The organism is Microcoleus sp. AS-A8, assembly GCA_039962225.1.
In the GTDB taxonomy this organism is placed as follows: domain Bacteria; phylum Cyanobacteriota; class Cyanobacteriia; order Cyanobacteriales; family Coleofasciculaceae; genus Allocoleopsis.
Genome location: JAMPKV010000025.1, coordinates 1 through 85,479, shown reverse-complemented (window position 1 = coordinate 85,479; position 85,479 = coordinate 1). Strand labels below are relative to the sequence as shown.

Below are 85,479 nucleotides of genomic sequence, written 5' to 3'. Positions count from 1 at the left end.
GAGCACAACATCCTGATGCACCCCTTCCACCAACTCGGTGTGGCTGGTGTGTTCGGTGGTTCCTTGTTCTCTGCTATGCACGGTTCTCTGGTTACCAGCTCTCTGGTGCGTGAGACAACTGAAACCGAATCTCAGAACTACGGTTACAAGTTCGGTCAAGAAGAAGAAACCTACAACATCGTTGCTGCTCACGGTTACTTCGGTCGGTTGATTTTCCAATATGCTTCTTTCAACAACAGCCGTAGCTTGCACTTCTTCTTAGCAGCTTGGCCTGTCGTTGGCATCTGGTTCACCTCATTGGGCATCAGCACAATGGCGTTCAACCTGAACGGTTTCAACTTCAACCAGTCCATCATCGACTCACAAGGTCGCGTGATTGGCACCTGGGCTGATGTACTTAACCGCGCTAACTTGGGATTTGAAGTAATGCACGAGCGCAATGCTCACAACTTCCCCCTCGACTTGGCGGCGGGTGAAGCGGCTCCTGTGGCTTTAACCGCTCCTGTGATCAATGGCTAATTCTTAAGAATCTAGCTTGAAAAAAAGCGCTCTCCGCAAGGGGGGCGCTTTTTTGTTGGCGTTGGCGGGTACTGATGTGATTTCCGATACTGATTGAAAATAAGTTAAGGACAAATTTTCCCAAGCTTTCTAAGGCATTCGCCAAATCTTAATCGTATTATCAAAACTACCACTGACTAAAGTACTACTATCGGGACTAAAAGCCACAGAACGCACATCATCAGAATGCCCCTCAAGAGTGCCTAAAAGTTTCCCCGATCGCAAATTCCAGAGTTTGATAGTATTATCCTGACTCCCACTCCCACTAGCCAGAATATTTCCCGTGGGCGTTATGGCAAGAGAACGCACCCAATCCTGATGACCATTAAAGGTTTTCGTGAGTTGACCTGTGGTTAAATTCCATACCTGAATTGTTCCATCTCCATTGCCACTCGCTAAGGTTTCCCCATCTGAACTAATGGCGAGAGCAAACACCCGGTTGGGATTGCCTTTAAGGGTATGACGAACTGTGCCCTGATCCACATCCCAAATTTTAATTGTATTGTCAAAGCTACAACTGGCTAACGTTTTCCCATCTGGCGTTAGGGCAATGGCAAAAACCCAAGCGCTATGTCCTTGAAGGGTGCGTTTCTCAATCGGTTGGGTATTGACTTCCTGCCTCAAATTCCAAACTTTAATGGTGTGGTCAAAACTGCTACTGATCAATGTTTTGCCATCTGTACTAAAAACTAAGTCAGATATCCAAGCAGAATGTCCCTTGAGGGTGTGCAGCAGGTTGCCCTTATCAATGTCCCAAATTCTAATAATATTGTCATCGCTACCACTAGCTAACGTTTTCCCATCTGGGCTAAAAGCAACGGTATTTTTTCCGTATAAATCTTCTCCTAAAGTGCGTCCAGAGGTAGGAGTTGAATCGGTTCTATTCTTGCCCAGATTCCAGAGTTTGAGTAAGCCATCTCGACTCCCACTGGCAATCATCTTCCCATTCGGGCTAACCGCAACCGTGTTGATGCCGTGTGAAGCCCCAGTGTCAATGCTGGTGATAGGTTGTAACTTTTGCCCCGCTTTGGTACTACGCCCTACCCGTTTGGCGTCGTCATTCCCGTGAGTTAGGGTGGCATGATTGTTTAAAGTTGTTCGAGGCGGTACATTAACAGGCTTTGGGGAGCGGATTGCCAGAGATGAAGCAGGTAATAACCCCTGATTAGACGATACGAGGGATTGCTGACTATTGAGAGTACTTAAATCTCCATACATCAGCGTTCCTGTTACTCCCACAGTACCGATAAGAGTGCTAGCCAGAAACAGGTTTTTCGGCTTAACCAATTTGGTGAATAGTTTTCTGAGAATCGTCGTGGATGAACGTTGGTTACGTACCCACGATTGCAAGCGTAAATCCACTAGAGAGTTAGCAAATTCCGGCGTTTGCGGAGGTAACTGAGGAGGTTGCCATGTGTGGTCGATCGCCGCTATGCGCTGTAAAATGATCTGAGCATTGTGCGGTCGATGGTGGGGAAACGGAGCCATTAAATGATCAATCAAGTCCGTCACCGACTGAGAAACCTGAGGGGCTTGGTGCTGCCAGAGTAATTCCCCGGTGCGCGGATCTTCAGGAAAATCATTCGGGGATTTCCCCGTGAGCAGATAAACAAACGTTCGCCCCAATGCAAAGAAATCCGATTGCGGTACAGCTTTGCCCTTCGCTTGCTCGATGGGCGTGTAGGCTGGAGAGGACAGGCTTCTAACATCCTGCTCACCCCTTGCTGTCACCAAATAAGTGTCGCTGGCGGCTCTGGCACTACCAAAATTAATCAATACCAGTTGCCCGTTGGGAGTGAGGATGATGTTAGATGGTTGGATGTCGCGGTGAAAATACAGTTGTTGGTGGACTTGATATAAGATTTCTACTAGCTGTTTGAGCCAGTTCAACACTTGTGGTTGAGAAAGAGGTTGATTTCCTGGCTGCTGTTGACATTTTTCTAGATTTATGCCTTTAACTTTCTCCATCACCAGGCAGTGTAGGGGCTGGTGTCGGTTTTTGGGTAAAAAGGTAAAGTAGCCATCCGGCTCAATGTGGGGAATACCTGGATGATGCAATTGGGTCAACACCCGTGCTTCTTGCTGAAATACGGCTACAGCTTTTGGGTCATTGAGTAGAAGAACTTTTAATATTTTCGGTGTCCCTTGCTCTTCTACTTCAAAGATTTTGCTAAAACCGACTTCATCCAGTAACTGCTTTACCCGATAACGCTCTTGTAGCCAAAGCTGAGAGCCACAGTGGCAGCAGAGCGAATTTTGCTCATGGATGGGATCGGCTGGCTTCGGGCATTTGGGATTAATGCAGTAGCTCATAGAACCCTGGTGAATTAGCCTACTTCCTGTCAGGGCGATCGCTTTTTACGGGGGTGCCGTCGTTAATCGCACATTCTGTAAGCATAAAGGAGATCTGAGAATGCGATCGCTCAAAAGTTGGCCCGAAAATGTCCCCCCGTTAACCTACCGTGTATAGACAAGTCTTGGAACTGATCAGGGAGGGGGTAGGCACCCGGAGATGTGAGTGAGGAGGCGCTACCCCGACAAGCCATCAGGCAGCATCCTGACAGACCCCAAGTTTCCCCTTTTTCCAGGTGGAGGAGCGGGGATCTCCGGGGATTGATCATTAAAACTGAGATGAAGGAGGGCTGAGGATTTACAAACCCAAACCCTCACTTACGGGATGGAAGAAAAAGGCGAACCCTAAAACCAAATAAGTGGCTAAAAGCAAAGTCCCCTCTAGCCAGTTGGACTTCCCATCAGAACTGATGGAATTGGCAATTAAAACCGAAACAACCACCGCCACCAGCTCAAATACATTGAAGTTCAAATCCATCGGCTTACCCATCAGCCACCCAGCAAGGACTAGCACGGGCGCGACAAATAAGGCAATTTGCATACTAGACCCTACCGCGACTGAAACAGAAAGATCCATCTTATTTTTCAGTGCTACGGTAACGGCTGTCGCGTGTTCAGCCGCATTCCCAATCACCGGCAGCAAAATGACTCCCGTAAATAGGGAAGATAACCCTAGTTCCGAGGTGGCTTCTTCTAAGCTGTCAACCAGCAGTTCTGATTCTCCAGCCACAAAAAGAGTGACAACCAAAAGCACCCCCACCCATAGCCAGAGATTAGGCTTGTGTTCAGGTTCCTCTGGGGCGAGGTTCGATTCTGCAAGGTTTTCCATGTCCACCATGCCAACATCGAAGAGATAACTGTGGGTTTTCATGGAAAACAGCAGCGTTAGCCCATAAACCAGAATTAACACCACGGCAACAGCGATAGAAAGGCGCTGGATTGTGACTTCACTCAGGCCAACAGAGGTAGCATCCATCGCCGTGGGGAGGAGAATGGCAATCACGGCTAAATTCATAGAAGATGCATTCACCCGCGCCACGATAGGCTGAAATTCTTGCTCCTTATAGCGCAAGCCCCCCAACAGCATGGACAAGCCCATCACCAGTAGTAAGTTACCGATGATTGATCCCGTGATGGTGGCTTTAACCACACTAACTAAGCCTGCATTCAGGGCAATTAGGGCAATAATCAGTTCGGTGGCATTGCCGAATGTGGCGTTGAGTAGCCCCCCCAAGGTGGGACCCGCCACGACAGCGATTTCTTCCGTGGCTGTACCCATCCAAGCGGCGAGGGGGACAATCGCGATGCAGGATGTAATAAAAACCACAGCTGCTCCCCATTCCAAAAAGTGAGCGGCAATCGAGATGGGGACAAACACGAGCAAGAGCGACAAAATTGTATTCTTGTTGAGCATCTAGGTTTTTTGTACCTTAAGAGCAGAGATTTCTTGGGGATGGACAATCCTTCCCATCCCAGTCATGCAAGTTACCTGCACAACAGCTTCGGACTCTAGAATAATCGCATCTCACCGCTAACCCAAATATGTCATTGGATGGGTACCATCGCCCAGAGGAACTTTTATCCTTAATTAAGTTCTATAAACTTACCGCAAGTTCCTTGAAGTCCTGTCGGTCTAAGGCTGAGATTGCGGTTTACTAAGAACAGTGCCAATCGTTTCAAAGCTTTCAATCCCTTCACACCAACCCATACACTAAACTTCCGTAATCGGCGCTACAGTTTGCCTTCTGGCCTTACCCTAATTAGAATTGCTTACTTTGGAATGAACTGTAGCTTGCGGGATCAGAGAGGTTTTCTGTCTCAAAAATGGGTGTGTAGAACGGGGAAAGCCGTCTGAGTAGTTTTTTTAGATATTTGGTAATCCCATGACTTCTGCTGCTGAGATTCCAGCTTCTCAAGCTGATGCAATGGTGTCCATTGCAGACTTGCACGTTGACGCGGGGATCGCTAGCGATCCCCTAAGGACGGCGACCGGTGTTTACGTGACTGTCCACGGTCATTTTTACCAACCTCCTCGTGAAAATCCTTATCTAGACACCATCGAGCGTCAGCCGAGTGCGACTCCTTTCCATGACTGGAATGAGCGAATTCACCACGAGTGCTATCGCCCCAATGCTTTTGCCAGGGTGTTGAATCAACGGGGCGAAGTTATCGGGATCGTCAATAACTATGAATATTTAAGCTTCAACATTGGCCCAACGCTGATGTCGTGGCTCGAACGTTACGATGTTGAGGTCTATCAGCGGATTCTCGAAGCGGATCGCAACAGTTGCGCTCGCCTCAACGGACACGGCAATGCGATCGCGCAAGCTTACAATCACATCATTTTGCCCCTAGCCAATGAACGGGACAAATATACCCAAATCCGCTGGGGCAAAGAAGATTTCCGCTCTCGCTTCAACCGCGATCCCGAAGGCATGTGGCTAGCGGAAACCGCTGTCGATTATCCCACCCTAGAGGTACTGGTTGACGAGGGAATTAAATTTATTGTCCTGGCTCCCTCCCAAGCCGAGCGCTGTCGCTTGATCCCCAGTGATCAGCAACCCGTTACCCAATGGCATGAAGTTGGCGGTTCTCAGATCGATCCCACTCGCCCTTACCGCTGCTTCCTGGCAGATGGGCGATACATTGATATGTTTTTCTATGACGGCCCGATCTCGCGAGATATGGGATTTAATGATGTTCTCAGCGATTCCCACAACTTTGCAGGGCGCATTGGTCAAGCCGTGCGTGGGGATCATCGACCCGCACAGCTGATTTCGGTCGCCACTGATGGAGAAACCTTCGGACATCACAAAGGCGGTACGGAAAAATGTCTCGCCTACAGCTTTACCCAGGAGCTTCCTCACCGAGGTTGGACGGTAACGAACTTTGCCCACTATCTCAGCATTAATCCGCCGACTTGGGAAGTTGTGTTGAAACCCGTGACGGCTTGGAGTTGCTCACATGGCGTGAACCGCTGGCAGGATGACTGTGGTTGCGGTGGCGGCGGAGTCTGGAACCAAAAATGGCGACGTCCATTACGGGATGCCCTGGATTGGTTGCGGGATAAGTTAGTTAAGGTTTATGAAGAGACGGGTCGCCAATTCTTCCGCGATCCCTGGGCAGCACGGGATGAGTATATCCAAGTGGTTCGCGATCGCTCCCCAGAGAATGTCGAGAACTTTTTGGGGCGTCACCGAAGTCGCAAACTGACGGCAGCCGAACAAATTGACGCCCTGCGTCTGTTGGAAATGCAGCGTCACTCGTTGCTGATGTACACCAGTTGTGGTTGGTTTTTTGAGGAAATCTCCCGCCCCGAAGGCGTCCAGATTCTGCGTTATGCGGCTCGTGCGTTGGAATTAGCCGGGGATGTGGCTGGCGTGCAGTTGGAAAAATGCTTTGTCAAACGTCTCGCCCTCGCCCCCAGTAATGTTGACTTTTTCAAAGATGGGGCGGCGGTTTATCGGCATCTGGTGATATCGTCGCAAATCAGCTTTAAGCAAGTTGCTGCTCACTATGCGATCACCTCTCTGTTTACCAGCTATGCACGACAACAACGGGTCTACTGCTATGACGCCCAGCAGCTAGACTACCAGATCCAACGCATGGGATCGCTAACCCTGGCCGTGGGTCAACTGCGGCTGGTTTCAGAAATTACCTGGGAGAGCGCTCATCTGGTGTTTGCTGTATTGCACTTGGGAGGCTGGGATTTCCACTGCTGCATTCAACCGTTTGCGGGGCGTCGAGCTTACAGCAAACTCAAGGATAAGGTGTTCGACTCCCTAAAACAGGCGAGTGCGGCTCATGCCATTCTGGCCATGCATCAGATGTTTGGCGCTGAGTCCTTTAGCTTGCAGAATCTGTTTGCGGAAGAGCGTCATCGGATTATGGGACTCTTAAGTCAGGAAACCTTAACACGCTTAGATCAGCTCTACACTCAGGTTTATCGGGACAACTACGGGGTGTTGATGGCTTTCCATCGGGATGAGTTGCCGGTGCCGCAGGAGTTACAAGTCGCTGCCGAGATTGCCTTATCGAACCGGGTTCTCACCGAGATCAGGGCGCTGGACTCGGCCCTGAGCGATCCCGAAATGGTATGGAATCATTTGGCTAAATTGGAAGCGATCGCCACGGAAGCCAACCACATGCGTTGTCAGCTCAAAATCCCAGAAGGGAAGCCCACCTTGGAGAAGTTGATTTTGCGATCGCTGTGGCAACTGCTGCACGATACCAATCTACCTACCCTTTCCGCCGATATCGATTTCATTCGCCGTCTCATTGAGGTGGGGAATCAACTCAATCTGGGACTTTCACTCGCTCAATGTCAGGAACTTTACTTCAACTGTTTGCAACCACGCATTGAACCCCTGTTCCAACAAGCGATGCGAGCCGAGTTGACTTCTGAGACTCAAGGTGCAAGTGCGGTAGCTCATTTAACAGCTAAAACGGATTGCAACACTATCCAGCTCCGCCACCTGCTCCAGTTGGGTGAAAAACTAGCTGTAGATGTCAGTTTCTGGTTAAGCCAGTTACCGTAAATCGGTTGCTAGTTTAATCCGGGATCAGTTAAACAATCCCTGAGTCGCCCCCCTATCAAGGGGGGTGGGGGATGGCAGCGTTAGCAAAATGTCAGCCATTTTTCTGATACCGGATTTTTTTGAGAGGCTTAAGAAGTGATTTTATCTGTCTTAGGGGTAACGACTACAGCGTTCATCGATGCTAATGATTGGCTGGGTTTAACTTCTCGCATCCTGTTGGCCTGCCTCGTTGGGGGAGCAATTGGCTGGGATCGCCAAAGAGCAGGCAAACCAGGAGGGTTGAGAACCCACATGCTCGTTAGCTTGGGAGCCGCTATCTTTGTGATGATTCCCTTGTTGACCAGTGACGCCGACTCCAGCGATGCCCTGAGCCGAGCTGTTCAAGGGGTAGCCACGGGTGTTGGATTTTTAGGTGCCGGAGAGATTCTGCAACAGCCAAGTCAGACATCTAGCAAGCCACGGATTAAGGGGTTGACTTCAGCCGCCACCATTTGGTTAACAGCCGCACTTGGAATAGTTGCGGGTTGCGGGTTCTGGCAGTTAATCCTAGTCGCTACGCTGATTACGTTATTCGTTTTAAGTATAGTCAAGCAATTAGAACGGGTGGTTTTTCATAGAGAGGATTGAACCAATGTTATGAAGGATAAAATATTAGGAGGTTTTTTTATCCTTTATCTGGCTTATTTCATACTTTTTAAGAGAGTTTATCGATGGGTAGGTAAATGGTAAACATAGCCCCCTTCCCTTCACCTTTGCTGCTAGCAACGATCGCTCCCTTATGGGCTTCCACAATGCGCCGTGCGATCGCTAAACCCAATCCTGTTCCGCTGCCTTGGCGCGAACGATCCACGGTGTAAAACTGTTCAAAAATATGGGGCAGATCGCTCTGGCTAATCCCCTGCCCTTGATCTCGGATTTGCACGCCAATCTGACCACTATCTATTTTCCCAACAATAAAAACTGTAGAATTCGAGATCGAATGTTTAATGGCGTTGTCCAAGATGTTCAGAAACGCTTGCAGGAGCCGTTCTGGATCGCCATGAATCTGAACGCTAGGAATATCGACGTGGACGCCCACACTTTGGGCACGCATTCGCAACTCCACTGCTCTGACGGCGCGATCAATGAGGTCTTGCAGGCGGAGGGGCTGTTCTTCGAGGAGGGTAACACCCGCTTCCAGCCGTCCTAGATCCAGCAGGTCTTGAATGAGCCGTGATAGGCGACAGATCTCGTCCTGAGCGGTCTGGAGGAAGCGATCGCGGAGTTCGGGTTCCTCAATTGCTCCGCTTGCTAGTGCCTCCACAGTCACCAAAACGTTACTTACAGGAGTACGCAGTTCGTGAGACACGTTAGCCAGGAAGCTTCGCCGCTCTTTATCAAGTGATGCCAAACGCTGGCTCATTCGGTTCAACTCCGTAGCAAGTTGACCAATTTCATCATTTTGGTGGATGTTCAACTTTCCATCAAGATGACCCTGGCCGATCTGGAGCGCAAAATTAGACATGGCCTTGATTGGTCTTGCCATGTTGCGCGCAAACCGTTCACTAATCAGTGCACAGAGCAAAACCGTGAACAGTAGCGTTCCCAGAATGGTAAAAATTACGCTGCGAAACTGACGCTGGAACTGGTCTAAGGTGATTGATATCCGCAAAACACCGAGCATTTGACCCTTACGGACGATCGGTTTGGCAGCGTACAATCGGTCATCATTGGATAAAATACCTTTTGCTACGCCTTGCGCCGATTTATTTTGAAGCGCTTCCTTCACGCCCGGAACACTATACCAGTCCTTGACATGCCGATCTATATCTGGGGCAGACGTGGAAAGCAAGCGACCATCAGGCCCAAAGATTCGCAGTGTAACAGATTCCCGTGCACCATAGCGCTGAACCGTCAGTTTGGCTCGATCAAGATCGTTTTCCTCCAGTGCATCCGCAACGCTCTCGCTGAGCGCCGTACTCCAGGCATCTAAATCAGCCTGCCTCGACCTCATAAAATAGCCGTAGAAAGACCACAAAATATAGGTGGCTAGAATAGATGTTCCTAGTGCGGTGAGCGCCACATAGGTGACTAACAATTTTCGGTAGATTGAATTCCACCGGATGTGAACGGGTGACCAATCCATTAGAGTTTGTTCCTAATCAGGGGAGAGGGAGAAATGATTTCTAAAATGTTTTAGATGGTTTTGTGAGGTAGGCAAACAACTCACCTCCTCTGCCAGTTCTCCACTTATCTCCGGCTATTTATTTAAGGGTTTTGACCGGCGGCACGACTCCGTAAGACCGCTTTGATTCGTGCCAGAAGTTCACGAGTGTTAAAGGGTTTGGTGATATAGTCATCTGCACCCGCTTCTAATCCCCAAACTTTGTCAATGGGCTGGTCTTTAGCGGTTAGCATTAAGATTGGCACTTTCGAGAAGGCACGGATGCGCCAGCACAGTTCCATGCCATCGATTCCCGGTAGCATCAAATCTAAAATGATCACATCCGGTACTTGTTTGTGAAACAATTTGAGGGCACTTTGCCCATCTGCCGCTGTTGCTACCTGATAACCTTCTTTAATTAACGCGTAGCTGAGACTAGCCCGCAATGCCTCTTCATCATCGACGAGTAGGACGTGTGTCATTGTGGGTTTAAGGTTTTTTACATCTAAAGTATACATACTTAGCAGAATCCTTACGAGATAAAGCCACAGGATTAACGCTGTAAATCTATCTTTTGGAGGAGCTTAAGGCAGCCTAATTAGAATCTTGGACGTTTTCCTCCTAAAATACTCTTGTACATCATGATCCCAGGCCGCAATGTCTACCGAAACAAATATACCGACGCCCTCAACCTTAGGTGCGGATGCGATTGATGAAGCGATCGCCAAAGGAATTGATTTCGACGGTTCCCCGATTCCAGCAGAAAAACTAGAACTCTATCACAAAGTCATGGGTTTGGAAGCTGGACGGCAGCGCAGTGGCGTATCGAATACGATGCGTTCTAGAATTGTGCGAATTGGAGCGAAACACATTCCTCAAGAGGAACTCAATCAGATGCTGAGCAAGGCCCAATTTGCCCCATTAAAAGACAAAGAAATTGCTTTCTACTACAGCGGTAAATAACAAAAATTAATTATGAATTTCCCCCTGGAATTAAATAGATCCAGGGGGTTTTATGATTTTTGTCTTAGTGTTTATCTGCGGTTCCAAATCCAAAAATGAATATTTTCGCGATTCGCTTAAAACCTGATGAAGATTTAAGACAAAGCCTCGGACAGTTCGTCCAACAGAATAATATTCAAGCTGGTTTTATCCTCACCGCTGTTGGCAGCCTGAAACAGGCAACCCTTCGTTTTGCCAGCCAGAATTACTCTCAAGTTTTCAAGCAACAATTCGAGATTGTGTCCTTAGTCGGCACCCTTTCCACCCACGGACTTCATATACATATTTCTCTATCAGATAGACATGGTAAAACCCTCGGTGGACATTTGCTAGAGGGTTGCATCATCTATACAACGGCTGAAATCGTCATCGGCACTAGCGAAGATTTAGTCTTTCTCAGAACAGTGGATGAAAGTACTGGCTATAAAGAGTTAGACATTCAACCCAAAAACCCATCTTTTAATTGAGGCTTGGTAGGAGGTATTTAGGGAAACCGAATCATTAGAGTTCTGGCAAAAGGCGAATTTACCTCCTCGTATAAGTTCCCACTTAATCCCTCTAATCTGAGGGAATCTTTCTTGATCCCTCCCCACAAAGGAGAGGGATAATCCAGCACCCACACCGAGAATAAGTGATCGATTAGCTCAAACAAACATTCAGCCGAAGCTGCCAGTTGATGAGTCAAAGAAGGCGATTGAGGCATAAACGAAGCCAGCCAAACTCCAAAGCATCATGATTCAGCTAGCTGTTTTAAGGCTTGACTGAATTGGGCGGCTGCGGCAATCGTTGAGGCTTTTCGGAACTTTCCGGTTGTGGTAATTTTTGAGGCTTTGCGGAATTTTGTGATTCCGATGAGCTGCGCGGCTCCGGTGAATTTTGCCGTTCTACTGGAGTTTTTCGCTCAATCGGGGTGGAACGTTCAGACGCGTTTTCCCGTTTGGGAGGAGTGATTCGCTCAGTCGGGGTGGAACGTTCAGACGCGTTCTCCCGTTTGGGAGGAGTTTTTCGCTCAGTCGGGGTGGAGCGTTCAGACGCGTTTTCCCGCTTGGGAGGGGTTAACTGCTCAGTCGGGGTGGAACGTTCAGACGCGTTTTCCCGTTTGGGAGGAGCGATTCCCTCAGCCGGGGTGGAACGTTCAGACGCGTTTTCCCGCTTGGGAGGAGTTAACTGCTCAGCCGGGGTGGAACGTTCAGACGCGTTTTCCCGCTTGGGAGGAGTTAACTGTTCAGCCGGGGTGGAACGTTCAGACGCGTTTTCCCGCTTGGGAGGAGTTAACTGTTCAGCCGGGGTGGAACGTTCAGACGAGTTATCTCGCTTGGGAGGAGTTAACTGTTCAGCCGGGGTGGAACGTTCAGACGAGTTATCTCGCTTGGGAGGAGTTAACTGTTCAGCCGGGGTGGAACGTTCAGAGGAATTTGGTCGCTCAGTTGGGTTTTTCCCTTCTGTTGGATTGGGCTGCTCCGAAGAATTTGGGCGCAGCGAGGGAATTCTTCGCTCAATTGGAGTAGACCACTCCGGTGAGTTTTTCTGTTCAGGAGGAGTTAATTGCTCTGTTGGGGTGAATCGCTGCGGTAAGTTTTGGCGCTGGGTTGAATTTTTCCCATCCGTTGAGCTTGGTGAGCCTGTTACACTCCCAGGAACTGGGCTGTCGTGTTTAAACTGAACCTGAACATAGTAAGCTTCAGGCTTGCCGGTGCCGGGAAATTGATGGCCCTGAACACTGGAGATGGCTTCCTGATCAAAAGTGTCATTCGGGAAAGAACTCCCCATGACCTGAAGGCTATCGGAGATGATTTTGCCATTTTCATCAACCTTGACTCCCACCATCACGGCTCCACCATTGGGATGTCCAGCGGATTGAGAGGTTTGGGGATAGTTACGAGAGAGCTTTAGTGTTTGCGGGGGGTTAGTGACCTGATTTCGAGCCGACCAATTGTTGACATTTTCGCGCAAAGCCTGTTGATTTGGATCGCTGCTGTTGCTTGCGGAATTGCTCTGACCTGAAATCGGCGCGATCGTCTGAATAGTCTGCCCAGGAGCTTGTATAGACGTAGATTGCCCAAATTGATTTTGAAACTGTGTCCCTGTAAAGCCAGGATTTACGGCGATCGCTCCTGCTGGCGGTGGTGGTGGTAACGGTCGAGAGGTTTGGTTGGAATTAAACCTTTCTAATAGTGGCAGATTGTCATTGGCGGGGAGCAGCCCTGTGGTCAAGCCACCGACATCCGGACGCAGTTTGGAGCTATTGGTTATCTTAGAACCCGTAGCAATCTTAAACTGAGGATTGGCCGAAGATTTTCCCGATTGGCTAGTGAACACCTCCGATGGCAGGGGAGGTTCTCCTGGGTTTCTTTTGATGCCAGTCTGTACAGGGCTGTTACGGGCGACCTTACCGAGGTTAGTCGAGCGCCTCGGTATTTTCCAAGACCCGCCAACTGAGGGCAGAGGGTCGAATGACGGTAAATCCCCAAGGGACGGCGTGTTAGAAGATAGGGATGGCAGCGATGGTAAAGTGGAAGACCCAGAGGGTGGCAACGGCTTGAGCTGCTGATTGAGCGAGGGTGATAGGGGATCTAAAGGCAGAGCCGGCGGAGGGACGCGGCTCAACTCTTCTGGTTTTAATTCCAGCAGTTGAACATTCCGTATCGGCTTGGGTTTTTCCTGGGAGGACATCGGCAAGTAAGGTAAGGAAAACCCCAGCGCGGCATGAATACCGACGGAAGCGATAACAGCAATAGCCGTTGGTTGACTTAACTTATGGGGAAGGTTTTTGAAGAAGTTTGGGAAGCTTTTAGGAGAAGATGCGTAAGACATAGCAGTTACAGTTCACTCCGCTGGGTCGTTGCAGACAGTTTGTTAGTTCAAGCCGTTGACAGCAGTATCCGCCAAGAATCGCGAGTTTGACTTTTAATGATAGTCGAGCACGGTTTCTGGAAGAGCGCGATCAAGTCCCGTGTTTTTGAGTTGTATTGCTACAAAACAAAGACTACACCTTCAGTGACACGATTGAGACACTTTTACGATGAGTAGGGAAAAGTAGGGCAATTTCAGGGTGGGGCGATCGCATAAATCCGCATAAATCACTTGCTCTGGCAGGGTTGCTCGTTCCACCACAAAAGCATGATCCAATAGCTGACGTCGCCGTAGGACTTCCCACACTTCCGGGTAGACTGAACTGACTTTCATAAGTACCACGACATCTGCCCAGTCTAAAATTGTTTCCAGTTCCCCCACATTATAAAGAGCCGGAAGTACAACCAGGCGCTCTTGCCTCACGGTTAAGGGTATTCCTAAAACTGATGCCGCCGCCATGGGCGAACAAACTCCAGGTACCGTCTGCACCTTACTTTCAGGATGTAACTGTTGCAGCGTCTGGGCTAAATAAGTAAAGGTGCTGTAAAAACTGACATCTCCTTCACAGACAAACGCCACATCTTGACCTAACTGGAGATAGTGCCAAACCTGCTCAGCGGCAATTTGCCACGCTTGAGTCAAGGTAACCATATCCTGCACATACGGAAAGGCCAAGGCCAGTGGCACTTGATGACTGCCCAGCCACGGGGCAACAATTTGTTGAGCCACTCCTGGCTTACCTTGAATACCCTCAGGAAAAGCTACTACAGGGGCTTGCTTCAACAAACGCAGTCCTTTGAGAGTGATCAGTTCCGGATCGCCCGCTCCGACGCTTATACCGTAGAGTGTGCCAACTTGTACGGGATTCACTGGTTAAGTTTGATGAATACGGATCAATAATGACCTGTTTTGGACTGTCCATGCACAATCTAAAATCTCAAAGGCCATTACCGAGTGTTATTTTACCGGGCTTTTTTGTCGGTGCGCTCGAATACTCTGATTTAGAGCCATCTCTCCCACCACTAGGATTGCCTCGCTGGAACCTACAATCCTTGGGCTGGCGGCTGTAAAACTTCCTCTTGAGGAGGTTTGGCAATTTCCGCGATCGCTTCTCGCTGTCCCTTTGGGGCAATCGCCATTCCCGAAACAGGAGCCGAAATGGGCACTTCCTCAACTTCGGGCAATTTTTCGAGTGCCAGACGAGATGAGGGACTCGCACCAGATAAGCGCTTCAACAGTTTGGGTCTGGGGTCGTGTAATAAGTAAATAATTTGATCGCCCGGTTGCCAATTATCCGTTGCTGGAACAATTTGAAAACTCGATTCCCGTTCCACCAATAACGGCAAAAGTTCACCAGACCGAATTAAGGCTTGTAAGTGAGCTTGCTGAAACGCAAATCCGGGTTCTTTTAATGCCGTTTTGCCCAACTTAACTTGCCCCTCACTCAGGTACTGATTCCAGGCTTTGATCGGAACTTGGGGGATAAACGCCTGACTCACCTTGCCTTGGGTCGTTGGAGCATTACCCTGAGGATCGCGAGGAAATACGGCTAAGACACGCGGGGGTTGAAACTCCTCAGCCGCTCGTTGTGCCAGAACTGAGTTCACCTCACCATTACTCGTCATCGCGAGGAATGTACCCATCGAGTCAAGTCCCGCTTCTTCCAAGGCTTTTATGTCCAAACCGCTGCTTTGAATCACCGGCAGATTCTCTCGCTCTGCTTTTTCACAAGCTTCGGGGTCGGTATCGATGAGTACCACCGATTCTCCTCGCTCTTGAAAGAGACGGGCAATCAGACGGCTTAATGGATTACAGCCAATGATCACAGCCCCCGTTGCGCCAAAGTGCCGATTCAGTTGCAGCCACTGGGCGACCCAGCGTGCGGTCAATCCTTGCAAAAAAACCGTCAACAGGATCGTGAGAAAGACTAGGGCTTTAATCGAAGCACCACCATTAATCCCCCGCTGTGTCAGGAGAATGGCAAACAAGGAAGCCACAGAGGCACTGACAATTCCTCTCGGAGCAATCCAGGACAAAAACAATTTCTGTCGCCAGTTCAGCCCACTGTTCCAGGTACATAAGGTGATACTGATGGGACGCACGACCAACATAAGTACCAGGACTGTAAACAAGCTACCCCAACCCAGCGCAAAGACACTGGCGATGGATAGGTCAGCCGATAGCAGAATGAAGAGTACCGAGACACCGAGAACCGTTAATTGCCCTTTAAACCGCCGCAACAACCGCTCTTCCGGGAGGGCAGACGCGCCCACAACCATTCCGGAAACCACAGTGGCCATTAGCCCGGATTCAGAGCGAATCATTTGCGCCAAGCCAAATAAACCCCACATGCCAGCCAGCACGACTAAATTTTTCAGGTCTTCTGAGATAAAGCTGGCACGTTTGAGAATCAATCCCAGCAACCAACCCCCCGTCGCGCCGATGGTAGCGCCGATACCGAGGCGCAAGCTCAAGCCAATAATGGCTTCTGACGGACTCGCATCCCCATTCAAAATCGTGTCTAACACGACAACGGCAAGAATGGCTCCCACCGGGTCAATTAAAACGCCTTCTCCCTCTAGAATCGTTGCGACTTGCCGATCCACTTGTACGTGTTTGAGCAGAGGGCTAATCACCGTTGGACCTGTAACAACGACTAAAGACGCATAAAGAAAGGCAATAGGCCAGGGAAATTCACCCAGCCAGTGAGCCGCCATGCCACCCCCCAGCAATGTGATCAGAGTGCCTAGGGTGACTAAGTTCCTGAGACTTCCGGAGACTTTACCTAAGTCCCGCAGTTCCAGGTTGAGTCCTCCCTCAAAAAGAATGACCGCCACGGAGAGCGCGACAATTACTTCCAGACCGACTCCCAGGCTCTGGGGGTGCAACACAGCCAAGCCATCTGGCCCCAAGAGCATACCAAACATCAGCAGAAAGACGATGCTGGGAACCTTGAGGTATTCCGCGATAACCTGAGCACTGATCCCGGCAAGAACAGCCACGATCATCTGTAGTGTGAGTTCAAATGATCCTTCCATATGCGTTAAGTATCGCAGGTGATCAATTCAGATTTAAATGCCTCATTGGCTGTATCCAACAGCAAAAGCGGGTTTAGAAGCCATAACATTTGGGGCATATCATCTGAAAATTGGAAACGGGCAAGATACTTCATATCAGGGTATTACTTTCAAGAAATCTAGGTATGGATACGGCCTTAGTTCCAGAAGGAGTGGCAAGTTCATCACCCTAGATTGCTGGATTAGGCTTGAATTCAAGAAGGCAAGAGAATGAACAATTTTTGGCGTAATAGACGAGTTGGATTCATCACGGAGTTATTTTTTGGTTAGGGATTTATTGGCGAGGTGGAGGGATTTTATTCTAGTGTGTGATGAATTCAGCGAATTGCGTTCTCTCGCTTCTATATATTCCGGATTCATTAGTGTTGGGCAGGTAGGAAGATGGGCGGGGCGTGTTCTGATGGACTTCAAAACAACTGCCCTATTGTTGCACTAGCATTAATAAGGCAGTGATGCCCTGAGCTAGAGGCGAGTTGGCTGTGGCATCTACCCTAAAAAAGAGCGCGCACTCTGTAAAATCCTATTTTTGGTAAGATGTTTCTCCTTTTGAGCGAATGCATTGTGTTTGTAGGTATGTGATTTTCACTTTAATTTCTCGATTGCCTTTGTCAGAATTTATTCTAGAGATGATTCAATGGCATCGCCTGCCTACAATTTTTCAAATTTGGGTTTCTATTTTGAAGGAAAAGTTAAATTGGGATTCATTCCGGGTATTTTAGCACCTAGCTTTGCGAGGGAAAGTCTGCTCCAAGAGGCTTTGGCTCTCAAATCTTGCTGGCGTCAACCGTTGAGGGCATACGTTAAATTTTGCGCGGCCTTGAAGGCTGTGCTTTGCAGAATCGTTCTCAATTCAGACGATTAATACCTCATTGGGTAAAGGTTTGAGGACAATGATCTCTTCTTTCACTCCTTCATAGAGTAGTGTATTTGACGGTTGTGTTTCAAAACCCTTCTCCTTCTCTAGGGAGGGAAACCGTGCCCCACTCTTGTTCCTGTGTTCAATTCGCTATAAAATCAGATTATTAGTAAAAATTAGCCTATGTTTCTCACACAAAAGAACGCGATTCGAGGTGGAGTTTATGATCGAGGAAAAGCTGACTTGAGTTGATCTCGATCAAAATAAGACGCTCTCCATCGTTCCAGGATTAGACAACCTGGCAACTTGCGTTAACACCAGAGGAACATCCTGGAAATAGCACCTTCATGAATGCAGATTGCAAGGGTGCGGCAACTATACTCAAAAAAGTAACCACAATCTGGATTTCCAAGGAGTGGCTAGGGGGATTGTGTTAGCTGAGCGGGGTGTGATAGCGCACAGAACCCTTAACGAGTTAATGTCGGAAGAATTCCCTCTCAACCATTAGGTAGGGATGGGAATTACAAAACTGGAAAGTTACTGGGAACAGCATACTGCTGCTTTGAGCAACGACAAAGAGCGAAAAGAGCGATCAATGGGTGGGATGCCACGAGGACTGCAATTAGCAACGAGCAGCAATCTGAATTGTTGGTAGAGATGGATCATCAAACTTTTACTTGGGGTCGTTCACGTAATAGAAGTCGTAAAACGGAACGCTGGGTTGAAGGACTGTGGATTGTAGGATTACTTTTAGCCGCGCTGCTCTTATTTGGTATTAATTTGGGCAGTCCTCCCCTGTTAGAGGGGAGTGAAGGAGGGCTTGCCCTGGCAGCTCGTGAAATCACAAAAGCACCATTAGAGATTTGGCAATGGCTTCATCCCAAGCTGGGGAGTAAGCCTTCTGTGCCAGAGCCCCCTCTTTTAGAGCTGCTAATTGCGGGAGCTTATAAAATTGGTGGTTTTAATGAATGGATGACACGTTTACCGGGTGCTATCCTCAGTGCCCTGTCTGTACCGCTTTTGTATGGCATTGGACGAGAAGTCTTTCCCTCCCGTCAGAGCGCGATTTTTTCAAGTTTAATTTATCTGACGTTTTTACCCGTAGTCTGTTGGGGGCGTTTGGCGAGCGTAGACGGGGCAACGCTGTGCTTTGTCATGTTTGTAATGTGGAGTGTGTTGCGATCGCGCCGTGACTTGCGTTGGTCACTCGGTATCGGCATAGGATTAGGGTTGATTGGCTTGAGTCAAGGTATCCCCCTGACCCTTTTACTCTTGGGCATTGCCTTGGTGTTTCTGGCGTGGGATACTCCTAGGCTCTTAACCTCCGGGTATTGGTGGATCGGTTTACTCCTAGGGAGTACCCCTGGTTTGGCTTGGTGCGGTCTAGCCCTCTTCTCTGACCCTGAGATGTTTCTCTCAAAAGCCCTCGTTAACACCTCTTTGGGGAGTTTTTGGCTACCGACGACGGCTCCCCAGAGCCTGGTTGGGTATTACCTAATCCAAATCTTAAAATTCTCAGTCCCCTGGTTACTCTTCTGGCCTTACGGGTTGCGACTCGCCTGGGAAAATCGGATTTGGGGCTGGGCCAAATTAGTACTTGTTTGGTCTGTCCTTTATAGTGTGGCGATTTTAGTATTGGTCAACCAGTTGTCCTGGTATGTCTTGCCTGTTTACCCAGCCTTAGCGCTGGCGGGTGGAGCCTATCTGGCGGAACTCAGGAATGGGCCGACGCGCCAATCTTATCCCCGCCTCTGGAGCATGGGCTTGATGGTAATGGGTTTAGGTGCGATCGTCGCTAGCCTTGTCTTCGCTATTTTGCCTGCAACAGACCGCTCTTTATCGGTAATTTTGGCCTCTGTGGCTTTGACAATGAGCGTCTCGGCTGTGCTAGTGGCTCGACGTGATTTGCAATTTATTCTGATTCTGTTCTGGGGGATGTACATCTCCCTGCTGCTTTTTATGACCTCTCCCTATTGGAGTTGGGAATTAGAAGCGGCTTATCCTGTTAAAGAGGTTGCTGCCATCCTCAAGCGGGGTACTGTTGAACAACAAAAGATTTACGCCTCTTTGCCTGCACAACGTCCTGCTCTGAAATTTTATAGCGAACGCGAAGTTGTCCCAGCCTCTGATTCAGAACTCAAACAGCGCTGGAAACAAGAAAAACCACTCTACTTATTACTGGACGCTAAAACCCGCGATCGGTTGCATCTAGAGCCAGCTAAAGTTGTGGGTAAAACCGAGGAATCTAGCTGGGTGTTGATCACTCAAAAATCTAACTGAACGAGAAATCGGTCTGCTCTACTCCACACAGCCATAACCCTGCCTATTTCTGCTAGTTTTAGCCACTAACAAAGATGGCTATACAGGTATTGAGAGTCTTCCCAATCTTGTTCGGTTAAGAGTGAACGCGGAGAGTCTTTCCTTAAAAATTCTCCGCATCAAACACGGCCCCCTGCCTTCAACCGAATTCTAGGGAACTGCCTTCTCCTAGAAGATGTATCTCATTCAAAACATTGGGCAAAGTACCGATGTTGCTCGTTCCACAGGTGCTTTGCCCCTAAGCCGTCAGAGAAATGCGTGGCGAAAATTTTTGAGTAATAACAATTGCGCTTACTCAAAAACCAGAGGTTCCTCGCTCTGGCTGAACCTAGGGGGTTGTGTTTAACAGACAGTAACTCTGACTTTATCCTTGACTTTTGACTCAGCCCTCAAGACGCCTCATTCCTCATCAGTTTCTTCGAGAGCGTCAAGTTGCTTCAGGTGAATATGCTTGCGGCCTAGGGTGATTTCAAATTCATCTCCGGGCTGTAAGCCCATCTGTTTAGTATAGGCAGAGCCAATCAGTAAATTACCATTAGACTGAACACTAATGCGATAACTAGCGCTACGTCCCCCACGTCCATTGCCATTGGCTTTGCTGTCTAACTCAATTCCCTCCGCATCAATGAGTGCGTTGAGGAATTTCATCATATTGACTCGCTCTACCCCGTTTTTTGTAACGGTGAAGTAGCCACAGGCTCTCGCTTTTTCTTCTTTGCTGAGATTACCCAGCTCTTTAACTTTCAGAATCAGCGCCTCACCCTCTAGGGGGTCCATTTTTTTCTTTTTAGCCATCAACTTGAATCTAAAACTATGGAGATTAAGTGGTATGCAGTGATTTTGCTTGACTGACTAGAAACTAAGATAACAAAATCTTAGTGTTGTATCAGCTTCTAAAACTATATTACACAAAATAGGTCAAGTTCGTTCGCTATATTTGTTTACTCAGGGTTTGTAACTGACGCCAAACCTCTGCAAGAGTTTGTGAACAACTGATACATCTCGATACTGTTAGTTGTTTCAATCGGCGATGTCTTACACAAGGAAAAACAAGGTCGGCTCACGGCTGCCTCGATTTCACCCAAAATCAAGCCTACAGATCAAGACATAATGTGTCAGGTTGGTAGTACAGCCTTCGCTGGAGACCCCTACAACTAATTGAACAATTCACATGAGCGACCTCAAGAAGAAGCCTAAAGCAAACTTAGCCTTGCTACTCTGGCATTACTCCAGCCTAGGGTTGATTTCAACCAAGTACTGTACTGCCTGAATTTTCAATTTTTATGAAGCTCACAACTCGCGGACACTATAGTGTAAAAGCGCTGTTAGATCTAAGCTTACAGCAAGGGTTTGGACCGACATCTGTTAAAGCGATCGCACGGCGACAAGACATTCCAGCTCCCTATTTAGAGAAGCTGTTGATTGAAATGCGTCGTGCCGGTTTAGTTAACTCGGTTCGCGGTGCTCAAGGAGGTTATCAATTAGCCCGCCAACCCGCACAAATTTCTCTCGGTCAAATCTTAGAAGCTGTGGGTGAAACAATCGAACCCCTACGTGGACATACACCAGACGCGGCTCAAGCCGGAGACTGGGTAACCTTCACACTTTGGCATCGATTACATCAAAAGCTGAAAGAAGCATTGTACAGCATAACGCTAGCCGACCTTTACTACGATGCTCGTAGCTGGCAAGCGGCAATGGGAGAAGAAACGAGCTTTGTTGTTTAATTTTTCTTCTAAAAATGTCAAAAAAGGTGGAAAGCCTGTCATGAGGACGTTGATTCCGAATTTAGAGAAGAATTACCTGATCGCTTCTACAGCTTTTCAACAAACTTTGGGGAGGCAGATGAAATGAGTGAGGGCGGGGTTAAAAAAACACCAGACAAACCCATTCATCATCGAGGGAAATTTTTTACCCTTCCATCCTTCTTCCAAGAATAGCTTGAGGTCGAGCCGGATGCTGAAGTTACAGTTTTCGATTGCTTAATCTTACCAGAATAGAAGCCGTTGAGCCTGATCGATAGAGAGAGATTTCGCCATAAACGAGGACAATTACAAGCGATAGGTGACAAACTTGAATATGACTCGCTAGATGTATCGCTGTATCGACTGACTGCTCAAGGGAGAGCTATTGCTCAAGAAGCAAGGTTTGTGTTACCAACTAAAGACAGGAGCCAGCCGTCAGGAACACAGATAAGAGCTAGACAACGGATACATAAGCTCCTGAAACTTTCCACTCATTTTTAACGCATGAAGTGGAAGAGGTGGACGCTCTGCTGCTTAAAAATCCCTAGTTCCGTAAAAAACTGAAAACTATATTGATAAAGTAGTCAGGTGCGGAACACTTTAATAAATGGATGCGAAAAGCTTTGCTGCTGTGCCCAGCGCCATCGCAGCAAACTCACTGCCCACAGCTACCGTTTTACTGATGGCGGCTAGTCTGGATTACATAATAGGTGACCCTTGGGGCTGGCCTCATCCCGTGCGAGTCATGGGCTGGGTCATTTCTCAATACACTCAGTTTGTACTCAAGCGATGGAATCGTAAAGACGAGCCAGAGCAAGCTACCTCAAAAGAATGGAAAGATACAACTCCTACTCCAGAGCAAGAGGCTGCGAGTAACATCCCTGAAAAAAATTCTGCTCTTGTTCAGTGGCAACGCCGTTGCGCTGGCATCCTATTAGCAGTTGGGCTTATCCTGGGCAGCGGACTAGCTGGCTGGCTAATCGTGCGAGGTGCAAATTGGATTCATCCCTTCGTGGCTGTTGCGGTAGAGAGCATTTTACTCGCCAGTTGCTTGGCGGGTCGAAGTTTGCGAGACGCGGCTGCTGATGTGTTACAACCCTTAGCGGCTGGGCAATTAATTCAGGCACGTTCTCAATTAAGTCAGTATGTCGGTCGAGATACCGAAAAACTGGACGCCCCAGAAATCCTGCGAGCGATTTTAGAGACGGTGACGGAAAATGCGACGGATGGGGTAACCGCTCCCTTGTTCTATGCCATTATCGGAGCCTTTTTGCCTGGAGTCGGTAGTGTTCCCCTCGCTCTTGCTTACAAAGCCGCCAGTACCCTAGATTCCATGGTCGGCTATCGCGTTGAGCCTTTCACCGATTTAGGTTGGTTTAGCGCCAAACTCGAAGACTATCTCACCTGGTTACCCTGTCGATTAACCGTGATTACCCTGGCGCTGCTGTCTGGAAAACCCCAACAAGTCTGGCGTCTGTGCCTCCGCGATGCCATCAAAGACCCCAGCCCTAATTCCGGCTGGAGTGAGTGCGCTTATGCAGCAATTTTGGGCGTTCAACTGGGAGGAAGCAACTGGTATCAGGGCGTGGCGAAATATAAACCCCTGCTGGGTGACCCGGTTTATCCCATTACACGAGAAAAAATTGAGCAAGCCTTAGGACTGACACGGTATTGCGTCTTGATTTGGTTGGGGGGTACATTCGCCGCTTTATTTCTGATTGGGCAATAAGTTTGGGGTCTAAATCTCTAATAATTAATTATCCCCTGGATGATTGATTAGCAAAAGTCGGGTAGCCAAGCGATGGAAACACTTGCTTACGTACATTTGACAGCATCTTCTGAAAGCCTCGAAAGCGCTCAAAGCAGGTGCTTTGAACAGCTCAACTGGAAAAAACTGCCGAGCTCCGCCTGGATACATCTGGGCGCAATAGCCATCTCCTTAGCTGTGTTGGGGATGGTCAGTAATAGCGCCTTGGCCCTTCAAACCGGCAATCAGGGGTCACAAGTCACGGCGCTTCAGCAAAAGTTGACAGCCACTGGCTTCTACAAGGGACAGATTACTGGATTCTACGGACCGACCACCCAGGAAGCCGTCAGACGATTTCAGCAAGCTCAGGGATTACCTATAGATGGGATTGCAGGACCCAACACGTTGTCGGCTTTATACGGCACGTCTGGCAGTAGTAGCCTGCCCATCGCTATTTTGCTGCGGCGCGGCAGCCGTGGAATTCCTGTCACCCAGTTGCAAAATACCTTAAAAGCCCAAGGATTCTATCAAGGCCCAGTGACGGGCTACTATGGTGGGTTAACTGAGGAAGCGGTGAGAAAATTTCAGCAAGCCCAAGGATTATCTGTCGATGGGATGGCTGGCTCAAAGACCTTGTCAGCTTTAGGGGGTAATTCTGACATCGGTGGCATCCCTACAGGCACACAGCTACAGTTCGGTAACAGCGGTTCTGCTGTAACTCAACTGCAAAATCGGTTAAGCGCTTTAGGTTTCTACAAAGGGCCAATAACTGGATTTTATAGTGAGTTGACCGAGGCCGCTGTCAGAGATTTTCAGCGTTCTAGGGGACTGAGCGTGAATGGCATTGCTGGCCCAACCACCTTGGCGGCATTACAGGGTAATCTTGGGAGTAACTCGACAACGATACTTCAGCGAGGCAGCCAGGGTAAGGCTGTGAGCCAATTACAAAATCGATTGAGAGCTGTGGGGGTCTATCAAGGGCCTGTCACTGGCTACTATGGGGAGTTGACGGAGGCCGCCGTCCGAAAATTTCAGCTCTCTAGAGGATTAAGTGTCAATGGCATTGCTGGCCCAACCACCTTAGGGACATTACAGAAAGTTTCTCCCAATTCTAGTCCTACAGCGATTGCTTAAAGGGGCAACACGAAGCGATCGCAATTCGCCCATTGATACAGCCGAATACGTCCCAAGCGTATAAATATAGTGAGGGCTGGGAAAAATTTCTATCTCTTAGAGATGACAGATAGAATTTTTCTGATGCAGCTTGCCTTTCGCTAGTGATGAACCAACCCATCAGGATGTCTACTCAAATTGTTAATATTCTTTCCGCTGAAGAACTACGCCGCACGGTCAACCGTTTGGCCTCGCAAATCATTGAGCAATCGGGAGATTTGTCTCAATTGGTACTGGTGGGTATTTACACCCGGGGTGTAGTTCTCGCTCAGCTACTAGTGCGTCAGATTGAAGTGTTAGAGCAGGTGTCGGTGCCTTTAGGCGCGCTAGATATTACCTTTTACCGAGATGATTTGGATCAGATTGAACTGCGAACTCCTGCAAAAAGCGATATTGCTTTCGATTTGTCTGGCAAAAAAGTGATTCTTGTCGATGATGTCATTTATAAAGGACGGACGATTCGCGCCGCCCTGAATGCGGTGACGGAATACGGTAGACCCCAAGTGATTCGGTTATTGGTTTTGGTCGATAGAGGTCATCGCGAGTTACCCATTCATCCTGACTTCATCGGTAAGCGTTTATCAACAGCTTCTGAAGAGCAAGTGAAGGTTTATCTCCAAGATATCGATGGGCGCGATGGTGTGGAGTTAATCAGAGTGTCTAAATCGGATTTGTGAGTTTTCAGGGATTCAGCGGGATGACGTGCAAGCTCGATGGGACAATCGAGATTATTCATCAACCTGCCGAGATTCAAATTTTGAGTTATGAGAGAAACCCAGACGCGGAAGGCAGACCACCTAAGGATTTGTCTGGATGAAGACGTGCAATTTTCTAAAAATGCGAATGGATTGGAACGTTACCGCTTCACCCACTGTTGTTTACCCGAACTGAACCGTCGTGAGATTGATCTAACGACCACCTTCTTGGGCAAATCCCTAGGCGCTCCCTTGCTGATTTCTTCGATGACCGGTGGTACACAACAGGCGAAGACGATCAATTTTCGTCTGGCTGAGGTAGCCCAGCAGTATAAGCTTGCGATGGGGGTGGGTTCCCAACGGGTTGCGGTCGAGAATCCCCAAGTTGCCGATACCTTTGCCGTGCGCTCGCTCGCTCCTGATATTCTGTTATTGGCTAATCTCGGTGCTGTCCAACTGAATTACAGTTACGGACTCGATGAGTGTCTGCGCGTCGTTGAACTTTTAGAAGCCGATGCCTTAATTTTGCATCTCAATCCTTTACAGGAGTGCATTCAGCCCAACGGAGACACTAATTTTCGCGGTTTAATTGACAAAATACAAAATTTGTGCAATAAAATCCCAGTCCCCGTGATTGCCAAAGAAGTGGGAAATGGCATCTCAGCCGCTATGGCGCAAAAGCTAATCGAGGCGGGAGTCAGTGCGATTGATGTGGCTGGGGCGGGGGGGACATCTTGGGCGAAGGTAGAAAGTGAGCGAGCCTTAAACGAACAACAGCGCCGCTTGGGATTAACCTTTGCCGACTGGGGACTGCCGACGGCGGAGTGCATTGTCGATATTCGCGCCATCGCCCCAAACATGCCCTTAATTGCCTCTGGGGGATTGCGGAATGGCTTAGATGTGGCAAAGGCGATCGCCTTAGGAGCCGATCTTGGTGGTCTGGCATGGCCCTTCTTACAAGCTGCCGCTGAATCGACCGCAGCCGTCGATGCCTTGGTGCAGTTATTAATTGCCGAACTCACCACAGTTCTTTTTTGCACCGGTAACGCCACTTTAGCTCAGCTCCAGTACTCTAACGCCTTGCAAAAGCTAGCATAAAGGTATAAAGCGTTGGGAATTGCGAATTACGAATTGCAAGTCGAGTTCTTGATTCAAAACTGAGGGCGTAAGGGCACTGCCCTGAGGTAACTCTCCCAACAGTTCATGCTTTACGTTCTACTGACCACTGCCTACTCCTCACTGTCAATGAATCAATTTCTCAAGCAAACTTTTGCAAGCACGATTGGTAGCCTTGCAGGTCTGATTTTGTTTTTTAGCTTAGGAACGGGCGGACTGCTGTTTTTACTGATTGCGGCGGCGGTTAAAGATACGGGCCCCCAAGTTAAAGATAAGTCTGTGCTGATTTTCGATTTGTCTTTAAATATTACCGATAGTGAACCGACTTCCAGCACCAGCGATGCGATTGGGGAAGCACTTTCGGGCGAAAGGGCAAAATCAGTGACCCTACGCACAGTTTTAGATACCCTCGACAAGGCACGTCAAGACAAGCGAATTATCGCCCTCTACCTAGACGGAAGTCGCAACGCTGGTGGCATGAGTACGGGATTGGCAACCCTAAAAGAAGTTCGCCAAGCGCTGGAGCGTTTTAAAGCCACTGGGAAAAAAATCATTGCCTACGATGTGGACTTAGAGAAGCGGGAATATTACCTGAGTTCAGTCGCAGATACACTCGTTCTCAACCCGATGGGAACTGTGGAACTCAATGGCTTTAGCTCTCAGCCCATATTTTATACAGGGGCGATGGAAAAATATGGCATTGGTGTGCAGGTACTCCGGGTAGGAAAATTTAAATCAGCGGTGGAACCGTTCATTCTCAAAAAGCTCAGTCCGGAGAATCGACAACAAACTCAAACGTTATTAAGTACGCTTTGGGGTGAATTTATCACAACGGTTGGGGCAAACCGCAAAATCCCTCCTCAACAGTTACAAGCGATCGCCAATAGTCAAGGGGAGTTTACAGCATCAGAGGCGCGTCAACGTCGCTTGGTGGATCGAGTTGCCTACCTTGATGAGATAGTCGCTGACCTGAAAAAGCTCACCAATAGTGATAAAGAGGATAAATCATTCCGGCAAATTTCCTTTACCAGTTATACCAAAGCTCAAAACCCCGACTTTCAGCCACGCAATTCTAAAAATAAGATTGCCATTGTTTATGCTGAGGGTGAAATCGTTGATGGTCAAGGCAGTGTGCAGCAGGTCGGGGGTGACACCTTTGCCAAACGGCTGCGTGAAGTGCGGCAGGATGAAGACGTAAAGGCGGTGGTGTTACGAATCAATAGTCCTGGGGGTAGTGTCACCGGTTCGGAGAGGATTCAACGGGAGGTCGTCCTGACTCATAAAGAAAAGCCGGTGATTGTCTCCATGGGAGACTATGCCGCCTCTGGTGGCTACTGGATTGCGACGGGAGCGGATCATATTTTTGCCGAACCCAATACAATTACCGGTTCCATTGGCGTTTTTGGGTTGCAGTTTAATATCCAAAAGCTGGGTACCGATAATGGCCTGAGTTGGGATGTGGTTAAAACCAGCCAGTTTGCGGACAGCCGCACTATTTCTCGCCCCAAAACTCCCCAAGAGTTAGCGATCGCGCAAAAAATCGTCAATCAGATTTATGATCAATTTCTCGACAAGGTAGCACAGGCTCGAAAACTGCCGAAACAAAAGGTCGCACAAATTGCTCAGGGACGTGTTTGGTCAGGTCAAGAAGCCAAGCAGTTGGGTTTGGTGGATAAGTTTGGCGGCATTGAGGATGCCATCCAATATGCAGCCAAGCAAGCCGAGCTGGGCGAGGATTGGGAAGTGGAAGAGTATTCACAATCTCAGAGTTTGGAAGAACGGATTTTGAAGAAACTGATCGGCAAGGTAAGCGCCCAAAACCCGAAAATTTCTGATCCACTGACGGCAGAATTTATAAAATTACAAGGAGATTTGGCCATTTTCCAAGCTCTGAACGACCCTAAAAGCATTTATGCTCGTCTGCCTTTTAACTGGCGAATTGATTAATCTACTAAAATTCAGTGAAATTACGGTTACATTTGGCGAGAAGATGGGTAAAGTAGATGAATACCACCAATTAAAACTTTACACATCTATCCATGGGTATAAAAAACAAGCGCTTCCTGATTCTGATTGCAACCTGTAGTGTAGCTGGCGTCATTCTGGGAGGAACGGCGAGCTGGGCCTCTACCAATCAGTGCTTGCAAGCTGAGCATCTGACGAGCGAGTGCCTAACCCAAGATCCAGTGACCAAAACCGTTCAAGGTATGAGTGTTGGCTTATTAGCAGGCGCGGGCGCGGCGGTTGGTGCAGCTTTCCAAGTGAAGCGTCAGTGATAGATGGGGGGATTGGGTTGAAGGTTGTTCGCGTAGCGTTCCCCGTAGGGGTAGGTTTGAAGGTTTGAACGCATCAACCTCTTTTGCCTGCCAACGTTCAACTTTCAACTCAGAACTTACGCAGCTATACCATCTCTAGCGGTCATATGCGTTACGCTACGCTAACCCACCGGACAAATAGAGACTTTGTGTAAGCCCTCACCTCTCCTTCGAGTCTCCAATAATCAAAAGCGATAGTTGCGAATCCCCTGTTTTGAGCCTTGACTCACCCGCGCCCAAAGGCTGACTGGGACACTTTCACCTTGGGCACTGACCTTAATTTCCATCAGAACGGGCGGTTTGGGTGGTCGCTGACTTGGCTCCACAGGCTGTAAAATTTGAGATGACTCGTTGGAGCTGTTGGAACGAGCTGCACGTAAATCAGCGTTAATCTGATCCCGTTGATCTTCAGGGATGTAGTAAGTTTCCAGTCCATACTCGACAAAGCCATGTTTAGCCAAGCCTTTGAGAGCCACTTGATTAGCCGGTAGTTGGGACGGGCTAAAGCGGCTGACGGCTATAGGTTTCCAAGCTTTTGGCAGTTGAGTTGAAGCCGAAGTTTTGGGCGCGTTTGGTTCTTGCAAAATTACATAGACGTAAGTACCTGGCTTGATAAAGGTTAGTTCCTTCCCATTAGCCGGGTTCTTGGGCAATTCCTGCCAACCTGGAAGCTTACGTAAATTGTCTTGAATCGAAATGTCATATCTTAACGTCTGGGAGTAGCCCCGTAAGAGTTCGTAAGGGTCTACGGGTATGGTTTGGAGGATAACGGTTTTGCCAGTCAGTTGAGTGTACACGGCTTGAGCTGGTACGGCAAGAATCAGCGCGGTTTGAAATAAAAGAGGTACCCAAAATCGCCAGATAGATATGGGACGAGGAGATTCAGGTGTGGGAGGGGGAGATTCTGAGGTAGCAGTCACGAGTTGAACGTTGAGAGTTGGCAGGTTGAAAGTTTAACCTTCAAACCTTCAAACCTTCAACCTTGAACCCCTAACTCCTCATGGTTCGGACGTAACGCTCAAACCATAAGCCGGCGGCAATCACACCCAAACCGCACAAGAGTAAGACGAAGGATTTAAACAGTAAATCGGTGTTATATTCCAGCATTCGACTGAAAATCTGTAGAGTTAGTAGCACCATCCCACCCCAAAATAAGCGACGCTGCCCCTGTGACAATCCTTCACGGATTAAACCCACCGCCAGCAGAAATAAGAGTAGGTTGAAGATTAGTACCGCCACGGTTGGACTTCTACTGATGTTTAGATGCCAATAGGGAACGAAGGCGCTGAGGATAATCATGCTAGCTACAAGGCTTGTTGTCAGATTGACTCGACGCAACAGCAACAGTCGCCCCCATTCCCAGAGAGTCAAGCCGCTTAAAAGCAGGATATCGACTTGCAAAGGCAACGGTAGTGTTGAGCTGACATCAGCAGACAGTCCTGATGGGGTGTTCCATATACCCAGGAAGGATAGGACATAAAACAGAAGACTGAGAAAGGTGACGGCAAGAGTACGGGCTATGCCATCGAATGACTCGTCTGTCGGTGGAATTTTCCAAAGCGAATCACTATAAGCCCATAAAAGTGCAGGGGGTAGGGCACAAGCGATCGCAGCCATCCAACCGGATGAACCCACCACATCCAGGCGAATTAAGCTAGCCTCTAGGGAAAAAACCATCGCGACAAGGGCAATGCGAAAAATCCAGCGCGATCGGCACCAGTAAGCTAGAGGGATAAACATTAAACCACCTAACACGGGCATATATTGCACCATCAGTCGCAGCCAAGAAAACTCGCCTAGAGTGCCAAATTCTGACGAACCCCACAGAGACGTCAAATACCCTAGCCCAATTAAGAGGGCTGACAACATGCCCAACAACGTCAACCGTAGGCAATAAGCCATCGCTAAGACGCCCAAACCCCAAACCAGATACAACTGATACAGCAACCCACTCTGATGAAACATTTGGGACATCAGCGCCATATTCGCCCCTAGTACCAGCGCCCCTAAGACTAATAAGCCCTGTCCCAAGCGGCGTTGCCATCCCTCAGTCGGGCGTCGCCATAGGTAGAAGCCAGCGGTGTTGATGCCCACAAATCCACTCAACAGTAAGATAACCTTCAGTCCCCGTGACCATGCTTGCCAATTCGCAGCGACAAAGGTGATGATGGCTAAGCCTAACAGGACACTACCCAGTCCCAGCAAAATAATGATGAAACGGTTACGGGCAGACGCTTCAATGTCACTGAATAGGTAGCGTTGGGATAGTTGTTCGTACAAAAAATCATCAATTAATTCCTCAGTGCGCCATTGCTCTACTTCTTGGCGTAACTGGCGACGAAATTTCTCGGAAAGCATAACAACCTCGGCTGGAGAGTCTGTGTAGGCAGACCTAATCCATTATGATGAGATGTTGGCATGGCTTCTGTTTTTGGTTTGATGATAAGCGATCGCCTAACTATTCATCTATTTAGATAGCGCAGTGCTAACGCACTGGTGAAAGTCTGGGTGCGTTAGCGTTTGCTGTGAACCAATGATTTAATCAGAATCTGCCGACTCAAAACGCTCATGACCTCACCGGGGTTGGATGTCGGTTGCAGGGGACTCCACGCGGTAACTTCGGCAAATCCTCGGCTGTACAAGGTGCGAATTGTATTTAGGTGAGTTAGTTGAGAATGAAGAGTAGGGGCACAATAATATCGTGCCCTAGTGGGGTTTCGATTGTCAGTGGAAGTGCGATCGCACTGACCAGCAATTTAAATGAGATCGTAGGGCTAGGGTAAACTCTTCAAAGATTGTCGATCTGTTCTCGTAGTGCGTCCAATTCGGCGTCAACTGCTGAATTAGAAGAGGGAGAGGATGGTGGTTCGTTGCCTTCGTCCTCCTCAGCCTCAACAAATTTTTCAACTGTTATCTTGACTTCTTCCAGAACCGCTAAATTTTTCTTGAGAATCTCAATAACCGTTTCTTGTTGTTCTAATTGAGACTTGAGGACATCGGCAAGTTTCTCTTGAGCGGCTTCACTTATCAAAGCTTGCATCGCTGAAGTCTGATCGCCTTTGAGTGCAGCCTCTAAAGCCTTTTTGTGGGAAGTGTTAATTTCTGTTTTGGCTTGAGCGTGTTGATTTGAAATCTGACTTTGCTTGGCTGTCGCATTAGTGATGGCATTGCGAGTATCTCGGATAGCTTTTTCTATAATTTGAGCCTCTTTAGGCTTGCGTGATAGACATGGATTCAGCAACTGCTCTTTCATCTTCTCCAATTCATCATCGAAATCAAAGTCACTGCTCGGTTCCAGCCGTTCAGATTCTTTTTCTAAGTTATAACTAACCAGCTCATACGCCGCCTTAGAACGAGCCTCCAACTCTAAAACTTTGTCTTCAATCCGCTCAAAAGCCGCCATTGCCGAGCTGGTACTCAGCCGACCAATTGTGCTTTGCAACTGCTCGTTCGCCTTAGCCGCCGCTGCACGGGACTTGAGCATATCCTTCTTGGTCTTAGCCTCAGAAATTTTGCTTTCCAAGGCTATCAAGTTCTTATTGAGGGTGTCCACCTGAATAGTTTGCTGCTGTAGCTGACTTTTCAGTTTGGCGGCAGCTTCAGCAACAGCTTTCTTACGAATTAGTGCCTCCCGCGCCAGGTTTTCATCCTCTTTGCTGAGCGCGAGTTGGGCGCGGTTTTGCCAGTTGTTGGTCTCGGCTTGATTTTTGTTGTATTGTTGCTCAGTGCGTTTTTGAGTAGCAATAGCCCTGGCAACGGCTTGGCGTAGCTGGATCAGGTCTTCTTGCATATTAATAATGGCTTGTTCCAGAATTGCTTCTGGATTTTCAGCGTTCTCAATCATGTCGTTGAGATTTGCTCTGACTACTCGACTAAGGCGGTCAAATAATCCCATTAATTTGCTCCTTTTTGTGTGTTTTTAGAATTCAATAAAGACCAAGATATCGATATAGCCTTGTGGCAAATGCCCTTAGTCCGCTAGTTGTAAATGTTCTATCTTTATAGTTCCCATTGAGAATCGTGTTCTAACAAGCCACGACACAATATTTCCTACAGTAGGAAGCGAACGCTCGTTTCAGCCCAAAAGCATTTTTAGCGTAGCCTCTTGTAGGCAGGAACTTATGAGGACAATTGATAGTCATCTTGCAGCGCAGGAGTACAATTTACCTCAATGGCTCACCCAATCTGGTGAAGGCGCTGTGGAATCAGACAGAAGAAAATCGAATAATCGGTGTCAGGCTTCAATTCTTATGACTGAGAAAAAAATTCATCTTCCTCCTATCATTTACTTTCTACTTCTTGCTTTTGTAGGTGGTGGTGGCTATTGGTTATTCGCCCAAAAATCTGCACCTCTTTCAGAAGCCTTAGCCCAAACAACACCCACACCGAAGCCGACACCTCAAATCATCGTACAACCCCAACCCGTGAAAGCTTTACCCGGTCAGTTGGATACAGTGCCGATGTTTAATAGTAATAGCCCGGAATGGGTGAAGACTGAAGGAATTTTACTCTCTACCTTTCCCCCAACTGGAAAAGCTGAAAAAGCCGCTCATCTCAACTTTCCGTTTCAGGGACGATTTGATGTATTTATCCACCATCAAACGCACACTCCCAAGGATTTGCAGACGTTTTATCTAGGAGTAATTTTACATAATCCAGGAAAACAACCCGTAACAGTGGATGTGTTGCAAGGGGCGACTTATCTGACGCAGGAAGCACCTTACATTCCCTTACCAACCTATCAAGAAAATCCGAACAATACGGTTTATGCTGGCCCAGGCGATCGCGCTGTAAACGACGTACTCCAAGGTAAACGACAGGCTGATTTTCCAGCAAAATTGGTGATTCCACCGGGACAAAGCCGGATGTTGCTGAATCATCCCACACCTGTGCGGAATTTAGAAAAGCCAATCAATGGGCGATCGGCCCTGATGCGATTAAACAGTAATGGTCAGGTTTATGCCGCCAGTTTAACCATGTTTGCCAAAAAAAATCCAGATGGAAGAGACAAGGTACCCACTTTAGAAGAATGGCAAACTCTCCTGAATACAGGCCGTTTAGCAGGGCCACGGGATAAAGCTCCCACTCCCCCAGAACAGACCAGTGGTCAACTCATTTATGGTCGTGTTGCGGGTGTGCAACAAGGCTCAAAGTGGCAGGCGCTGATTGTTGATAGCCCTACAGCTAAAGATTTCACCATTCCTCAATCCGGTCAAGCTGTTTCCTATGGTCTCAATACCCTGCGAGGAGGGCGATTGGGTACCAATCAAAATCAGACAGCACGGATGCTTGTGCGTTATCCTGACACGGCCTATGAAGCCCACGGAAACTATGCTGTTGAATACAACCTGAACATACCTCTTTATAATCCCACCGAGCAACCCCAAAAGGTTACTCTAACCGTTGAAACTCCTTTAAAAGAGGAGAAATTGAGCCGGGGGGGACTCCTTTTCCAAAAACCACCCCGCGATTGGCCATTCTTGCGAGGGACTGTCCGCCTACGTTACAAGGATGATCAAGGTCAGGAAAAGACTCGCTATGTGCATTTATGGCACCGCACGAGTGAGGTGTTGGAACCCTTGGAGACGTTGACAATGCCGCCCGGAAGTCGTAAATCGGTGCAAATAGACTTCATTTATCCTCCTGATTCAACACCGCCACATGTACTAACAATTAGAACTCTAGATAGTCGTATTCCGTGATTGTTTATATTACTTTTTAGAGCATATATAACAATCCTATTGAGTTACTTTCCTGGGGCTGTTCAGATACCCGACTTTTTCAAGAATTCGGGTATCTCGGTAGCTTTTTTAGGTGTATATACTCATTTTGCTTGAATAACTAAACTTCAGTTTTGCAGGGATTCAAACCTTACGTATCAATATCTGTTAGCACCAAAGACTGAAAAGATTAAAAGTTATTGTCTCTAACGACAAAACAGAATTTGTCACCCCTAAAGAATTAACGTAAAATTCTACGGATGTTGTCAAAAAGCGTGTAATATTTGCTGGAAAATTTCAGAACTTCACCGACTGGCTTACCTAGGTCTGAGTTATAGCGCTCATAGGTGTCGCCTTTGAGCGTTGCATGAGCCCGACGGTAGCAGATCTGACAATTTCCTTAAGATCTGAAACTACATGCCTCTCTCGTTAGAGAATCCTGACTAGCTAGAGTTGACAGCTTCCCGCCGTCTAGATGAAACTCTCTTTACTACTTTTAGGCCATCAAAATGAACAGCAACAAACTGCCACCAAAACAGGGCCTATACGATCCACAGTTTGAACACGACGCATGTGGTGTCGGGTTCATCGTGCACATGAAGGGGAAGAAGTCGCACGAGATCGTAGAGCAGGCACTGACGATCCTCTTAAACCTCGACCACCGAGGTGCGTGTGGTTGTGAAACCAATACGGGTGACGGAGCAGGCATTTTGATGCAAGTGCCGCACAAGTTCCTGAAAAAGGTGGCAGCCGCCCAAAGCATCACACTGCCAGAAGCGGGTGAGTATGGCGTGGGTATGATCTACTGCTCGCCCGATCCGGCTGAGCGAGAGCAGAGTCGGCGGATTTTTGAAAAAATTGTAGCTGACGAAGGTCAGCAGGTTCTAGGCTGGCGCGATGTACCCACGGATAACTCGTCGCTGGGTAACACCGCGAAATCGAGCGAACCGTTCATGGAGCAGGTGTTCATCCAGCGCAACCCTGACCTGCCTGACGACATGGCGTTCGAGCGGAAGCTCTACGTCATCCGCAAGCGCTCTCACACAGCCATCCGCGCCACCCACATTGACCCCTATTGGTATCCCTCCAGTTTGTCGTGCCGCACAATCGTTTACAAAGGCATGTTGATGCCGGTACAGGTGGGGTTGTATTACCCAGAACTCCACGATCCGGATATGGAAAGTGCCTTGGGACTGGTACACTCTCGGTTCAGCACCAATACCTTCCCAAGCTGGGAGCGCAGTCACCCCTATCGCTACATCGCCCATAACGGTGAAATCAACACGCTACGGGGCAACATCAACTGGATGCACGCTAGGCAGTCGCTCTTCGAGTCGGACTTATTTGGCGAGGACATGAAGAAGATTCAGCCGGTGATCAACATGGACGGCAGTGACTCGCTGATCTTCGACAATGCCATGGAATTGCTCGTACTGGCAGGGCGATCGCTTCCCCATGCGATGATGATGATGATTCCCGAACCGTGGACAGCCCACGAGTCGATGAGCGACGAGAAAAAGGCATTCTACGAATACCACTCCTGTCTGATGGAACCGTGGGATGGCCCAGCCTCGATCGCGTTCACCGATGGCACCATGATGGGCGCGGTACTTGACCGCAACGGTTTGCGTCCATCACGTTACTACGTCACCAAAGATGACCTAGTGATCATGGCCTCCGAAGCCGGTGTATTGCCCATTGAACCAGAGCGCGTGGCTCTCAAAGGTCGCCTGCAACCCGGACGGATGTTCCTGGTGGACATGGAAGAGGGTCGCATCGTCGCCGATGAAGAGATCAAAAATAAAATTGCCACGGAACACCCTTATCGCGAGTGGATCAACCAACACATGGTCGAACTCGCGCAGGTTAAGGATGCACCCGTAGCGGACACCGGGGCAGACACAGAAATCCCAGCCCTACTCCAGCGCCAGATGGCCTTCGGTTATACCTTTGAGGAGCTACGCTTGCTGCTGACGCCAATGGCTCGCGATGGGGTTGAGGCGGTGGGTGCGATGGGTGCGGATACCCCCCTAGCTGTTCTGTCTGACCGACCCAAACTGCTTTACGAGTATTTCCAGCAACTGTTTGCCCAGGTCACAAACCCGCCCATCGATTCCATCCGAGAAGAGATTATCACCTCGGCGGAGACAACCATTGGTTCGGAACGCAACTTGCTCAAGCCTGAACCGGAGAGTTGTCATCTGATCGAGCTGAAAACACCCATCCTCAGCAACGAAGAACTGGCGAAGCTCAAGCACATCAACGAGGGTCAGTTTAAGTCCGTTACCCTGCCGATTCTGTTCGACCCGAAACAGGGTGTGAAGGGACTGGAAACGGCGATGGAAGAAATTTGCGCCCAGGCGAACCGTGCCATTGAAGCAGGCGTGAACCTGATCATCCTTAGCGATCGCGGTGTGAACCCAGACAACGCCCCCATTCCAGCCTTGATGGCAGTTTCCGGGCTGCATCACCACCTGATCCGCGAAGGCACACGCACTAGAGTGGGACTCGTCCTCGAATCGGGTGAACCCCGCGAGGTGCATCATTATGCAACCCTGATCGGCTACGGCTGCGGCGCGATCAATCCCTATCTCGCCTTCGAGACGATCGACGACATGATTCACGAAGGCTTGCTGGTTAACATTGACCACAAAACCGCCTGTAAGAACTACGTCAAAGCCGCGACGAAGGGTGTGGTGAAGGTCGCCTCAAAGATTGGTATTTCGACGATTCAGAGCTATCGGGGTGCCCAGATTTTCGAGGCGATTGGACTCAACCAATCGGTGATTGACAAATACTTTACCTGGACAGCATCACGGATTCAGGGGGCAGACCTGGAAGTCATCGCCCAAGAAGCGATTTTACGGCACTCTCACGCCTTCCCTGACCGTCCAGCCAATGCTAACACTCTTGATGTCGGTGGTGAATACCAGTGGCGTAAAGGTGGAGAGGCGCACCTATTCAGTCCGGAGACCATCCACACGCTGCAAAAGGCAGTACGGGTCGGCAGTTACGACCTTTACAAGCAATATGCAGGGCTGGTGAATGAGCAGAACCAAAGGCACTTCACGCTGCGCGGATTGCTGGAATTCAAGCCGCGCGAACCCGTGCCCATTGAGGAAGTGGAACCCGTCGAGGCGATCGTCAAGCGCTTTAAAACGGGTGCGATGAGCTACGGTTCCATCTCGAAGGAGACACACGAGGCCCTAGCGATCGCCATGAATCGTCTCGGCGGCAAATCCAACACCGGTGAAGGGGGCGAAGACCCGGATCGTTATACTTGGACGAATGAGCGGGGCGACTCCAAGAACAGCGCGATCAAACAAGTTGCCTCCGGTCGCTTTGGTGTAACCAGCCTCTATTTGTCCCAAGCCAAGGAACTCCAGATCAAGATGGCGCAGGGCGCAAAACCGGGTGAAGGTGGACAGCTTCCGGGCAAAAAGGTGTATCCGTGGATCGCTAAGGTGCGCCACTCCACCCCAGGCGTGGGACTGATTTCGCCACCGCCGCACCACGACATCTACTCCATCGAAGACCTCGCCGAGTTGATTCACGACTTGAAGAACGCCAACCGCGAGGCACGGGTGAGTGTCAAGTTGGTGTCCGAGGTGGGCGTCGGCACCATTGCTGCTGGTGTGTCCAAAGCCCACGCTGATGTTGTCCTGATTTCCGGTTACGACGGCGGTACAGGCGCATCACCCCAGACCTCGATCAAGCACGCCGGATTGCCTTGGGAACTGGGACTGGCGGAAACCCACCAGACGCTAGTCCTGAACAACTTGCGCTCGCGGATTGTGGTCGAAACCGATGGTCAGATGAAGACAGGACGCGACGTGGTGATTGCCGCACTACTCGGTGCTGAGGAGTTCGGGTTTGCCACCGCCCCTCTGGTCACCCTCGGCTGCATCATGATGCGTGTGTGCCACCTGAACACTTGCCCAGTTGGCGTCGCCACGCAAGACCCGCAACTGCGTCAAAACTTCACGGGCGATCCGGAACACACCGTAAACTTCATGAAGTTCATCGCGCAGGAAGCCCGCGAACTCATGGCAGAACTCGGTTTCCGTACCCTCAATGAAATGGTCGGTCGCACCGATATACTTGAGCCAAAGAAAGCTGTGGAGCATTGGAAAGCGAAGAACCTCGACCTCTCGAAGATTCTTTATCAGCCGGAAGTTGGGCCAGAGGTGGGTCGCTATTGTCAAATCCCCCAAGACCACGGACTTGACAAATCTCTCGATATAACCACTCTGCTCGACTTGTGCCAACCGGCGATCGAGAAGGGCGAAAAAGTGAAAGCCACGTTACCGATTAAGAACGTGAACCGTGTGGTTGGCACCATCCTCGGTAACGAAATCACCAAGCGCCACTGGGAGGGACTGCCAGAAGACACGGTACATTTGCATTTCCAGGGCAGTGCAGGCCAAAGTTTTGGCGCATTCGTACCAAAAGGTGTGACCCTCGAACTCGAAGGGGATGCCAATGACTACTTGGGCAAGGGTCTGAGCGGCGGTAAAATCATTCTCTATCCGCCCGTGGCTTCTACGTTTGTTGCTGAGGAAAACATCATTGCCGGTAATGTTGCCTTCTATGGGGCAACGGGTGGCGAAGCCTACATCCGAGGGATGGCAGGTGAGCGTTTCTGCGTCCGCAACTCCGGCGTGAACACCGTGGTTGAAGCGGTCGGTGACCATGGCTGCGAATATATGACTGGCGGTAAAGTTGTTGTGCTGGGGGCGACCGGTCGCAACTTCGCCGCAGGCATGAGTGGTGGCGTTGCCTATATCCTCGATGAGACGGGCGACTTTGCCACACGTTGCAATCAGCAAATGGTTGGGCTGGAAAGCCTCGAAGACGCGGAAGAGATCGACGACTTGTACCAGATGATTCAGCGCCACGCCGACTACACCGGGAGCCAGAAAGCCTCCAAAGTGCTTGCCTCCTGGAAAGACATGGTGCCGAAGTTCGTCAAGGTGATGCCGAAGGATTACAAGCGTGTGTTGCAGGCGATTGAGAAGGCGATCGCAGCCGGTTTGAGTGGTGATGATGCGCTGACGGCGGCGTTTGAAGAAAACGCCCGCGATGTTGCCCGAATTGGCGGCAGCTAGGGATTAGTCTCCCAGACAAGGGGCTTAAGCCCCTTGTTAGACCGCAAGGCTGGGGGCGTAGTTCATTACACTGACACTAATTTCAACTGAGACAATATCATGGGAAAACCAACTGGCTTCATCGAATTCTTGCGGGAATCACCCTCTGAACTTGCGCCCCTCGATCGCATTCACAACTGGGACGAATTCCACCTACACATGCCAGAGGAGAATCTCCGCACCCAAGGCTCACGCTGTATGGATTGCGGCATTCCCTTTTGCCACACGGGCACCCTAATCAGCGGCATGGCGAGTGGTTGCCCCATCAATAACCTGATCCCCGAATGGAACGACCTCGTCTATCGCGGACTTTGGCGCGAGGCACTGGATCGCCTGCACAAAACGAATAACTTCCCCGAATTTACCGGTCGCGTCTGTCCCGCACCCTGTGAAGGCTCCTGTGTACTGGGTATTAATAACCCCCCCGTCACCATTAAGAACATCGAGTACTCGATTATCGAAAAAGGATGGGATGAAGGCTGGATTACACCCGAACCCCCAGCCAAGCGCACCGGGAAAAAAGTGGCGGTGATTGGCTCCGGCCCTGCGGGTTTGAGTGCGGCGGCTCAGCTTAACAAAGCGGGTCATTGGGTCACTGTGTTTGAACGTGCCGACCGTCCGGGAGGGCTGCTGATGTATGGCATCCCCAACATGAAACTGGACAAGGAGCAAGTCGTTTTGCGCCGCCTCAACGTGCTTGAGGAAGAAGGCGTGAAGTTTGTCTGCAACACCGAAGTCGGTAAAGACTTACCAGTGGAAAATCTCCTCAAGGAATTCGACGCCGTCATGCTCTGCACGGGTGCCACAAAGCCTCGTGACCTGCCTATCGAAGGGCGTGATTTGAAAGGCATCCACTTTGCCATGGACTTCTTGACGGCAAACACTAAGGCAGTTCTGGACAAGCAATCCCATAGCCCCCTCTCGGCTGAAGGCAAGGATGTGGTGATCATTGGCGGTGGTGACACTGGTACCGACTGCGTGGGTACGTCGATTCGCCACGGCTGTAACAGCCTCGTACAACTGGAAATTTTGCCCCAACCCCCATCGCAACGGGCAACTGACAACCCGTGGCCTGAATGGCCCAAAGTTTACAAAATGGACTACGGACAGGAGGAAGCTGCTGCCAAGTTCGGTGCCGACCCCCGTACCTATCTCACCACTGCGACCAAGTTCGAGGGCGACGACAACGGCAATGTCAAAGCCGTCCATACCGTACAAGTTCAGTGGGAGAAAAACGAGAAAGGCCAGTTCATTCCGAAACATGTCCCTGGCACTGAAAAAGTCTTACCTGCACAACTTGTCCTACTGGCAATGGGCTTCCTCGGCCCTGAGCAACCCCTGCTCGATGCCCTCGGCCTTGAACGCGACCCACGCAGCAATGTAAAAGCCGACTACGGTAAATACGCCACCAGTATCCCTGGAGTCTTCGCGGCGGGTGACTGCCGTCGGGGTCAAAGCCTTGTCGTTTGGGCGTTTAACGAAGGGCGGGGTGCAGCGCGTGAGTGCGACCTTTACCTGATGGGTAGTACCGACCTGCCTTGAGGACAATTCTGTTCAATCTCTAGCAAACTCTTCATCGAGATTCTGGTGATTGGAAGGTGGATTGTCACCTAAAAAGGCACAGGGCAGAAGGCAGAAGGCAGAAGGAATGCATAAGAGAACTTTGCCCACGACTTTTATGGAGTAAGGGTGTGAAGCCTATCAACAAATCTTTGATTTAGTGGCTTCCAATTGAGAGGGGTCACAATTCCTCAACAATTGGTACATAAGAGTCTTCTTTCTTTGGCCTGCTGCCTTCTTGAAAGATCCAATATGTTGTTGAGATCGTTACAAGGAAGGGAATTATGGTTCTGATCTCTCCTCAAACTGTCTATGAAAACCTGAAACTTCTGGAGGATTTAGATGTTGCAAGTAGTGCGTTCTATCGGCAACTAGCTCAAGATGTGTTAGCAGACCCAAAAGTGACGTTGGTCTGGCGACAGGCGATCGCAGATCGGCTCAACCGAGCCAACCATCGCTTGGAAAGGGTGACTGTTGGCGAAAATGATAGCTACTAAAGTTTAACGCTGAGAACAAGCTGGCTCCATAAGGAGCCAGCCGATGTCATCTTTTATACAGTTGAATTCACAACACTGACAGACTTCGCTGTCTTAGGCGAACGTCCTAGTGCTTTCAACCAGCGATAATTAGAACTCAAAATTCCTCCAAAGGTTTCATACACCTTATATTCCACCCCGAATTCTTGGCTAACTTCTTGCACAATTTTGGCGATTTTGGGGTAATGAATATGACAAACTTTGGGAAATAGGTGATGAATCGCTTGATAATTGAGTCCACCGACATACCAATTGATGAATCGGTTTTTCGGAGCAAAGTCTACTGTTGTCTTTAATTGGAAAATCGCCCATTCATCTTCAATTTTGACGACCTCCGACTCAGTGGTTAAGAACTCGGCTGAATCCAGCACATGAGCCAGCATAAAGACGATATTAATGACCAACCCATAGGTCATAAAGGTAAGCGCTACACCCAGAAATACTTGCCAGGGGGTATATCCCACAGCTAAGGGGATACCAATCACGTAACCCAGCCAAATAACTTTAAATCCCAGTAGCGTAATCTTCTCTGAAAGTTTGGGTGTTGGGATGAAATGCTCGTGGTATTTGCCCTTTCGTAAAATCAAATCTACATCGCAGTAAGACCAATAGAGAGGGACAAAACAATAAATGAACCAGATGTAAATATGCTGAAACCGATAGTACCAGCGGTATTTTTGTGTAGGATACATTCTCACCCAGCCATCCCCATCGATTTCAACATCATGACCAGGAATATTGGTATAAGTATGATGCAGAACGTTATGACGATATCTCCATAAATAACTGGAAAGCCCCATAAAATCGTATGTCAAACCCAAAATGGAATTGACATATTTATTGTTGGAATATCCTCCATGGTTGGCATCATGACCCACATTAAAGACAAATCCCGCCATTGCAAAAGCGAGAATCACGCAGCCGACTAATCTCATCCAACCTGATACAGGAGCGAAAAGTATGAATGTCCAAGCTGAGATCATCCACGCCAACAGAATGGCTGTTTTAAGGTACATTGCCGGATTATCTCTAGGGGAAATATTTTCAGATTTAAAATAATCCTTAACTCTTCGATTTAGTTCTTTTCTAAATCCAATTTCCTTGGCAAAAGTGATTTTAGCTTGTTCCATGTTATCCAATAGACACAAAGACCTGTAGTATAACCTGTCTACACACCACATCTAGGAAGCAATGTGCTAAAAATCACACTAAACAGAGGTGCAATTCCGCATGGTTGCCCCATTCGTAAGGATTTCATTGAAATTTCTTATACCCCAGCTCCTGGAGGCCAAGTGGAGACGACAAAAATGACCACTGCGACGATCGCAAGCAACCCTTCAATTAAATTCCCAATCAGCGAACCCACAACCACTCCCACACCCGCCTTAACCGACTGCTGCGTTCTTTCTGAGAGCGGCAATTCCCGCCGATAGATAAACTCTCCAACAATAGCTCCCAACAGAGGGCCAATCAGAATACCCACCAGTGGCCCTCCAAACAGCCAAGCTGGCAGAAGACCGAAAAATCCTAACAATAACCCCACAAAGGCACCAATTTGCCCCCATTTACTGGCACCCGCTTGTCTAGCCCCCCAGTAAGTGGCTAAAAATTCAACTCCAGCACTCAAAATCAAAATCAAAAATATCGAGATCAGGGGTAGCCAGTTTACATTCGCCACACCCTGGCTCACCTGAACGATAATCCAAACTAAAATTGCTCCTAAAATCAAGCTAGGGCCAGGAATGCCGGGAACCACTGCCCCGACAACACCCACCAACATCACAGCAATCAGTATCCAGTAAAGAATTGTCATCAATATTTAACCTTCAGCAGTGGCGAAATCATCGGCAAATCGGCTGAGGGTATTGGCCAGTTTGTCTGCAATCCCCTCGATCCAATTCTCATCTTGTTTCGTGTAACTGCGGGGGGCATTCGCCGCTAAAATCAGTGCCCCCTGATCGCCAACTGGTTGGCAGATGACTCCTTGAGTATTTTCTGGCAGGTAGTCAAATTCAATGCGTCCAGGATATAGCTTGAGATCCACTAAGTAAACAGGCTTTTGTTTTCCCATGACTCGGCTCAAAATAGCTCCTGGTTTGACTTCTGGGTTAACGCCTAAAACACCTCGACGCAACAGAACCTTACCTTGATAGAACACCACTAGCGATCGCGTCACTGTATTCGTCAGCAACAGATGTGACGCCCATGCGAGTTCAATCTTCACCTGTTCCGGTAGTTCAGGTGCTAATTCCAACCCCTCCTCTCCGATCAGGTTAACCGCTTCCGGCGATCGCGGCTGTACCTGCTGCCACAGTAAACCTGTCAAAATCAACACTGCGCTTAAAATCACTCCTAAAGCATCTGAACGTGCCTGAGATTCCGTGAGTTGAGGCGTCAACACACGGTTAGTCAGCAGCAGAACTCCTGCAACGCCTCCCACAACCAACGGAAGTTGTCGCAGTACATAGTTTTGATCAGGTTTAGCCATGCTTGTGTAAAGGGATGAAGGATAAAGGCTGAAGAATTTACATTATTTGTATTCTCCAAGCAAAGGCTATTTCATACTTCATACTTCACTCCTCCCCTGGTTCAATAATTCGCTGGAACAAATAGCCCGTCCCGCGTGCGGTCAAAATCAGCTCAGGATTGCTGGGGTCGTCTTCCAGCTTCGCCCGTAGCCGTGAGATGTGGACATCCACCACGCGGGTATCGACATGGCGTTCTGGTGTGTAACCCCACACCTCCTGCAAAATCTCTGATCGCGAGAAGGGTTCCCCAGAACGGCTGACTAATAACTCTAGGAGACTGAACTCCATACCGGTGAGCCGGATGCGCTCATCTCCCTTATACACCTGCCGCTTGTTGGTGTCGATTTTGATCAGACTGACGTGGATGACGCCAGAACTGGGAATCCCAGAAGCGCCTACCTTGTCAACCCGCCGTAATACAGAGCGGATGCGGGCTTCCAACTCTTTCGGCGAAAAGGGCTTGACAACATAGTCATCTGCCCCTAATTCCAGACCTGTAATTCGGTCGGCAACATCCCCTAATGCCGTTAGCATGATGATGGGGACATCGGATTCCTTTCGCAATTCCTGACAAACCCCGTAACCGTCGAGCTTCGGCATCATTACATCCAAAACCACTAGGTCAGGGTCTGCATTACGAAAGGTTTCCAGAGCTTCTTCTCCATCGGCTGCTGTGACAACATCGTAGCCAATCATGGAAAGACGCGTTTCCAAGATGCGGCGGATACTGGCTTCATCATCAACAACGAGGATTTTTTCCTTATGATTTTCCAATTGACTCAGTACTCCCAAAAGATACTCGGCGAATTGTTAATTTATTGAGTAGCTTATCTCTAAGATATAACGCTATAAGAAGCTTTTTTAAGAGTTGAATGCTCTATCTGTTGGTGGTTTGCCGCTTATCTTACCTATTTCTTTAATTATTAAGATTTCCTTAATAATCCTTAACACTTCCTTGGCTCAGGATGGCAAAGACTAAATCTGTATATATATGTAACCAATGTGGGGAAAACTTCTCACAATGGTTTGGTAAATGTTCAGCCTGCGGCACCTACAACTCCCTAGAAGAAGAGGTTTTAACTTCAACCCCTCCCAATATTAATCGGGGCGGTTGGCAATCTAATACCCGTTCCGATCGCAAGTCAGCCACTAAAGGGCCAGCCCAACCGAGATCGTCGCTGAAGTTCTCGGAAATTTCTAACAATGTCCAGATGCGGTTTGCGTCCGGCTACAGTGAACTCGATCGCGTACTAGGGGGAGGGATTGTACCTGGCTCGTTGGTGTTGATTGGTGGCGATCCAGGAATTGGGAAATCGACGCTGCTGCTGCAAGTGGCGAATCAGCTAGCGCACAACCATCGTATCCTTTATGTTTGTGCAGAAGAATCAGGACAACAGGTAAAACTACGAGCCTCTCGCTTGGGCGTTGGAGCTAAACCCGTCGAAGAGGAGGAATCTAGCGGTGCCGTCAAAAAGCGGGGGAAGTCATCCCAGAACGGACACAAAGACTCTGTGGGTTCACAAAGCCAAGCAACTCCAGGAACACCATCCCAACCCAATGCGGATGCAAGCCTCTACGTACTCCCAGAAACCGATTTGGAGGAAGTGCTACGGGAGTTGGAGTCCCTCAAGCCGCAGGTTGCTGTGATTGATAGTATTCAGACGCTGTACTTCGCCGCCTTAACTTCTGCTCCCGGTTCAGTAGCGCAGGTGAGGGAATGTACGTCAGCGCTAATGCAGGTAGCGAAACGCGAGAATATTACGCTGCTGATTGTGGGACACGTTACCAAAGAAGGCGCGATCGCAGGCCCAAGAGTATTAGAACACTTGGTGGATACCGTGTTGTATTTTGAAGGCGATCGCTTTGCCTCTCATCGCTTGCTGCGTTCTGTCAAAAACCGCTTTGGTGCTACCCACGAAATCGGCATTTTTGAAATGGTGGATAAAGGCTTGCAGGAAGTCCTTAATCCCTCTGAGCTGTTTTTAGGCAACCGAGATGAAAGTAGTCCCGGCACAGCTACCGTTGTGGCTTGTGAAGGCACCCGTCCACTCGTGGTGGAGTTGCAAGCGCTAGTGAGTCCTGCTAGTTACGGTTCACCTCGTCGCTCAACCACAGGTGTAGACTATAACCGATTGCAACAAATTCTCGCGGTTTTGGAAAAGCGGGTGGGGATTCCCCTATCGAAGTTAGATGCCTACGTTGCCACATCGGGCGGGTTAGGCGTTGAGGAACCGGCGGCAGATTTGGGCGTTGCGATCGCAGTTGTTGCCAGTTTTCGCGATCGCATTGTCGATCCCCGCACGGTGATGATCGGTGAAGTGGGCTTAGGTGGACAAGTGCGGCTAGTTTCTCAAATGGAACTCCGCCTAAAAGAAGCCGCCAAGTTAGGCTTTAAGCGAGCGATTATTCCCAAAGGACAAACCTTACCGGATATGGGTTTAGAAATCATCCCGGTTGCTAGAGTACTCGATGCTATTATTGCCGCCTTGCCTGGAGGTTTGCGCCAGAATTTGGATGATGAGGATGATGAGGATGATGAGGAGATGTCAGAGATTTGAAGGTTGGAAGGTTGGAAGGTTAAAGGTTTGCAAGGTTGATACTAGTCTTTGTAACCTGCGAACTTTCGCCCTGCTAACTTTCAACCCATCAATCCGCACTCAAAAATTCCAAATAGCAACTACTCAATTCCTTCACCGACTGCTCATAAAATTGTCTTCCATGTTCCGGCGTCGCCAAAGATGGGTTAGAACCCATCCGTCCATCGGGATAGCGCCGTCGAAAGTCTACTGCACCATAGATCATATGTCCGGAACCGGCAGAGGCGAGTAAGGGGGCGTCCTTGATCGCTTCAGGATAGAGATACTGAGTAACGGCGATTTCACTCGGTGTGGCATGGGAACCCTCTTGGTTGCCATACAACTCCTTCGCTAATTTATAGACAGAGGCACAGGTGAACCAATTAGCAACACGGCACTGCACCTGTTCTGCGTTAGGAATATTTAAGTCTGTTAAGTGAGCGTAACTCTCAGCAAAAGCCGCCTTCAAGGTGGCAATATTACCCCCGTGACCATTAATAAAGAAAAATTTAGTAAATCCCGCTCTGGTTAAACTACTGAGATAATCTCGAACTAGCTGAATTAGCGTACTCGGTTGCAAGCTAATCGTACCGGGGAATCCCGTATGATGCAGTGCCATTCCGACATTAATGGTTGGGCCAACTAAAGCGTTAGTGGCTTCGCCCACACCCTTGGCGATCGCTTCTGCACAAATCGCATCAGTGCCAATTAACCCTGTCGGCCCATGTTGCTCAGTTGAGCCAATGGGCAAAATAATTCCTGAAGACTGCTTTAGATAAGCCTCAACCTCTGTCCAAGTACACAAATGTAGCAACATTGTTCTTTAGTCTCGCGTCGATAATCTTTAGGCTCTGTATGCTCTGTAGACGATGGCAGGAGTTTGTCGCGTCGGCAAGTCCTCTCAATTTTGGCTGATGTAGACTCTTGCGAGAAAGCGACCCGTAACGATAGCGATGCACTTATAGCTCCAAGCCGCAACGGGATTGGAGACGTATAAGATTGAAGCTGAAGTAGATAACCCTGAGGGTTGCAACCGATGAAACAGTGAAAGCAAGAGAGCCGTAATCTACAGCTCTCTGCCTTTATGCTGTCAACCCCTCTATCTGTCATACTAAGCGTATGACTTGTATTACATCCTGTGAATATTATTGCAATAAGTTGGCATCAGCAACAAACTCAAGCAAAACTTATTAACTCTTAAAACGCTAGCGTTTACAGGTTTGTGTAAAGCTGTACTAAGAAGACGTATATTCCTAGACCTTTTTTCTCTGTGTGAGGGAGTAGTTTTGGTGTATACCTTGGCTTAGAACTTCAAAACACTCGGTTACTTAATTTATGCTTTCTCTCGATCTACCGCAGAGTCCTACCCGTCCAGAGCTGACGCAAGCGACGCGAATTCTGGTCGTGGAAGACGAAGATTTAATTCGGGAAATGCTTGTTCTAGCTTTAGAAGAAGAAGGCTTCGAGGTGACCACGGCCATCGATGGGCGTACAGCACTAGCACTGTTTCAAGATGGCGAGCCAGCAGACGGGGAGTTCCAATTTGACTTACTCATTTTGGATTTGATGTTGCCTCAGATCAATGGATTAGATCTGTGTCGCTTGTTACGTTACCAGGGGAACTTTGTCCCTATCTTGATTCTCAGCGCCAAAGCCAGTGAAACAGACCGGGTTTTGGGCTTGGAAGTCGGCGCAGATGACTACCTCACCAAACCCTTCAGTATGCGCGAGCTGATTGCCCGTTGCCGTGCCTTACTGCGTCGTCAACGCCTGATCTCCTTGCCTCAAACACCCATGCTGCAAATGCGGGATGTTACCCTCTACCCTCAAGAGTGCCGCGTCATGGTTCGGGGGAAAGAAGTTAATTTATCACCCAAGGAATTCCGACTTTTAGAACTATTCATGAGTTATCCGCGCCGGGTTTGGTCGCGAGAACAGTTAATCGATCAGGTATGGGGGCCCGATTTTTTGGGTGACACAAAAACAGTGGATGTTCATATTCGCTGGTTGCGAGAAAAATTAGAACAAGACCCCAGTCAGCCAGAATACCTGATTACAGTTCGGGGTTTCGGCTACCGCTTTGGTTGAACAGGGCAATAAGAAGGTTGAAGCTTGGCGGCGCTCGGACACAGTGATAGAGTTTGAGCCGTTGAGAGTTGAACGTGTTATGCCAGTATTGAAAAGTTACAATGTTTAAACTTTCAACCTGCAAATCTTCAACCTTGCAACCAATAAACGATGACCCTACTGGCATTTCTACTGGGTCTGGCTGTGGGAATTGGGTTTTGCCTCTGGCAGAGGCAACGACTCCAACGGCAACTGGAACAAATGTTGGGTGTATTACAGACGGATGCCTCTAGTACAGCTCTGTCAGCCGTTTCTCGCTTGCGACAAGAAATTGCGCTAGCCAATGAGCATCGAGCCAAGCTGGAAGAAAGACTGCAAACAGGGCGGCGACTGCTAGAGGTAGCACCCGTCGGATACTTGCAGGTCGATGAAGAGAATCGGTTACTCTGGTGCAATGAGCAAGCGCGTCAGTTGTTGCAGATTGATCGATGGGAACCCAGACAGCTACGCTTATTACTAGAACTGGTGCGTTCCTACGAACTCGATCAGCTCATTGAACAAACTCGTCATCAGCAAAAACCGACTATCCAAGAATGGGTCTTTCACCCTCCTTGTTTAGATGGGGAAGCGATGGGGGATGTACAATCGCTCACCTTACGCGCTTCGAGTTGGCCTCTCCCTCACGGACACGTTGGAGTCTTTCTGGAAAATCGGCAACCTCTCGTCGAACTCGCTCAATCCCGCAATCAGTGGTTTTCGGACTTAGCCCACGAACTGAGAACACCTCTGACTTCAATTCGCTTGGTAGCGGAAGCTTTAGAAGGACGTCTGGAGAATCCTGCACGCCGCTGGGTTGAACAACTGCTGCACGAAACCAACCGACTGATCAACCTTGTTCAAAATTGGCTGGAACTCAGCAATCTAGAGAAAAACCCTAGCCAAAGTCTCACTTATCAGTCGATAGAACTGCGGTCTTTAATTCAGTCCACCTGGTTAACTGTGGAACCTTTGGCACAGCAAAAGCAACTATGTTTGGCCTATTTTGGCCTGGACACCCTCTGGATCAGAGCTGATGAAGCCCGCCTCACCCAAGTTTTTCTGAATTTATTCGATAACAGTATTAAACACAGCTTTCCTCAAGGAACCATTCAGGTTGAAGTGACTCGCCTAGAAGCACCAGCCGTCGATAGTGAGGTTGAGGTGACGATTGATTCTTTCCCCTTGGGCAACGCCTCCGACGAGCTTGAGCGCAACGCTTCAGGCTCACTGATTCAAATCGATATCATTGACTCAGGCGCTGGTTTCACCGAATCAGACTTACCTCATGTTTTTAAGCGGCTTTACCGAGGAGATCCCTCACGGCAAAAGTCACCAGGTACATCTGAGCCTTGTACCATCGTCGGAAGCAGTGGTAGTGGCTTAGGACTCTCCATTGTGCAACAAATTATTCAAGCTCACGGAGGTACTGTCCAGGCGAAAAATCATCCGGAGACGGGGGGGGCTTGGTTACAAATTCAACTACCCGATCGCAAAAATTTACTTTAAGTTAACGTTGATTTGCTATCACTGTAAATAGTCGTTAATACTCGCTCTGATTCTTTAAGGCATTTGAGGTGAGTCTATCTTCTGCAAATAGCAATTCTGAACGTCTTCATTTTCAACGCAGCCTCAGGCGCTTAGAGCAAGATGTCTTGCGTATGGGCGCATTGGTTGAAAACTCTTTCCGTATGAGCCACCAAGCTCTATTTTCCCAAAACTTGGAAGCCGCCCAGGCCCTTCCCTTACTCGATCAGCAAATTGATCGCTATTATCGCCATATTGAGTTAGAGTGTGCCACGCTGATGACGCTTGAAGCCCCCGTGGCTCAGGACTTACGCCTCCTCAGCGCGTTTATGCAGTTGGTGCGAGACTTAGAGCGCATTGGCGATTATGCCGAAGATTTAGCCGAACTTGCCCTCAAACTCTTACCCTACCCGCCTCATGCTTGCTTACCTCAAATTGAGGTGATGTCTCATCATGCCCAAGCGATGCTCGCTACCAGTTTAGTGGCGCTAGCCGATTTAGACGCCAACGCTGGGCGCTCGATTCAGGAGCTGGATGATAAAGTCGATACAGCTTACGACACACTTTACCACACCCTAGCTCATCAACAGGATATCAAAGGCGTTGTGGAACCTATTCTCTTGTTAGCTCTCGTCATTCGTCATTTGGAACGCATGGCCGATCATGCCACCAACATTGGTCAACGAGTGACTTACATTGTCACAGGTCATCGATAGAAAAAGTCAAAAATCCAAAAAGGTCATGGCTCTTTGATTCCTCAATCCAGTCATGACTAATGCTGGCTTAACCTCAGGATTACCCAACTCTTACCAATTCCTAAACTGACCGCCCTACTATCGTTACAAGAACTCTGGCTCGTTTATACGAAATGGCGAATAGGCTGGGATTGAGTTATTTCCTCAATTCTTCCCAGGAGTCTTTGATGATGTTTGCCAAACGTACCGCGACCGTGTGTTCAAAAGCAAGTTTTAGTTTATACTATCTTGAAATTAAAATTTTTAAGTTGGGATTATTAGGTCAGTAAAGCCGAACACAATAGTGTTTAATCCTTGGCACGAGTGAATTTTAAAACCACTCCTTGTTACTCTTCGCTCAAATGTGTACCAGATTACAAAACTAGCTGGCATTGCTCTAAGTATTTAATTCATTGACTAAATAAAAGGTGATTTTTGTTCGTTTAGTTTTAGGGATGCTAGAAGTTTTTTGAAATCAGTAAATATTTTCAAAAAATTATTGTCAGATAAAAAAAGATGATACTCTAATTTATGAGTAGTGATTTCGATGGTGTTTAATAAAATCAAGAACTCTGTGGCTGATGAATCCACGTTTCATGTTTCTTGATCGTCTATTCGGTGTGAGGATTAATAAGCATCATGTCAACCTTGTTTTGGAAAATTCTAAGGCTCAGTCCAGTTGTACTGGGAGCTTCTCTATTGTTTTCTGGGAGCGCTTATGCTCAAGAGAGTTCGTCCAAACAGACAACGGGAAATTCTACTGAAGTTACGACGGCGTCGTCAACTGAGCTGCCTCAAACTCCAGTTATTTCTAGCAGCCCTATTGCTTCCCAAAATGTTCCTGACCCAACAGTAGCCACTGGAACAGACCGAGCTGCACTACCTGAGAGCGCAGTTGAAGCCTCAAACCAGCTACCTGAGATTACACAGACCCAACCCTCCGTTTCCCCACAAACCCCAACCCACCCTAGCGTTAATGTAAACGGGGCTGAGAGTACCCTGGCTCAACAGGTACCCGCCTCAGATAACACAACCGCTGAATCTGGCGAAGTTTTGCAGCAAATCCAGCAATATCAAGAAAATAACGGTAGTGCTGACTCGATTGACCAAGTCACCAATGTCACCCAACTGAGCGACGTCAGACCTACGGATTGGGCTTATGAAGCGCTGCGAAGTCTTGTAGAGCGCTATGGGTGTATTGCAGGTTATCCCGATGGTACTTTCCGGGGCAACCGAGCGATGACACGCTATGAATTTGCTGCTGGATTGAATGCCTGCTTACAGCAAATTGAGCGGCTCGTCGGAGGTGGTGGTGAAAACTTCGTTACTAAACAGGATCTGGAAACGCTGCAACGGCTGGTTGATGAATTCAGATCGGAAATAACCGCCCTGGGAACGCGAGTGGATCAGTTGGACGGACGGGTAGCGTTCTTAGAAGATCACCAGTTCTCGACAACGACCAAGCTTCGCGGTGAAGTCATCTTCGCTATTAGCGATTTGTTTGGCGATCAAGCGGCGGGGAGAAGAGCCTTTCCCGGCGATCGCGATTATGCCAGAGATGAGACAGTCTTCCAAGATCGGGTACGGCTTGCTTTCGAGACCAGCTTCACAGGGAAAGATTTATTGCGGACTCGTCTTCAGGCCGGTAATGTTACTGAGTTTGGCCCGTTAAGAAGTTCTACGCCCGCTGCTCCAGGTACCAATATCACCAGAGAGGGTCGATTTGGTTTCTCATCATTTACTGGCGATCCGAATAGCAGTGGCAACAATATTGAGATCGACCGATTATTCTACCGCTTTCCACTAGGAAACTTCGGCCAAGCATACCTCCTAGCCCTTGGGGTTCCCTTTGAAGACATTGTGGATGTAGTCAACCCTGGCTTAGACTCCAGTGGTACGGGTGCTTTGTCCCGCTTTGGTCGTTTTAGCCCCATCTATCGTATGGGTCGTCAGGGGACAGGGGCGGCATTAACCTTGGGTGGAGGAAAACGTCCTCTCCGATTTGACGCAGTTTATACGAGTGATGAGGGCAACAATCCTGATGAAGGCGCTGGCCTTTTTGATGGCAACTACAGCGCTCTAGCTCAGCTATCCTTTAAGCCATTCGAGGCCTTCAAAATCGCTGCAACTTACGTGAATTCGTACACGGGTAGCGGTATAGGACTCAATCACGGTACAGGGAGTATTGCTTCTAATGTCCAAGTTACTGGTCGTCCTGTGGTTGGTAACTCCTACGGTCTAGAAGCCTCTTTTGCCTTCAGTCCCAAACTGATTTTGAGTGGCTGGGGTGCATACACGGCTGCCAGAGTGATTGGTGTCGGTGATGCAGATGTTTGGACATATGGCGGCACACTCTCGATCAACGATTTTGGCAAGAAAGGTAGCTCCCTCGGCTTTGTGGTGGGTATGGAACCCAAGCTGACGGGTACGAGTAGTGCAGCTCTCGCCAGTCGGATTGGTGGTCTTCAGGCGATTGATGTGGGTCGTCGCAGCGATCGCGACACCAGCCTCCACCTAGAAGGCTTCTATAGGTTCAGACTATCCCCCAATATTCTCATCACTCCTGGTGTGATCTGGCTGACGGCACCGGGTCATGATAGCCGCAACGACGACATCTTTATCGGTACCCTCCGAACCACATTCACCTTCTAGTCAAGTTGGTGGTCAACTGGGTGAAGCACATTTTACTAATTTCTCAGAGAAGCTTTCTGTTCATCAGTATTGCTAAGTGCTTCACGGTTGGCTAGTAAGCGAAGAGAAGACATTAACAATCCCACTTTTTGAAAAGTGGGATTGTTTTTCGGAAATCTCTAGACGCAAGCTTAACGAACAGGCTATTATTAGAGATTGTGATTTTTATTAAAAAACCATGAAGGCTCAAGAGATTATTCGCTCGATCGAAGCGGAACAGCTGAAATCAAACCTTCCCGTGATTCATGTCGGCGACACGGTTCGGGTTGGGGTAAGAATCCGAGAAGGTGGCAAAGAACGGGTACAGCCTTACGAAGGCACCGTAATTGCTATGCGTAACGGTAGTATCAACGAAACCATCACAGTACGACGTGTTTTTCAGGGAGTCGGAGTAGAACGGGTATTCTTGATACATTCTCCGCGAGTGGAGAGCATTAAAATTATCCGTCGAGGTAAGGTGCGTCGGGCGAAGTTGTTCTATTTACGCGATCGCGTGGGTAAAGCGACTCGCATCAAACAACGCTTCGACCGGGGAATATAACTTAATTTGGCAAGGCATTGACTTTATGTTGACGCCCTGCGCTAAACTAAATAATGTGATGTGAGGGGTTTAAGATTACTACCCCAATCACTCCGTGCGCTCTTAGTTCAGTTGGTAGAACGCAGGTCTCCAAAACCTGATGTCGGGGGTTCAAGTCCTCCAGGGCGCGCTCTAAAATCAATACAATGTAGAAAGACAAAGTTCCGTTTCTGCCCGAAGGCACTACTTTGACTGTTCTTCTCCCATGAAAGTCAAAAAATTCGGGTAAACTTGTTGTGGAAGTGGTTGCAAAGTATCTCATCACGGAGATACCTTAAAGCTGCGTTAATGGAGGCTTGGCGATTGGGTTTCTCCGGGTAAACGCCCTGTCCTCCCACAAATATCAACGTTGTGGGCAGATAAATCCAAGAATCTTGCATCTAAAATCGAGTGACGGGGAGATTTAAGGTCGTGGCAAAAAAAACGAAAACTGAATCAGAGACTCAAAGCACTGAATCCGGGTTTAACGTAGCAACGTTCTTTGATGACACCAAAGAAGAACTCGGTAAAGTCGTTTGGCCGAGTCGGCAGCAGTTAATTAGCGAATCAGCAGCTGTGCTACTGATGGTAATCTTAAGCGCCACCTTAATCTATTTGGTGGATGGCCTATTTGTATGGGTATCACAGAGCGTATTCTTACCCCAATGAGTTTTGCAGCAGACGAATCAAACGATTCAAATCAACAACCCGAACAAACTCAAACCGCCCACTGGTATGCGGTTCAGGTGGCCTCTGGCTGTGAAAAGCGAGTCAAGACCAACCTGGAACAGCGCATTCAAACATTGGATGTGGCTGACCGGATTTTAAGAGTGCAGATTCCGCAGACGCCGACGGTGAAAATCCGGAAGGATGGTTCTCGGCAACACTCCGAAGAAAAAGTCTTCCCCGGTTACGTATTAGTCCAAATGGTGATGGATGACGACGCCTGGCAGGTTGTTAAAAACACACCAAATGTGATTAATTTTGTTGGGGCAGAACAAAAACGTCGCTATGGACGGGGACGGGGACATGTAAAACCCGTGCCACTGAGTCCCGGAGAAATCGAACGGATCTTCAAGCAAGCCCAGGAGCAAGAGCCGGTTGTCAAAATTGATATGGCAGTCGGAGACAAAATCGTGGTGCTTTCGGGTCCCTTCAAAGATTTTGAAGGCGAGGTGATTGAAGTTAGCCCCGAAAGGAGCAAACTGAAAGCGTTACTCTCGATTTTTGGACGAGATACGCCAGTAGAATTGGAATTCAACCAGGTTCAAAAAACTAGCTAGAAATGGCCAAAAAAGTCGTTGCAATGATTAAGTTGGCTCTCCCAGCGGGGAAAGCCAACCCTGCCCCGCCCGTTGGTCCGGCATTGGGTCAACACGGGGTCAATATTATGGCGTTCTGTAAGGAGTACAACGCCAAAACAGCCGATCAGGCGGGAATGGTCGTGCCGGTCGAAATTTCGGTGTTTGAGGATCGTAGCTTTACGTTTATTCTCAAAACTCCACCCGCATCTGTGCTGATTCAAAAGGCAGCAGGAATTCCCAAAGGGGCGAGTCAACCCAATAAGCAGAAAGTTGGGACAATTACGCGGGCGCAACTCCAAGAAATCGCCCAAACGAAAATGCCCGACCTCAATGCCAATGATATTGAGGCTGCAATGAAAATTGTAGAAGGAACCGCTCGCAATATGGGTGTAGCGATCGCGGATTAGTGCCCTCGCTTCAAGATTCACCCCAAACCAGTTAGTTGTAAACCCGATTCGGGGGAGAAGCGCTAGCTTCGTTAGTAACCCCAGGAGAGACAGATGACGAGAAAGCTATCACGGCGACTACAAGAACTACAAAAAAAGGTCGAGGATCGACCTTACGATCCCTTAGAAGCACTTAACCTCTTAAAAGAAACAGCAACGGCAAAATTCCCGGAATCAGCGGAAGCACATATCCGTTTGGGAATTGACCCGAAGTACACTGACCAACAACTGCGAACGACCGTAGCGCTACCCAAAGGCACCGGCCAAACGGTACGGGTAGCTGTGATTGCCAGAGGCGAGAAAGTTACGGAAGCGAGTAATGCCGGTGCTGATTTGGTCGGCTCTGAGGAATTGATTGACGAAATTCAAAAAGGCATGATGGACTTTGACCTCCTGATTGCTACCCCGGACGTGATGCCCCAAGTGGCAAAATTAGGTCGTCTTTTGGGTCCAAGAGGTTTGATGCCTTCTCCCAAAGGTGGAACCGTGACTTCTGATCTAGCCCAGGCGATTCAAGAATTCAAAGCTGGTAAACTAGAATTTAGGGCTGACCGCACCGGCATCGTCCATGTGTTGTTTGGTAAAGCATCCTTTAGCGCCGAAGACCTGCTAGTGAATCTGAAAGCTTTGCAGGAAACGATTGACCGCAACCGTCCTTCAGGAGCCAAGGGTCGTTATTGGCGCACTGTGTATGTATCTTCCACAATGGGGCCATCGATTCAAGTCGATATCAACGCCCTGCGCGACATGAAGGTGGGTGAAGCGGCCTAAGCTTGAAATTTGAGGTTTAGACTGATTCAAAATTCCAGACCGAAAAACTAAAGAAAGCTTGTGCTAAAGACAGCAGGTGCAAATGGCTTAATATCCTGCCGAGGTCAATGTGCTCGCGTATCTCTTGTGCCGCCGACATTCATGGAAGTGATGTGGCGTCCGAGATACGAAGTAAAACCCCGGCATGGCGTCTGGGGTTTTGTTTTGGTCGAGGGTTTAAGGGTAGAACGTTGAAAGTTTGAAGGTTGAAAGTTGAAAGTTCAAACCTCTGTTAACCTTCAATCGCGTCACCGACAACCTGCAACTAACCTTCAATCTGCAACTTTTTAAAGGAGGTGAGATAACGATGGGTAGAACACTTGAAAGCAAACAGGCAGTTGTGGCAGATCTCAAGCAAATCTTGAGTGAAGCTCAGCTAGCGGTTGTAATCAACTATCAAGGGCTGACCGTTGCTGAAATTACAGACTTACGGAGACGTTTACGCCCAACAGGCACCGTTTGCAAGGTGACCAAAAACACGCTAATGCGGCTGGCAATTGGAGAGGATGCCAAATGGCAACCGATGACGGAATTTCTTTCCGGTTCATCCGCGTTCATGCTGGTCAAAGACGACATTAGCGGCGCGATTAAGGCTTACCAAGACTTTCAAAAAGTCAGCAAAAAGACCGAACTCAAAGGCGGCGTGATGGAAGGTCGCGCCTTGAACGAAGATCAAGTCAAGGCGATTGGCGACTTGCCCTCGAAGGAACAACTGATTGCCCAAATTGCTGGGGCGATTAATGCGGTCACAACGAAGGTTGCTGTCAGTATTAATGAGGTTCCGGCTTCTCTGGGTCGATGCCTGCAAGCGATCGCGGACAAAGAGCAAGGCACCTCCGATAGTGAGGCGGCCTAAAACCGCGATCGGGAGCCTCTAGAGTTCCCAATGTATTTTGATTGCCCATTTACGTGGGCTAGCTAGAAAACTAATCTCAAAGGAGTTTACCAATGTCTGCTACAACCGATGAAATTCTCGAAAAACTCAAATCGCTGACGTTACTCGAAGCCGCTGAACTGGTTAAGCAAATTGAAGAAGCTTTCGGTGTCAGTGCAGCTGCTCCGGTCGGTGGCATGATGATGATGGCTCCTGGTGCGGGTGGGGCGGCCCCAGCGGAAGAAGTCGAAGAACAGACTGAATTTGATGTGATTCTCGAAGACGTTCCGGCTGATAAGAAGATTGCCATTCTTAAGGTGGTACGGACACTGACTGGCTTGGGTCTGAAAGAAGCCAAAGATTTGGTGGAAGCGGCTCCCAAACCCGTTAAGGAAGGAATTGCTAAGGATGCGGCTGAAGACGCCAAGAAGCAGTTGGAAGAAGCTGGCGCGAAGGTCAGCGTGAAGTAACATTTATTGGGATCAATGGGTTGGGCAAGCTCCCAACCCCCACAATAATTACTTTTTTGTAGAGCAGGCCGCTAGCCTGCTCTCTTTTTTATGTCAAATTTAACTCTAATATCAATCAAATAAGTAATTTAATATACAAAATTCCAGTCAAACTAAAGAGTGGAAAAATTGACTTGTTATTGCTGGCCTCGCTCTCTCCCAAGTCATAGCGACAACAACTAGCAAGGCCAAAAGTTACCCCTTCGGGTACTGATATTTTTACTCAGGAATAACACAGAGTAGATATAGCCACTTCATATTAATACTATTAGTAATTTTTGGATTGGCTCAGTACAAGCTTTGCTTTTTCTTATTTAAGATCAAGAAATCCTAGTTAATGGCTTGTACAACTTCATCTGAGCGAGAGGTTAATGGACAATTCTCCTATAGCGATCTCTCGTTGGTAAGTGATTGACCTACGGGAAATGATCGTTAAATTCGTCAACTAACTAACCCCAAATGAGGAAACATTCATGAATGCTATTTGCACCAATAATCCATCTAACCACCTAGCTAGCTTAGCTACCCCTTCTAATGAGAGCCCCCAATCAGCTAGAAGCCATCAAATACCGAAACTCTCATTCAACGCCTTACATCAGCTACGCCAATGGCTTGATCGAATCGAGATTCATGACCCTGATATGGCTCGATTTCTCGCTAGGGTGATTCCCGCTCAGTGCCCATTCGAGCGCGATATTATCATCTTTGGCCGTAAAGTTGGGCATATTCCCCCCTTGTGTAAACTGAATCCTTTCTACGAGCAGCTAGTCGGCTTGCGTTTTCGCGCTCTTTGTTTCCTAGCCGATCAATGTGGTGAAGATATACAATCCTATTGCTAAAGTTGAATACCATCTCTGACTCTGAATGCTTAGCTTGAGTGACGTTCTATACGTCAATCACCTCCTCCACAAAAGTCTTATCGTTAGCTCGATCAATACATTTAAGATTACCGCTCTCCCCGATTCAGCGGAACAATTTGGAGAGCTTGTAATACCAACCCTATTCCAGTTCATTGGCAAAAAAGTTCAGCGCATTTAAACGCAACTCTCTAATAAAACCATGGGCTTTTCATAAGTTCCTGGTCTTTTATCTGCAACATTACATATAGCGTCACAAACTGGTAACGGTGCGGCCTGAGTTGGTCAATAATTTCGGGTAACGCCTGCACACTTTTCGAGCGATCGCCACCATCATCATGGATTAATATGATGTTTCCTGGCTTAGCCCCCTCCACGACGCAACTCACTCATCGTTCGACACAAACGTCACGCTTGTGCCAGTCTCCAGCATCAACAGACCAGGAGACAATCACATCTTTATTGCTTCAGGGCATAGTTGGCTAATCTCTAATAAAGAAAGCCCTTGGGAGGACGAAATAAGAGGGTTTTAACACCCGCTATTTTCTTGAGGAATATAGCTGTTTTTATACACAAAAATTGTGAAAAGCTTGTGAAAAGATAGCATGAGCTATGCTTACGCCGACGCTCTAACTTTTGGGGGCGTCGCCCTACACTCCGTTTCGGGAAGCCCTTGGATAAAATAATAACAGTTTCACAAAGCACTCGCTCTGTTGCCCTAAGCCAAGCTTAGCGGTTGACGAATCAAGCGCCAAGTCGTGTCCCGGCAACAACCTTTAGCGTGAGGGCTTTGTGAATTCGGATTGGCAGAAATCAACATGATATTTAACCCAGTCCAACTCCAATCCCTTAATTTTTGATTGCTTTGATAGCAAGAATCATTGTAGAATAATGATCCCTTAGGAACAGTTACCTAGATAACGGATAGAGTTACAGATTTCCTCTGTTTGGGTGCATTTAATCTAGAAGATGTGGAAGGAAAAAACAGTCAAGGCTGGCAATGTTTTTCCATCTTTACTTGCCCTGATGCAACTTAAGTCGTTCAGGAAATTTATGGCTGGGTTGCACGTAGGAGCAGGGGAGAATAAAAGCTATCTCCCCTGATACTCCTCTGTGTTTGTGTGTAATGAGTGATTTAACGGATTTGAGATCAGACAAGCTCAGCCCCGTAGGTTGCTATTGCGTCAGCAACCCAATTCCGATGGATTAGTAGTAGATCGTTCAGCAGACTTTTCCATCCTGCGGCACACTCTTATACCCTCCCACAGAAAATATGAGAGTTGTCAACCGATATATTTAATTGGAGCTGTGAGCTTTAGTCAGTCTTGGTGCTTACACTTTATGATGGGCCGCCTAACCCTGAGTGATCACCTCTTCCCTCGAAGAAGCAGGTTCCTTCAGAGTTGAGTCGATTCATCTCTATCGCAAGTTGAGACTCCAAGAACCAAGGGAACCAGAGTCACCCGCAGAGCAATCAGTGATGATGAGTCGCCAAGTGCCTGCGGCGGGCAGATTATTAAACGCACACAGAGGTTGGAGTGAAGTATAGCTGCCACCGGGAATAACAGAATTCTCTGCCGCTGCTACCTCAAATTTGTAGTTGTTGTTGTCGTTGAAGCTGTAATCACCCTTGAGGTCGTTGCTATAGCCACTCGAAGAAAAGTAAGGTTGACCCGGTCGGCGCAACAGCTCAACCACCGTGTCACTTTCCAAATGGCGCAAGCGCACGGTTAAGTCGCCAACCCAAGTGTGGACAAGGTTTTTCAGCGTGACGCTCACCTCAGTGATCTTGAAGTTGTCTGTAATAACAATGTCATCCTGAAAGCTACCATGACCATCAGGAATATGACCACCATTACCCACAAACGTCGAAATGTGAACTTTTTGGGTTGTGGGAAGTTGAAAATCAACGGTTGCGGTGGCTGTCCGTACTTCTTCGACGATTTTAGACATGATAATCAGTGCTCCAAGAAGCTAAAGGTTGACAAGAGTGAGAATCCGAGGGGCGATAACCCTGACGGGAGGCTTTACGAGGGTGAAATCAAATTGCGAAATCAAATTGTTAAGAACAGTTACGCTACTTTGCATTTTAGATAAATGCAAACCGGATTTTCTACATTTTATATAGATGCAATCCAGAATCTTATTGATTTTCGCAATCAAATCCTATATTTCTTTACTTTGATAATAATGACATTTTTTATGCAAAGAGATCCAGCCCCTGGAGACCTTTTTTTGAAAAAAACATATTAATAAGTGAGTTATTTTATTTTTTTAGAACCTGTAATCCTTGTGGGGAAAGATTTTCGTGTCCTTTGCTTCTCATGATTTTAATGATTTTATATAAATTTCTTGTAAAGATAACCCTGGATAATCTTTAGCTTTAGCCTAAAAAAATCTAACTTTACTCAAGATTTTAGGACAAAAATATTATGACATGGTAGATTTATTTCCACCATGTAAAGTTTTAGGTAAACTAGACAACCTTTTCCTATTAAGGCGTTTATTAATCCACATTCCGCCTGTTTAAGTGGCGTACTAGGATTTTTTTCGGGACTCAAACAAGTACCAACCTCAAAAAAAACAAACTATCTTAGTCCATTCGTTGTTCAGATAGAGGGGTAAATTTGCCTAATCGATTGAGCTTTTGGGGGCATCGCCAGCCTAGAAAACTTTAAAAATCCCCTGGCTGTCTTTTTTAGGCAATCCATGATTTTGTTTCATGTAACTTTGTTATCACTATAGCCTTGCCTTAGGTTAGCCCTACCTCAGAGGTGCCTAGATTCTAGGGTGATTTACAAATTGTTTAGATCATTAATAAAGCTCCTTAACGATTTCAGGTCAATGGGTGACAAAGCCTAGTGGGTGTGATGCTGGGAGGAAAGAAAGTGGGCTGAAGCAAGAGGACTGCGGTTGCCAGCCCACGGTTTTCATTCTGTGAGGCCTCTCAAAATGTCATACAAGGACGTATGACACGTATTACACCAATAAGAATATTATTTCAATTAGCTGAGTTTTTTTTTAAAGATTTGTTACGATTTGCGAACGTCGCCCTGGCTTTCTTCTTCTAGACTCATGTCATTTCTCGCTGAGTCAACGGCTGCTCGTCCCCTAGCCTTAGCCAGGGAGGATAACAACGCCAGGACGGCGGTCATCGGCAGGGGTACTTTACCGCGCTTGGCAGGGATGGCTTGGGGCAAGAGGCGTCCATCCCACAAAATGATTAAGGCGTTGCTTCATTAAGGGATGATTAGGCCACGATCACTCTCGTGAGAGCGGTTAGCGAAGTGCGTGACCAAAAGCTTGGTAGAACACGTTTCGCGGCTAAGAGTGGAGACGAGTGTAAGAGCGTCTGTGAGTTCTTAGCGGTCGTACCTAATGATTCCTTAAATTAGCAACGCCAATTGTGAGGTTTTTGATTCAGTTGTCTATTCTGCGGTTGCCAGTTCTGTACTGCCTGCCGCGCGACGGCGTGTCAGGGTGTTGAACAGCATCTGACCAATGGCTTTGATCAGGTTGCCTTCCAACTCCTGGAACAGTTTCATGTTCATGCCAAATGTGGCATTGGCTTCATCTACAATCCGCTCGGCTGTCGCGTCATCGATGGGTAACTCATCGAGGGCTTGCCGATAATGTGCTTTAAATGCTTTCTCGTCCGGAATATCTTGGAATTCATAGAAATCCGTACCCTGTCCCTCGGCTAGATTCATAGCCCGTTGGGCAATCTTTTTGAGAATCTGCCCACCGGATAAGTCACCGAGGTAGCGCGTGTAGGAATGAGCAATCAACAATTCGGGTTGTGTGGCAGATACCTCCCGAATGTGTTGCACATAGTTTTTGGCGGCTTGTGAAGGAGCGACTTGCTCACGCCAGTTAGAACCGTAGTAGAAGTACAAGTCTTGCTCTAGACTCTTTTTGCGGTTGAGCTGGGGGAAGTAAATTTTGGAGAGAATTGGGTGTGTGCTGTGGCGATCCATCTCTTCTTCCATCGCCGAATAGACGAAGTAGAGGTTTGAGACCAGCTTCCGGTAAGAGGTTTTCTCAACGACACCTTTCAAAAAGCATTTTACAAAACCAACATTTTCCGCCATAGTGTGAGCTTTTTTAGTGCCCTCACGCAGCTTGGTGGCTAAATTGTTACTCATTACAAATTATCCTGTCCTTAAAGTTGACGGCTGTGTGTTGTTTCTTACAAAAGAGTTAAAGCTTTTCCAAATTGTTAGAATATACTGGTTTGATGAGAAGTGCCGTTAAGAATTTTTACACAACTTCAACTTCTGAGTTCGGATTGATACATAATCTCCCACAAGTCAATCAGTCCCTCAGGCGACAGGAAAGCGGGTACTCTAAGATAAATGTGTTGGCATAGTAATATTGACGGGTTCGTTTAGATGGCCTGAACAAAGTCCCGGCGTTATTCTATTACGGTCGATTAACCTGACTTGATAAGATTCACCGTAATTTCTCAGGTTTTCAGGCGGCCATTGATCGCCCTAAACCCCTGAAGTGCAACTTCCTGGGAGCCAGAAATCAGGAATCAGGAGTCAAGAGAGAACCCCTGACCCCTGTGACAACGGAATGCAACTTCGGTACAGCGATGGATTGATTAGATATCCAAATCGGTGAGGTTGAGGCGCGAACCGTAGGTTTCGATGAATTCACGGCGTGGCCCGACGCGATCGCCCATTAGCACCGTGAAGACGCGATCCGCTTCTGCTGCATCCTCAATTTCGATCCGCTTTAAGGTGCGAGTGCCGGGATTCATCGTCGTTTCCCACAATTGAGTTGGCATCATTTCACCCAACCCTTTGAAACGTTGGATGGTGTAGCTGGCGTTAGAGGGAAACTCGTGTTGGATTAGATTGTTGAGTTCGCGATCGCTATAGCAGTAGTAATGACTACGTCCCCGCTCTACTTTATAAAGTGGAGGACAAGCAATATAGATGTAGCCCTGATCCACAAGCGCCCGTTGATAACGATAGAAGAAGGTCAACAACAGCGTGCGGATGTGCGCCCCATCAACATCCGCATCCGTCATAATCACAATCCGGTGGTAACGTAATTGCGCGGGGTCGAACTCGTCACCTTTAATACCCAAGCCTAGGGCTGTAATTAAAGCCTGAATTTCTGTGTTCTTGTAGATTTTGGCGTCGTCGGTTTTCTCAATGTTGAGGATTTTACCGCGCAGGGGCAAAATAGCTTGAAATTGACGATCCCTTCCTTGCTTGGCGGAACCGCCGGCACTGTCCCCTTCTACAATAAAGATTTCCGATTCTGAGGGGTCACGAGAACTGCAATCGGCTAACTTACCCGGTAACGGCGAAGACTCCAGAACGGATTTACGCCGCACCAAATCACGCGCACGACGAGCCGCTTCTGCTGCTTTAAAAGCTTGAATCGCTTTGTCTAAGACGGCGTCTGCCACGTTGGGACGGAACTCTAGGTATTCTGTTAATACCTCTCCCACCAAGGATTCGACGATGCCCCGGACTTCGGTATTTCCTAGTTTTGTCTTGGTTTGACCTTCAAATTCGGGGTCGGGGACTTTAACGGAAATCACGCCCGTCAATCCCTCTCTAACATTCTCGCCGCCGAGGTTTGCTTCATTTTCTTTGATTTTATTGCGCTTACGGGCGATCGCATTCATCGTCCGCGTCAATACCGCTTTTAGCCCCTCCAAATGGGTGCCACCATCAATCGTGCGGATGTTGTTGGCAAAGCCCAGCAAATTATCGCTGTAGGCATCGACGCACCACTGCAATGCCACTTCGACTTGTGTCCCGTTACGTTCCCCCTGAATATAGATAATTTCCTGGTGCAGAGGCTCTTTATCACGGTTCATGTAGGCGACATATTCCTGGATGCCCCCCTCGTAGTAGTAAGTTTCTTGGCGGAGTTGCTCCAGTCGGCTATCGCTAAACGTAATCCGGACACCCGCATTCAGGTAGGCTAGTTCTCGCACACGCCCCGCGAGTGTGGTGTAGTCGAACTCGATGCCAGTGGTGACAAAGATTTGCGTGTCTGGCTTAAAGGAAACGGACGTGCCAGTTCGGGCTTCTTGCGATGGCTTTCCTATGAGTTCAGTAACAGGGATACCTCGTTCATAGCGCTGGGTGTGTATCCGGTTCTCGCGCCAAACTGTTACCTCTACCCACTCAGACAGCGCGTTAACGACTGAAATCCCGACACCATGCAATCCTCCAGACACTTTATAGCCGCCACCACCAAACTTCCCTCCCGCATGAAGTACCGTCATCACCGTTTCCAGTGCTGATTTGCCCGTGGTGGGATGAGTATCGGTGGGAATGCCGCGTCCGTCGTCTGTAACGGTAACGGAACCATCGGCATTGATGTCAATTTCAATATGAGTGCAATAACCCGCTAGAGCCTCATCAATGGAGTTGTCTACGACCTCGTAAACTAGATGATGGAGTCCCCTAGGGCCAGTAGAACCGATGTACATCCCTGGGCGTTTTCGCACCGGTTCGAGACCTTCCAGAACTTGAATCTGATCGGCACTGTAACTACTCGTCATGTAAGGGATTCTCCAATAGAAGCTTTAGACCGTTGCGATCCTCAAAAATGAGAAAACACTCTAAAATTTTAACACAAAAGCCTCCTAGGCGGCTACAGAGCCGTTTCAAGGCTTGTTTAGATAGCTACTGGGTGTATTGCTAAAACTGTGTTCTTTTTCTTGACAACCACACAATGAGTGCTCTTGAGTCTAACGAGTGTATGCTCACGGCTTTGCTTCATGCTCTGGATGGTGTTGAGGGGGCTGAATTAAAGAGCAAAGCTCAGCGAAGAAACACTCTAAAGATAAAACAGCGATAGAACAGACGCTAGGACTCTATAACAAATTGATTGGATTTATAGATTCAGGTATGGAATTATTCAATCATCAGCCACTGGGTTTGATCACCCTTTGCGGTGCGACAGCGACTGGGAAGTCGGATTTAGCGTTGGCTTTAGCGCAACGACTGAACTCAGTTATTCTCAGTGCTGACTCTCGTCAGGTCTACCGAGAGTTTGACATTGGTACTGCTAAACCCTCAGCCCTTGAACGACAGCAAGTGCCTCATTATTTAATAGATATGTGTGAGCCGACACAGACAATGACTCTGGCAGACTACCAGCAATCAGCTCAAGAATTGATTGCTAAATTTCAGGCAAAGGGTACAATCCCCCTACTGGTTGGTGGTACGGGTTTATACATTCGTGCGGTAGTGCAGGGGATGAAAATTCCGCGAGTTGCACCACACCCTGAATTGCGATCGCAACTAGCTTCACTGGGTCAAACTCAGCTTTACCAATTCCTCCAAAAGGTTGACCCAACGGCTGCCCACAAGATTCACGCCAACGACGAAGTCAGGACATTACGATCACTAGAAGTATTTTACGTTACTGGACGCCCAATTTCCGAGCAACAAGGCGAAAATCCTCCCAACTATCCAATTCTTCAGATTGGTTTGGAATGTAGTAACTCCGATATCCTTATTCGTCGTATCGAGAAGCGAACTGAGCACATGATAGCGGCTGGTTGGGAAGCCGAGGTGAAAGCTCTTTGTCAAAAATATGGTGCTGATTTACCTCTGTTAGATACCTTGGGCTATCGAGAAATGAAGCAATATCTTGCAGGTGAAATTTCCCTAGCCCAAGCGAAAGAACTAACGGTTTTGCACACTCGCCAATTTGCCAAGCGACAGCGCACTTGGTTTCGAGCTTATCCACAAATTGAGTGGTTTGGTGCCGATCATCCCGATTTGCTGGAACAAGTATGGCAGCGTATACAATCCTTTAGTTCTACTTTATTAGTATCCTCTTTATTGAACCCCGTTACAGCGAATGATTAATCAGCAAACAGGGCAATTCGATATTGCTCGTCACTTTGATTTAATCCAAAGATTGCAAAAAAGCGGAAGAACACAAGAGGCTATATCAGCGTTAGAGAATGCCTCTACTCTCTTCCCGGAAGAGTACTTATTCAAACTCCTCAAAAACTTATTTATTCCAATTGTTTATGCGACAGCCGATGAAGTATCGTTCTATCGTCAGCGCTTTGAAAGAGGGCTACAAGAGTTAATTCAGCAAACCTCCTTGAGAACTCCTGAAGAAAAGAGCAATGCTCTAGCAGCGATTAGTCGCGTTACCAACTTTTATTTAGCCTATCAAACTGGCAATATTCGTGAGTTACAACAGCAGTATGGAATATTGGTTCATAAAGTTGTAGCTGCCAATTACCCCAACTGGATCGAACCGCGCACAATGCCTTCCCTTCCAGAGAATCAAAAGATTCGTGTTGGTTATATTTCCAACTATCTTCATCACCATAGCAGCACATTTTGGTTACAGGGCTGGCTGCGTCATAGCAATCGGCAGAATTTTGAGATTTACTGTTATTATATCGGAAATCAGCCGGATTCAATTACGCAAGAATTCCAAGAATATAGTGATGTATTCCGTCATATCCCAGAGAATTTAGAAGGCGTATGTCAGCAAATTTCAACTGATAATTTACATATTCTGGTTTTTCCAGAGCTAGGAATCGATGCACTGACGTTTGCAATCGCTGGTTTGCGGCTTGCTCCTGTGCAGTGTACGGATTGGGGATACCCAGTAACATCTGGGATACCCACCATTGATTACTATATATCTAGCGAACTAATGGAACCTGAGAATGCTCAAGAACATTACTCGGAAACACTGATTTGCTTACCTAATCTTGGGATTGCTTATCCCCAATTAGAGGTTCCACAATTAACAAAAAATCGCTCTGATTTTGGGTTGCGGGATGATGCCGTTGTTTATTTGTGTTGCCAAGCTCCATATAAATACTTACCCCAGCATGATTTTATATTTGCTGAAATTGCTAAGCGCGTGCCGCAAGCTCAGTTTGTATTTGTTCGTGCCGAGGTTCTAAAACCACGCCTTAAAGCGGCATTTGCAGCGGTTGGCAAGAGTAGTGATGATTATTGTGTGTTTCTCTCATTTTTAAATCATGAAAATTATTTAAGGCTTAATTTACTCAGTGATGTATTTTTAGATACCTTAGGCTTTACCGGGGGGAACACCACTCTGGCTGCACTTGCCTGCAATTTACCTGTGGTTACTTGTCCAGGTGAATGTATGCGCGGTTACATGTCAACTGGGATGCTAAAAATGTTGGGATTTAGTGAAACAATTGCTAAAAATGAAACAGAATATATTGAAATTGCCGTGAGGTTAGGGTTAGAACCTCAATGGCGGCAGCAGATTGTACAGTACATAGGAAAACACAAAAATTGTCTCTTCGATGATAATGTTTCTGTAGCTGCGCTTGAGGAATTTTATCAACAAGTTGTTAGGAAACGTCTCATACAGAACTAGAGTTATCAATGATTTGATTAAGTATCTAGCATCTTAACTGAGAGTGTCGGGATCGATACCCAGTCCCCGCAATTGTTCTGCTAGTAATTGGGCGCGTTGTTCAGCTTGCTCGGCACGTTGTTGCTGTTGCTCCTTCTCTAGGCGTTCCTGTTCAGCGCGTTCATCACCAGTGAGGAGAAAATTCCCATCTTGATAACACCAACGTAACCAAACATCCTGCCTGCTTTCAAATTCACCTTCCCACAAAGTTAAACCCAGCCCAACTTGAGCTAACCAGGTTTCTGATGTTTCCGAATAGCGCATTCCTCGAAGTTCATGAATGCGAAGAACTTGCTGTCCTAATTGTTGGGTGGGGTCATATACGATGTAGTAACTCACCCGCATGTGTTCGTAAATTTTCAGTTTATTCCCCAGTTCATCACCAACTTTGTTGGACACAATTTCAAGGACGACTTCTGGGGGTTTGCCAAACTTCCACACCAGATAAGAACGGTTTTGCTTGTCCCACCAATTTTCAGGCATTTGGACATCCAGACTGAGAAAAACATCGGGGACAATGGCAGGTTGACCATCTGTATGGTAGATGCCGACGTTAGAGGCAGCTAAAAAAGTCTGCTGCTGTGCAGAACTGTAAAGAGTACCAACTAAAAATCGTTGCTGTTTCTCAGAGGCAAAATTATCCACAGGCGTGTCGTCTTCAGTGACTAGGCGGTTGGCGTCTGGTACGTAGTAATCATCACAGATTAAAGGTAAAGGTTGCTGAACCATGAGTTTATGTCCTGTTGCTTGGTTAAGCGGTTCTGTGGAAGCATCGCTATTCTCAGGATAATTACTTAATCACATATAGTGCGATGGTCAGTTTTTCCGTAAATCCACGCTGTTGATCGTCGAGGCTGTAGTGCCAAGATTTGTTACAAATCTAGAGTTTCAAATCACAGATGACCATATCGAGCGATCGCCTGAAAAGCTACGAAGCACTCATTACCTGCTTCCGTAAGCTACTCGCCCCGCTACCAGTCTTTGTTAAACGGGACATTGAAAGACACTTAAATCAGATAGATAGTTTGATTCAAGCAAGCCGCCCACCTCGTTTTATGATTTTTGGTCAGCGTGGTGCGGGTAAATCATCGTTGATTAATGCCATATTTGGTGCCAAAGTTGCAGAGGTTGGAGATGTTAGACCACAAACAACAGCATCTGAGTGGTTCCCGTATGAACAAGGCGGCAAGATACTGGAAATCCTTGATACACGAGGCTTGCTTGACCCTAAAGCTGCGGCATCGGGTAAGGCATCATCGGATTCTGCGGAAAAGACCATCTTGGATGCAGTACGAAAAACTTGCCCAGATGTAGCCCTTTTTCTTTGTCAAGCTAAACTGGTACATGCTGGAATTGATGAGGTTCTTGATCGTGCCGATACAATTCTCAAAGAAACTAAGAGGATGTACCAGCGCGCTCTACGCATCATCGGTGTGGTCACGCAATGTGATCTGCTTGACCCATCCTATATACATCAATTACCAACTGACAACACTCGTAAAAACCGTAATATCGAGACGGCAGTTTTTGACCTCACAAGGCACATCTCATCAAAAGAGCATTCGGGCAAAAACCTTGTACAGGTCATTCCGATATCAGCCTGTGCTGAATATCAAGTAGATGGAACACTAGAACCAGATTTTCGCTGGAACATCAACCGTTTGCTTGAACTACTAATGGAGCAAATTCCTAGAGAAGCCCAAAATGATATAGTACGTTTAGCTAAGATACAAAAATATCAAGAAAGTGTGGCGCGTACTATTGTGTGTAGCCGTTGAGATGCTTCTGGTGTTCTCGCTGCCGTGCCGATACCTATACCTAATTCACTTATAGTCGGATTAATGCAAGTCGCTATGGTTGCAGAGATTATCTACATCTCTGGAGAGGATTTTGCATTAGCATCTGTAGGGGATTTCTTGGCAAATCTTGGGGTTAAAGGAAGCGCAGGTTTCGTTGCTGGTGGATTAGCTGGTGGGCTTGCTGACTTTTCGTGGGAGAATTTACCTGCACTTGTAGCTGAATATTTGCCACAGCTTGTCGCTGAGGGTTTACCTGAGTATTTAGCAGCGGATTTGTTAAAATGCTTGCCAGGACTTGCAGTGATTATTGCTGGTTGGGGCGGGGCAAAAGCTACGGAAAAGGTGGGAGAAGCAGCGATCGCCTACTTTATTGATAAGACTCCAATCGAGGCAGTAAAGCAAAAGTTTGGTTTTGCTTCAGTGTAGATAATATAGTATTTTCCGTTGGGTGGAAGACACGATTTTAGTAGGGGCACGATATGTCTTGCCCCTACAGAATTTGATGTAACTTTCCCTACTGCCAGACGAATACTTTCGCTTCGTACCCTCCCAGATCAACCATTATTTGGTTATCCCCAGCCTCCACATCATAATTCGCCGTCCACTCGTGCCAAGTACCATTTTCAGGAAAATTAGGAATCGTATAACCCGCTAAGAAGTCATCTGAAAAATTGACAACGACAACAACACGAGAACCTTCCCCATTCCAACGGCTATAAGCTAATACCTTAGCTTCTGGATTTTCATGAATAAATTCAATGTTTTCCGTGTAGAGGGCATGATTGCTTTTACGAAGATTAATCAAGCCTTTGCAAAACTCAAACAAACCGCGATTTAAGTCATGACCTAGTAACGTCCAATCAATTTTGGCTTGTTCTTGGGTTTTATACTTATACTCGCCAAACTCTTCACCCATCCACAACAAAGGTACTCCAACGGCTGTCATCGTGATGACAGCGCCCAACTTTCTCCGCTTAAAGGCTTCCTCATCCAAAATGCCGCGCTCGCCTAATTCGGCTAACACATGATTATGGTCGTGATTGGTTAGGTAATTCACAACATTAGTGGCACCCATGAAACCTTGCCGCTTGCAATCAATTACATCCTTAAGACGCTCTAGATCAAAAGTATCCCCACAAATATGTTCCAATACACAATGATAGAAACTATCATGCCAGCAGCCATCCATTGGCCCATCTGCATTGGTAATGCTAGGGGTTTCAGGAATGTGTTCAGCAACAGTGTAAAAAGGCTTCATGCTAGCCGCGTTTTTGGCTTCCTGGACAATCCAATGCATGAAATCATAGTTAGCAATTTGTCGTGCTGCATCGAACCGAATGCCGTCGATATGATATTCCTTAACCCAGAAATTTACTTGGTCACCCATAAACTTGCGTGCTGGGTAAGTGTCTAGATTTTCGTCATAGAATTCATAGTTAAATTCTGGCCCCCAGTTGTTCTCAGGGTCGCGGGGTGAGTGGTGATACCAGTAATCGTGGTCAATCTGCGTCAGAGGACTTTCTGCTTCTGAGTGGTTATAAATCCCGTCCATGATGACGCGAATTCCACGCCCGTGGCACTCATCAATCAACTGCTTCAACTCTTCACTCGTACCATAGCTAGATTCCGTAGCGAAGAAGTATCGGGGGTTATAACCCCAGCTATGATCACCAGGATACTCTTTGACTGGCATCAACTCGATCGCGTTAATTCCTAAGTCGGCTAGGTAATCTAATTTTTCTACAACATGCTTGTATTTACCTCGGGCGTAGGGGTCATCCTCACCACCGGAGAAGTCGCCAACATGCACTTCGTAGATAACTAGCTCATGATCGGCAGGTAATGGCTTGTCGTCGTGTTTCCAAACATACGTATCAACAATTCGTTCCCCGTCTTTAATCCGCACATTGCCATTTTGGGTAGAGTCATCAATATCGGTAGCGTAGGGGTCATTGACATCTACCCATTGATCGGCTTCAAAGAACCAGGATTTGGATTGGACACGAAATTTATACTGATAAACTCCATCCTCAAGCTCAACCTGAGTCCGGAAATAACCATCTTTATCTTTCTTCATCGGAATTTCTTCCCAGTTGGAAAAAGACCCGATTAAAGAGGCCCCTTTGTTATAAGGAGCAAATAAGGAAAATCCGATTGAACTAGCCATTAGTTTGATGAGGGGCAATTTTAAACAAGCTGAGCTGTATTGTCGGAGTTATTTCCTGGCTAGAACATCCCTCTAGAGTTAGATATTTCTACTTTAGAAGCTGATTTGAGAATAAATTGGCTTGTATCCTATTTCCAGGATAACCTCTTGAAAATTTAGAATTTATGAGCGATTAAAGCAACTTAAATTAACCAGAACAGAGGTGTTCATCTGCATAAAAATTGAAAACTCCAATTGTGTATTTTGGAATCTATAGCTATGCTTCACTTAACGATAAAAAATATAAAAACCCCTATCTAAATAGGGGCTTTTAAGATTAGACAAAAGTATTATCCCTCTTTCTTATTTTTTGTGGCTTTGTTTGCCACCTTCGCGGCCGATTTCAGACATATGTTCACGGTCTTTGCTTACAGTTTCGCCACCTTTGCGACCGGCTTCCCTGGCTTCCTCTGAGGTAAACTCATGGGCTGTTCCCTTCTCGTGAGCCGCCTTTCCACCTTTGCTTGCAATCTCTCTTTGTTTATCCTGATCCATAGAGGCAAAGCCACGTTTGCTTGTATTTGACATAGCTGTACTCCTTTTGTTTAAAGCTTTACAATTTTCTTCTATAGTCTAGGAAGTGGGAACAATCATCACTTCTCCCTTAAGAAAGAGTCATTATCTCCTTCTAATGACTGAGGCTATAAGTGATTAAACCTATTGTATTTCTGCATAAAATCGATGATTATTATAGGTAGTATTCTCCAGCCTAAAAGAGCTAATAAGGGAGAACTGCGCTAATAATTGTTTAATTAGGAAAGAGTAAAAATTCAAGAATTCAGTTACTTATATTAAAGGTAGCAGCAGTCTCAACTGTTACCTATCAGCCTGCTATGAAATACATTTCGCGTTAACAGATCAATTAGGCTGAAGCTGCACTTTTCGTCAGTAATCCCTGCTAGTTTCATCAGTAATCCCTGCTAGGATGATTACCCTGAATCAAAGCCATCTGCAATCAGCAGCAGAGAAACAGCTGTATGATGAGTGTTCCAACCGACATGATATAAGACAAGACTAAGCCTAGGCGTTTGTTTTACAATTCATTACCAATAGCCTAAAAAGTGCCCCTATTAGGAGATTGTCAATTCATAGTTGCAATCTCTTTCGTGATGTCAAAGCCCTTTACCATCCAACCTCATTTAAAAATCCAAGCACTGGAAACTCGCTAGCGATTGCCCAAGAGACATCCGCGAAGCGCCTCCCCACCCTTAGCTCAGGCCGCCACTATCCTGCCCATACGCTTGCCAAGCCAAGTCTACCAATCCGTTAACGATCGCCGCGGCAACCACAGAACTCCCCTTACGCCCTTCAATCCGAATATGAGGAATCAAAGAGTCTTTCAGGCGGTCTTTCGCTACATCCACATCAACAAACCCCGAAGGTGTCCCAATGACCAAAGCGGGTTTTATTTCCTCACCCTCGATTAACTCAATCAGCGCCGTCAATGCGGTCTGAGCCTGACCTACTACGAAAATTCCTTCTGGATAGCGTCTGGCTAGGGTTTGAATTCCCCAGGCCGCTTGTGTCTTCTCCTTTTGCGGACGCGTCAGCGCTTCCATACTGCAATACACAGGATTGGCAAAGGTATTCTGAATGTGAGGGGTAATCCCCACCTGCACCATTGGAACATCGACCACTATCGTAGTACGAGCCGCTAAGGCAGCGGCTCCCGCCTGTAAGGCTCGCTCAGAAAACCGAATGAGAGACAGATATTCAAAGTCAGCCGTGGCATAAATCACTCGGCGCACAATCTCGTATTCTGCCGCCGTAAAGATATGATCGCCGATTTCGCGGTCAATAATTGCCAGACTTTGGGCATCTGTCACATGCCATTCCATCATGTCTCTTAATCCAAATGTGATTTGTCAACTTTAAGTCCCGATAGATTTAGCGCTCACTCCCAATTGGTGTGTACAAGCGCTGGCTGAAACTCTCAATCCCTAACTTCCTGGTTTGATGAGAAAATGAGATGCTTTCACTGTACTACAGGACACAGCCGCCGCAAATCACATTCGCCATTTTCTGCCGTTTTTATTTTATGCCTCAAAAAAAGGCGTCTTGCTCTGACCCCTATTGTGCAGACAAGACGCCCTACTTCAATGATTTACCGAAAAAATGGGTTTAAAGCTGCGTAACTATTGCTCCGCTGTCCTTCTAGGACGGCTTTATTTTGTGATAGAATGTTTTGCGTAGATTTTTTCCACGCAAATGCTCGTTTTGGAGTTTAAAGCTAAGGGAAAAACAACTCAATACGCCGCTGTAGACGAAGCTATTTTGACCGCTCAGTTTGTCCGCAACAAGTGTGTCCGGTATTGGATGGACAACCGAGGTGTAGGACAGAAGGAGCTGTATCGCCTCAGTAAAACGTTGAGAGAAGAATTTCCCTTTGTTAAAGCCTTGAACTCAAGCGCTTGCCAAGCATCTGTTGAAAGAGCCTATAGCTCCATAGCTCGGTTCTACGACAACTGCAAGAAATCTGTTCCAGGCAAAAAAGGGTATCCAAAGTTCCAGAAAAATTGTCGCTCAGTCGAGTACAAAACTTCTGGATGGTCACTTTCCGAGAACAGGAAGCAAATCACTTTCACTGATAAGAAAGGGATTGGTAAGCTCAAACTTAAAGGAACGTGGGATTTAAACTTCTACCAACTAGACCAAATCAAACGGGTTAGGCTAGTGCGTCGGGCTGATGGCTACTACGTTCAATTTTTGGTGAAAGCTGAGAACAAGGTAGATAAAAAGCCAACAGGTAGGACTATCGGATTAGATGTAGGAATAAGCCAGTTCTATACCGATAGTAATGGGCACACTGAACCTAACCCAAAGTTTTATCGGACTGGGGAGAAACGGCTGAAGGTTCGTCAACGCCGTGTTTCTCGGAAAAATATTGGCTCTGCCAACCGCCAGAAAGCCATTAATAAATTAGGACGAGTACACCTCAAAATAAGTAGGCAACGTGAAGAACATGCCAAGAGAGTGGCACGTTGCGTAATCCAATCTAACGATTTGGTCGCCTATGAAGATTTGAGGGTCAAAAACTTGGTCAAAAATCACTGTCTCGCCAGATCTATTAATGATGCAGGTTGGTATCAATTCAGAAAGTGGCTAGAGTATTTCGGAGTGAAGTTCGGTAGGATAACTGTTGCAGTCAAGCCTGCCTATACTTCTCAGAAATGCTCATTATGCGGCACTCTAGTCAAAAAGGCTTTGTCTATGAGAACCCATGCTTGTCAGTGCGGGTTCGTATTAGACCGAGACTGGAATGCCGCTATCAATATTCTGGAGTTAGCCTTGAGTACCACAGGGCATGTGGGAACTTGGGTTTTAAACCTGAACGCTTCGGGAGATTTGGCCTCTACTGTGGCTGGAGCAATCCTGTCAGAGCAAGCTGGGTCTATGAACGAAGAATCTCCGCCCTAGAAGTGCGGAGAGTGTCAACTAATATTTACGTCTCCGAGGCAGAGGATTGAGCGATGATGGGTGACAAATAAGCCACGAGGAAACCCAGAACAAAGCCGATTACGTTGCGAAAGAGTGGCAACCACTCTGAGGTGCGCGTCACCACAGGCCCAATTCCGAAGGCGATGAACAGAATGCCCCACAGGGGAGAGAAGATTAAAGCCCATTGCCAAGCAAAAATTTGTCCCTCTTTACGGGGTATGGCGGCAAATCCGCAAATCAGTCCACCCAAGACTGAAGTAATCAGCGTCAAAATCCACTGTTCCCGTGGAAGACCGGGGACGACCTGGCAACCCCCCTGACGTAGACAAGTTTTAATCGTGTCTAGCGAGTCAACAATTGCTCGGTTTTCGCCATTTTCGCGGACATAGTAGAGGTTGCCGAATCGGGTTTGTAACTCAACCCAGAAGGTGCGAGGTAGGAATTGATACAGGTCATCCCCAACGTTGAAACCCAGAATATTACCGCCTCGTGAGTCAGCAATGAGTAAAACACTTTTATCGTTGAGTCCCCAAAAATCTTTGACGGCTCGACCTGGCGTGCGGTCGTATTGAGTCAAAACTCTCAGTTTCCAGCCCGTTTCAGTCTCAAAGGTCTCCAGATCTTTGACCAGTTCCTCTTCCTGAAGCGTCGGGAGAAAGTTAGCTAGATCGATGATGGGTGTTTGAGTATTGGGCAGTAAATCAGGGTTATCGAAAGCCTGCGCGGCTGGTGCGATCGCCCAAACTGACACGGCTAGGAAAAACGCGGCTAGGGATACCAGAAGTCTCTTGGGAAAAAAGTGCTGCATTGTGGATTTTATCAAACTCAACAAGTGTGGACACTAAAGGGAGGGTTTAAACGACGGATTAGGTCAAACTGATATTTTCTTTACACTTGTTTACTTTAGTCTAAGAATAGGGGCGATCGCAAAGCTTTGAGCGACTGAGTTAAGTCATCCTACCGCACGAATCTCCACAGGCGTGGCGATCACATCACGGCAAAGGCGGTGCCCCTTGGGAGCCATAGAAAGTTGTTCTGCCGTCCCAGTAAACTCCAATCGGCTCATAGCCCTACAAGTTACCCCAATTCTGTCATCTGTAGCCGATGGCCTCCGATCCTATGTATGGCTGGATATAGAAGAAATATGAGAATGTTCTGTATAGATCGAAACATTCTCTGACCTTCGGCTGGAAAAACCATCCAATATCGAGGCTTTAGTCCGGGAATTCTAAGTCTTCGTCCTCATGTTGCCTCGACAAACGTGAATCACCTTGGTTGTCCTGATAATACGCCTCATGCCTAGTAGAGTCGTTATCTTCGTAATCAGCCTCATGTTCTTGATAAGGATTGCCGCTTGTGGCTGATTCTGGCATAGGGGCACTTCGATCACGCTCCCGCAGGTCTAAGGCGGTTCTCTGAGAGGGTGGAAGACGATCAACGGATCGGCGTCCGAAATTAGGACGCCTCCAAGTTTTCCAAGCGGCTTTGACTCCCGCAACCACACCACGCGTATTAACCTGTACGTTTTTCGCCTGGTTTTTAACGCCGCTGAGACTTTGATCCACTTGCTTTGCTACTTGACCGGCGCTTTTTACGCCCTCGCTGACATCATCGGTCAAGTCACTGATTTCTAATCCCGTTAGGCGAATTGCTTCCAGAGTTGGTGGCAATTCCCGACGCAGAGTGTCCGCTAATTTTTCTATACTTCGAGCTGCCCGGCCTAACTCCTGTAAGGCAGGAATGGCTGCTATTAAAACAGCGGTTAAGCTGACAGCTACGAGTAGGATGGATAATCCTAACCAAAATAGAGGGTCAATCACCGACAGTTGCCTACAGTTGGTGGTCAGGAACTGACGGGCGTGATTCAGCCGCAACGTCAGTTTTGGACTGTCTCAGGTCTAGCGTCTCTCGTTGAGAAGCTTCAATGCCGGCGGCGATCGCTTCTCGGAGTCGAGCTAGTGTCCCATCCCAGTTCCGCAAGGCCGATTCGGAAAGGCGATCCGCTTGCAGTTGCACACTGGTGGATAAATCTTCGGCTAAATCAGGTAAAGCATCTGCGGATTTTTTCAACAACTGACGTGTATCCCGACCTGTGCGGGGCGCAATCAGTAAACCTGTCACAGTTCCAATGGCGCTGCCTAACAGTAAACCACTAATAAATGCTCCAGCACTTTTCTTTGACATTTTTGGGTCTCTCTTCCTACACCAATTTTATGCAGATTTGATCAGCGAGATGACTAACGAGTGCCTGAGACATCTGCTAGACCTGAACGTGTTGCCGATAATGAGCGATTCAGCGATTGCTCATTTAACATTTTCAGGATGCGAAAGGCTCTGCCAATGTTCCCACTCGGGGGTCAGTGGAGCGCAGCTATTAGTCTACAGCTCGTAGCTCTAAGATAAATCTATACCTTAACAGGATTTGAGTTACCTCTCATGGCAGATGGCTCTGAGCATTATCTTTTAGAGCGCTGTTGACGCCGTGACCGTCTAGATGATTTCGACTTCAAAGCGTCAGCACGGCTGCGTTGGCGAAATCGAGTCGAAGAGCGTGTGACTATTGGCAAAAGGCTTTGTACGAAACCCAAGAAGCCCAAAACTTGTTGAACTCGTTGTAGCTGCATCTCTAGCTGCTGATAACTTCCTCTAGACCCACGTATACCTAACTGTCCTTGAGAAATAGCTTCAGGGGCACCCTGCAAGGCGTTATGGGTATCACGATCAAAGATGGTCACTACCGCTGTGGTGATCGCTAGTGCTCGACGCAAATTCCATAAATACCAAGCCACATACAGGCATAGTAGTGAAATTACAACATTGATAACTACGACAACGACTACCATGCTTGGGGAATCTTTTGGGAATGCCAGGAGACGGATTTGAACCGCAGACACAAGGATTTTCAGCCTTCTGACAAGTTATTCATCCTCAGTGTAAACCGTCTACTTAATTCTTGGTTAATCCAGGCTTCCCAACAAGCGGACGGAGCATGATGGGTATGTGGGTCTGTCCGCTTCAATTTTGAGCTTCTTACTGACGGTGCATCTGGCGGCGCATCCGTTCTAGTTCATCCTCAACACTACCGTCTTCTACAGCTCTACACCTGGGCTGATCGGTAAGGCGGCGAAGCTCATCCAACTGACTTTCTGACTTCTCCAACTGCCTCTTAACAGGCCAGGGCGCAAACACAAACGCCAAAAGCGCCAGACCGCCAGTTAGGGGAAAATACAACAGCAAGAACCAAATCCACTGAGCAGCCCCTTTATATCCAGCCTTGGAGGGCAGCCGCCAGAGAATCACCCCCCAGTAAACCAGCGCTATCACCACGGCTACCAGCAAAGTAAAAGCTGTTGCAGCCGTAATGATCGCCTCATCTGACTTATCTCGTCGCAAGGAAGGGATTTCGTAAGTATATTCAGGTTCGACTTGAGTAAAGTTCATAAATGCCTTGATTGTCAGAGACGAACCGGAGAGGCTCTCATTTCTCCGGCTCTATACTCAGTAATCCCAAAATCAAGGCCAAAGTATCAGTGAGACACAAATCCGGTTGAGCGGGCTTGTGCGATCGCTCGCTAATCAAATCAGGGTGAGAGGGCAAAAAAATCGAAAACCCCATCAATTGGGGCTTACATGGAAATTGTACAGTGACTAATTAAATGACGTGATGACAAATTAATGTCGTCAAGTGAAAGCTTTCATTTATAAGGGCTAGAACGATTTTAGCATTTTCAATCGGAGAGAATTCAGTGACAAAATCAATGTCGCCTTCGGAGTTTATGACAATTTAGCTGTCGTCTTCTGAAAAAAGAAGAGTTAAGGAAAGTGACAAATTGAGTGTCATCTTTTTTAATCTTGCTAGAATTACATAATGTGTTTTTAAGTTAAATATTAATCTTGAGATGAAACCTGATGAGCAAGTGGCTTTTGATACTGTTGGCGCAAATGCGATTAGCTCCCCTACCAATCAAAGACCAATCGTCTCTGAGCTTTCAGGGGAAGCGAAAGTCAAGCTGGACGTAATTCTGAGCTTAATTGAACCGTGCGATCGCGCTACCTATGGAGAACGACTCCGAGCAGGTGCGAAGAAGCTTGGTGTTTCGGTGCGATCGGTACAAAGGTTAGTTAAGACGTATCAGGAGCAAGGATTAGCCGCCCTTACCTCAACCAATAGAGCTGATAGGGGCAAACACAGAATTAGTCAGTTTTGGCAGGACTTCATCATCAAAACTTACCAGCAGGGCAATAAGGGCAGTAAGCGGATGACTCCCAAGCAAGTTGCTCTGAAGGTTCAAGCCAAGGCTTCAGACATTGGGGACGATGAACCACCCACTTACAGAACTGTCTTAAGGGTACTCAAGCCGCTTCAGGAAAAAGAGGCGAAGGCGAAAAGTATTCGTACTCCGGGTTGGCGAGGTTCGACGCTTTCGGTGAAAACTCGTGATGGGGATGACCTAGAAATTTCCTATAGCAATCAGGTTTGGCAGTGTGACCATACCCGTGCGGATGTGTTGCTGGTCGATCAACATGGAGAACTGATTGGTCGTCCTTGGTTAACCACTGTCATTGATAGCTACTCTCGCTGCATTATGGGCATCAATTTAGGCTTTGATGCACCCAGTTCTCAGGTAGTTGCTTTAGCCTTACGTCATGCGATATTGCCGAAGCAATATGGGGCAGAGTACAAGCTGCATTGTGACTGGGGGACATATGGTAAACCAGAGTATTTCTACACGGATGGGGGTAAAGACTTTCGCTCCAATCATTTGGCAGAAATTGGAACACAGTTAGGTTTTGTCCCTAAATTGCGGAGTCGTCCTTCTGAAGGAGGGATTGTTGAGCGTCCGTTTAAAACGTTGAATCAGTCGTTATTCTCAACGTTACCGGGTTACACGGGTTCAAATGTCCAGGAACGTCCCAAGGAGGCGGAAAAAGACGCTCAGTTGATGTTGAGGGAGTTGGAACAGTTAGTCGTTCGCTTCCTTGTTGATAAGTACAACCAAAGTATTGATGCGCGGATGGGCGACCAAACCCGCTATCAGCGTTGGGAGGCGGGACTTAGAGGGGAACCCGCCCTAATTTCCGAGCGCGATTTAGATATTTGCTTGATGAAAGTGGCAAGGCGCACGGTGCAACGAGGTGGGCATTTGCAGTTTGAAAATGTGATGTATCGAGGGGAGTATCTGGAAGGGTATGCAGGAGAAACCGTAAGTGTCAGGTATGACCCCAGAGATATTACGACGATTTGGATTTATCGCCAAGAGAAACAGCAGGAAGTCTTCTTGACTCGCGCTCATGCTCAGGAATTAGAGACGGAGCAATTGTCAGTGGATGAAGCGAAAGCCAGTGCTAAGAGGCTGCGCGATGCCGGAAAAACCGTTAGTAATCAGTCGATTTTGCTGGAGGTTATGGAGCGAGAAGCGTTGGTCGAGGGCAAGAAAACTCGCAAGCAGAGGCACATGGAAGAACAGAGTTATAAGCAAGTTCCAACAAGTCCTGTGGTTGAAGAGGTTGAACCTGTTGAGCCAGAAGCAGAACAAGCAACTCAGACGGAATCGGACTTTTCTGATATTGAAGTTTGGGACTTAGACGAATTGCGTGAGGAATACGGGTGGTAAGTGATGACTGAAGCTGAGTCAATTGCTGAAGAATTAGGGGAATTCAAAACGGATGACCAAGAGTTACAAGCAGAAATTGCTCGTCTGAGTAAGACACGTATTGTCCCACTGGAACATGTTCAAGATTTACATAAGTGGTTGGATGAAAAGCGCAAAGCTCGTCAATCGTGTCGTTTAGTGGGAGAGTCGCGGACGGGTAAGACTGTCGCTTGTGAAGCTTACACTCTACGCAATAAGCCTAAGCAGGAGGGACGGCAAACGCCGATTGTTCCTGTGGTTTATATTATGCCACCGTCTAAGTGTGGAGCGAAGGATTTATTTAAGGAGATTATTGAGTACTTGCGATATCGGGCGGTTAAGGGGACAGTTTCTGATTTTCGCTCTAGGGCGATGGAGGTGTTGAAGGAGGTAGCCAGGGAGTATTCATGACACTGACAGATGAGATTCAACCTTGGCTGTTTCCGGTTGAGCCGTTCGAGGGGGAGAGTTTTAGCCACTTTTTGGGCAGGTTTAGGCGACGGAATCATTTGACTCCGAGTGCGTTAGGTACGTTGGCGGGAATTGGGGCGGTGGTGGCGCGATGGGAGAGGTTTCACCTCAATCCGTTTCCGAGTGCAAAGGAGTTGGAGGGGTTGGCGAAGGTTGTGGGAGTTGAGGCACAGAGGTTACGGGAAATGTTGCCGCCGCAGGGAGTGGGGATGAACTGCAATACAATTCGCTTATGTGGGGCGTGTTATGCCGAGTCGCCTTGTCATCAGATGGAGTGGCAGTTTAAGTCAACGGCGGGGTGTGAGACGCATCAGTTGAGGTTGTTGTCGAAGTGTCCAAGGTGTGGGGCAAGGTTTAAGATTCCGGCGTTGTGGGAGGATGGGGGGTGTCAACAGTGTTTTATGTCGTTTGCTCAGATGGCGGAGTATCAAAAAGCTTTTTAGTTAACTTGCTGCATAGTCGAATACGGATTCGCCCAAACCAGAGCGGAATTTAGTATGAGCGAACCCCGTAAAGCACATGATTAATCGTCGAAACCAGCAGGATCGATTTCTCCAAGGGGGCAACCTGCCGGAACTGTTTTACCAGCCTGTAGAAGACTTCCAATTGGAGTCTCGGGCTGAATGTTACCTTTAAGGTTAACCTGTAGCTCTACCACCATATTGTTTCGAGCTTCGTCAATATCTTTTTGACACTGAACTTGAACCTTGCTTCCCGCTCCATCATTGAACGCTTTATCAAACTGATTTCTGATCTCGTTAGAGGAGAGGGAATTACCAATATTTCTAACGAACAGATCGCGAACTGAAGAGTTATTCACTTGGTCTAATAAAGCGATTGATTCTTGGAAATATTCGTCCGGTGAGTTACTGTAGCAAGTTCCATGTTTGTACCATTCATGTAGATGCAGATCCGAAGCAAATCCTGGCATTTTAACGGCTAGTTCATTGCGCGTTTCCTCAGATAAGGTGATTGGTGGCAACTTTGACCATTGCTTATCTTTGTCAAGACGTATGATATCGTCACTAACATTGCAATAGATATTTTGCCTCGGCTGGGGAAATAGACCGTGTAGAACTAAGTTTGTGGCATCAAACCGTTTTGCCGTTTGGCTCTCACATTCGGGCTTAGTTGGCTTCGTTTCACAAAAGGATGGTTGCCAGCTAAGGGCAAGTAAATAATCCTGATTGACTGGAGCAGAAGAACCTAAAAGTTGTCCACACTGTAGGGACACCCAGCGCTCCGACGGTTCAGCGTCCTCGATCCTAAGCAAGTAATGGGAGGCGTTATCTCGGTTTTTACCAATGACTGGATAGGTTTCTTGGGGAGTCAGTCGAATATTTCCCCGATTGGTTCCACTTTTGATTGACTGTACGGCTTCGCAAGCTTCGTCAGCAACAAATTGATTGTTGAGTGTGATGAATGCGTAAGCTGGTCTAGACCACAGAGTTAAACAGAAACATAGAGAAATTGCAAGCAACAACCATTTTTTCAGCGTTAACATTGATATTTCCTTCGTGTTACAGATAGCTGTCTAACAGCGCAGTATCTTCTTCAATACATATACATAGGGTTCCGGAAAGTTGAACTCATTGTAGGAAAATCGCAAACGTTCTCTGGACGTAACCAATCCTTTTGCAAAAAGGATTGGTGTTGCGATCGCCCTCCACGCACACTACGTGATCGCAACTGAACTAACCTACGCTGATTCACTGAGCATAGGGTAGTTCATGCCTATTTAGTGTTAAAGGAGCTAGAGCGTCCGCTAACACCGAAGGTTTTATTAGAAACGAATGGCTTCGTAGGAAGTAATCGGTATGAAACGAGACGTGCTTTCGTCCCCGCGACTCTCCATTGGGTCAAATTCACTTAACCCAAACGATAATCCCGTCAACTCCTCGATCTCCTGAATTGTTACTTGGTGAGTTCTGACTCGCCTATCATCAGAAAACGCTTCCTTTGGAAAATTTTGAATCAGTTCTTCCTGGCTGAGCAGATAACCTGTGGCGGAAAGGTTACCCTCTTTGACCATGACCAAAACTTTCCAAAACTGACGGGGTAATTTCACTCGACGATGCTCTCTGTCATCATTACGGAAGACAGGACCCGTGGACACGGACACACGAAACTTTTCTGCGATCGCATTGTCTAAGATATAGTTTTCCAGTCCTAGCCAGGTTGCCTTGTTTTGGTTGAAATCTTTGTGCTGGGGACTACAGTTAGTGAAGTGGAATGTATCGTTATTGGCAGCTTGGGCGATGGAACCCCATACAGGATCTAAACGACGCACTAGATGTCCGCGATCGAGGTCGTTATCTGCATAAAGAGAATTGTTGGTTTGTTCGTCTGCCCCAATTCGAGGGTCAGTAATCCAATTTTCGTTGTTATCAACCTTAATTCTGTGCGTTCCGTCAACATTAACAGCAGTGTAAAACGCCATTTTCCGCACCTTATTCATCACGATGCTGAAGTGGTGATACGGCAAGATGTATTCATCCATCCCTCGCCCTGCCATACGATTGATGGCACAATCGCGCTTCATCTTGTCTGTCAATTCCGGCAGGGGAACGCGCTTACCATTGCTTCCTAGAAAGTTCGGATCGTAGCCCTTACGATCGCTGTAGTCCGTAACTCGCCTAGCTTCATTGGGGTCGATTTGAGTTCCTCTACCGTAAGTTAATTGATTTCCTGTTAGAGCGGTAACGTCTGAAGGCATAGGTGACTCCTTTAATTGAGAGTTAATGTGAACAGAGGATGATAAATCGGATGAGCTTGTGTCAAAAATTCCTCGGATTAAGGAATGGTTGCCATAGGCAGCTTGGAGAGATGTAACAATGCGGCTGACTCGGATGCCCTCATTAGCAATCCATTTGATTTTGCTCTCGTTGATCGGTCTTTCCGAAGGCTTACCATCAAGTGTTAGATAGTTTCCATTGGCATCTTTTTCAGGTACTCCTGAATGATGCAAGGCAACCACCTGCCAAACATCGTTAAAAACTGGTGAACCCGACGAACCTGGCGCTGTATCTGTTCGATACCAGAGTGTATGAGTATCAATTTTGAGCAGTTGGTTTTCGCGTAGCGCGATTTGCTTATCTCCTCCGCTTGGATGCTGAATAATCGTGAGATATTCACCGGGAGACACCTTACCGATTTGAGGATCGAGAGTCAGCCAGCCAAAACCAGCTAACGGTTTGCCGCTCTGTCGAGTCGTCTGTGCAACAGCAACTACCGCGAAGTCAAGCTCCTCATCGGCAAAAAAGAAGGTATCGGGCTGTAAAGCGAAAAACTCAGACCCCATCCAAGTTCCATCTTTATTTTGCTGATAATTGAACTCAACCTCACTTAGTTGAGCCTCATCAGAACTAGCGAAAACGTGATGATTTGTTAGCAATAGGCGAGGCGAAATCAGAAACCCGGTCGCATAATCCAACAAATTGCCTGATACCAAGTTGCAGTCTAATGTAGAATCTAGAGCGGAGAGTCAGGAATAAGTTAACCTTATGACCCGAGTGAGTAGGGCAGCGCCCCATCTGAGTGTGGAAGCGGTGGAACAG

The 85,479-nt window shown here is 47.7% G+C and carries 70 protein-coding genes, 1 tRNA gene, 1 pseudogene and 1 other annotated feature; of the genes and pseudogenes, 40 read left to right on the top strand and 32 right to left on the bottom strand.

All coding sequences use genetic code 11. From position 1 onward, the window contains the following. Positions 1-519 (top strand): photosystem II q(b) protein (locus NDI48_26645; GenBank protein ID MEP0834747.1); only part of this gene is annotated, 519 nt, incomplete at its 5' end. Positions 520-648: 129 nt separating this feature from the next. Here the strand turns inward: NDI48_26645 and NDI48_26640 are convergent. Both NDI48_26640 and cax read right to left on the bottom strand, forming a co-directional pair. After that, on the bottom strand, positions 649-2,871 hold the full coding sequence (locus NDI48_26640; GenBank protein ID MEP0834746.1) for a serine/threonine protein kinase: 2,223 nt from the start codon (positions 2,869-2,871) through the stop codon (positions 649-651). 337 nt (positions 2,872-3,208) lie between these two features. Next, positions 3,209-4,324: a calcium/proton exchanger gene (cax, locus tag NDI48_26635; protein ID MEP0834745.1), complete on the bottom strand. Its 1,116-nt coding sequence runs from the start codon at positions 4,322-4,324 to the stop codon at positions 3,209-3,211. A 469-nt stretch (positions 4,325-4,793) separates the two neighbouring features. Between cax and NDI48_26630 the strand changes: the two genes are divergently transcribed. Both NDI48_26630 and NDI48_26625 read left to right on the top strand, forming a co-directional pair. After that, entirely contained in the window at positions 4,794-7,448 is a 2,655-nt protein-coding gene (locus tag NDI48_26630; GenBank protein ID MEP0834744.1) for a DUF3536 domain-containing protein, read from the top strand. A 135-nt stretch (positions 7,449-7,583) separates the two neighbouring features. After that, a complete protein-coding gene (locus NDI48_26625) occupies positions 7,584-8,075 on the top strand; it encodes an MgtC/SapB family protein (GenBank protein ID MEP0834743.1) in 492 nt (163 codons plus the stop codon). A gap of 67 nt (positions 8,076-8,142) precedes the next feature. Here NDI48_26625 and NDI48_26620 read toward each other — a convergent pair whose 3' ends face one another. Together NDI48_26620 and NDI48_26615 are read right to left on the bottom strand one after the other, a co-directional pair. Next, positions 8,143-9,573, bottom strand: coding sequence for a cell wall metabolism sensor histidine kinase WalK (locus NDI48_26620; protein ID MEP0834742.1), 1,431 nt, complete (start codon positions 9,571-9,573; stop codon positions 8,143-8,145). 122 nt (positions 9,574-9,695) lie between these two features. Further along, a complete protein-coding gene (locus NDI48_26615) occupies positions 9,696-10,109 on the bottom strand; it encodes a response regulator (GenBank protein MEP0834741.1) in 414 nt (137 codons plus the stop codon). A 139-nt stretch (positions 10,110-10,248) separates the two neighbouring features. Between NDI48_26615 and NDI48_26610 the strand changes: the two genes are divergently transcribed. Beyond that, positions 10,249-10,554 carry a DUF4090 family protein gene (locus NDI48_26610; protein MEP0834740.1) on the top strand — a complete coding sequence of 102 codons (306 nt, stop codon included), beginning with the start codon at positions 10,249-10,251 and terminating at the stop codon, positions 10,552-10,554. 95 nt (positions 10,555-10,649) lie between these two features. Beyond that, positions 10,650-11,060, top strand: a complete 411-nt coding sequence (locus NDI48_26605) for a DNA-binding protein (GenBank protein MEP0834739.1) — start codon at positions 10,650-10,652, stop codon at positions 11,058-11,060. 283 nt (positions 11,061-11,343) lie between these two features. Here the strand turns inward: NDI48_26605 and NDI48_26600 are convergent, their stop codons facing one another. From NDI48_26600 to NDI48_26590, 3 genes are all read right to left on the bottom strand, one after another. After that, positions 11,344-13,407: a hypothetical protein gene (locus tag NDI48_26600; protein ID MEP0834738.1), complete on the bottom strand. Its 2,064-nt coding sequence runs from the start codon at positions 13,405-13,407 to the stop codon at positions 11,344-11,346. Between the two features lie 180 nt (positions 13,408-13,587). Then, positions 13,588-14,316, bottom strand: a complete 729-nt coding sequence (locus tag NDI48_26595; protein ID MEP0834737.1) for a precorrin-2 C(20)-methyltransferase — start codon at positions 14,314-14,316, stop codon at positions 13,588-13,590. Positions 14,317-14,489: 173 nt separating this feature from the next. Then, positions 14,490-16,484, bottom strand: coding sequence for a cation:proton antiporter (locus NDI48_26590; protein ID MEP0834736.1), 1,995 nt, complete (start codon positions 16,482-16,484; stop codon positions 14,490-14,492). A 1,409-nt stretch (positions 16,485-17,893) separates the two neighbouring features. Here NDI48_26590 and NDI48_26585 point away from each other — a divergent pair. Continuing rightward, complete coding sequence (locus tag NDI48_26585; GenBank protein MEP0834735.1) at positions 17,894-18,034, top strand: hypothetical protein; 141 nt, start codon at positions 17,894-17,896, stop codon at positions 18,032-18,034. Between the two features lie 2 nt (positions 18,035-18,036). Further along, a complete protein-coding gene (locus tag NDI48_26580; protein MEP0834734.1) occupies positions 18,037-19,659 on the top strand; it encodes a glycosyltransferase family 39 protein in 1,623 nt (540 codons plus the stop codon). 438 nt (positions 19,660-20,097) lie between these two features. On the opposite strand, the gene NDI48_26575 is transcribed toward NDI48_26580, so the two are convergent. Beyond that, entirely contained in the window at positions 20,098-20,493 is a 396-nt protein-coding gene (locus NDI48_26575; protein ID MEP0834733.1) for an AbrB family transcriptional regulator, read from the bottom strand. A gap of 488 nt (positions 20,494-20,981) precedes the next feature. On the opposite strand from NDI48_26575, the gene NDI48_26570 reads away from it, so the two are divergent. The 7 genes from NDI48_26570 to NDI48_26540 all read left to right on the top strand — a co-directional run bounded on the left by NDI48_26570 (position 20,982) and on the right by NDI48_26540 (position 28,450). After that, the gene (locus NDI48_26570) at positions 20,982-21,425 is read left to right on the top strand and encodes an Rrf2 family transcriptional regulator (protein ID MEP0834732.1); all 444 of its coding nucleotides are present in this window, start codon (positions 20,982-20,984) and stop codon (positions 21,423-21,425) included. Between the two features lie 625 nt (positions 21,426-22,050). Further along, positions 22,051-23,172 (top strand): adenosylcobinamide-phosphate synthase CbiB, encoded by a 1,122-nt coding sequence (gene cbiB, locus NDI48_26565; protein ID MEP0834731.1) that lies wholly within the window; start codon positions 22,051-22,053, stop codon positions 23,170-23,172. Between the two features lie 72 nt (positions 23,173-23,244). Further along, complete coding sequence (locus NDI48_26560; GenBank protein ID MEP0834730.1) at positions 23,245-24,324, top strand: peptidoglycan-binding protein; 1,080 nt, start codon at positions 23,245-23,247, stop codon at positions 24,322-24,324. Between the two features lie 164 nt (positions 24,325-24,488). Further along, positions 24,489-25,040: a bifunctional pyr operon transcriptional regulator/uracil phosphoribosyltransferase PyrR gene (pyrR, locus tag NDI48_26555; protein ID MEP0834729.1), complete on the top strand. Its 552-nt coding sequence runs from the start codon at positions 24,489-24,491 to the stop codon at positions 25,038-25,040. An 87-nt stretch (positions 25,041-25,127) separates the two neighbouring features. After that, a complete protein-coding gene (gene fni, locus NDI48_26550) occupies positions 25,128-26,156 on the top strand; it encodes a type 2 isopentenyl-diphosphate Delta-isomerase (protein ID MEP0834728.1) in 1,029 nt (342 codons plus the stop codon). Positions 26,157-26,303: 147 nt separating this feature from the next. Further along, positions 26,304-28,121: a signal peptide peptidase SppA gene (gene sppA, locus NDI48_26545; protein MEP0834727.1), complete on the top strand. Its 1,818-nt coding sequence runs from the start codon at positions 26,304-26,306 to the stop codon at positions 28,119-28,121. A 92-nt stretch (positions 28,122-28,213) separates the two neighbouring features. Further along, the gene (locus tag NDI48_26540; GenBank protein ID MEP0834726.1) at positions 28,214-28,450 is read left to right on the top strand and encodes a hypothetical protein; all 237 of its coding nucleotides are present in this window, start codon (positions 28,214-28,216) and stop codon (positions 28,448-28,450) included. Between the two features lie 224 nt (positions 28,451-28,674). On the opposite strand, the gene NDI48_26535 is transcribed toward NDI48_26540, so the two are convergent. From NDI48_26535 to NDI48_26525, 3 genes and pseudogenes are all read right to left on the bottom strand, one after another. Beyond that, positions 28,675-29,409 carry a GDYXXLXY domain-containing protein gene (locus NDI48_26535; GenBank protein ID MEP0834725.1) on the bottom strand — a complete coding sequence of 245 codons (735 nt, stop codon included), beginning with the start codon at positions 29,407-29,409 and terminating at the stop codon, positions 28,675-28,677. Between the two features lie 70 nt (positions 29,410-29,479). Next, positions 29,480-30,847: a DUF2157 domain-containing protein gene (locus NDI48_26530; protein MEP0834724.1), complete on the bottom strand. Its 1,368-nt coding sequence runs from the start codon at positions 30,845-30,847 to the stop codon at positions 29,480-29,482. An 880-nt stretch (positions 30,848-31,727) separates the two neighbouring features. Continuing rightward, positions 31,728-32,384: pseudogene (locus NDI48_26525) on the bottom strand (PspA/IM30 family protein). A gap of 226 nt (positions 32,385-32,610) precedes the next feature. Here NDI48_26525 and NDI48_26520 point away from each other — a divergent pair. From NDI48_26520 to NDI48_26505, 4 genes are all read left to right on the top strand, one after another. Beyond that, the gene (locus NDI48_26520) at positions 32,611-34,191 is read left to right on the top strand and encodes a DUF3370 domain-containing protein (protein MEP0834723.1); all 1,581 of its coding nucleotides are present in this window, start codon (positions 32,611-32,613) and stop codon (positions 34,189-34,191) included. A 527-nt stretch (positions 34,192-34,718) separates the two neighbouring features. Then, complete coding sequence (gltB, locus tag NDI48_26515; GenBank protein MEP0834722.1) at positions 34,719-39,317, top strand: glutamate synthase large subunit; 4,599 nt, start codon at positions 34,719-34,721, stop codon at positions 39,315-39,317. A 99-nt stretch (positions 39,318-39,416) separates the two neighbouring features. Next, positions 39,417-40,898, top strand: coding sequence for a glutamate synthase small subunit (gene gltD, locus NDI48_26510; protein ID MEP0834721.1), 1,482 nt, complete (start codon positions 39,417-39,419; stop codon positions 40,896-40,898). Positions 40,899-41,200: 302 nt separating this feature from the next. Further along, on the top strand, positions 41,201-41,413 hold the full coding sequence (locus tag NDI48_26505; GenBank protein MEP0834720.1) for a hypothetical protein: 213 nt from the start codon (positions 41,201-41,203) through the stop codon (positions 41,411-41,413). 53 nt (positions 41,414-41,466) lie between these two features. On the opposite strand, the gene NDI48_26500 is transcribed toward NDI48_26505, so the two are convergent. The 4 genes from NDI48_26500 to NDI48_26485 all read right to left on the bottom strand — a co-directional run bounded on the left by NDI48_26500 (position 41,467) and on the right by NDI48_26485 (position 44,754). Continuing rightward, entirely contained in the window at positions 41,467-42,582 is a 1,116-nt protein-coding gene (locus NDI48_26500) for an acyl-CoA desaturase (protein MEP0834719.1), read from the bottom strand. A 137-nt stretch (positions 42,583-42,719) separates the two neighbouring features. Further along, positions 42,720-43,265 carry a DUF456 family protein gene (locus tag NDI48_26495; GenBank protein ID MEP0834718.1) on the bottom strand — a complete coding sequence of 182 codons (546 nt, stop codon included), beginning with the start codon at positions 43,263-43,265 and terminating at the stop codon, positions 42,720-42,722. 6 nt (positions 43,266-43,271) lie between these two features. After that, positions 43,272-43,940 carry a cofactor assembly of complex C subunit B gene (locus NDI48_26490; GenBank protein ID MEP0834717.1) on the bottom strand — a complete coding sequence of 223 codons (669 nt, stop codon included), beginning with the start codon at positions 43,938-43,940 and terminating at the stop codon, positions 43,272-43,274. Between the two features lie 85 nt (positions 43,941-44,025). Then, positions 44,026-44,754, bottom strand: a complete 729-nt coding sequence (locus tag NDI48_26485) for a response regulator transcription factor (protein MEP0834716.1) — start codon at positions 44,752-44,754, stop codon at positions 44,026-44,028. A 191-nt stretch (positions 44,755-44,945) separates the two neighbouring features. Here NDI48_26485 and radA point away from each other — a divergent pair, with 191 nt between their 5' ends. After that, the gene (radA, locus tag NDI48_26480; GenBank protein MEP0834715.1) at positions 44,946-46,538 is read left to right on the top strand and encodes a DNA repair protein RadA; all 1,593 of its coding nucleotides are present in this window, start codon (positions 44,946-44,948) and stop codon (positions 46,536-46,538) included. Between the two features lie 88 nt (positions 46,539-46,626). On the opposite strand, the gene NDI48_26475 is transcribed toward radA, so the two are convergent. Further along, positions 46,627-47,373: a creatininase family protein gene (locus tag NDI48_26475; protein ID MEP0834714.1), complete on the bottom strand. Its 747-nt coding sequence runs from the start codon at positions 47,371-47,373 to the stop codon at positions 46,627-46,629. A gap of 518 nt (positions 47,374-47,891) precedes the next feature. Here NDI48_26475 and NDI48_26470 point away from each other — a divergent pair. The 13 genes from NDI48_26470 to NDI48_26410 all read left to right on the top strand — a co-directional run bounded on the left by NDI48_26470 (position 47,892) and on the right by NDI48_26410 (position 58,952). Continuing rightward, positions 47,892-48,644, top strand: coding sequence for a response regulator transcription factor (locus tag NDI48_26470; GenBank protein ID MEP0834713.1), 753 nt, complete (start codon positions 47,892-47,894; stop codon positions 48,642-48,644). Between the two features lie 150 nt (positions 48,645-48,794). Continuing rightward, complete coding sequence (locus NDI48_26465) at positions 48,795-50,168, top strand: PAS domain-containing sensor histidine kinase (protein MEP0834712.1); 1,374 nt, start codon at positions 48,795-48,797, stop codon at positions 50,166-50,168. Between the two features lie 68 nt (positions 50,169-50,236). Further along, entirely contained in the window at positions 50,237-50,902 is a 666-nt protein-coding gene (gene phoU / locus NDI48_26460; protein ID MEP0834711.1) for a phosphate signaling complex protein PhoU, read from the top strand. A gap of 657 nt (positions 50,903-51,559) precedes the next feature. Continuing rightward, the gene (locus NDI48_26455; protein MEP0834710.1) at positions 51,560-53,572 is read left to right on the top strand and encodes an iron uptake porin; all 2,013 of its coding nucleotides are present in this window, start codon (positions 51,560-51,562) and stop codon (positions 53,570-53,572) included. 217 nt (positions 53,573-53,789) lie between these two features. After that, on the top strand, positions 53,790-54,152 hold the full coding sequence (gene rplS / locus NDI48_26450) for a 50S ribosomal protein L19 (GenBank protein MEP0834709.1): 363 nt from the start codon (positions 53,790-53,792) through the stop codon (positions 54,150-54,152). 96 nt (positions 54,153-54,248) lie between these two features. Then, positions 54,249-54,321, top strand: a tRNA-Trp gene (locus NDI48_26445). A gap of 281 nt (positions 54,322-54,602) precedes the next feature. Further along, positions 54,603-54,839 (top strand): preprotein translocase subunit SecE, encoded by a 237-nt coding sequence (gene secE / locus NDI48_26440; protein ID MEP0834708.1) that lies wholly within the window; start codon positions 54,603-54,605, stop codon positions 54,837-54,839. Continuing rightward, positions 54,836-55,453: a transcription termination/antitermination protein NusG gene (gene nusG / locus NDI48_26435; protein MEP0834707.1), complete on the top strand. Its 618-nt coding sequence runs from the start codon at positions 54,836-54,838 to the stop codon at positions 55,451-55,453. Before secE ends, nusG begins: the two co-directional genes overlap by 4 nt. A gap of 2 nt (positions 55,454-55,455) precedes the next feature. After that, on the top strand, positions 55,456-55,881 hold the full coding sequence (gene rplK, locus NDI48_26430) for a 50S ribosomal protein L11 (protein MEP0834706.1): 426 nt from the start codon (positions 55,456-55,458) through the stop codon (positions 55,879-55,881). A gap of 93 nt (positions 55,882-55,974) precedes the next feature. Then, entirely contained in the window at positions 55,975-56,691 is a 717-nt protein-coding gene (gene rplA, locus NDI48_26425; GenBank protein ID MEP0834705.1) for a 50S ribosomal protein L1, read from the top strand. Between the two features lie 45 nt (positions 56,692-56,736). Then, positions 56,737-56,903 (top strand) — a sequence feature (ribosomal protein L10 leader region). A gap of 134 nt (positions 56,904-57,037) precedes the next feature. Further along, complete coding sequence (rplJ, locus tag NDI48_26420; protein MEP0834704.1) at positions 57,038-57,586, top strand: 50S ribosomal protein L10; 549 nt, start codon at positions 57,038-57,040, stop codon at positions 57,584-57,586. A 92-nt stretch (positions 57,587-57,678) separates the two neighbouring features. Next, the gene (gene rplL, locus NDI48_26415; GenBank protein ID MEP0834703.1) at positions 57,679-58,074 is read left to right on the top strand and encodes a 50S ribosomal protein L7/L12; all 396 of its coding nucleotides are present in this window, start codon (positions 57,679-57,681) and stop codon (positions 58,072-58,074) included. 512 nt (positions 58,075-58,586) lie between these two features. Further along, on the top strand, positions 58,587-58,952 hold the full coding sequence (locus NDI48_26410; GenBank protein ID MEP0834702.1) for a Mo-dependent nitrogenase C-terminal domain-containing protein: 366 nt from the start codon (positions 58,587-58,589) through the stop codon (positions 58,950-58,952). 209 nt (positions 58,953-59,161) lie between these two features. On the opposite strand, the gene NDI48_26405 is transcribed toward NDI48_26410, so the two are convergent. The 5 genes from NDI48_26405 to gyrB all read right to left on the bottom strand — a co-directional run bounded on the left by NDI48_26405 (position 59,162) and on the right by gyrB (position 65,505). After that, on the bottom strand, positions 59,162-59,347 hold the full coding sequence (locus NDI48_26405; protein MEP0834701.1) for a hypothetical protein: 186 nt from the start codon (positions 59,345-59,347) through the stop codon (positions 59,162-59,164). Between the two features lie 1,042 nt (positions 59,348-60,389). Further along, positions 60,390-60,923 (bottom strand): proprotein convertase P-domain-containing protein, encoded by a 534-nt coding sequence (locus NDI48_26400; protein ID MEP0834700.1) that lies wholly within the window; start codon positions 60,921-60,923, stop codon positions 60,390-60,392. A gap of 1,079 nt (positions 60,924-62,002) precedes the next feature. Continuing rightward, positions 62,003-62,170 (bottom strand): hypothetical protein, encoded by a 168-nt coding sequence (locus NDI48_26395; GenBank protein ID MEP0834699.1) that lies wholly within the window; start codon positions 62,168-62,170, stop codon positions 62,003-62,005. A gap of 228 nt (positions 62,171-62,398) precedes the next feature. Further along, positions 62,399-63,115: a heme oxygenase (biliverdin-producing) gene (locus NDI48_26390; GenBank protein MEP0834698.1), complete on the bottom strand. Its 717-nt coding sequence runs from the start codon at positions 63,113-63,115 to the stop codon at positions 62,399-62,401. A gap of 461 nt (positions 63,116-63,576) precedes the next feature. Continuing rightward, on the bottom strand, positions 63,577-65,505 hold the full coding sequence (gyrB, locus tag NDI48_26385) for a DNA topoisomerase (ATP-hydrolyzing) subunit B (protein ID MEP0834697.1): 1,929 nt from the start codon (positions 65,503-65,505) through the stop codon (positions 63,577-63,579). A gap of 349 nt (positions 65,506-65,854) precedes the next feature. Here gyrB and miaA point away from each other — a divergent pair, with 349 nt between their 5' ends. Together miaA and NDI48_26375 are read left to right on the top strand one after the other, a co-directional pair. Further along, entirely contained in the window at positions 65,855-66,823 is a 969-nt protein-coding gene (gene miaA / locus NDI48_26380; GenBank protein MEP0834696.1) for a tRNA (adenosine(37)-N6)-dimethylallyltransferase MiaA, read from the top strand. Continuing rightward, positions 66,816-68,336, top strand: coding sequence for an O-linked N-acetylglucosamine transferase, SPINDLY family protein (locus NDI48_26375; protein ID MEP0834695.1), 1,521 nt, complete (start codon positions 66,816-66,818; stop codon positions 68,334-68,336). Before miaA ends, NDI48_26375 begins: the two co-directional genes overlap by 8 nt. Before the next feature lie 33 nt (positions 68,337-68,369). Here NDI48_26375 and NDI48_26370 read toward each other — a convergent pair whose 3' ends face one another. Next, positions 68,370-69,104: a Uma2 family endonuclease gene (locus NDI48_26370; protein MEP0834694.1), complete on the bottom strand. Its 735-nt coding sequence runs from the start codon at positions 69,102-69,104 to the stop codon at positions 68,370-68,372. Positions 69,105-69,274: 170 nt separating this feature from the next. Here NDI48_26370 and NDI48_26365 point away from each other — a divergent pair, with 170 nt between their 5' ends. Both NDI48_26365 and NDI48_26360 read left to right on the top strand, forming a co-directional pair. Beyond that, a complete protein-coding gene (locus tag NDI48_26365) occupies positions 69,275-70,153 on the top strand; it encodes a GTPase domain-containing protein (protein ID MEP0834693.1) in 879 nt (292 codons plus the stop codon). A 75-nt stretch (positions 70,154-70,228) separates the two neighbouring features. Further along, positions 70,229-70,600: a hypothetical protein gene (locus NDI48_26360; GenBank protein MEP0834692.1), complete on the top strand. Its 372-nt coding sequence runs from the start codon at positions 70,229-70,231 to the stop codon at positions 70,598-70,600. Positions 70,601-70,688: 88 nt separating this feature from the next. Here NDI48_26360 and NDI48_26355 read toward each other — a convergent pair whose 3' ends face one another. The 3 genes from NDI48_26355 to NDI48_26345 all read right to left on the bottom strand — a co-directional run bounded on the left by NDI48_26355 (position 70,689) and on the right by NDI48_26345 (position 74,218). After that, complete coding sequence (locus NDI48_26355) at positions 70,689-72,341, bottom strand: alpha-amylase family glycosyl hydrolase (GenBank protein ID MEP0834691.1); 1,653 nt, start codon at positions 72,339-72,341, stop codon at positions 70,689-70,691. Between the two features lie 342 nt (positions 72,342-72,683). Further along, positions 72,684-72,908: a KGG domain-containing protein gene (locus NDI48_26350; GenBank protein MEP0834690.1), complete on the bottom strand. Its 225-nt coding sequence runs from the start codon at positions 72,906-72,908 to the stop codon at positions 72,684-72,686. 680 nt (positions 72,909-73,588) lie between these two features. Beyond that, positions 73,589-74,218 carry a precorrin-8X methylmutase gene (locus NDI48_26345; GenBank protein ID MEP0834689.1) on the bottom strand — a complete coding sequence of 210 codons (630 nt, stop codon included), beginning with the start codon at positions 74,216-74,218 and terminating at the stop codon, positions 73,589-73,591. A gap of 370 nt (positions 74,219-74,588) precedes the next feature. Between NDI48_26345 and NDI48_26340 the strand changes: the two genes are divergently transcribed. Beyond that, positions 74,589-75,797 (top strand): transposase, encoded by a 1,209-nt coding sequence (locus NDI48_26340; protein MEP0834688.1) that lies wholly within the window; start codon positions 74,589-74,591, stop codon positions 75,795-75,797. A 25-nt stretch (positions 75,798-75,822) separates the two neighbouring features. On the opposite strand, the gene NDI48_26335 is transcribed toward NDI48_26340, so the two are convergent. From NDI48_26335 to NDI48_26315, 5 genes are all read right to left on the bottom strand, one after another. Further along, complete coding sequence (locus tag NDI48_26335; GenBank protein MEP0834687.1) at positions 75,823-76,626, bottom strand: TPM domain-containing protein; 804 nt, start codon at positions 76,624-76,626, stop codon at positions 75,823-75,825. 406 nt (positions 76,627-77,032) lie between these two features. Further along, positions 77,033-77,638, bottom strand: coding sequence for a DUF948 domain-containing protein (locus NDI48_26330; GenBank protein ID MEP0834686.1), 606 nt, complete (start codon positions 77,636-77,638; stop codon positions 77,033-77,035). 10 nt (positions 77,639-77,648) lie between these two features. Next, entirely contained in the window at positions 77,649-78,002 is a 354-nt protein-coding gene (locus tag NDI48_26325) for a YtxH domain-containing protein (protein ID MEP0834685.1), read from the bottom strand. A gap of 272 nt (positions 78,003-78,274) precedes the next feature. Then, positions 78,275-78,661 carry a hypothetical protein gene (locus NDI48_26320; GenBank protein ID MEP0834684.1) on the bottom strand — a complete coding sequence of 129 codons (387 nt, stop codon included), beginning with the start codon at positions 78,659-78,661 and terminating at the stop codon, positions 78,275-78,277. A 187-nt stretch (positions 78,662-78,848) separates the two neighbouring features. After that, positions 78,849-79,259: a hypothetical protein gene (locus NDI48_26315; protein ID MEP0834683.1), complete on the bottom strand. Its 411-nt coding sequence runs from the start codon at positions 79,257-79,259 to the stop codon at positions 78,849-78,851. 458 nt (positions 79,260-79,717) lie between these two features. Here NDI48_26315 and NDI48_26310 point away from each other — a divergent pair, with 458 nt between their 5' ends. The 3 genes from NDI48_26310 to NDI48_26300 are packed head-to-tail and all read left to right on the top strand — an operon-like array spanning position 79,718 to position 82,365. Beyond that, a complete protein-coding gene (locus tag NDI48_26310; GenBank protein ID MEP0834682.1) occupies positions 79,718-81,433 on the top strand; it encodes a Mu transposase C-terminal domain-containing protein in 1,716 nt (571 codons plus the stop codon). Between the two features lie 3 nt (positions 81,434-81,436). Beyond that, a complete protein-coding gene (locus NDI48_26305) occupies positions 81,437-81,862 on the top strand; it encodes a TniB family NTP-binding protein (GenBank protein MEP0834681.1) in 426 nt (141 codons plus the stop codon). Further along, positions 81,859-82,365 (top strand): TniQ family protein, encoded by a 507-nt coding sequence (locus tag NDI48_26300; GenBank protein ID MEP0834680.1) that lies wholly within the window; start codon positions 81,859-81,861, stop codon positions 82,363-82,365. Before NDI48_26305 ends, NDI48_26300 begins: the two co-directional genes overlap by 4 nt. Before the next feature lie 80 nt (positions 82,366-82,445). Here NDI48_26300 and NDI48_26295 read toward each other — a convergent pair whose 3' ends face one another. Both NDI48_26295 and NDI48_26290 read right to left on the bottom strand, forming a co-directional pair. After that, positions 82,446-83,426: a ribonuclease T2 gene (locus tag NDI48_26295; protein ID MEP0834679.1), complete on the bottom strand. Its 981-nt coding sequence runs from the start codon at positions 83,424-83,426 to the stop codon at positions 82,446-82,448. A gap of 279 nt (positions 83,427-83,705) precedes the next feature. Then, positions 83,706-85,373 (bottom strand): DNA/RNA non-specific endonuclease, encoded by a 1,668-nt coding sequence (locus NDI48_26290; GenBank protein MEP0834678.1) that lies wholly within the window; start codon positions 85,371-85,373, stop codon positions 83,706-83,708. Positions 85,374-85,479 lie beyond the last annotated feature (106 nt).

Excerpts from the sequence above, each read along its gene's own strand:
- NDI48_26640 (MEP0834746.1), bottom strand. The coding sequence starts at position 2,871 with ATGAGCTACTGCATTAATCCCAAATGCCCGAAGCCAGCCGATCCCATC.
- cax (MEP0834745.1), bottom strand. The coding sequence starts at position 4,324 with ATGCTCAACAAGAATACAATTTTGTCGCTCTTGCTCGTGTTTGTCCCC.
- NDI48_26630 (MEP0834744.1), top strand. The coding sequence starts at position 4,794 with ATGACTTCTGCTGCTGAGATTCCAGCTTCTCAAGCTGATGCAATGGTG.
- NDI48_26620 (MEP0834742.1), bottom strand. The coding sequence starts at position 9,573 with ATGGATTGGTCACCCGTTCACATCCGGTGGAATTCAATCTACCGAAAA.
- NDI48_26615 (MEP0834741.1), bottom strand. The coding sequence starts at position 10,109 with ATGTATACTTTAGATGTAAAAAACCTTAAACCCACAATGACACACGTC.
- NDI48_26610 (MEP0834740.1), top strand. The coding sequence starts at position 10,249 with ATGTCTACCGAAACAAATATACCGACGCCCTCAACCTTAGGTGCGGAT.
- NDI48_26605 (MEP0834739.1), top strand. The coding sequence starts at position 10,650 with ATGAATATTTTCGCGATTCGCTTAAAACCTGATGAAGATTTAAGACAA.
- NDI48_26600 (MEP0834738.1), bottom strand. The coding sequence starts at position 13,407 with ATGTCTTACGCATCTTCTCCTAAAAGCTTCCCAAACTTCTTCAAAAAC.
- NDI48_26590 (MEP0834736.1), bottom strand. The coding sequence starts at position 16,484 with ATGGAAGGATCATTTGAACTCACACTACAGATGATCGTGGCTGTTCTT.
- NDI48_26585 (MEP0834735.1), top strand. The coding sequence starts at position 17,894 with ATGGGAATTACAAAACTGGAAAGTTACTGGGAACAGCATACTGCTGCT.
- NDI48_26580 (MEP0834734.1), top strand. The coding sequence starts at position 18,037 with ATGGATCATCAAACTTTTACTTGGGGTCGTTCACGTAATAGAAGTCGT.
- NDI48_26575 (MEP0834733.1), bottom strand. The coding sequence starts at position 20,493 with ATGGCTAAAAAGAAAAAAATGGACCCCCTAGAGGGTGAGGCGCTGATT.
- NDI48_26570 (MEP0834732.1), top strand. The coding sequence starts at position 20,982 with ATGAAGCTCACAACTCGCGGACACTATAGTGTAAAAGCGCTGTTAGAT.
- cbiB (MEP0834731.1), top strand. The coding sequence starts at position 22,051 with ATGGATGCGAAAAGCTTTGCTGCTGTGCCCAGCGCCATCGCAGCAAAC.
- NDI48_26560 (MEP0834730.1), top strand. The coding sequence starts at position 23,245 with ATGGAAACACTTGCTTACGTACATTTGACAGCATCTTCTGAAAGCCTC.
- pyrR (MEP0834729.1), top strand. The coding sequence starts at position 24,489 with ATGTCTACTCAAATTGTTAATATTCTTTCCGCTGAAGAACTACGCCGC.
- fni (MEP0834728.1), top strand. The coding sequence starts at position 25,128 with ATGAGAGAAACCCAGACGCGGAAGGCAGACCACCTAAGGATTTGTCTG.
- sppA (MEP0834727.1), top strand. The coding sequence starts at position 26,304 with ATGAATCAATTTCTCAAGCAAACTTTTGCAAGCACGATTGGTAGCCTT.
- NDI48_26540 (MEP0834726.1), top strand. The coding sequence starts at position 28,214 with ATGGGTATAAAAAACAAGCGCTTCCTGATTCTGATTGCAACCTGTAGT.
- NDI48_26530 (MEP0834724.1), bottom strand. The coding sequence starts at position 30,847 with ATGCTTTCCGAGAAATTTCGTCGCCAGTTACGCCAAGAAGTAGAGCAA.
- NDI48_26520 (MEP0834723.1), top strand. The coding sequence starts at position 32,611 with ATGAGGACAATTGATAGTCATCTTGCAGCGCAGGAGTACAATTTACCT.
- gltB (MEP0834722.1), top strand. The coding sequence starts at position 34,719 with ATGAACAGCAACAAACTGCCACCAAAACAGGGCCTATACGATCCACAG.
- gltD (MEP0834721.1), top strand. The coding sequence starts at position 39,417 with ATGGGAAAACCAACTGGCTTCATCGAATTCTTGCGGGAATCACCCTCT.
- NDI48_26505 (MEP0834720.1), top strand. The coding sequence starts at position 41,201 with ATGGTTCTGATCTCTCCTCAAACTGTCTATGAAAACCTGAAACTTCTG.
- NDI48_26500 (MEP0834719.1), bottom strand. The coding sequence starts at position 42,582 with ATGGAACAAGCTAAAATCACTTTTGCCAAGGAAATTGGATTTAGAAAA.
- NDI48_26495 (MEP0834718.1), bottom strand. The coding sequence starts at position 43,265 with ATGACAATTCTTTACTGGATACTGATTGCTGTGATGTTGGTGGGTGTT.
- NDI48_26490 (MEP0834717.1), bottom strand. The coding sequence starts at position 43,940 with ATGGCTAAACCTGATCAAAACTATGTACTGCGACAACTTCCGTTGGTT.
- radA (MEP0834715.1), top strand. The coding sequence starts at position 44,946 with ATGGCAAAGACTAAATCTGTATATATATGTAACCAATGTGGGGAAAAC.
- NDI48_26475 (MEP0834714.1), bottom strand. The coding sequence starts at position 47,373 with ATGTTGCTACATTTGTGTACTTGGACAGAGGTTGAGGCTTATCTAAAG.
- NDI48_26470 (MEP0834713.1), top strand. The coding sequence starts at position 47,892 with ATGCTTTCTCTCGATCTACCGCAGAGTCCTACCCGTCCAGAGCTGACG.
- NDI48_26465 (MEP0834712.1), top strand. The coding sequence starts at position 48,795 with ATGACCCTACTGGCATTTCTACTGGGTCTGGCTGTGGGAATTGGGTTT.
- NDI48_26455 (MEP0834710.1), top strand. The coding sequence starts at position 51,560 with ATGTCAACCTTGTTTTGGAAAATTCTAAGGCTCAGTCCAGTTGTACTG.
- rplS (MEP0834709.1), top strand. The coding sequence starts at position 53,790 with ATGAAGGCTCAAGAGATTATTCGCTCGATCGAAGCGGAACAGCTGAAA.
- nusG (MEP0834707.1), top strand. The coding sequence starts at position 54,836 with ATGAGTTTTGCAGCAGACGAATCAAACGATTCAAATCAACAACCCGAA.
- rplK (MEP0834706.1), top strand. The coding sequence starts at position 55,456 with ATGGCCAAAAAAGTCGTTGCAATGATTAAGTTGGCTCTCCCAGCGGGG.
- rplA (MEP0834705.1), top strand. The coding sequence starts at position 55,975 with ATGACGAGAAAGCTATCACGGCGACTACAAGAACTACAAAAAAAGGTC.
- rplJ (MEP0834704.1), top strand. The coding sequence starts at position 57,038 with ATGGGTAGAACACTTGAAAGCAAACAGGCAGTTGTGGCAGATCTCAAG.
- rplL (MEP0834703.1), top strand. The coding sequence starts at position 57,679 with ATGTCTGCTACAACCGATGAAATTCTCGAAAAACTCAAATCGCTGACG.
- NDI48_26410 (MEP0834702.1), top strand. The coding sequence starts at position 58,587 with ATGAATGCTATTTGCACCAATAATCCATCTAACCACCTAGCTAGCTTA.
- NDI48_26400 (MEP0834700.1), bottom strand. The coding sequence starts at position 60,923 with ATGTCTAAAATCGTCGAAGAAGTACGGACAGCCACCGCAACCGTTGAT.
- NDI48_26390 (MEP0834698.1), bottom strand. The coding sequence starts at position 63,115 with ATGAGTAACAATTTAGCCACCAAGCTGCGTGAGGGCACTAAAAAAGCT.
- gyrB (MEP0834697.1), bottom strand. The coding sequence starts at position 65,505 with ATGACGAGTAGTTACAGTGCCGATCAGATTCAAGTTCTGGAAGGTCTC.
- miaA (MEP0834696.1), top strand. The coding sequence starts at position 65,855 with ATGGAATTATTCAATCATCAGCCACTGGGTTTGATCACCCTTTGCGGT.
- NDI48_26375 (MEP0834695.1), top strand. The coding sequence starts at position 66,816 with ATGATTAATCAGCAAACAGGGCAATTCGATATTGCTCGTCACTTTGAT.
- NDI48_26370 (MEP0834694.1), bottom strand. The coding sequence starts at position 69,104 with ATGGTTCAGCAACCTTTACCTTTAATCTGTGATGATTACTACGTACCA.
- NDI48_26365 (MEP0834693.1), top strand. The coding sequence starts at position 69,275 with ATGACCATATCGAGCGATCGCCTGAAAAGCTACGAAGCACTCATTACC.
- NDI48_26360 (MEP0834692.1), top strand. The coding sequence starts at position 70,229 with ATGGTTGCAGAGATTATCTACATCTCTGGAGAGGATTTTGCATTAGCA.
- NDI48_26355 (MEP0834691.1), bottom strand. The coding sequence starts at position 72,341 with ATGGCTAGTTCAATCGGATTTTCCTTATTTGCTCCTTATAACAAAGGG.
- NDI48_26350 (MEP0834690.1), bottom strand. The coding sequence starts at position 72,908 with ATGTCAAATACAAGCAAACGTGGCTTTGCCTCTATGGATCAGGATAAA.
- NDI48_26345 (MEP0834689.1), bottom strand. The coding sequence starts at position 74,218 with ATGGAATGGCATGTGACAGATGCCCAAAGTCTGGCAATTATTGACCGC.
- NDI48_26340 (MEP0834688.1), top strand. The coding sequence starts at position 74,589 with ATGCTCGTTTTGGAGTTTAAAGCTAAGGGAAAAACAACTCAATACGCC.
- NDI48_26335 (MEP0834687.1), bottom strand. The coding sequence starts at position 76,626 with ATGCAGCACTTTTTTCCCAAGAGACTTCTGGTATCCCTAGCCGCGTTT.
- NDI48_26325 (MEP0834685.1), bottom strand. The coding sequence starts at position 78,002 with ATGTCAAAGAAAAGTGCTGGAGCATTTATTAGTGGTTTACTGTTAGGC.
- NDI48_26320 (MEP0834684.1), bottom strand. The coding sequence starts at position 78,661 with ATGGTAGTCGTTGTCGTAGTTATCAATGTTGTAATTTCACTACTATGC.
- NDI48_26315 (MEP0834683.1), bottom strand. The coding sequence starts at position 79,259 with ATGAACTTTACTCAAGTCGAACCTGAATATACTTACGAAATCCCTTCC.
- NDI48_26310 (MEP0834682.1), top strand. The coding sequence starts at position 79,718 with ATGAAACCTGATGAGCAAGTGGCTTTTGATACTGTTGGCGCAAATGCG.
- NDI48_26305 (MEP0834681.1), top strand. The coding sequence starts at position 81,437 with ATGACTGAAGCTGAGTCAATTGCTGAAGAATTAGGGGAATTCAAAACG.
- NDI48_26300 (MEP0834680.1), top strand. The coding sequence starts at position 81,859 with ATGACACTGACAGATGAGATTCAACCTTGGCTGTTTCCGGTTGAGCCG.
- NDI48_26295 (MEP0834679.1), bottom strand. The coding sequence starts at position 83,426 with ATGTTAACGCTGAAAAAATGGTTGTTGCTTGCAATTTCTCTATGTTTC.